Origin of the sequence: Myroides sp. DW712 (genome assembly GCF_046557355.1) — a bacterium.
Taxonomy (GTDB): Bacteria; Bacteroidota; Bacteroidia; order Flavobacteriales; family Flavobacteriaceae; genus Flavobacterium.
Genome location: NZ_JBKFDO010000010.1, coordinates 1 through 115,343, shown reverse-complemented (window position 1 = coordinate 115,343; position 115,343 = coordinate 1). Strand labels below are relative to the sequence as shown.

The 115,343-nt window shown below is 37.9% G+C and carries 100 protein-coding genes and 3 tRNA genes (1 of these 103 running past the window's edge); 57 read left to right on the top strand and 46 right to left on the bottom strand.

Annotated elements, in window-relative coordinates:
* Both gap and lipA read right to left on the bottom strand, forming a co-directional pair.
* On the bottom strand, positions 1-854 hold the 5' portion of the coding sequence (gene gap, locus ACLJX0_RS09905) for a type I glyceraldehyde-3-phosphate dehydrogenase (RefSeq protein ID WP_410880058.1). The gene continues 157 nt to the left of window position 1, outside the view; only the first 854 of its 1,011 coding nucleotides appear in the window; it begins with the start codon at positions 852-854; its stop codon lies off the left edge, out of view.
* Positions 855-902: 48 nt separating this feature from the next.
* A complete protein-coding gene (gene lipA / locus ACLJX0_RS09900; protein ID WP_182628213.1) occupies positions 903-1,775 on the bottom strand; it encodes a lipoyl synthase in 873 nt (290 codons plus the stop codon).
* Between the two features lie 233 nt (positions 1,776-2,008).
* On the opposite strand from lipA, the gene ACLJX0_RS09895 reads away from it, so the two are divergent.
* Together ACLJX0_RS09895 and nhaA are read left to right on the top strand one after the other, a co-directional pair.
* On the top strand, positions 2,009-2,827 hold the full coding sequence (locus tag ACLJX0_RS09895; RefSeq protein ID WP_410880057.1) for a DUF4261 domain-containing protein: 819 nt from the start codon (positions 2,009-2,011) through the stop codon (positions 2,825-2,827).
* A gap of 308 nt (positions 2,828-3,135) precedes the next feature.
* Positions 3,136-4,479, top strand: a complete 1,344-nt coding sequence (nhaA, locus tag ACLJX0_RS09890) for a Na+/H+ antiporter NhaA (protein WP_410880056.1) — start codon at positions 3,136-3,138, stop codon at positions 4,477-4,479.
* Between the two features lie 67 nt (positions 4,480-4,546).
* Here nhaA and ACLJX0_RS09885 read toward each other — a convergent pair whose 3' ends face one another.
* From ACLJX0_RS09885 to ACLJX0_RS09875, 3 genes are all read right to left on the bottom strand, one after another.
* Positions 4,547-5,896: a DEAD/DEAH box helicase gene (locus tag ACLJX0_RS09885; protein ID WP_410880055.1), complete on the bottom strand. Its 1,350-nt coding sequence runs from the start codon at positions 5,894-5,896 to the stop codon at positions 4,547-4,549.
* Positions 5,897-5,979: 83 nt separating this feature from the next.
* Complete coding sequence (locus tag ACLJX0_RS09880; RefSeq protein WP_410880096.1) at positions 5,980-6,741, bottom strand: NlpC/P60 family protein; 762 nt, start codon at positions 6,739-6,741, stop codon at positions 5,980-5,982.
* A 96-nt stretch (positions 6,742-6,837) separates the two neighbouring features.
* Positions 6,838-8,016, bottom strand: a complete 1,179-nt coding sequence (locus ACLJX0_RS09875; RefSeq protein WP_410880054.1) for an acetyl-CoA C-acyltransferase — start codon at positions 8,014-8,016, stop codon at positions 6,838-6,840.
* A 478-nt stretch (positions 8,017-8,494) separates the two neighbouring features.
* Here ACLJX0_RS09875 and ACLJX0_RS09870 point away from each other — a divergent pair.
* From ACLJX0_RS09870 to ACLJX0_RS09850, 5 genes are all read left to right on the top strand, one after another.
* Positions 8,495-8,578 (top strand) — tRNA-Ser (locus ACLJX0_RS09870).
* Between the two features lie 6 nt (positions 8,579-8,584).
* Positions 8,585-8,662 (top strand) — tRNA-Pro (locus ACLJX0_RS09865).
* Between the two features lie 15 nt (positions 8,663-8,677).
* Positions 8,678-8,751, top strand: a tRNA-Arg gene (locus tag ACLJX0_RS09860).
* A gap of 158 nt (positions 8,752-8,909) precedes the next feature.
* Complete coding sequence (locus ACLJX0_RS09855) at positions 8,910-9,740, top strand: helix-turn-helix domain-containing protein (RefSeq protein ID WP_410880053.1); 831 nt, start codon at positions 8,910-8,912, stop codon at positions 9,738-9,740.
* 92 nt (positions 9,741-9,832) lie between these two features.
* Positions 9,833-10,381, top strand: a complete 549-nt coding sequence (locus ACLJX0_RS09850; RefSeq protein ID WP_410880052.1) for a YbhB/YbcL family Raf kinase inhibitor-like protein — start codon at positions 9,833-9,835, stop codon at positions 10,379-10,381.
* A gap of 208 nt (positions 10,382-10,589) precedes the next feature.
* Here ACLJX0_RS09850 and ACLJX0_RS09845 read toward each other — a convergent pair whose 3' ends face one another.
* The 3 genes from ACLJX0_RS09845 to ACLJX0_RS09835 all read right to left on the bottom strand — a co-directional run bounded on the left by ACLJX0_RS09845 (position 10,590) and on the right by ACLJX0_RS09835 (position 11,782).
* Entirely contained in the window at positions 10,590-10,814 is a 225-nt protein-coding gene (locus ACLJX0_RS09845) for a CDGSH iron-sulfur domain-containing protein (protein ID WP_410880051.1), read from the bottom strand.
* Positions 10,815-10,963: 149 nt separating this feature from the next.
* Complete coding sequence (locus ACLJX0_RS09840; RefSeq protein ID WP_410880094.1) at positions 10,964-11,143, bottom strand: winged helix-turn-helix transcriptional regulator; 180 nt, start codon at positions 11,141-11,143, stop codon at positions 10,964-10,966.
* A gap of 81 nt (positions 11,144-11,224) precedes the next feature.
* On the bottom strand, positions 11,225-11,782 hold the full coding sequence (locus ACLJX0_RS09835; RefSeq protein WP_410880050.1) for a hypothetical protein: 558 nt from the start codon (positions 11,780-11,782) through the stop codon (positions 11,225-11,227).
* Between the two features lie 138 nt (positions 11,783-11,920).
* Here ACLJX0_RS09835 and ACLJX0_RS09830 point away from each other — a divergent pair, with 138 nt between their 5' ends.
* The gene (locus ACLJX0_RS09830; protein ID WP_410880049.1) at positions 11,921-12,706 is read left to right on the top strand and encodes an alpha/beta fold hydrolase; all 786 of its coding nucleotides are present in this window, start codon (positions 11,921-11,923) and stop codon (positions 12,704-12,706) included.
* Here the strand turns inward: ACLJX0_RS09830 and ACLJX0_RS09825 are convergent.
* The 3 genes from ACLJX0_RS09825 to ACLJX0_RS09815 form a co-directional block, all read right to left on the bottom strand.
* Positions 12,701-12,904, bottom strand: a complete 204-nt coding sequence (locus ACLJX0_RS09825; RefSeq protein ID WP_410880048.1) for a hypothetical protein — start codon at positions 12,902-12,904, stop codon at positions 12,701-12,703. The genes ACLJX0_RS09830 and ACLJX0_RS09825 overlap by 6 nt on opposite strands.
* Before the next feature lie 95 nt (positions 12,905-12,999).
* On the bottom strand, positions 13,000-13,893 hold the full coding sequence (locus ACLJX0_RS09820; protein ID WP_410880047.1) for a lytic transglycosylase domain-containing protein: 894 nt from the start codon (positions 13,891-13,893) through the stop codon (positions 13,000-13,002).
* 2 nt (positions 13,894-13,895) lie between these two features.
* Complete coding sequence (locus ACLJX0_RS09815; RefSeq protein WP_410880046.1) at positions 13,896-14,552, bottom strand: alpha/beta hydrolase; 657 nt, start codon at positions 14,550-14,552, stop codon at positions 13,896-13,898.
* A 216-nt stretch (positions 14,553-14,768) separates the two neighbouring features.
* On the opposite strand from ACLJX0_RS09815, the gene ACLJX0_RS09810 reads away from it, so the two are divergent.
* Positions 14,769-15,050 carry a GNAT family N-acetyltransferase gene (locus ACLJX0_RS09810; RefSeq protein ID WP_060875039.1) on the top strand — a complete coding sequence of 94 codons (282 nt, stop codon included), beginning with the start codon at positions 14,769-14,771 and terminating at the stop codon, positions 15,048-15,050.
* Positions 15,051-15,153: 103 nt separating this feature from the next.
* Here ACLJX0_RS09810 and mtaB read toward each other — a convergent pair whose 3' ends face one another.
* Positions 15,154-16,473, bottom strand: a complete 1,320-nt coding sequence (gene mtaB, locus ACLJX0_RS09805) for a tRNA (N(6)-L-threonylcarbamoyladenosine(37)-C(2))-methylthiotransferase MtaB (RefSeq protein WP_410880045.1) — start codon at positions 16,471-16,473, stop codon at positions 15,154-15,156.
* 89 nt (positions 16,474-16,562) lie between these two features.
* Between mtaB and ACLJX0_RS09800 the strand changes: the two genes are divergently transcribed.
* The 13 genes from ACLJX0_RS09800 (at position 16,563) to ACLJX0_RS09740 (ending at position 35,364) form a co-directional block, all read left to right on the top strand.
* On the top strand, positions 16,563-18,164 hold the full coding sequence (locus ACLJX0_RS09800) for an ABC transporter substrate-binding protein (RefSeq protein ID WP_410880044.1): 1,602 nt from the start codon (positions 16,563-16,565) through the stop codon (positions 18,162-18,164).
* A gap of 129 nt (positions 18,165-18,293) precedes the next feature.
* Entirely contained in the window at positions 18,294-19,019 is a 726-nt protein-coding gene (locus ACLJX0_RS09795; RefSeq protein ID WP_410880043.1) for a LytR/AlgR family response regulator transcription factor, read from the top strand.
* A complete protein-coding gene (locus ACLJX0_RS09790) occupies positions 19,016-21,976 on the top strand; it encodes a histidine kinase (RefSeq protein ID WP_410880042.1) in 2,961 nt (986 codons plus the stop codon). Before ACLJX0_RS09795 ends, ACLJX0_RS09790 begins: the two co-directional genes overlap by 4 nt.
* 127 nt (positions 21,977-22,103) lie before the next feature.
* On the top strand, positions 22,104-23,249 hold the full coding sequence (locus ACLJX0_RS09785) for a metallophosphoesterase (protein WP_410880041.1): 1,146 nt from the start codon (positions 22,104-22,106) through the stop codon (positions 23,247-23,249).
* A gap of 58 nt (positions 23,250-23,307) precedes the next feature.
* Positions 23,308-25,167 carry an ABC-F family ATP-binding cassette domain-containing protein gene (locus ACLJX0_RS09780; RefSeq protein ID WP_410880040.1) on the top strand — a complete coding sequence of 620 codons (1,860 nt, stop codon included), beginning with the start codon at positions 23,308-23,310 and terminating at the stop codon, positions 25,165-25,167.
* Positions 25,168-25,454: 287 nt separating this feature from the next.
* Positions 25,455-26,102 carry a peptidoglycan-binding protein LysM gene (locus tag ACLJX0_RS09775; RefSeq protein WP_410880039.1) on the top strand — a complete coding sequence of 216 codons (648 nt, stop codon included), beginning with the start codon at positions 25,455-25,457 and terminating at the stop codon, positions 26,100-26,102.
* Positions 26,103-26,398: 296 nt separating this feature from the next.
* Positions 26,399-27,580, top strand: coding sequence for a tryptophan synthase subunit beta (gene trpB, locus ACLJX0_RS09770; RefSeq protein WP_410880038.1), 1,182 nt, complete (start codon positions 26,399-26,401; stop codon positions 27,578-27,580).
* Positions 27,581-27,871: 291 nt separating this feature from the next.
* Positions 27,872-28,519, top strand: coding sequence for a hypothetical protein (locus tag ACLJX0_RS09765; protein WP_410880037.1), 648 nt, complete (start codon positions 27,872-27,874; stop codon positions 28,517-28,519).
* 176 nt (positions 28,520-28,695) lie between these two features.
* Positions 28,696-30,327: an ABC-F family ATP-binding cassette domain-containing protein gene (locus ACLJX0_RS09760; RefSeq protein ID WP_410880036.1), complete on the top strand. Its 1,632-nt coding sequence runs from the start codon at positions 28,696-28,698 to the stop codon at positions 30,325-30,327.
* A 262-nt stretch (positions 30,328-30,589) separates the two neighbouring features.
* Positions 30,590-31,984 (top strand): TolC family protein, encoded by a 1,395-nt coding sequence (locus ACLJX0_RS09755; RefSeq protein ID WP_410880035.1) that lies wholly within the window; start codon positions 30,590-30,592, stop codon positions 31,982-31,984.
* Between the two features lie 12 nt (positions 31,985-31,996).
* Positions 31,997-32,983, top strand: coding sequence for an HlyD family secretion protein (locus ACLJX0_RS09750; RefSeq protein ID WP_410880034.1), 987 nt, complete (start codon positions 31,997-31,999; stop codon positions 32,981-32,983).
* Positions 32,984-32,996: 13 nt separating this feature from the next.
* Positions 32,997-34,163, top strand: coding sequence for an ABC transporter permease (locus tag ACLJX0_RS09745; protein WP_410880033.1), 1,167 nt, complete (start codon positions 32,997-32,999; stop codon positions 34,161-34,163).
* Positions 34,164-34,218: 55 nt separating this feature from the next.
* The gene (locus ACLJX0_RS09740; protein ID WP_410880032.1) at positions 34,219-35,364 is read left to right on the top strand and encodes an ABC transporter permease; all 1,146 of its coding nucleotides are present in this window, start codon (positions 34,219-34,221) and stop codon (positions 35,362-35,364) included.
* Positions 35,365-35,386: 22 nt separating this feature from the next.
* Here the strand turns inward: ACLJX0_RS09740 and ACLJX0_RS09735 are convergent, their stop codons facing one another.
* Positions 35,387-36,226: a DUF6929 family protein gene (locus ACLJX0_RS09735; protein WP_410880031.1), complete on the bottom strand. Its 840-nt coding sequence runs from the start codon at positions 36,224-36,226 to the stop codon at positions 35,387-35,389.
* 62 nt (positions 36,227-36,288) lie between these two features.
* Between ACLJX0_RS09735 and ACLJX0_RS09730 the strand changes: the two genes are divergently transcribed.
* The 5 genes from ACLJX0_RS09730 (at position 36,289) to ACLJX0_RS09710 (ending at position 40,751) form a co-directional block, all read left to right on the top strand.
* Complete coding sequence (locus tag ACLJX0_RS09730; RefSeq protein ID WP_410880030.1) at positions 36,289-37,167, top strand: PPK2 family polyphosphate kinase; 879 nt, start codon at positions 36,289-36,291, stop codon at positions 37,165-37,167.
* Positions 37,168-37,317: 150 nt separating this feature from the next.
* Positions 37,318-38,697, top strand: a complete 1,380-nt coding sequence (locus ACLJX0_RS09725) for an MATE family efflux transporter (RefSeq protein WP_410880029.1) — start codon at positions 37,318-37,320, stop codon at positions 38,695-38,697.
* A gap of 7 nt (positions 38,698-38,704) precedes the next feature.
* Positions 38,705-38,950, top strand: coding sequence for a hypothetical protein (locus ACLJX0_RS09720; protein WP_410880028.1), 246 nt, complete (start codon positions 38,705-38,707; stop codon positions 38,948-38,950).
* A 305-nt stretch (positions 38,951-39,255) separates the two neighbouring features.
* A complete protein-coding gene (locus ACLJX0_RS09715; RefSeq protein WP_410880027.1) occupies positions 39,256-40,500 on the top strand; it encodes an MFS transporter in 1,245 nt (414 codons plus the stop codon).
* Positions 40,501-40,529: 29 nt separating this feature from the next.
* Positions 40,530-40,751: a hypothetical protein gene (locus ACLJX0_RS09710; RefSeq protein WP_410880026.1), complete on the top strand. Its 222-nt coding sequence runs from the start codon at positions 40,530-40,532 to the stop codon at positions 40,749-40,751.
* Positions 40,752-40,883: 132 nt separating this feature from the next.
* On the opposite strand, the gene mgtE is transcribed toward ACLJX0_RS09710, so the two are convergent.
* From mgtE to ACLJX0_RS09675, 7 genes are all read right to left on the bottom strand, one after another.
* The gene (mgtE, locus tag ACLJX0_RS09705; protein WP_410880025.1) at positions 40,884-42,197 is read right to left on the bottom strand and encodes a magnesium transporter; all 1,314 of its coding nucleotides are present in this window, start codon (positions 42,195-42,197) and stop codon (positions 40,884-40,886) included.
* A 155-nt stretch (positions 42,198-42,352) separates the two neighbouring features.
* Positions 42,353-43,663 (bottom strand): DNA recombination protein RmuC, encoded by a 1,311-nt coding sequence (locus ACLJX0_RS09700; protein ID WP_410880024.1) that lies wholly within the window; start codon positions 43,661-43,663, stop codon positions 42,353-42,355.
* Positions 43,664-43,816: 153 nt separating this feature from the next.
* Positions 43,817-46,669 (bottom strand): carbamoyl-phosphate synthase large subunit, encoded by a 2,853-nt coding sequence (carB, locus tag ACLJX0_RS09695; protein ID WP_410880023.1) that lies wholly within the window; start codon positions 46,667-46,669, stop codon positions 43,817-43,819.
* A 145-nt stretch (positions 46,670-46,814) separates the two neighbouring features.
* A complete protein-coding gene (rpmH, locus tag ACLJX0_RS09690; protein WP_002990519.1) occupies positions 46,815-46,976 on the bottom strand; it encodes a 50S ribosomal protein L34 in 162 nt (53 codons plus the stop codon).
* Between the two features lie 320 nt (positions 46,977-47,296).
* Positions 47,297-47,929, bottom strand: coding sequence for a response regulator (locus tag ACLJX0_RS09685; RefSeq protein ID WP_410880022.1), 633 nt, complete (start codon positions 47,927-47,929; stop codon positions 47,297-47,299).
* Positions 47,930-47,932: 3 nt separating this feature from the next.
* Positions 47,933-50,182: a histidine kinase gene (locus ACLJX0_RS09680; RefSeq protein WP_410880021.1), complete on the bottom strand. Its 2,250-nt coding sequence runs from the start codon at positions 50,180-50,182 to the stop codon at positions 47,933-47,935.
* 30 nt (positions 50,183-50,212) lie between these two features.
* Positions 50,213-50,809: a hypothetical protein gene (locus ACLJX0_RS09675; protein WP_410880020.1), complete on the bottom strand. Its 597-nt coding sequence runs from the start codon at positions 50,807-50,809 to the stop codon at positions 50,213-50,215.
* A gap of 168 nt (positions 50,810-50,977) precedes the next feature.
* Here ACLJX0_RS09675 and ACLJX0_RS09670 point away from each other — a divergent pair, with 168 nt between their 5' ends.
* A complete protein-coding gene (locus tag ACLJX0_RS09670; protein WP_410880019.1) occupies positions 50,978-51,475 on the top strand; it encodes a hypothetical protein in 498 nt (165 codons plus the stop codon).
* A 35-nt stretch (positions 51,476-51,510) separates the two neighbouring features.
* Here the strand turns inward: ACLJX0_RS09670 and ACLJX0_RS09665 are convergent, their stop codons facing one another.
* Positions 51,511-52,752: an ABC transporter permease gene (locus ACLJX0_RS09665; protein ID WP_410880018.1), complete on the bottom strand. Its 1,242-nt coding sequence runs from the start codon at positions 52,750-52,752 to the stop codon at positions 51,511-51,513.
* Between the two features lie 553 nt (positions 52,753-53,305).
* Here ACLJX0_RS09665 and hisS point away from each other — a divergent pair.
* Both hisS and ACLJX0_RS09655 read left to right on the top strand, forming a co-directional pair.
* Positions 53,306-54,676 carry a histidine--tRNA ligase gene (hisS, locus tag ACLJX0_RS09660; RefSeq protein WP_410880017.1) on the top strand — a complete coding sequence of 457 codons (1,371 nt, stop codon included), beginning with the start codon at positions 53,306-53,308 and terminating at the stop codon, positions 54,674-54,676.
* 171 nt (positions 54,677-54,847) lie between these two features.
* Positions 54,848-55,333: a hypothetical protein gene (locus ACLJX0_RS09655; protein ID WP_410880016.1), complete on the top strand. Its 486-nt coding sequence runs from the start codon at positions 54,848-54,850 to the stop codon at positions 55,331-55,333.
* On the opposite strand, the gene ACLJX0_RS09650 is transcribed toward ACLJX0_RS09655, so the two are convergent.
* From ACLJX0_RS09650 to ACLJX0_RS09610, 9 genes are all read right to left on the bottom strand, one after another.
* Positions 55,325-56,557, bottom strand: coding sequence for a DUF445 domain-containing protein (locus ACLJX0_RS09650; protein ID WP_410880015.1), 1,233 nt, complete (start codon positions 56,555-56,557; stop codon positions 55,325-55,327). The genes ACLJX0_RS09655 and ACLJX0_RS09650 overlap by 9 nt on opposite strands.
* A 339-nt stretch (positions 56,558-56,896) precedes the next feature.
* Positions 56,897-58,579 (bottom strand): pseudouridine synthase, encoded by a 1,683-nt coding sequence (locus ACLJX0_RS09645; protein ID WP_410880014.1) that lies wholly within the window; start codon positions 58,577-58,579, stop codon positions 56,897-56,899.
* A gap of 218 nt (positions 58,580-58,797) precedes the next feature.
* Positions 58,798-60,498: a BACON domain-containing protein gene (locus ACLJX0_RS09640; RefSeq protein ID WP_410880013.1), complete on the bottom strand. Its 1,701-nt coding sequence runs from the start codon at positions 60,496-60,498 to the stop codon at positions 58,798-58,800.
* A gap of 2 nt (positions 60,499-60,500) precedes the next feature.
* Positions 60,501-61,421 carry a phosphodiester glycosidase family protein gene (locus tag ACLJX0_RS09635; protein ID WP_410880012.1) on the bottom strand — a complete coding sequence of 307 codons (921 nt, stop codon included), beginning with the start codon at positions 61,419-61,421 and terminating at the stop codon, positions 60,501-60,503.
* Positions 61,421-62,683: a RagB/SusD family nutrient uptake outer membrane protein gene (locus ACLJX0_RS09630; protein WP_410880011.1), complete on the bottom strand. Its 1,263-nt coding sequence runs from the start codon at positions 62,681-62,683 to the stop codon at positions 61,421-61,423. The genes ACLJX0_RS09635 and ACLJX0_RS09630 overlap by 1 nt, the downstream gene beginning before the upstream one ends.
* Before the next feature lie 13 nt (positions 62,684-62,696).
* Positions 62,697-66,038, bottom strand: a complete 3,342-nt coding sequence (locus ACLJX0_RS09625; protein WP_410880010.1) for a SusC/RagA family TonB-linked outer membrane protein — start codon at positions 66,036-66,038, stop codon at positions 62,697-62,699.
* Entirely contained in the window at positions 66,031-66,954 is a 924-nt protein-coding gene (locus tag ACLJX0_RS09620) for a FecR family protein (RefSeq protein ID WP_410880009.1), read from the bottom strand. Before ACLJX0_RS09620 ends, ACLJX0_RS09625 begins: the two co-directional genes overlap by 8 nt.
* Before the next feature lie 79 nt (positions 66,955-67,033).
* Complete coding sequence (locus tag ACLJX0_RS09615; protein WP_410880008.1) at positions 67,034-67,609, bottom strand: sigma-70 family RNA polymerase sigma factor; 576 nt, start codon at positions 67,607-67,609, stop codon at positions 67,034-67,036.
* Between the two features lie 209 nt (positions 67,610-67,818).
* Positions 67,819-67,977 (bottom strand): hypothetical protein, encoded by a 159-nt coding sequence (locus ACLJX0_RS09610; RefSeq protein ID WP_410880007.1) that lies wholly within the window; start codon positions 67,975-67,977, stop codon positions 67,819-67,821.
* Between the two features lie 331 nt (positions 67,978-68,308).
* Here ACLJX0_RS09610 and ffh point away from each other — a divergent pair, with 331 nt between their 5' ends.
* The gene (ffh, locus tag ACLJX0_RS09605; protein ID WP_410880006.1) at positions 68,309-69,646 is read left to right on the top strand and encodes a signal recognition particle protein; all 1,338 of its coding nucleotides are present in this window, start codon (positions 68,309-68,311) and stop codon (positions 69,644-69,646) included.
* Positions 69,647-69,730: 84 nt separating this feature from the next.
* Positions 69,731-70,618, top strand: a complete 888-nt coding sequence (locus tag ACLJX0_RS09600; RefSeq protein ID WP_410880005.1) for a bifunctional 5,10-methylenetetrahydrofolate dehydrogenase/5,10-methenyltetrahydrofolate cyclohydrolase — start codon at positions 69,731-69,733, stop codon at positions 70,616-70,618.
* Positions 70,619-70,697: 79 nt separating this feature from the next.
* Here ACLJX0_RS09600 and ACLJX0_RS09595 read toward each other — a convergent pair whose 3' ends face one another.
* On the bottom strand, positions 70,698-71,243 hold the full coding sequence (locus tag ACLJX0_RS09595; protein ID WP_410880004.1) for a 5' nucleotidase, NT5C type: 546 nt from the start codon (positions 71,241-71,243) through the stop codon (positions 70,698-70,700).
* 466 nt (positions 71,244-71,709) lie between these two features.
* Here ACLJX0_RS09595 and ACLJX0_RS09590 point away from each other — a divergent pair, with 466 nt between their 5' ends.
* From ACLJX0_RS09590 to ACLJX0_RS09560, 7 genes are all read left to right on the top strand, one after another.
* The gene (locus ACLJX0_RS09590) at positions 71,710-72,057 is read left to right on the top strand and encodes a helix-turn-helix domain-containing protein (RefSeq protein ID WP_410880003.1); all 348 of its coding nucleotides are present in this window, start codon (positions 71,710-71,712) and stop codon (positions 72,055-72,057) included.
* Complete coding sequence (locus tag ACLJX0_RS09585; RefSeq protein ID WP_410880002.1) at positions 72,051-73,337, top strand: type II toxin-antitoxin system HipA family toxin; 1,287 nt, start codon at positions 72,051-72,053, stop codon at positions 73,335-73,337. The genes ACLJX0_RS09590 and ACLJX0_RS09585 overlap by 7 nt, the downstream gene beginning before the upstream one ends.
* A 258-nt stretch (positions 73,338-73,595) precedes the next feature.
* Complete coding sequence (locus ACLJX0_RS09580) at positions 73,596-74,321, top strand: MBL fold metallo-hydrolase (RefSeq protein ID WP_410880001.1); 726 nt, start codon at positions 73,596-73,598, stop codon at positions 74,319-74,321.
* Positions 74,322-74,515: 194 nt separating this feature from the next.
* Entirely contained in the window at positions 74,516-75,793 is a 1,278-nt protein-coding gene (locus tag ACLJX0_RS09575) for a hypothetical protein (RefSeq protein WP_410880000.1), read from the top strand.
* A gap of 17 nt (positions 75,794-75,810) precedes the next feature.
* Complete coding sequence (locus ACLJX0_RS09570; protein WP_410879999.1) at positions 75,811-76,407, top strand: Crp/Fnr family transcriptional regulator; 597 nt, start codon at positions 75,811-75,813, stop codon at positions 76,405-76,407.
* A gap of 44 nt (positions 76,408-76,451) precedes the next feature.
* The gene (locus ACLJX0_RS09565) at positions 76,452-77,096 is read left to right on the top strand and encodes a hypothetical protein (protein ID WP_410879998.1); all 645 of its coding nucleotides are present in this window, start codon (positions 76,452-76,454) and stop codon (positions 77,094-77,096) included.
* A 12-nt stretch (positions 77,097-77,108) separates the two neighbouring features.
* Positions 77,109-77,510: a DoxX family protein gene (locus tag ACLJX0_RS09560; protein WP_410879997.1), complete on the top strand. Its 402-nt coding sequence runs from the start codon at positions 77,109-77,111 to the stop codon at positions 77,508-77,510.
* A gap of 27 nt (positions 77,511-77,537) precedes the next feature.
* Here ACLJX0_RS09560 and ACLJX0_RS09555 read toward each other — a convergent pair whose 3' ends face one another.
* Both ACLJX0_RS09555 and ACLJX0_RS09550 read right to left on the bottom strand, forming a co-directional pair.
* On the bottom strand, positions 77,538-77,777 hold the full coding sequence (locus ACLJX0_RS09555) for a hypothetical protein (protein WP_410879996.1): 240 nt from the start codon (positions 77,775-77,777) through the stop codon (positions 77,538-77,540).
* Positions 77,778-77,810: 33 nt separating this feature from the next.
* The gene (locus tag ACLJX0_RS09550; RefSeq protein WP_410879995.1) at positions 77,811-78,281 is read right to left on the bottom strand and encodes a hypothetical protein; all 471 of its coding nucleotides are present in this window, start codon (positions 78,279-78,281) and stop codon (positions 77,811-77,813) included.
* Positions 78,282-78,437: 156 nt separating this feature from the next.
* Between ACLJX0_RS09550 and ACLJX0_RS09545 the strand changes: the two genes are divergently transcribed.
* Positions 78,438-80,216 (top strand): MutS-related protein, encoded by a 1,779-nt coding sequence (locus tag ACLJX0_RS09545; protein ID WP_410879994.1) that lies wholly within the window; start codon positions 78,438-78,440, stop codon positions 80,214-80,216.
* Positions 80,217-80,368: 152 nt separating this feature from the next.
* Here the strand turns inward: ACLJX0_RS09545 and ACLJX0_RS09540 are convergent, their stop codons facing one another.
* From ACLJX0_RS09540 to ACLJX0_RS09530, 3 genes are read right to left on the bottom strand one after another with little or no spacing between them, the layout of a single operon-like run.
* Positions 80,369-81,181: a purine-nucleoside phosphorylase gene (locus ACLJX0_RS09540; protein WP_410879993.1), complete on the bottom strand. Its 813-nt coding sequence runs from the start codon at positions 81,179-81,181 to the stop codon at positions 80,369-80,371.
* On the bottom strand, positions 81,141-82,178 hold the full coding sequence (gene lpxK / locus ACLJX0_RS09535; protein WP_410879992.1) for a tetraacyldisaccharide 4'-kinase: 1,038 nt from the start codon (positions 82,176-82,178) through the stop codon (positions 81,141-81,143). Before lpxK ends, ACLJX0_RS09540 begins: the two co-directional genes overlap by 41 nt.
* Before the next feature lie 27 nt (positions 82,179-82,205).
* Entirely contained in the window at positions 82,206-84,521 is a 2,316-nt protein-coding gene (locus ACLJX0_RS09530; RefSeq protein ID WP_410879991.1) for a tetratricopeptide repeat protein, read from the bottom strand.
* Between the two features lie 165 nt (positions 84,522-84,686).
* Here ACLJX0_RS09530 and ACLJX0_RS09525 point away from each other — a divergent pair, with 165 nt between their 5' ends.
* The 6 genes from ACLJX0_RS09525 (at position 84,687) to ACLJX0_RS09500 (ending at position 92,322) form a co-directional block, all read left to right on the top strand.
* Positions 84,687-85,781: a Nif3-like dinuclear metal center hexameric protein gene (locus ACLJX0_RS09525; protein WP_410879990.1), complete on the top strand. Its 1,095-nt coding sequence runs from the start codon at positions 84,687-84,689 to the stop codon at positions 85,779-85,781.
* Between the two features lie 2 nt (positions 85,782-85,783).
* Positions 85,784-86,566, top strand: coding sequence for a zinc ribbon domain-containing protein (locus ACLJX0_RS09520; protein ID WP_410879989.1), 783 nt, complete (start codon positions 85,784-85,786; stop codon positions 86,564-86,566).
* A 37-nt stretch (positions 86,567-86,603) separates the two neighbouring features.
* On the top strand, positions 86,604-87,431 hold the full coding sequence (locus tag ACLJX0_RS09515) for an alpha/beta hydrolase (RefSeq protein WP_410879988.1): 828 nt from the start codon (positions 86,604-86,606) through the stop codon (positions 87,429-87,431).
* Positions 87,432-87,480: 49 nt separating this feature from the next.
* A complete protein-coding gene (rluF, locus tag ACLJX0_RS09510; RefSeq protein WP_410879987.1) occupies positions 87,481-88,374 on the top strand; it encodes a 23S rRNA pseudouridine(2604) synthase RluF in 894 nt (297 codons plus the stop codon).
* A 234-nt stretch (positions 88,375-88,608) separates the two neighbouring features.
* Positions 88,609-90,948: a TonB-dependent receptor gene (locus tag ACLJX0_RS09505; protein WP_410879986.1), complete on the top strand. Its 2,340-nt coding sequence runs from the start codon at positions 88,609-88,611 to the stop codon at positions 90,946-90,948.
* 39 nt (positions 90,949-90,987) lie between these two features.
* Entirely contained in the window at positions 90,988-92,322 is a 1,335-nt protein-coding gene (locus ACLJX0_RS09500) for a DUF4374 domain-containing protein (RefSeq protein ID WP_410879985.1), read from the top strand.
* 70 nt (positions 92,323-92,392) lie between these two features.
* Here ACLJX0_RS09500 and ACLJX0_RS09495 read toward each other — a convergent pair whose 3' ends face one another.
* Both ACLJX0_RS09495 and ACLJX0_RS09490 read right to left on the bottom strand, forming a co-directional pair.
* Complete coding sequence (locus ACLJX0_RS09495; RefSeq protein ID WP_410879984.1) at positions 92,393-93,202, bottom strand: hypothetical protein; 810 nt, start codon at positions 93,200-93,202, stop codon at positions 92,393-92,395.
* Between the two features lie 155 nt (positions 93,203-93,357).
* Positions 93,358-94,722 carry a hypothetical protein gene (locus ACLJX0_RS09490; protein ID WP_410879983.1) on the bottom strand — a complete coding sequence of 455 codons (1,365 nt, stop codon included), beginning with the start codon at positions 94,720-94,722 and terminating at the stop codon, positions 93,358-93,360.
* A 329-nt stretch (positions 94,723-95,051) separates the two neighbouring features.
* On the opposite strand from ACLJX0_RS09490, the gene ACLJX0_RS09485 reads away from it, so the two are divergent.
* From ACLJX0_RS09485 to ACLJX0_RS09460, 6 genes are all read left to right on the top strand, one after another.
* On the top strand, positions 95,052-96,677 hold the full coding sequence (locus ACLJX0_RS09485) for a mechanosensitive ion channel family protein (protein WP_410879982.1): 1,626 nt from the start codon (positions 95,052-95,054) through the stop codon (positions 96,675-96,677).
* A 246-nt stretch (positions 96,678-96,923) separates the two neighbouring features.
* Positions 96,924-97,481: a TetR/AcrR family transcriptional regulator gene (locus tag ACLJX0_RS09480; RefSeq protein ID WP_410879981.1), complete on the top strand. Its 558-nt coding sequence runs from the start codon at positions 96,924-96,926 to the stop codon at positions 97,479-97,481.
* Between the two features lie 83 nt (positions 97,482-97,564).
* The gene (gene fabF, locus ACLJX0_RS09475) at positions 97,565-98,812 is read left to right on the top strand and encodes a beta-ketoacyl-ACP synthase II (RefSeq protein ID WP_410879980.1); all 1,248 of its coding nucleotides are present in this window, start codon (positions 97,565-97,567) and stop codon (positions 98,810-98,812) included.
* Between the two features lie 176 nt (positions 98,813-98,988).
* Complete coding sequence (locus tag ACLJX0_RS09470) at positions 98,989-99,504, top strand: GNAT family N-acetyltransferase (protein ID WP_410879979.1); 516 nt, start codon at positions 98,989-98,991, stop codon at positions 99,502-99,504.
* Between the two features lie 93 nt (positions 99,505-99,597).
* The gene (locus ACLJX0_RS09465; protein WP_410879978.1) at positions 99,598-99,930 is read left to right on the top strand and encodes a DMT family transporter; all 333 of its coding nucleotides are present in this window, start codon (positions 99,598-99,600) and stop codon (positions 99,928-99,930) included.
* Positions 99,931-100,458, top strand: a complete 528-nt coding sequence (locus ACLJX0_RS09460) for a DUF4269 domain-containing protein (protein WP_410879977.1) — start codon at positions 99,931-99,933, stop codon at positions 100,456-100,458.
* Between the two features lie 4 nt (positions 100,459-100,462).
* On the opposite strand, the gene ACLJX0_RS09455 is transcribed toward ACLJX0_RS09460, so the two are convergent.
* The 6 genes from ACLJX0_RS09455 to ACLJX0_RS09430 all read right to left on the bottom strand — a co-directional run bounded on the left by ACLJX0_RS09455 (position 100,463) and on the right by ACLJX0_RS09430 (position 105,558).
* Positions 100,463-101,329 (bottom strand): AraC family transcriptional regulator, encoded by an 867-nt coding sequence (locus ACLJX0_RS09455; protein ID WP_410879976.1) that lies wholly within the window; start codon positions 101,327-101,329, stop codon positions 100,463-100,465.
* 131 nt (positions 101,330-101,460) lie between these two features.
* On the bottom strand, positions 101,461-102,213 hold the full coding sequence (gene tpiA / locus ACLJX0_RS09450) for a triose-phosphate isomerase (protein ID WP_410880092.1): 753 nt from the start codon (positions 102,211-102,213) through the stop codon (positions 101,461-101,463).
* A 2-nt stretch (positions 102,214-102,215) separates the two neighbouring features.
* Positions 102,216-102,791 (bottom strand): thioredoxin-like domain-containing protein, encoded by a 576-nt coding sequence (locus tag ACLJX0_RS09445; protein WP_410879975.1) that lies wholly within the window; start codon positions 102,789-102,791, stop codon positions 102,216-102,218.
* A 13-nt stretch (positions 102,792-102,804) separates the two neighbouring features.
* Positions 102,805-103,884, bottom strand: a complete 1,080-nt coding sequence (locus ACLJX0_RS09440) for an ABC transporter permease (protein ID WP_410879974.1) — start codon at positions 103,882-103,884, stop codon at positions 102,805-102,807.
* 7 nt (positions 103,885-103,891) lie between these two features.
* Positions 103,892-104,992 (bottom strand): BT_3928 family protein, encoded by a 1,101-nt coding sequence (locus ACLJX0_RS09435; protein ID WP_410879973.1) that lies wholly within the window; start codon positions 104,990-104,992, stop codon positions 103,892-103,894.
* A gap of 20 nt (positions 104,993-105,012) precedes the next feature.
* Positions 105,013-105,558 (bottom strand): DUF1599 domain-containing protein, encoded by a 546-nt coding sequence (locus ACLJX0_RS09430; protein WP_410879972.1) that lies wholly within the window; start codon positions 105,556-105,558, stop codon positions 105,013-105,015.
* A 126-nt stretch (positions 105,559-105,684) separates the two neighbouring features.
* Here ACLJX0_RS09430 and folP point away from each other — a divergent pair, with 126 nt between their 5' ends.
* Both folP and ACLJX0_RS09420 read left to right on the top strand, forming a co-directional pair.
* The gene (gene folP, locus ACLJX0_RS09425; protein WP_410879971.1) at positions 105,685-106,509 is read left to right on the top strand and encodes a dihydropteroate synthase; all 825 of its coding nucleotides are present in this window, start codon (positions 105,685-105,687) and stop codon (positions 106,507-106,509) included.
* A complete protein-coding gene (locus ACLJX0_RS09420) occupies positions 106,506-107,114 on the top strand; it encodes a hypothetical protein (protein ID WP_410879970.1) in 609 nt (202 codons plus the stop codon). Before folP ends, ACLJX0_RS09420 begins: the two co-directional genes overlap by 4 nt.
* A gap of 1 nt (position 107,115) precedes the next feature.
* Here the strand turns inward: ACLJX0_RS09420 and rlmH are convergent, their stop codons facing one another.
* Positions 107,116-107,589, bottom strand: a complete 474-nt coding sequence (rlmH, locus tag ACLJX0_RS09415) for a 23S rRNA (pseudouridine(1915)-N(3))-methyltransferase RlmH (protein ID WP_410879969.1) — start codon at positions 107,587-107,589, stop codon at positions 107,116-107,118.
* A gap of 112 nt (positions 107,590-107,701) precedes the next feature.
* Entirely contained in the window at positions 107,702-109,798 is a 2,097-nt protein-coding gene (locus tag ACLJX0_RS09410; protein WP_410879968.1) for a M3 family metallopeptidase, read from the bottom strand.
* Between the two features lie 139 nt (positions 109,799-109,937).
* Here ACLJX0_RS09410 and ACLJX0_RS09405 point away from each other — a divergent pair, with 139 nt between their 5' ends.
* From ACLJX0_RS09405 to ACLJX0_RS09395, 3 genes are all read left to right on the top strand, one after another.
* Positions 109,938-111,938 carry a S8 family serine peptidase gene (locus ACLJX0_RS09405; protein WP_410879967.1) on the top strand — a complete coding sequence of 667 codons (2,001 nt, stop codon included), beginning with the start codon at positions 109,938-109,940 and terminating at the stop codon, positions 111,936-111,938.
* A 230-nt stretch (positions 111,939-112,168) separates the two neighbouring features.
* Positions 112,169-113,338 (top strand): porin, encoded by a 1,170-nt coding sequence (locus ACLJX0_RS09400; RefSeq protein WP_410879966.1) that lies wholly within the window; start codon positions 112,169-112,171, stop codon positions 113,336-113,338.
* Positions 113,339-113,464: 126 nt separating this feature from the next.
* Positions 113,465-115,343 (top strand): S8 family serine peptidase (locus ACLJX0_RS09395; protein ID WP_410879965.1); only part of this gene is annotated, 1,879 nt, incomplete at its 3' end.

Here is a 115,343-nt window from a genome sequence, read left to right as displayed (position 1 = left end):
TCTACAGATACAATTGGATCTTCCGTATAAGCTAGAATTCCCTTTAATTCATTTTCTGCTGCATCTTTAAAAGCCTGATTGATTTCTTCAATGGTAATAGCGCGTTGAACATAGCAGGTAATATCTGTTAAGGAACCATCTGGTACAGGCACTCGGATTCCCCCCCCGCCAATTTTACCTTCGTATTCTGGGAAAATCTTAGTTAAGGCTTTAGCGGCTCCTGTAGTAGTAGGTACAATGGATTGAGCAGCTCCACGGGCTCTTCTCAAATCTTTATGGGGTTGATCGTGTAAACTTTGATCGGTGGTATAGGAGTGAACCGTCGTGATATAGGCTTGCTCCATCCCACATAGTTTTTTGATAATCTTGACCATGGGCGCTGCGTTATTCGTGGTACAACTCGCATTGGAAATAATCAATTCCTCTCCCGTTAAAATAGCTTCATTTACACCTAAAACAATGGTTTTTATCTCATTGTCTTCTGGAGGAACAGATAAGATAACGCGTTTGGCTCCTTGTTGAATATGTTCTTCCAATAAGGCTGTGGTTTTGCGTTTCCCTGTTGCTTCTACGACATAGTCAACCGCTAAGGCTGCCCAAGGTAAATCAGCGATGTCTTTAGAACGAAAAAAGGGAATCTTCTGTTGATTGACAATCAAGTAATTGTCTTCATGTGAGACATCAGCAGATAAAATACCGTGAATACTATCGTATTTAAGTAGATGTGCCATAGTTTGCACATCAGCTAAATCATTTATAGCAACAACTTCAATGACAGGGTGGTTGAGCAATAATTTAAAAAGGTTTCGGCCAATGCGTCCGAATCCATTAATCGCAACGTTTATTTTTTTCATTGGTTGTAAATGCAGATGGTCGCTGAGAAGCGACCATCAATATTATAATTATAAAATATGTTTTTGAGCTTTGTATGATGAACGTACTAAGGCACCACTTTCTACGTGTCTGAATCCTAATTCTAACCCGATTTCTTCGTATTTTTTGAATTGCTCTGGGGTGATGAATTCTTTTACAGGTAAGTGTTTTTTACTCGGTTGTAAATACTGACCAATCGTGATAACATCTAATCCCACAGCTCTTAAATCATGCATGGTTTGGATCACTTCTTCTTCTGTTTCCCCTAATCCAAGCATAATTCCCGACTTGGTGCGTTTAGCGCCATTATCTTTTAAGTATTTTAATACTGCTAAGCTGCGATCGTATTTGGCTTGAATTCGAACTTCTCTAGTTAAACGGCGAACTGTTTCCATATTGTGAGAAATCACTTCTGGAGCTACTTCAAGGATGCGATCTAACAGACGCTCTTCGCCTTGGAAGTCTGGAATTAACGTTTCCATGGTAGTTCCTGGACTAATGCGGCGAACCGCTTTTACGGTTTCGGCCCAAATGATTGACCCTCCATCTTTTAAATCATCACGGTCTACACTGGTTAATACCGCGTGTTTAATATTCATTAATTTAATCGAGCGCGCTACTTTGTCTGGTTCATCCCAATCCACTGTCTCTGGACGTCCTGTTTTTACACCACAGAATCCACAAGAACGCGTACAGATATTACCTAAAATCATAAACGTAGCCGTTCCTTCTCCCCAACATTCTCCCATATTCGGACAACTACCTGAGGTACAGATGGTGTGCAATTTATACTTGTCCACCAATCCTCTTAATTCAGTATATTTTTTACCTGTAGGCAATTTTACACGTAACCATTTTGGTTTGGCCTGTGGTTGTATATTTTTGTCTAAGATTGTATCCATACTTTCATTTTATCAAAGTACAAATATACTGAAATCTTCTCTTTTATCTCGGTTTTTTCCCGAATTATAAAAGTGGATACAATCTGGCGAGAGCCTTGTGTTTCTCCTTGGTTTTTGACAATATTCTTGCGTAAAATGAAGGGGAATAGGACAAAAATAGTCAAATAATACTGGGGTGAAAAGTGCGGAATGTTTCTAGTATTGTGTATTTTTGAGTACAAAAAAAAAGAGCTATGGGATTATTTAACTGGGGCAAAAAAAACAAGCCCGAACCTGCAAAGGAAACAAATGAAAATGGCGAAGAGCAAGAGGATCCTCTTTTGTTAGCCATGCCAATGTTTGAAAAAGGAGAACACTATAGTATAGAAGCGGTATTAGCCTACCTTACGCAAAACTGGGACTACGAAATCGAAGGACAGGATTACGACGATACAACCGCCGTATTGACCACTCAAGGTACCCTATTTGCTATTGCTTTTATGCCTGCGCCTATTCCTAAAGACGATGTTCAAAATACCGCACAATATGCGTATAACTGGCCGAGCGTTTTAGAGGATATCCAAGAGGTGGATAGTCATGCGATTGTTTCTGTAGTTAGTGGATCAATGGATATCATAGAACGCCATCTTTTGTTGTCCCGTATTTTATTCGCTATTATGGCGACAACACCAAGTTGTGTGGGTGTTTATCAAGGGAGTCAAACTTTGTTAATTCCGCGCGAACAATATTTGGACTATGAAGAGGAGTTAGCAGAAGGAAAAGTAATGGTACCGCTATGGGTGTATATTGGTTTGCGTACCACTGAAGCGGGTAATAGCATCTATACCTATGGGTTGAATGCTTTTGGCAAACAAGAAATTGAAGTGATTGATTCCGCTTTACCTTTAGAAGAATTGTATTCCTTTTTAGTGAATATTTGTTCCTATGTCATTGGTAGTGATGTGGTGTTTCAACACGGAGAAACGTTAGGGTATACCGCTGAACAAAAGATTACTATCACTTCTTCTAAAGGTATTCAAGTAGAAGGAGAAACGTTGAAATTAGAGATGTAATAAAATAAACGCTATTCTTTTGTTTGAATAGCGTTTTTCTTTTGCTACTGGTTCAAATAAAAAAATAGTAAAAGTGTTTTTATATAAATCGAAGAGAAAGAAGAATCTCTTTTAGCGGTTTATACCAAAAGTGAGTGAATACTAGCTAATATAGGGTAAAAGTGAAAAATGCCTACTGATACCGTGTTTTTATAACAATATTAGAGAAGGTGTTAAATTAGAGGATATTAAAAAATAAGAGGCTTGCTTGGTTAAAAGATAGAGGAAACCTATATTTGGTATTAAATATGTATACAAACTCAAATAAAATGGAAGATAATCTGAAGTTAACACCAGCAGATAAATGGATTGTAGCACCTGTTAGTAAATTTATGCAAAAATCTACATCTGGTGGGATTATATTGTTTATTGCTGCTTTGATTGCCATCTTTATGGCTAATTCTGCCTGGGCAGATCAATACACCGCTTTTTGGGAAGAAAATCACATCGCTTTTTCGTTTAATGACTTTTCGTTAAATCACTCCTTGAAACATTGGGTGAATGATGGGTTAATGGCCATTTTCTTTTTCGTGGTTGGTTTAGAATTGAAAAGAGAGTTAACAACAGGGGAGCTATCTTCTCCAAAGAAAGCCATGTTGCCGATTATTGCAGCTATTGGAGGAATGGTTGTACCTGCTACGGTTTATGCTATTTTCAATGCAGGAACAGATGCCGCACACGGATGGGGAATTCCCATGGCTACAGATATTGCCTTCGCATTAGGCGTGCTCTATTTATTAGGAGATAAAGTGCCAACTTCATTAAAAGTGTTTTTAACGGCTTTAGCCATTGCAGATGATCTAGGAGCCGTCATGGTGATTGCTATTTTCTATACAGAACAACTGTCTTTAATCAATTTAGGTATTGGATTAGGATTCTTTGGGTTGTTGATTATCAGTAATTTAGTAGGTGTTCGAAATACCGTTTACTATGCGATTATCGGAATTGGCGGTATTTGGTTGGCGTTTATGTTGTCTGGCGTTCACGCAACGATTGCAGCTGTGTTAGCAGCTTTCGCTATTCCGTCAACAGCAAGAATACATGAACCTTTCTTTCGTAAAAAATTAGATCAATTAAAAAACAGATTCAATAGTATTGATCCCGATGATAAGATTCCAACGCTAACAGGGGAGCAAATGGATTGTGTGGAGGAAATCAAAGATTTAGCTAAAAATAGTTTGCCACCTGCGATTCGCTTAGAACACAGCATGCACAATTTCGTAGCTTTCTTTGTTATGCCTGTTTTTGCTTTGGCTAATGCGGCTATTCCAATTAGTATGGGAAGTGGAGAAGGACTAAGTGCAGTAACCTTAGGAGTAGCTTTAGGGTTGTTGATTGGGAAAGTTTTAGGGGTATTCGGATTAACAGCCTTGATTATTAAATTAGGGGTAGCGAAGATGCCTGCAGGAATGACCTATAAAAACTTATTCGGCTTAGGATTGTTAGCATCTATCGGATTTACGATGTCACTTTTCGTAACGGAACTTGCATTTGATATTAAGCTGCATCCAGAGTTTCCAGGACAAGCAAAATTAGGAATCTTAATTGCTTCTGGTTTAGGAGGGTTACTAGGGTTTATTGTTTTGAGTTTAGCTGGAAAAGCAAAGAAATAAACAGTAAATAAGAGGATAGAAAAAGCCGAATAGCATTCCTATTCGGCTTTTTTATTGGGGTATGTTGTTAGTCTTTTTTCTTTTTTGCCGCTCGTTTGGCATCAACTGCGCGGTTTCTTGGTTTTGTTTTTCTTGGTTTTCGCTTTCCAGGTCCACCCAAGTTAACTTTGGTGTTTTTCTCTTTCTTCGCGTGAAAAGCGGCTCCTTTTTCTATGGGCTTCTTCACTTTTACAAGCTGTTTTGCTTTTAGTTTGGATTTCTCAAACTCCATCAGCTTATCGGAAATTTCTACTGCTGAGGGGATTTCGAGGTCTCTTAACTCTTTTTCCATCAGCTCTTCGGCTTCCAATAGCATGTCTTCCTCTTTGGGATCTACAAAAGAAATGGCAATCCCTGTTTTATCCGCACGTCCTGTACGACCAATACGGTGAATGTACTGCTCTGGCGAATCGGTAAATTGCAAGTTGATGACGTGACTAATATCGGAGATATCCAATCCACGAGCCATAATATCCGTAGTCAATAATCCTCTTAATTCATTGGCTTGGAACTCTGCCATCGAGCGCAAGCGGAAATTCTGAGATTTATTGGAGTGAATTACAGTAAATTCTTCTGGAAAAGCTTCGTCTAATTGCTCCATCACAATATCGGCCAAACGCTTGCTGTTGATGAAAATCAACACGCGATTAAAAACTTCTTTGTCTTGAAGCAAATGCATCAACAAATTCATCTTCGTGTAGAAGTTGGGTACGCGATACAATTGTTGGTCAATTTTCTCTAGGGGAGTTCCTGAGGCAGCTAAAGAAACCTCTTCTGGAAAATCAAAGAAGTCTTCCAATACCTCGTCGACTTCTTCAGTCATGGTTGCAGAGAACAGAATATTCTGTTTCTTGTTGCGCATCATGGCTAAAATGGAAGTCAATTGAGTTCTAAATCCGAGATTTAATATTTCGTCAAATTCGTCAATAACGAGTTTTTGTAGGTTGTCAAAACGCAGAACCCCGTCAAGGGCTAAATCCATCATACGCCCCGGTGTTCCTACTAAAATATCTACCCCATCGTAAACGGCTTTGCGTTGAGTATTGATGTTGGTACCCCCGTAAACGCCCAAAGAGCGAATGGACATATACTGCGTTAGTTTATTCACTTCATCAACAACTTGAACAACTAATTCACGGGTTGGAACAATAATCACAACGCGCGGTGTATCCACGTGGGCAAATTTCCATTGTTTTAAAATGGGAAGTAAATAAGCATACGTTTTACCTGTACCCGTTTGGGCAATTCCCATTACATCTCGTCCAGATAGAATAACAGGAAAAGATTTAGTTTGAATGGGGGTAGGTGTAGTGATTTGAAGCTCATCTAGGGCCTTTTGTAAAGCCTTCGGTAGATTAAATTGCTCAAAAGTCTGCATAAAATATCTTATTTGTGCAAAGATACGTTTTTTTATGCTTGTAGTAAATAGCGGAAATTTAAAATGGTTTACTCGTTTATTTTCTATAAAATCTTTTTGATTACGCGTAGTTTATGGGTGTGTTTTCCTGAATCTACATTGTAGATGCCCAAGTGATCCAAGCGGTCAATGCGCACTTTTCCATGGGCGTGAATGATGTAGTTGTTTTCCATGATAATCCCCACGTGAATGATGTTTCCTTCGGCATTGTCAAAAAAGGCTAAATCACCTGCTTCACTTTCTTCAATAAAGCTTAAGGCTTCTCCAATGGTTGCTTGTTGAGAAGCATCACGCGGAATTAAATGTCCGTTGATTTTGTAAACCATTTGAGTAAAACCAGAGCAATCGATGCCAAATGGTGTTTTTCCTCCCCATAAATACGGGGCGTTCAAATACATAAAGGCTGTTTTTACAAATTGACTTTTGGTGAAGGTACCTGTAATAGAGCGTCCCTCAAAGGCGAATTTTAATGGATTGGTCGTGGCGTGTTTTAAGACGTTGAGGTTACTTCCTAGCGGAATAGACATAAGTTGATTGTCCGAAGAAGTCAAGAATTCTACAAAATCTCCGGCGTAAATAGGAGCCGTTTGATTCAGGGTGTCGTATTCACTTTTAGAGAGGATTTGATACTGTTTGTTGTCCACCCAACCTTGGTACTGGTCAAAGGCCAATTCAATCTTGGACCATTTTTCGGTCTGTTCGAGTATTGTAAACAATTCTCCGAATAGCAGTTGAGAAACCAATTCGCTTTTATCGCTAGGTTCTGCGCGTAAGGGAACAATGGAAAGGTTACAATAAGCAAACATCATAAGTGGTCTTTGTATTAAAGTGCAAAAATAAAGATGAGTTTGATATAATCAAACCCATCTTGTATTTATGTATTATATAACTATTTTTCGGTATTAGGCTCTTTCAATCACAATAGCAGAAGCACCACCACCACCATTACAGATAGCAGCTGCACCAATTTTTGCGTTGTTTTGCTCTAATACGCTTAATAACGTAACAACGATACGCGCTCCTGAACATCCTAATGGATGTCCTAAAGATACCGCTCCACCGTTTACGTTGATTTTGTCTGTACTTAAATCTAAAAGTTTTGCATTGGCTAAACCTACCACAGAGAAAGCTTCGTTAAATTCGAAGAAATCTACATCTGAAATTGCTAAGTTCGCTTTTTTCAAGGCGATTGGCAATGCTTTTGCAGGCGCTGTTGTAAACCAAATCGGCTCTTGAGCAGCATCTGCATAACTTCTGATGTACGCTAATGGTTTTAATCCTAACGCTTGTGCTTTTTCTTCACTCATTAGGACTACAGCAGCAGCACCATCATTGATTGTTGAAGCATTAGCAGCAGTTACCGTTCCTTCTTTCGTGAAAGCAGGACGCAATCCTGTGATTTTATCTAATTTTACGTTTGAATATTCTTCGTCTTTTGAAACGATGATTGGCTCACCTCTGCGTTGTGGAACTTCTACAGGAACAATCTCCATGTCGAATTTACCTTCTTCCCAAGCTTTAGCCGAACGCTCATACGATTGGATCGCGAACGCATCTTGCTCTTCTCTTGAGATGTTGTGTACTTTTGCTGTGTTGTCTGCCGCTACTCCCATTGCTTGGTTGTCATATGCATCCACAAGACCGTCATTTTGCAATCCATCTACTAGGGTAGTAGGACCAAATTTTTGTCCATTTCTCATGTGTACATAGTGTGGAATTAAACTCATGTTTTCCATTCCACCTGCCACAACTACTTCAGCATCTCCAGACATAATCGCTTGAGTCCCTTGCATGATGGCTTTCATTCCAGAAGCACAAACTTTATTTACTGTAGTACAAGGAACATTGCTGCTCAATCCAGCGTAAATAGCCGCTTGACGTGCAGGAGCTTGTCCAACACCTGCTTGAACAACGTTACCCATGATTACTTCGTCAACTACATTTACGTCTAAATTGATTTTATCTATAGCGCCTTTAATGGCAGCAGCTCCCAATCTCGTTGCAGGAACTGTAGATAAAGACCCTAAGAAGCTACCGATTGGTGTTCTCGCAGCAGATACAATTACTACTCTTTTACTCATAATTAATAGTGTTTATCAACCCTGTACTAGCGATTACGCAGGAAAACTGATCCAAACAGCCGTACTGTTTTGGGATACTCGTTTTGTTTGCTCCTGGGTATATTCGCGTTCGCGGATATTTTAGTTAGATATTTTTTGATTCTAGAAGCACAAATATACATTATAAATTTATTTGGTCGAATGGTAAACCGAAATAATCCACGATATTAACACTAATCAAGCGGGAGGAGGTTGTTTTTCATTTTTTGAGGATAGAAAAGAACGAAAAAAGCAGAAGCATCCCATGAAAAAGCAAGAGTTGCTGTTTTTTTATTCAAAAAACAGAAAAAAAGATTGGGTTGTATCTTGTTGATTGATAATTGATTTGTGGAGAAGTGTTGATTTTTTTAGTTTTTTCTGGTTAAAATATTTGGAAACAACGAAAACTCGTGCTACTTTTGCATCCGCAATACAGAAGATAACTCTTCTTTAAAGCAACGGAGAGGTGCCGGAGTGGTAACGGAGCAGATTGCTAATCTGTCGACTGGTAACGGTCGCCAGGGTTCGAGTCCCTGTCTCTCCGCTTCTTCGGGGTGTAGCGTAGCCCGGTCATCGCGCCTGGTTTGGGACCAGGAGGTCGCAGGTTCGAATCCTGCCACCCCGACCACTACAAGTAGTGTAGGGTCCAATAGCTCAGCTGGATAGAGCAACTGCCTTCTAAGCAGTAGGTCTCAGGTTCGAATCCTGATTGGATCACGAAAAAGTCCTAACGAAAGTTAGGACTTTTTTTGTTTCCCCTCTTTTCGTTAAATTAAGTTGTACTTTTAGCACAGCGTATGCTCTCAATCTTAACAGTAAAGAAAATATAAAAGCGAATTTCAGTAAGCAGGTTCGCTTTAGTACCCTGTAATCCTATGAACATACTTACACTTCCCAATGACCTGAATCTTGAGGCTACGCAATCCATTCAACTCTTTGATTATTGTAGCGCTCAAGAAGTAGCTCGACAACAAATCGTACTTCATCAAAATACATTTAGCTTTTTAATAGAGGGTACAAAAGAGGTCGTTTTTGGAGATATTGTAGCTTCAATTGATCCTGCGAAGTTCTTGTTAATGAAGGCAGGACATTGCTTGATGACAGAAAAATTGTCGAAAAACGAAAATTACCGCAGTGTATTGTTGTTTTTTACGGATGAAGCAATTCATCACTTCATCCAAAAATATGAAGTTACCCAAAAGAAACGCCATGATTATCCATCGATGTATGCTTTTGATTATGATGATTTTATCCATCGATTTGTTCATAGTTTACTTGATATTGCCACCTTGTCCAGTGAAGCTCAACAGCGTTTGTTAGCCGTGAAATTAGATGAAATTCTGTGGTATTTGGCTGAAATTTATGGAAAGGAGATGCTGTATGCCCTTGTACATACAACAGACGATAGCGCACAAAAATTCACGCGTATGATTGAAAGCAATGTGCTTCGTAAATCGACCTTGGAAGAGCTGGCTTTTTTGTGTAATATGAGTGTGTCGACATTTAAGCGAACGTTTAAAAAACACTATGGAGAATCACCCATGCGATGGTTTCAGCATAAGCGATTAGAACAGGCGCATCATTTGTTGTGTGTGGAAAAGAAAACGGCATCTGAAATTTATATGGAAGTAGGCTATGAGAGCTTGTCAAGCTTTATTCAAGCGTATAAAATAAAATACGGCCACACGCCTAAACAACAATCCTAAAATGACCTTTTAGCAACAGTTTTTGAACGCTTAGCTTCACGCATCTTTTAAGTTCTTCATTACTTTTGATTGAAATTATAATTCAATTCAAAATGAAAAAAGCACACGTATGGGTACTGTTATTTTTGACGGTATCAACGACAGTATTGGCACAAAATACATTTACCTTATCGAGTAAAAATTTAGGCGGAGAAGGCACAAAAAGCTTAGAATTTAATGGATTTGGATGCGATGGAGACAATCAATCTCCTCAATTGTATTGGGAACATGCACCAGAGGGAACCCAAAGTTTCGCTATTACGATGTATGATCCTGATGCTCCAACAGGAAGTGGATTCTGGCATTGGGTGATGTTTGATATTCCCTCTAATGTAAAGGAACTAGTGGCCAATGCAGGAAATGTTACGCTAGATTTAGCGCCTAAAGGAGCCATCCAAAGTATGACGGATTATGGCAGTAGAGGATTTGGAGGGCCTTGTCCACCAGAAGGGCATGGTTTTCATCAATATATAATCACGGTTTACGCGTTAAAAACAACTAAATTAGGATTAGATGCCCAAGTAAATCCAGCACTTGTTGGGTTTAATCTTTGGAATCAAACCTTGGCAAAAGCTAGTATTATCGCCTATTATAAACGATAAATTTAAATGATTGGAGCACAAGGAGTTCTAACTTGTTTTAGGATGGAATTGTATAGTCCCCAGGATACGTTGAAATGTTTGAAAGAAAAAAGTTTTTGGGAAACCAAAGACTTTTTTTGTTGATGATTAATCTTCTGCATTGCGCTAGTCAAGCGCAGGATGGATTCCATTTTCATCCTTCGGTCTATAGGATACCGGAGGCTGTCGCTTATCCTTTTTTCGGAGGAAGGTCGAAGGCAACCGCTTCGTGTTCGAAATGTCCATGGTGTGCACCATCGCAAAACGGTTTGTTTTTTGAAAGACCACAACGACAAATAGAAAGTACGGTTCTACCTTGTAATCCGTACACATTTCCATCTCGATCTACAATTTCAAAATCGCCCTCGATCTTTACCGATCCATTATTGTTGATGGTTAGTTTTGTTTTTGACATGTCTATTTGAGTTTCGTTATTTTGTACGAAAATAGAATAATAAACTGAAGGCATAGAACCTACGCTTCTATTTAGATAAATTCCTTTTAGTGCGCTCAATCAAAACGGATGCCATAAAGATATGCGGTAGTTAAACCAAGAGGTGTCAATCAATCCAATACGCCACAGTCTATGTTTTCATAGGGAATATGGGTAATATTTTCATCTAAAGCCGCTGTCTTTTGTCCCCATTGTGCAATAGCCTTGAGCAAGGGAATAAGGGTTTGCCCAAAAGCAGTTAAGGCATATTCTACTTTTAAAGGTAAACCGTCTGGTTCACTTTGTTGAATAGGTTGTTTTATTATTACTATTCTTTTTTATAAAATTATCAATTTTATATTTAGCAAAACTAAAGGTAAACTGTCAACTATCTACCATGCCCGTTTATCTGTGGTAATGGGTTTTGTTACATCAAACACCACATTAAAACTCGTTTTAGAACCTGCGCGTTGTAAGTTATAGCTGTATTCTTTTTCGTCAATGGTTACCCACCAAAGGTTAGAAGCAGCTGCAGGAATACTTAACGCAGTTTCTTGATCCGAAGGGAAGTATTGGATATGTTCGTTTCCGGTATTTGTTGTTGTTCCACCATACATTGTTACCTCATCGGGTTGTCCATTGGGTTGGCGGTGGTCGTGTTTTAATTCGACGCGATCGCCTTTTAGGGTAAATACCCAAGTGCGTGAAAGATCCTCTCCCACAAAAAAGGCAATTTTCACCTCTCGTTGATCACAAGCCGAAACATACATGATTAATTCTTTGTTTTCAAAATCTGCGGGAACAGGTGTTGATACGATGGTTCCTCTATACGCTTGACCACAGTGTTGTGCCAAGTTTTGAATGAATTGTGTTGGGAAATTGACGCTCGATTGCGCAGAACTAAAAAGGAAGCTGAATAAAGATACAGCTACTACAACTAACGTTTTCATAGGGTTTATTATAGATGAAAGCTAAAGATAGCTTTATAAATTGTGTTTCGCTAATTTGTTGTTGGTTTCTGGAGTTTTGTGTTCCTATAAGAGGGCTAACTAGTTTAAAAACCCCTATTTTTGAAGAAAGCTAAAAATATGATACAACAACGTACACAATCGGTTCAAGTGGATGGACAAGCCATATTTGTACATCACTATACTTGGGATACCCCAAAGACGGATACTACCTTGGTTTTACTACACGATTCACTGGGCAGTGTGGAATTGTGGCGTGATTGGCCCGAACTACTAGCCATGCAGTTGCAGTGCAATGTGATGGTGTATGATCGCGTAGGCTATGGCAAATCCCAACCCTTGAAAACCTCTTTTCGCGAATCGAATTACTTAGAACAAGAAGGAGAATTTCTCGAGCGCTTACGTCAGGTGTTACAATTAGGTAAATTGGCCGTTTTTGGGCATAGCGATGGCGCTTCTATTGCGTTATGGTATGGGATTTTATTCCCAGAAAATACAAGTGCTTTAGTTATTGAAGCCGGGCATGTTTTTGTAGAGGAGATGACGCTCAAAGGTGTAGCTGATGCGAAAAAAGCATACCAAGAAACGGATTTGAGACACCGCTTGGTTAAATACCACGGTGAACGCGTGGAAAAGTTGTGTTATGCCTGGTTTGATATTTGGTTAGATCCTGCCTATAGCGGTTGGACGATGGTGCCAGAATTGCATCGAATTACATCACCTTTATTGTTTTTACAAGGTGATTTGGATGAATATGGAACACTAGACCAAGTAGAACAAACCGTGACACATATTAGTGGAGTAGCTGAAAAATATATCTTTGAACAAGTGGGACATATCCCCCATAAAGAACAAAAGGAGAAAACCTTACGTTTGATTTCCTCCTTCTTACATCGCTATTTATAGCTGTAGTAAATGTTCAATTTTATCCAAAAACAACTGCTCAATGCGTGGGTCTTTGGCTTGTAAATAAGACGATCTCAAACTGTTTAGGTATTGATCTAAATTGGTAATTACACTTCCTTTTGCTAATTCAAAGGGCACTTGTAAATTTTTGGCTTTTATCGTCTCTAAGGCGTTTTTAATATAGGTCTCTTTGTCCATTTTTACGGATTACGGATTACGGATTACGGTTCACGGTTCACGGATTACGGTTCACATCCAGTCTGTTAGCTGTAAACCGTAAACCGTCAACTAATTTATCTCGGCAATTCGATGGTATACGTCTTGCCTTTGGTTTTAATGTTGGTATTCACTAACCAAGGGTTGTGCAATTTCAACAATTTGTAGTTTGATCCGTTTTCTTGGGCAAACATAGGCAAATCATCAATATCTCGATCTAAGGTGATTGTACGCATGGGAATCGGAGGATATTTCTCTGATTTAGGGATGTCGTATCCGTATTTCTGTGGATGGGTCATAATTTCTTTCATCGCAAGAATACGGAAGACGTAGCGTGAGGTTTCTTGATTTAAGAATAAATCATAGTAATTGTCTACGTATTGGGAATTCATTGCCTTGGTCATACCAGCCATGCCTCGGTTATAGGCAGCAGCGACCATCGTCCAGGAACCAAATCGAGCTTTGGCATCTTTGAAGTACTTGCAAGCCGCTTCTGTGGCTTTTTCCAAGTGGTAGCGCTCATCGATATATTCGTCAACCACTAAATTGTATTCTCCTGCGGTTCCCTTCATGAACTGCCAAAAGCCCGAAGCTCCAGCAGAAGATACCACATTTGATAAGGTACTTTCAATCACACATAGGTATTTAAAATCATCGGGAATATTGTTCTTTTTTAAAATGGGTTCAATGATAGGAAAATAGCGTTCAGCTCTTTTGATGACTAAAGTTGTGGATGAATGCAGGTTGGCGTTGATAATCATTTCACGATCAAAGCGTTCCTTGACATCAATCACGTCTAAGGGAGCTTTTTCCCCCGCAAAATTTGCTGTTAAAGGTAGGGGAACATAGTGATCTGTTGGATTTTTAGCTTCCTCTGTAGCTTCCGTTTTGTGGGTGCTTGCGAAAATAAAAGTTGAGGCTATGCCCACAACTGCTGTTGTGTAAAGCATATTTTTGAGATTCTTTTTCATCGTTATTTCAAGATAATTTTTTCTAAATGTTCATTAAACCATTTGTATTTCACTATAATCATGGCGTGTGTTCCTCCAGGTACTTCAATGGCGTGCTGGATATTTTTGAAGGGAAATACCTCGTCGTTGGTGCCGTGTATGTGTACCACATGTTCCAATTCTTCCTTTTGGTCCCACGTCAATATCGCGCGAATGCACCAGTTGAGGTAATGTGGATCTCGGATAGATAGATAGCGATTGTACATGGCTATGCGTTTCTTTTGCTTGTCGTTGCCATAGCGTTCCATCATACGAAGAAGAAACTCCACCCCCTGGGTGGGAAGCAGTTTATATAGCCCTGTGTATTTGGCCCATTTAAAGCGTTTTGGAAACTCTCTGTTTGAGCGTACGCTGGAAATAATAACTACTTTTTCAACAGTAATAAGCTTGCTTAGTTCTTGCGCAAGGATCCCTCCAAAGGAAACACCGACGAAGATAGGGTTATTCTGTTGAATAAGGGGAATGTATTTTTGGGTATAGTCCAACAAGCTTTCTTTTTTGTCACAGGGTAACCATTCTAAAAAGTGTAGTTCAAAACGGGAAGTATCCCATTCCAGTCGTTCAAAAATGAGAGAGGTTGAGGACATTCCTGGAAAGAAATAAATTGGTATTTTGTTCATTCTAAATAAATTAACATACTTAATAGGGGTAGTTTGGAAAAAAATGACGAACTTTGATAAATATAGGAATAAAACTTTTTGTATTCACTGTATAAACCCGCTAAAAATTTCTTGCGATATCATTTTGTTATGGAAAGATGACTCGGGTGAGTCATTATTCTTTTTTGCTATGAAAAGAACCAAACGCCTAACATGAAAATATAAAATTTTAGTATAATGGAGATTAAAGACAATGAATTGCTTCGTCAGTTTGAGCTCGAAACCGATCAAGGTTTGCTTAGCGTGGAGTATTCACTACAAGAAAGAAAAATCTTTCTGACCAAATTAAAAGGATTTGAAGAAGGTGTGCAAGCACAATCCATCGATTTCTTGAAAGGAGTGCTCGATATCGTTAGAGAAAAAAGATTGAGAGTCGTTCCTACGCATCCAAAAATTGTTTCTTTTTTTAGGAAAAACCCTATGTACAAAGAAATGCTTCCTCCAGGGATAAGAATTTAATCCTGTGAGATTTAAAAACCACTTATAACATACACAACATACCCCAACACGGGTGAAAAAAGCAAAAAACCTGTTTGAATCTTGATTCAAACAGGTTTTTTATTTAATTTAGAAAATCAAATCGGACGATGCCATCCTCATCAATTTTAGTTAGTTTAATTGGACGTAAGGTATTAACCAAAGCAGGATCCCAAGGTGTTTTTACTTTGACATAGTTCTCCGTAAATCCATGGATATAGCCTTCTTTGTTTTCACTTTCAAATAATACGGTTTTCTCTAAACCGAGTTGTGATTCGTAGAACGCACGACGTTTCTTTACTGATAAACCGCGCAGCATCTTACTTCTCTTGTTTCTCACTTCCATAGGTACTACCGCTTCCATGGCGATAGCTTCTGTATTGTCGCGCTCTGAATAGGTAAATACATGGAGATACGATATGTCTAAATCGCTTAAAAACGTATAGGTATCTAAGAATTTCTCCTCCGTTTCTCCAGGAAATCCTACAATCACATCCACGCCAATACAACAATCTGGCATAACTGAACGAATCTTATTTACGCGTTCTACATATAGCTCTCGTAAATAGCGACGTTTCATTTTTTTCAAGATATCGTTGCTTCCTGATTGCAACGGAATGTGAAAGTGTGGAACAAAGGTTCTACTTTGAGAAACGAATTCAATCGTTTCATTTTTTAATAAATTAGGTTCAATCGAAGAGATGCGCAAACGCTCAATGCCTTCTACTTGATCCAAGGCTTGTACGAGTTCCAAGAAGGTGTGTTCGTGTTTTTTATTACCGAATTCTCCCTTTCCATAATCGCCAATATTTACTCCAGTCAAGACAATTTCTTTGATATCTTGAGCCGAAATTTCAGCTGCATTTTTCAATACATTCTCCATAGTATCACTTCGAGAAATTCCTCGAGCTAACGGAATGGTACAATACGTACATTTGTAATCGCAACCATCTTGCACTTTTAGGAATGCTCTAGTTCGGTCTCCAATGGAATAGGAGCCGACATAAAAATCAGCTTCAGAAATCTCACAAGAGTGCACTTGTCCCATTTCATTTTTAGACAAATCATTGATATAGTCTGTCAATTTAAATTTCTCTGTAGCACCCAACACCAAATCAACTCCATCTACGTTGGCTAATTCAGCGGGTTTTAACTGCGCATAACAACCGACAGCGGCAATAAAAGCTTTGTCGTTTTTCTTTTGCGCCTTTTTTACTATTTGTTTGAATTGTTTATCTGCATTTTCGGTAACAGAACATGTATTAATTACATAAATGTCTGCCACATCCTCAAATTCAACGCGATCAAAACCTTCATCTACGAAACTTCTCGCAATTGTTGAGGTTTCAGAAAAGTTTAGCTTACAGCCCAGGGTGTAAAAAGCTACTTTTTTTCTATTTTCCATAATCATTCTTTACTATGAGTAGTAACTTTGAAGTATATTTACTCTTTGTTGTCACAAAGCGTGCAAATTTACGTACAAAAATCGGTTTGATGAAATCAATAATTTATTATATATCAATTCTTTGTGTAGTCTTGACTGTTTATTCCTGTCAAAATAAAAGGCAGGAAAAGGAGGAGGGAGCGGTGTTTCGTTACAATGAAAATTCTAATATTCAAACACTTGATCCAGCTTTTGCGAGAAGTATGGCGATTATTTGGCCGTGTAATCAGCTGTTTAATGGCTTGGTTCAGCTTGATGACCAATTGAATGTAATAGGGGATATTGCACAATCTTGGCAAGCCTCTGTCGATGGATTAACCTATGATTTTACCTTGCGTAAAGAGGTATATTTCCATTCACATCCTGCTTTTGGCAAGGAGCAAACACGAACTGTAACCGCCCGTGATTTTGTCTATAGCTTCGATCGATTAACCAATGCGAAAACCGCTTCTCCAGGAGCGTGGATCATGCAGAAAGTAAAAAGGTATGAAGCGTTAAATGATACCGTATTTCGCTTGGAATTAAAAGAGTCCTTTCCCGCTATTTTAGGTTTGTTATCGATGCGTTATGCCTCTGTTGTTCCTCGAGAAGTAGTGGAAGATCCTCAACATGATTTTAGAACTCATCCCATTGGTACAGGACCTTTTTATTTTAAGTTTTGGGAAGAGAATGTCAAATTGGTACTCCGCCGCAATCCTCGTTATTTTGAAAAAGATGAAGAAGGGGGACAACTGCCGTACTTAGAAGCGGTAGCGATTACTTTTCTACCAGACAAACAAAGTGCATTTCTGCAATTTATTCAAGGAAAACTAGATTTTATATCGGGTTTAGATCCTTCGTATAAAGACGATTTAATTACAATGGATGGACAGTTGCAAGAGAAGTATCAAGCTTTCATACAAATGGAAACAGGTCCTTATCTTAACACAGAATACTTGGGGTTTAATATGGAAGACACGCAAAGTGCGGTTCACGATAAGCGAATTCGCCAAGCGTTGAGTATGGGATTTGATCGCGAAAAGATGATTAAACATTTGAGGAGCGGCATGGGAAATACACAAATAGGCGGTATTATTCCCAAAGGATTGAAAGGAAACATCCAAGTTGAGGACACCTATGATATAGCGAAAGCGAAAGCTCTTGTACAAGCTTATCAACAGGAACACAACGGAGCAATCGTTTCGATTTCTTTGTCAACCAATGCGGGGTATTTAGATCTTGCAGAATATTTGCAAAGAGAATGGCAGAAAATAGGGATAACAGTAGCGATAGACGTCATGCCACCCGCAACGTTGCGCCAGGGGATGGCTTCAGGTAAACTCGCGTTTTTTAGAGGAAGTTGGATTGCGGATTATCCCGATGCAGAAAATTACCTCTCACTCTTTTACAGTAAAAACAAAGCGCCCAATGGGCCAAACTATACGTTTTTTTCAAATGCCACTTATGATCAGTTGTATGAAAAGGCTTTTCAAATTACAGATGAAGGAGAACGAGAACAGCTCTATCAACAAATGGATCAATGGATTGCGGAAGAAGTTCCCGCCTTGATTCTCTTCTATGATCAAGCAGTGCGATTCAGTAGAAAAAATATTCATCAGTTGGGAATCAACCCCATGAACAATCTCTTTTTAAAACGAGTAAGAAAGGAATAAGAAAGGAATAAGAAAAAATCTGTTTGATTTGTTTAGAAGAATTCTAGTGGGATTAGTATCTTTGAAATCACAGTATATCAACTTGATATGCTGATTATTTGATTACAACCTTACATACGAATTAAAATTATGAATGAGTTAGTCGTTCTCATTGTCGATGACGAAATGAAAGTTGCAGAAGTATTGAAACACCGATTGCTTCACAGCATTGAACTCCAACACAAATTAGTGTTTTATACCGCGAAATCAGTCGAAGAAGCCCTGAAGATGATTGAACAATATGCTCCTGATTTAGTTTTTTTAGATATCCAAATGCCAAAAGAAAACGGATTAGCTTTGTTTGATTACTTTAAAACGCCACGTCCTTTCGAAGTGGTGATTACTACAGCTTATAGCGAATACGCTTTAGAAGTGTTAAATCAACATGAGTGTTTACATTATTTATTGAAACCTATAGCGGTAGATACCTTACAAGTAGCTTATGATAAATTTGTCGAGAAAGAAGGACGACAGTCTTTTATCAAAATAATTAGAAACAACCAGAAACGGGAGATAGTTGCTGTAGAAGATATTCTGTATTGCAAAGCCGATGATAATTACTGTGAGGTATATTTATACGCTCAAAAGTATTTGATATCTAAAACATTAGGAGCAGTAGCTACAAAATTACAACACCCACATTTTCATCGCGTGGGTCGTTCGTATGTGGTGAATATCAATCACATAAAACACATTGAAATGGGGACGAATCGCATTGTGTTTAAGGATAAAATAATCATCAATGACCAAGAAGTGAGCCACGATATTACTATTTCAGCAGCCAAAATGAAAGAATTCAGATTGCTTGAATTATGAGGCGGTACCTGGTACTTCTATTATTGGGTTTTTTCTTTCCCTTTCTTTATGCACAAACGACTGTTACCAAACGCTATACGACAGAGGATGGGTTAATCGCTAATGATGTTCGCGCGCTCTTGTTAGACTCTAAAGGAATTCTTTGGATAGGGTCTAGGGCTGGATTAAGTGTGCGAAAACAAGGCAAAATTACCATTGATGATACCTCACTTCAGTATCGTTTTACTAATGTTACGGCCATTGTAGAAGATTCACAGCAAGGAATTTGGATTGGAAGCTATGGGCAAGGGATTTTGTACAAAGGACCCAAGCAAACGCTCTTGTTTAACGAAAAAACGGGGCTGTATTCAACTCGGGTTAATGCGCTTTTTATTACCGAAAATCACTTGTATATTGGTGCATCCGAAGGAATTACACGGCTTAATCTCCAGACCTTATCCCTAGTGGAACTACCTTCGAAGAATACATTAAAAACGCCAAGTGCTGTTTCTAGTTTTTACCAAATAGGAACTACTGTTTTTGCAACGACTATTAATCACGGTGTTTTTCGAGTAGAAGAAGAAAAGGTGATTTCTATAAGTGAACCAAAAGAAGTGTTAGCGTCTTATTATGATCCACTGCGAGAAACTTTACTTTTGGGATTAAAGTTCGATTTGGAAATTCACCAGCCTCAGGACAAACAAAGAAAAAGGATGTATCCCATCAAGGGTACGCGTTTTTTTCTACCCGTAGCGGATAAAGTGTATGGGGTAGGGGCGGACATCTTGAACGAAGAAGGTGAAATTTATGCTTGGGAGGGAAAGCAAATTGAAAAACTCAATCAGCAATATGGTATTGTTAATGATGAATTATACAGTTTAGCTTACGATGCCAACCACAAATTCCTCTATGTAGGAAGTAAGAAACAAGGATTGTTTCAGGTTGATTTAGCTTCTCCCTTGTATTTCGATGGTGAATTTGGAGCGGTAGATGCCTTAGCAGTGAAAGAGGCTACAACCTATGTTTTTGGTGCTAAAGGTTTGTGTATCGTGCGCAATCATCAAGCAATGCATACTGTAGATAAAGCCGTGTTTAAGGCGTATCAGCTGGCACACAACCAAAAGTTTCTTGGGTTAACGACGCGTGCTAATCACTTTTTTGAAATCGAGCATCGAATTCCTGCAGAACAAATTCAATTTTATAAAGCGGTTTCAGGTCCTCATGGTGTTTGGGTTAGTACAAATATTGGTTTGTTTCAACTAAATGAAAATGGGCAAATTGAAAACTATATGGGGATTCACACCTATCAATTTGATTTTGTTGGAAATCAACTGTTGGAAACCGATCCCTATGGTGGAGTAAGATTCTATCCTAATATAGCGGAATTTCGATATGAATTGTTTCGTCGAGAGGATGGCACTTTTGTTCCTCGTGATATTGTAGCCATGCAAAGAATAAAGGATAAGACGTATCTAGCAGGGGCGCTAGATGGATTGTATGTGTATGAAAATAAGCGCTATCGCTCGTTACTAGAGGAAGGGGGTTTTACTGAAAATCGATTAAAATACCTCGCAAAGGGAGAAGGAGAAACTTTATATGTTGCTACGGACTTTGGCGATATTTACTATTTAGATGTGCATGGAATGGAGCCTAAAGTGATTCGTAAAATACCACAACAAGCAATTTTAGGTCATGGGATCACCTTTTTGCATTACCACAACAAACAAGTTTTGATTGGAACCAATAAAGGAATCACCGTTTTAGATGCTAAGGGAACTTTTCTGTTTAATACGGAACAAGGGTTGGATAATTATAATGTTAAAAGTAGCGTGATTGTTGCAAATCAACTGATTTTAGGAACTGATAAGGGCTTATATACGTTAGATTTAGATTATTTTAAACCCCAACAAGTGGCGTATAATCTCCTTATCTCGTCGATGAAAATCAATGGAGAAAAAGTTGATCTCAACGAAGGAGACATCCGAGAAAAGCGTCAGTTGATTTTACCTTATGATCAGAATTCTATTTTTGTTGATTTTGTATTGTTAGGAGCAAAATATCCAGAAAAATTGGAGTTTCAATACCGGGTAAAAGCAACGGAGGAGTGGTTAGCGTTAGAACAGCAGACGCTTTTCTTGAACTATTTAAATGCAGGAGAATATCCGATTGAAATCCGAATTTACGACTATGATAGAGGAGCAGAGCAAATAACCTCCTTGCTTTATCTCACCATTAAACCACCTTTTTACTATAGTTGGTGGTTTTTTAGTTTACTTGTACTCTTGGGGATTGGTCTTGTTGTTTTAGTGATTCAGCGCATGAAAAGACAGCAAGATATCAAAGATAAACAGTTGCGGTATGAAAAGAAAGTAGCAGAATTAAAAGTGCTTTCTGTACGTAGTCAACTGAATACACATTTTATTTTTAATGTATTGAGTTCTTTTCAGTATTTTATTATTGCTCATAAAGAGGAGGAAGCTTTATATTATTTAGAGCGATTTGCTTCGTTAATTCGAAAAACACTGAACCTCTCTATGGTGGAACAAGTAACGGTAGAAGAAGAACTCGAGTACATTAAAGGGTATTTTGAGTTGGAAAATATGCGATTAGACGAAAGAGTGCAATTGGTTATAGTGGTAGATCAACAGTTGAATACGCAACAAATTGTGATTCCACCTTTATTGCTTCAGCCCTTTGTAGAGAATAGTTTGGTTCACGCCTTTCCCGAAAGTGTTGAGCAACCTAGAATCACAGTAAAAGTATATCGAGAACAGCAGGATGTAATCTTGGAGGTTATCGATAATGGCATAGGCAAACAAGAACAGCCAACAATAGTGTCCCAGCACGATTCTAAAGGGTTGTATTTAGTCAGAGAACGAATGAAAATGATTCAAGATTACTTAGAGGAGCATATTAGTATTGTGTCTACCACGGCTGGAACAAAGGTACGTTTGGTACTAAAGGGAGTATTGGGTTAAGAAATCAAAGAAAATGAAGTCAATTATTTGTTAATAAAATCAGAGAATGCGAGAAAGGATTGTATTATTGTACTAAAGCACTAAACGATACATAAAGACTACTGGTGCTGATTTAATTCTTTGTTTTATGAAAGGAAGATTGTTGTTTGCTGGGGTTTTTATCGCTTATTTTTTTGCTAATCTTTATTTGGGAATCCGCGTATACCCTCTGTTTGAATCTACTATTTGGGGTGTTCAAGTGCTTTATGGAGTAGCGGTAGCTTTGTTGGTGATTTCGCCTATTTTGTTTTTTGCCTTTAGAAAGCGTATCAGCGTACCCAAAGCAGCCGTTTTATACAAGGTTGGAACGGGCTGGCTCATGCTCATTACTTACGCTTTTTTGCTTGCGTTGCTATCTGATGTAGCATTGGCGTTGATGGGCAATTATTTGGCCACTATTACCCCGCCTTTGTTCCATTTATATCAGTGGCAAGCTGGATGTATTGTATTGGGAACCATAGTAATTGCCTGGATAGGAAATCTCAACTACTATCGGAAAAAAGTGGTACAACTGAATTTAAAAACAGAAAAGCCCTTAAGTCAAGAGGTAAGAATAGTGGTGTTGAGTGATTTACATTTGGGGCATGCGATTAGTAGAAAGGAACTAAAACGATGGGTTACCTTTATCAATGCCCAACAAGCCGATGTAGTTTTATTTGCTGGGGATATTATTGATAATAGTTTGTTGCCGTTGACCTATTATAAATTAGATGAACTTCTACGCGAAATAAAAAGTAAACAGGGGGTGTACGCTTGTTTAGGAAATCATGAATATTTAGCCAATGTTGAAATGAGTTTGGCTTTTTTAGAAAAGGCGAATATTCGCGTACTAAGGGATGAGGTAGTGGAAGTGTTAGAGGGACAAATTCAGCTCATTGGGAGAGATGATAAATCCAATCCCCATCGAAAAACGCTACAGCAACTGGTACAACCCCATCCACAACAAGTACAAATCGTATTAGATCATCAGCCTTACGCTTTAGAAGCCGCAGCAGAGCAGCAGCTGGATTTTCAGTTTTCGGGACATACCCATCGCGGACAAGTGTGGCCCTTTTCGTGGATTACGGATTATTTGTTTGAACAGTCTCATGGCTATTTGAAAAAAGGAACAACCCAGTATTACATTAGTTCGGGACTCGGGATTTGGGGCGGACGCTATCGCATCGGAACACAATCGGAATATGTTGTTGTTACCTTAACGAGTACGTATAAGAAGGAGAAAGTGGACGCATAAGAATGCGGACTTTTTGAAATGGAGAATAAAAGGTTATTTTTGTCAAAATTTTGTTGAAGTGAATTATTTATCAGTAGAAAATATATCGAAATCTTTTGGGGCGCATAACTTGTTTGAAAATGTGTCATTTGGTATTAATAAAGATCAAAAGATTGCTTTTGTCGCAAAAAATGGATCGGGAAAATCGACTATTTTAAAAATAATAACAGGATTGGATGATCCTGATAGCGGACAAGTAGTTATTCGCAAGGGAATTCGCATGGAATTTCTATCGCAAGAACCTAATTTGCAAGATGAATTGACAATCGAAGAGAGCATATTCGCTTCTGATAGCGATATTCTTAAAGTGATCGAAGCATACGAAAAAGCATTAGAAAACCCAGAGGACGAAGAGGCGTATCAAAAAGCGTTCGAACAGATGGAAATTCACAATGCTTGGGATTTCGAAACTCAATACAAACAGATTTTAACTAAACTGAAATTAGAGGATTTAAAGTTGAAAGTGAAAACGCTTTCTGGAGGACAGAAAAAGCGTTTGGCCTTGGCGATTATTTTAATCAATAAACCTGATTTATTGATACTAGATGAGCCAACCAATCACTTGGATCTAGAGATGATTGAATGGTTGGAAAACTATTTTGCTAAAGAAAATATTACCTTGTTTATGGTGACGCACGACCGCTTTTTCTTGGAGCGCGTGTGCAATGAAATTATCGAGTTAGACAACGGGTTAATTTATCAATATAAGGGGAATTATTCCTACTATTTAGAAAAGAAAGATGAGCGAATAGCTGCTGAAAACGCAAGTATTGACAAGGCGCAAAACCTTTTTGTCAAGGAATTATCTTGGATGCGTAGACAGCCGAAAGCACGTACGACCAAATCCAAATCGCGTATTGATGATTTCTATGTAATCAAAGAAAAGGCGAGTAGTAGAAGAAAAGAACACCAAGTGGAGCTGGAGATCAACATGGAACGCATGGGAAGTAAGGTAGTAGAATTACACAAGTTGAATAAGTCATTCAATGGAAAAGTAATTTTAAATGACTTTAGCTATATGTTTAACCGTGGAGAGCGCATTGGCATCATCGGAAAAAATGGATCTGGAAAATCGACCTTTTTGAATATTCTGACACAAACCATGAAACCCGATACAGGAAAAGTGGTGATTGGAGAAACCATTAAGATTGGTTACTATACACAAGGGGGAATTTCAATTAAGCCCGAACAAAAGGTCATTGATGTCATCAAGGAGTTTGGTGAGTACATTCCGTTGGCGAAAGGGCGTTCGATCTCTGCAGGACAGCTTTTAGAGCGTTTTCTATTTGATCGCAAGAAACAGCATGATTTTGTTGAGAAATTGAGTGGAGGGGAGCTAAAACGCTTGTATTTGTGTACTGTGCTAATTCAAAACCCCAATTTTTTGATTCTCGATGAGCCCACCAATGATTTGGACATTGTCACACTGAACGTGTTAGAGAGCTTTTTATTGGATTATCCAGGCTGTTTGGTGGTGGTTTCCCACGACCGTTACTTCATGGATAAGATTGTCGATCACTTATTTGTCTTTAGGGGAGAAGGAGAAATTGAAGATTTCCCAGGGAATTATTCTGATTTTAGAAGCTATGAAGATAGTATTGAGCCTGTAAAAGAGGAAGCGCCTAAAGAAAAAGTCAACTGGAAGGAAAACCAAGTACAAAATGGATTGACGTTCCAAGAACAAAAAGAGCTGCAGAAAATAGAGCGCGAGATGACGAAATTAGAAGAGCAAAAACAAGAGATTGAAAAAGAATTTGCAGACGGAAAGGTGGAAGAAAATCAAATTGACGAGAAAGCAAATGCATTGAAAAAAATAATAAACGAACTCGAAGAAAAAGAAGAACGATGGTTTGAATTATCAGCCAAAAAAGGAGAGTAGTTTTACGTATAAAAATAGAAGAAAAGAGGGTAAAAAAAATCAATTCACCCTCTTTTTTTTATTTTAAAATTGAAATAAAGCTATAAAATATAGTAAAAATTTAAGATTTTTACAAGAGTTTAAATGTTAAAGTTTTTTGCTGTATCTCTTTGTTAATCAGTGTTTGTGTGTAAATGGAAGGTTAAGGGAATGTAATTTAACGATTAAAAAATAGGCAAATTTAAAAAAGAAGGTAACTTTGCGTAGTGAAATTTCAAGTGGTGACAGGGCTTGAGAAATTAATTTTAATGAGGAAAAAATGTTCTTTTTTTATTGGCTTATTACTGCTATTAGGTGGAGTTTTTTCGGGTTTTAAAAAGTATGAAGTAATACTTTTAGAACAGTATAAAATTGTCCCTACTGAAGCGCTGTCTTACCATCTTCCTGAGGAAAAAATAACGGAAGTAAAGGCAGAGGAAGCGGCAGTAATACCATTTACAGGGAAAACCTATATTGGTTTTAAACAAGCCTTAGGCGCAAGAGAGTCGAATGGTTTGTATCGAATTGTCAACTCGTTTGGTTATATCGGAAAATACCAATTTGGAAGGTTAGCTCTAAGATCAATAGGAATTTTTGATTCTGAAGAGTTTTTGAATGATCCGCAATTACAGGAAAAAGCATTTGATGCCCTGATTGCAAAAAACAAGTGGATTCTTAGAAATGAGATTAAAACGTTCGAAGGACGAAGAATCGACGGGATCAGAATCACAGAGTCGGGGATATTAGCCGCTGCTCACCTAGGTGGAGCAGGATCTGTGAGAAAGTATTTGAGAAGTAATGGAGCTAATTCATTTAGCGATGGATACGGAACGTCAATCAAGACTTACTTGAAAAAATTCAGTGGGTATGATGTTTCAGAGATTGATCCAGAGAAGAATGCATTAGTTATGCTGTAAACGCATAAAAGGTGGTCTGTTAAACAGATCACCTTTTTTTATTTGGTGGTGAAAAATTAATTCCTACCTTTACACCTGTAAAAATAACAGTAATGAATTTTAAACATACAAACAATTGGTGGTGGAACAACTTACGTCAAGACGTCGTGAGCTGTCCTGCTATTGGTATGTATGAAGAAAAAATATAACGGAACGAAGTATATTATTCCTACACCTCTAAGGGCTTGTCATCACGACAAGCCCTTTTTTTGTGCCCAAAAATTAAAAAAATAACGAATCGTATAAAACAAACGAAGATGAAGTATCAAGTCAATCAAGCCGGATTTTACGGTGATTTTGGAGGAGCATTTATCCCTCCAACCTTACAACCTATTGTAGCAGAACTACAAGCCCTATATGTCGAAATTATGGAAGACCCTATGTTTCAGGTAGAATTTCAACAGCTATTGGCCGATTATGTCGGTAGACCAACACCGTTGTATTATGCGGCGCGCTTATCTGCTCTGTATAATACCAAAGTGTATCTAAAGCGAGAAGATTTATGTCATACAGGAGCACATAAGATCAACAATACCATTGGTCAAGTTTTACTGGCAAAGCGCCTAGGAAAGAAGCGAATTATAGCTGAAACTGGAGCAGGGCAACATGGAGTAGCTACAGCTACGGTTTGTGCCTTAGCGGGATTAGAATGTATCGTGTTTATGGGAGCTACCGATATTGAACGCCAAGCACCCAATGTTGCGCGCATGAAAATGTTAGGTGCTGAGGTTCGCGCCGCTAAAACGGGAACCCAAACCCTAAAAGAAGCTGTAGACGAAGCCTTGCTCTACTGGATTGAAAACCCAACAGATACGTATTACTTAATCGGATCTGTAGTAGGGCCTCATCCGTATCCTGATATGGTAGGACGTTTTCAATCCGTCATTTCCAAAGAAATTCAACAGCAATTACTGGAAAAAGAAGGCGTAGATAAACCCAACTATGTTGTCGCTAGCGTAGGAGGAGGAAGTAATGCTACGGGGGCCTTTTACTCCTTTTTAGAGCAAGAAGAGGTTAAGCTCATCGTAGCAGAAGGTGGAGGAATGGGAGCGAATACTCCTCAAACAGCAGCCACTTCTTTTATCGGCAAACCGGGAGTGTTGCACGGCAGTAAAACCTTGCTTATGCAAGATGAAGCGGGAGAACCCTTGGAAGCGTATTCTATCTCTGCGGGTTTGGATTACCCAGGTTTTGGTCCTTTATTCGCTTTGATGAAACAGGAAAATCGCGCGGAATTCTTTGCCATCAAAGACGCCGAAGCAATGGAGGCTGGATTGGAACTGTGCAAATTAGAGGGAATCATTCCTGCCATCGAAAGTTCACACGCCCTCGCAGCACTCAAATACAAAACGTTTTTACCAACTGATATCGTAGTCGTAAACCTTTCCGGTAGGGGGGATAAGGATTTACAAAATTACACCAACTACTTTCAGTTGTAGTTTTTTCAGGAAAAAGCCCACGTAGGAGTGGGCTTTTTTTATGCGTAACACAGCCTGTTTTCACTTATTGTTTAGGTGTTGATCTTTAAAATGTAGCTGCTTTGTCTCTTTACTTTTTTTAAGCATATGGAGTTGTGGTTTTTGTTTAAAAATATAGGTAAAATGAATTTATACTGTGAAATAATTTGATTATTTGTATTTTTTATTTCAATAGTTTGAATTGTTAAAGTAATTAGGGTTGCTTGTTTTGTTTTTTAGGAGTACTATTGCTCGTGTGAAAATTTAATAGTTATGAATAAAGAAGTAATTAATTTAATTCCTACAGTTGAATCATTAATCAATATAGGAAAAAGTGTTGGTCCTACGTTAACCGCTTTACTAGGTTTAATCTTTTTTGAAAAAAAACGTCGCAAGTCTAGCGATCTTATGAAGAAAGATGAAGTACCGCTGGCGCTATTAGGTAAAAAGTACATCAGTAAATTTAAAAAGCCACAAGCGAGGGAAAAAGATTTTTATTTAGAAACTGGCATTAAAGCAAGAGCAGCTGACATCATGAAATTTATTGAGTTAAAGAGAACCCTAAATTATATAGATTGGTGGGTATTAAAGAAGGCTCAAGGTAGGATTCGATTTGAAGATGAAGAAGTGAAAGTAAAATGGAATGTTTTAGATCTTCTTGTTTTAGTGGTGTTAGTTTGTATTGTTATCCTGTTATTTTGTTCAGTTCTATGGTTTATTTTTACGGTTGTGCCTTTATTGATTCCCGTTGAAATATGGGTTAAGAGTAATATGAAATCTATCGTATTTCTATTTTTTTCTTTCTTGGTTATGACTTTTTATTTACTGTATTTTCTTAATTTTTTACAGGAACCTTTAGCGGTTTTTATAGTAAAAAGAGACATTGAAAAAATAAGGAAGCAAAATAAGGAAGCAAAATAAGGAAGCAAAATAATAAGGTAGCAGCATGACGTGAAAAGGACTTTTGTACTCCTTATATATATAAGGAGTACAAAAGAAAACGCATCCTTTATTTCTTTTGTACGGGATCCCAATAAAAATATCCCCATCCAAAACAAACAAATACTATATTTGCACCGGTTTAATAAAAATACAAGATGATAACAGTTAATGATGTTGCTGTCCAATTTGGTAGCACAACGCTTTTCAGTGGCGTAAGTTTCTCCATTAATGAAAATGACAAAATTGCCTTAATGGGGAAGAATGGCGCGGGTAAATCTACTTTGCTTAAAATTGTAGCTGGAGTAAACAAACCTTCATCTGGGGTTGTTGCGGCACCAAAAGAAGCAGTGATTGCTTATTTACCTCAGCATTTATTAACTGCAGATGATTGTACTGTTTTTGAAGAAACGTCAAAAGCGTTTGCTCAAATTTTCGCCATGAAGAACGAAATTGAGCAAATCAATGAAGAGTTGACGGTACGCACGGATTACGAAAGTGATGCGTATATGAAACTCATCGAACGCGTATCGGAATTAAGTGAGAAGTTTTATTCGATTGAAGAAGTAAACTACGAAGCTGAAGTTGAGAAAGTGTTGAAGGGATTGGGGTTCTTGCGTGAGGATTTTACTCGTCCAACGTCTGAATTCAGTGGAGGATGGAGAATGCGCATTGAATTGGCGAAAATCTTATTGCAAAAACCGGATTTGATTTTACTCGATGAGCCAACCAACCACATGGATATCGAGAGTATTCAGTGGTTAGAGGATTTCTTATTGACCCAAGCCAAAGCGGTAATGGTGATTTCCCATGACCGTGCTTTTGTAGATAATATCACGAATCGAACGATTGAAGTGACGATGGGTAAAATCTACGATTACAAAGCGAAATACTCAGATTATTTGGTGTTGCGCCAAGATCGTAGAGCGCATCAGTTGAAAGCTTACGAAGAGCAACAAAAGATGATTGCAGAAACGACAGAATTTATCGAGCGTTTTAAAGGAACCTATTCTAAGACTTTACAAGTGCAATCGCGCGTAAAAATGTTGGAGAAATTGGAAATTATTGAAGTGGATGAGGTAGATAATTCTGCTCTGCGCTTGAAATTCCCTCCAGCGCCACGCTCAGGTCAATACCCAGTTACTGTTACTGAAATGGGGAAAACGTATGGCGATCATGTGGTATTTAAGGATGCTAATATGGTGGTAGAACGTGGACAAAAAGTAGCTTTTGTCGGAAAGAACGGAGAAGGAAAATCAACCATGATCAAAGCAATTATGGGTGAAATCGACTATACGGGAACCATCGAATTAGGACACAATAGTCAAGTAGGGTATTTTGCACAGAACCAAGCGTCTTTGTTAGATGGAGATTTAACCATTTTTGAAACCGTAGATCGCATTGCAGAAGGGGATATCCGCACGCAAATTAAAAATATCTTAGGGGCTTTTATGTTTTCTGGAGATGATATTCAGAAAAAAGTAAAAGTACTTTCAGGAGGAGAAAAAACGCGATTAGCGATGGTGAAGCTCCTGTTGGAACCTTATAACCTTTTGATTCTGGATGAGCCAACCAACCACTTGGACATGAAAACCAAAGACATCATCAAAGCGGCATTGAAAGATTTTGAAGGAACCGTAATCTTGGTTTCTCACGACCGTGATTTCTTGGATGGATTGGCTGAAAAAGTATTTGAATTTGGTAATAAACGTGTGAAAGAACATTTTGAGGATATTAAAGGATTCCTAGCCCATAAAAAAATGGAAAGTTTACGCGAAATTGAAAAATAGGCGTAAAATGAAATAAAAAGAGTATAAACTCCTTCTCTTAAAAATTGGCATGTGTTTTGTGAATCTTTTAAGGGAAGGAGTTTGTTTTTTTAATTTCTTTAGTGGTGTAATTCACTAGAATTAGCAGGAAACAATGTGGCTTTTTCTTTTACTGTCCAGGGATAGTACTATATTTGTAAAAGGATTAAAAATAGTGTTTCATAAAATGAAAAAGGTTGTATATTTATTGAAGCATTTATGTGTAATTAACAACATTAAGTGAATGAAAAGAATAAACTTGAAACGTTTTTTTCTACTTATCGGGGGAACTTTTTTCTGCTTTGCATTTTCGGAGAATAGTTATAGTCAAAGTCTATCTTTTTCTGAGGCTATGCGTGTGATGAATGAGGAAAATAGCTTGCTGAAAGCAATGGAAAAACAAGAGGAAGTTCATCAATATGAATGGAAGGCTATGAAAGGGTTGCGTTCGCCATCGGTGAAAGCTTTTGGAATGGGGATTTACATGGATCGTTCGTTGGGATTGGACTTTAATGGCCTTCGAAACCAAGTTGGGGATTTTGTGCATTTGCCGAGTTCTGAAGTCTTAGGGAATTGGTCTGTAGATTTCAATAAACGAGACATGGCTTTTGGTGGATTGATGGCTACTTGGCCGTTGTTTACAGGAGGTAAGATTAACGCTGCAGTCAAAGCTGGTAAGATAAAAAGTGAAATTGGAGAAAAAGACATAGAGCAAACCAAGCATAAATTAATATCAGAACTCGTTGTTCGCTACTATTCCGTAAAATTGGCGGAACGTGCGTTAGTTGTTCGCCAAGAAGTATTGACGGGCATGGAAAAACATCAACATGATGCGTTGAAATTAGAAGAAAATGGCATGATTGCCCCTGTACAACGTATGGCTGCTGATGTAGCGGTTTCAGATGCCAATCGAGAGTTTGAAGCGGCAAAGAAAGATGCTACTTTGGCGCGTTTAGCCTTAGCTAATACCATGGAAGTAGAAGAGGTAACAGCTGATTTGAGCAGTGATTTTTTTATTTTGCCTCAGTTAGAACAGCTGGATTACTATCAAGTTTCGGCGGAAAATCACTATCCAGCCTTGCAAAAAGTAGCCTTACAAAAGGAATTAGCTACGCAGGGAATTAAAGCAAAACAATCATCCAATTACCCTACGGTAGTAGCCTTTGGACAAACGATTTTGGCACACAACAATCCCATCAGTGGATTAGATGTGCTTTATGACAATAATAAACCTTGGACGGTGGGTATTGGAGTAACCTATACTTTATTTGAAGGATTGAAGAATAGAAATGAAATTAGAGCAGCCAAAGCTACCAGAGAAAGTGTGGAACTATTTGAAGAAAAGGCAAAGTCTGATATCAAAATGTTAGTGGCGAAACTATACCAAGATATCCTAAAACAACAGGAACAAATTGAGAGTTTAACCACGCAAGAGGCTATGGCTACAGAGTACCTTCGCGTGCGCAATAAAGCTTTTGTCGAAGGATTTGCAACCTCAACTGAAGTTGTGGATGCAGAGCTGAATTTATCCGTAGTGAAGCTAAAAAAAATACAAGCGCATTTTAATTATGTAGCCAATGTAGCATCGCTATTTGAATACACGGGGTTGAGTAATGAATTTGTCCAATTTGCAAAATAAATTGAAGGTAAGATGAAAAATAAAGTAATAAGCGCAATTGTTGGAATTGTAGTGGTAGCGATTGTTTTCGCGGTTTCTATTTGGTATATGAGTGCGCCACAAGAGAGTTATATACAAGGACAAGTGGATGCGACACAGATTAATGTATCGTCAAAGATTCCAGGACGAATTGACAATATTCTGGTTAAAGAAGGAGAAAAAGTACAGGCTGGGCAGGTTTTAGTTCAAATCAGTACCCCAGAAATTGATGCCAAATTACAACAAGTCGAGGCCTTAAAGGCTGCGGCACAAGCCCAAGATGCAAAAGCTAATACAGGAGCGCGTAAAGAAGAGATTCAAGCCGCTTACAATATGTGGCAACAGGCAAAAGCTGGAGCAGAGTTTGCACAAAAAACCTATGCTAGAGTAGAAAACTTATACAAAGAAAAAGTAATTCCAGCCCAACAAAAAGACGAAGCTTATGCGAAGTACATTGCTGCTCAAGAAGTAGAAAAAGCAGCGAGTGCAACCTATCAAATGGCAAAAAGTGGCGCTCGATCAGAAGATAAAGCGGCGGCTTTGGCTGTTTTTAACCAAGCGAAAGGGGCTGTGGAAGAAGTGTTGATTTATAAAGGAGAAGGAGAAGTGAAATCACCACAAGATGGAGAGGTGTATACGATTATGCCAAACAAAGGTGAAATCGTGAATTCGGGTTATCCGATTGTGAACTTAGTGGATTTAAACGATGTTTGGGTGAACTTTAATGTTCGCGAGGATCTAATGCCTAAGTTTAAAATGAATGCGAAATTTCACGCTAAGGTTCCCGCTTTAGGAGATCAAGAAATTGAGCTAGAAGTACAATACATTGCTGTACAAGGAGACTATGCAACATGGAGTGCGACCAAAGCCAAAGGGGATTTTGATATGAAAACCTTTTTGATTAAGGCCTACCCAACGCAAAAAGTGGAAGGGTTAAGACCAGGAATGAGTGCTTTAGTCGTAGAAAGTAGTTTGAAGTAAAAATAAAAATAACGTGAGTAAAGGTTTTTTAGCCCTATTGAAAGAAGAGTTTAAGCGAATGCTGACCACACCGCGTATTTTGGTGTTGATTCTTGGTATTCCGCTTTTGCTATTTCTGTACTATGGAGCTTTGTTAAAAGAAGGGGTTTCTCGAGATTTACCAGTAACGATCCTCGATTTAGATAAAAGTAGTACTTCACGTAAACTAGCAAGTTTTATTGATGCCAGTGCGGCGATGCAAATTGTCTATGAAGTAAACGATGAGTTAGAAGGACAAAAAACAGTGCGTCGTGGGGATTCTTTTGCGTTGATTATCATTCCAAAAGATTTTCAAAAAAACGTACAGAAAGGGGTAAAAACCAATGTGACTTGTTATTACAATGGGCAGTATTTACTGCCCGCAGGATTAATTCAGCGCGATTTTCAAACAGCTGCAGGGTATCTCGCTGCAGGGGTTCGAACAATCTCTTTAGAGCAGGGAGGTCTAACACCAAATCAAGCATTAGCTGCTGTAGCCCCCATCAACGTAGAAGAACATGTACTCTTTAATCCGTATACGAGTTATGAATACTATTTAGGTCTGGCTTTTATGCCAATGGCCTTGCAAATTATTATGCTAGTGGTCTCGATTTTCGTTTTTGGTGTAGATCTAAAATATAGAAAAGGAAATGAACTACTCGAACGAGCGAACAATAAAATGTACGTTGTAGTATTGGCAAAAATAATGCCTTATACTTTGGTTTTTATGGTGTTGGGCTTGTATATGAATAGTTATGTGTTCTACCAATTGAGTATGCCATTTAAGGGGAATTTCTTCGTGCTAAATGCATTTTTCTTCTTATTTATCTTGGTTTGCCAAAGCATGGCTTTTTTCTTGGCTTCGATTATGAATAGTTTGCGTATTGCTTTGACTATTGGTGGCGCCTATGCAGCGGTAGCATTTTCGTTTGCAGGCTATACATTTCCTCCTGAGGGAATGAGCGGATTTGTACGCGGTGTAAACTACGTTTTTCCTTTTCATTCCTATATGCGTTTTGTAGTAAATTACGCGATTCGCGGAATTTCATTTAATGCAGAACAAGGAGGCTATTTGATTGCGTTTGCTGTTTTTATCTGTTTAGGATTGGTGGGAATACCCTTTTATTATAAAAAATTACAGAAAGGAGGCTATGATGCTTAACGGATTAATTGAAAACTGTGCCTTGATTTGGGAGTCTTGTAAAAGAGAAGTCAAAATGATTTTTAAGGATTCAGCCATTGTGATTACCTATCTTGTATGTGTACTCTTGGTTGCTTTTGTGTATTCCTATGTTTACTCTAAAGAGGTAATTACCGAATTACCTGTAGCTATTGTCAATCAAGATCAATCGAAAATGAGTTTTCAAATTGATCGCATGCTGGATGCAACCCCTCAACTGAAGGTGAATTTACGCACGGCTAGTATGGATTTAGCTCAAGAAGCGTTTTACCAAGAAAAGATTAAAGGAATTATTGTGATTCCAGAACATTTTGGTCGAGATTTACAAAAAGGCAAAGTGCCAACTTTAGGAGCATATTGTGATGCATCTTATATGTTATACTATAAACAAACCCTTGGAGCTGTCATGCTTACGGCAGGCACTTTAGGTGGGCAAGTAGAAGTCAATAAAATGATGGCTGGTGGAATGCCAATGAAACAAGCTGCAGCAACTCGACGTCCTTTTGATGTAACAGCCAAACCACTGTTTAATATTAATGGAGGATATGCTACGTTTTTGATGCCTGCTGTTTTTTTAATTGCAGTTCAAACTTTACAACTCAACGGAATGGGAATCTTAGCAGGTACATTGCGTGAAAAAAGACGATTTGCGACTACTTTTGCTTTTGCACAAGGACGTTTTTCCAACTTCTTTTTAACGATTGGAAGGAGTTTAGCCTATCTCATCCTTTCGATGTTGATGATGTGGATTGTGCTTGGGGTGGTGATGCATGTCTTTACGTTTCCACAACGAGGAAATCTTGTGGAAGTTACGCTGTTTTTGATACCTTTTATACTAGCAGTTTCCTTTTTGGGAATGGCGCTGGCGAATTGGTTTAAACACCGAGAAGATTCGATTATGACGGTGACGCTATTTTCCATTCCAACTTTGTTGATGACTGGATTATCTTGGCCCACAACTGCTTTTCCAACCGCAATTAAGGTGATTTCCTTTTTTATTCCCTCTACAGTGGGAACCAAAGGATTTGTCGCCTTGACGCAATTCGGCGCTTCTTTACAAGATGTACGTGATTTGTTTTTACAGATGTGGTTGGTTTGCTTGTTTTACTTTATGCTGGCCGTATGGTCTAACTGGCGTTTAAGAAGAAAAGAAGGAGAGCGAGTGGCTCAAGAAATAGAATAAAAAATAGGATTGCTTTGCAATCCTATTTTTGTATGGTCAATTGATAAATCGATGTTGGTAATTCCGGATTATCTGGATCAGTACACAAGAAGAAAGAGACTTCTTTTGGGGAGTTTTTATATACAGTGATTCCCTCGAATTTTTCATCAGTACTAATGGTTTTGGTTTTTTCGACCTTCATTTTTTTGGTGTTAATCTTCCCCACAATCGATCCTTTGATTTCACCATCTGCATAAGTCGAACCTGAATCTTCAGCTGTTGCAATGAAGTAAAGGTCTTGATCGACCAAAACTGCATCAGTAAACCCCGTTTGAACTTTGTCTAATTTGGGTAATTTCATCGGAGTATACGTAATTCTAAAGTTGTCTAAAATACTTTCGCCTGTTACTACAAATACGCCGTTTTGTTGTTTTGGACCATTGCCTCGATTAAAAAAATACCACGTCTCTTTGTCATAGACTACCCCCTCAATATTGAAATCTGCATCGTCTAAATGAGCAAAAGCTTTCATTGATTCGTATAACAAGGCCAAAGATTGCTGGCTTATGGGTTCATTCGTCAATTGGTGAATTTCATACAAGGTCGTTCGATTGGCGGTTGATCCTGAACCGAAAAGATAATAATTGACACCATCAAACGCCAGAGATTCTAAATCGGGTTTTGCTGCTTTTGCCATATGCTCTTCTCCGATATAATCTTCGGTAAGAGCGGTTTTGTGTAGTTGCTTGGATGGAATATCATAGTGATATAAATACGAGCTATCATCCGCAATCAGATGTAATTTGTCTTCTGCATAGTACAAACCTGAAGCTGCACTTGCCCCTATAATATGATATAGAAACGATATCGTCAATTTTCTCATGGTTACTTGAATTGAATTTTATAAATTTAATACATCCGAACTACTTAATGAATTAAATTGATATGAGTTTTGAAAATAAATATAAGGCTACGGGGAAAACGAAACTAAGTAAATTATCAACCCTTCCTGATTTTGAGATGAGTTCTAAAAAGGCTCTACGCAAATTAAAAGAAGCGAGTCGACACTTGAGTAAGTTTCAAGAATTGATGTATGCCCATAATCGGTATAGTTTTTTGATTTGTATTCAAGGAATGGATACAGCGGGTAAAGATAGTTTGATTCGCGAAGTATTTCGATCGTTTAATGCAAGAGGGGTTGTGGTTCAGAGTTTTAAAAAACCCACCTCCAATGAATTAGAACACGATTATTTATGGCGTCATTATATTGCACTGCCTGAAAAGGGAAAGTTTACTGTGTTCAATCGCACCCATTACGAAAATGTGTTGGTTTCACGGGTGCATCCCGAAATTGTTTTGAATGAACGTCTTCCTCAAATTACAAGCATAGAACAGTTAGACCAAGATTTTTGGGACAAGCGATATCAGGAAATTGTCAATTTTGAGGAGCACATCAGCAATAATGGGGTGATTGTGTTGAAGTTTTTCTTGCATCTGGGTAAAAAGGAGCAGAAAAAGCGTATTCTTCGTCGATTAGGAAAGAAAAAGCACCATTGGAAGTTTGCTCCTGAAGATGTTCGAGAGCGTGAGTTTTGGGAGGAGTACCAACAATATTACGAAGAAAGTATTGAAAAAACAGCTACAGAAACCTGTCCGTGGTATGTAATTCCCGCAGATAATAAATCTTTGTGTCGCTATATTTTTGCTCATATTTTGCTTGAAGTAACAGCACGTTTAACGGATGTGAGTATGCCTGAATTACCAGAACACATTCAAGAAAATTTGTCCAAGTATAGAGAGCGTTTGCTCTCAGAAGACGAGTAGAAAACAACAGATGCTTCTCTTTTTAGGCAAACGATAACGGAACACTGATGTTTGATTGACCTTTGTTTTCGTTCTGCTTGAGAAAGAATTTATTCTCTTGACTGATTCTTTCGTTTTCTTGTCAGTATATTTGCACAAATTTTTACATCCATGAATCTATCTATTTATATCAAAGAGTTCCGATATAATATTCAATTAGCCTATCCAATTATTTTAGCCATGTTAGGACATACCGTGGTTGGAGTTATTGACAATATTATGGTGGGTAAAATTGGACCTACAGAACTAGCAGCCGCTTCTTTGGCCAATAGTTTTGTGTTTATCGCCATTTCTTTGGGAGTAGGATTTTCTACTGCGATTACACCTTTTGTTGCAAAAAGCGATGCTGCTAATGATATAGAAGGTGGACGATCAACTTTTGTCAACGGATTGTTTCTGTGTATAGTTGTAGGGGTTGTGCTGTTTACGATTATCTTTTTGGCAAAGCCCTTTTTGGTTTATATGGGGCAACCTGAGGAAGTAACGCAATTAGCTAAACCCTTTTTGGATATTGTGGCCTTATCTATTATTCCTTTGGTGATGTACCAAGGATACAAGCAATTTGCAGATGGTAAATCACAAACCAAGAACTCCATGTATGCAACGTTGATTTGTAATGGGGTGAATTTGTTGTTCAACTATTTATTAATTTATGGAATTTGGTTTTTCCCAGCTTTGGGAATGCTAGGTGCGGCTTATGGAACGTTGATTTCTCGTGTGGTGATGATTATTTATATGCATTTTGCCTTGAAAAGGCAGGCAATGTTTCAGCCTTTTATGAACCAAGTAAAGTTCAGTGAGATCAAAAAGAGCGTATTGAAACAAATTGCGAAGATTGGTGTACCGTCAGGATTAATGAGCTTCTTTGAAGTAGCCCTATTTGTTGGAGCGGTTTGGTTGTCGGGTATGTTGGGAACTGTTTCTCAAGCGGCCAATCAAATTGCCTTGAGTATGTCGTCGATGACGTTTATGTTTGCCAGTGGGTTAGGAGTAGCTGCTACAATTCGCGTAGGAAATCAAATGGGATTAAAGAATTATACCTATATGCGAACCGTAGCTCGTTCGATTATGTTGATGGCTTTGGGTATTTATATTCTCTTTGCTTTGTTGTTCGTTTTGTTTCACAACTATATTCCCCTCCTTTTCTTAGATGCTAAGGATGTAACGAATGCTGTAATGAATGAAGAGGTAATCCAAATAGCAGGACAACTGCTGCTAGTAGCCGCTGTGTTCCAAATTTCCGATTGTATGCAAGTGGTAACCCTAGGGGCTTTACGTGGTTTACAAGATGTAAATGTTCCTATGATTATTACCTTTATTTCGTATTGGATTGTTGGATTTCCACTGTCTATTTATTTGAGTTTATATACAAGTGTTGGAACGCCAGGTATTTGGATTGGATTACTCGCTGGATTAACAACTGCAGCTATTTTGCTTTATGCTCGTTTTTATCAAATTTCCAATCGATTGATTACTACTAATTTAAATTAAATATATAATGCAATTACCAAAATTTGTTTTAGCAGATAATACAGATCACTTAGATGATATCTTTATTATACACTTAGAGTTTCCTCGTTTCATCATCAACTTAAATACGGATGAAATTGAGTTTTTAGAAAGCATTGAAGAGTCCGAAGAATCTGAAGTAGAAGGAGAAATGGAAACTTTGGTTGTACAAGCTGGGGAGTTCTACGAAAGAGAAATGGCTCGCTATGTGGAGTCGGAAGAATTAGAAGACTAATTGATTTCGATCATAGTAAAGGACAGCTGTAAAAGAGAAGGAATCTTCTTTTTTGCAGCTGTTTTTTTATTTGAAGTTGTCATATGTCAAGCCGAATAGCACAGTTTTGCTTTGAATTCTAGAAGAAGTCCTTTTGTTTTTTGGTGCAATTGATGCATTTACGGAAGTATTTTTGTGTATTATTTTAGATTTTAAAATGTTTGTCAATAAAATACGGCGCTTTTAGTAGTAATGATACTGGGGGCACGTAAAAAGCGTTAGCAGGATGAAAATTCGCTACCTTTGTGTACTTGAAAATGGTGGATATGAACAAAATTTTAAGTATTCAACACAAAGTGTTGGAAAAGGTGAATAAACAAACCTTATCACAGCAGACAGTTTATCCTATCTTGTTAGCGATTAGTTTTGGACACCTATGTAACGATTTACTACAAGCGGTTGTACCTGCAACCTATCCCTTACTAAAAGAGAATTATCAGTTGAGTTTTGCACAGATTGGCTTGATTACATTCTTTTATCAAATGTCGTCGTCTTTACTTCAGCCTTTAGTAGGAAATTATACCGATAAAAAACCACAACCATATTCTCAGATTTACGGGATGTTGTGTACCACCTTAGGTGTTGTTTTATTGGCATTTGCCCCGAGTTATCTATGGGTATTAGTGGCTGTAACCTGTATTGGAATAGGGTCGTCTATTTTCCACCCAGAATCTTCTCGTGTGTCTTATGTAGCCTCAGGAGGAAAGCGAAGTTTGGCGCAATCCATCTTCCAAATTGGTGGAAATACAGGAACTGCATTAGCTCCACTTTTAGTCGCTTGGCTTGTTTTACCTCAAGGACAACAACACTTGTTGTGGTTTGTGGTTGTGGCAATTATAGCGCAGTTTGTTTATTACTTTATTGGTACGTGGTACAAAGGCATTTTAAGACAAGCCGCAACGGCCAAAGAGAAAAAGAAAATACGCATTCCGATGCTATCAACCTTTAGAGTCAATAGTGCCATTGTGGTATTGCTATTGCTCATTTTTTCCAAGTATTTTTACGTAGCGAGTATTTCGAGCTACTTCCAGTTCTATACCATGGATAAATTTGGGATTACAGAAGTACAAGCACAAGTGTATTTGTTTTACTTCTTGATTTCCGTAGCTTTAGGTACTTTAATCGGAGGATTTTTGGGAGATAAAGTCGGACGAAAATACATTATTTGGTTTTCGGTACTAGGAGCGGCTCCTTTTACGTTGTTATTGCCTCATGTTGGTTTGGCCTGGACGGGTATTCTCATTGTGATTATTGGGTTTATTATATCCTCTGCTTTTCCTTCTATTTTGGTATATGCACAGGAATTACTTCCCAAGAAAATCGGAATGGTATCGGGCTTATTCTATGGGTTTGCTTTTGGTATGGGCGGATTGGGGTCTGCGATTTTAGGTTGGTGGGCCGATCATACCTCAATTGAGTATATTTATAGCGTATGCGCGTATTTACCGTTACTAGGTATTATTGCTTGCTTCTTACCGAATATGAAAAAAGTTTCTTTTAGTGAAGAATAATTTTGTAACTTCCCTAAAAATAGAAACAAATGAAATATACTATTCTTTTTTATCCTGGTATATTGGTAGTCGTTATGGCTTTAGTATCGTGTGGTAGTACACAAACAGCATTGGTCTATGCCGATGAATATCAAACAAGCATAGCCTTTTATCAAGACACGGTGAATCCACAGCTATACTACAACATCGATAAAAATATACACCTAATCGATGAAGGCAGCCAATTGCCAACGAGTAAAGGAGCTAACTAAGTTTCTCTTTGTAGAGAAAAGATAGATATGAATTAAAAGATAAAGAATCCAAAAGGGAATATGCTTTTGGTAGTTCATATAAAAAATCCGATAGCAAACCTATCGGATTTTTTTATAGTATTTTTAGTTGATTTACAATAGTTTTCCTGTAAGGAACATCGCTGCGATAGAAAAGTAGATAATCAAACCTGAAACGTCTACTAAGGTTGCTACAAAGGGAGCAGAGGCTGTGGCGGGGTCCATGCCGAACTTTTTCAAGGCAAATGGGATAATAGAACCCGATAAGGTTCCCCATAAGACAATGAACAGCAAAGAAATGGAAACACTTAAACCAACGTACAACCAAAACTCACCATAGTCGTAAATTCCTGCTTCTTGCCAGATGAAAATACGCACAAATCCGATGATTCCCAAAATACCACCTAGCATAAGACCAGAGGCAATTTCTTTACGCATCACATACCACCAATCGCTTAGTTTAAGCTCACCAATGGCCATAGCACGAATAATTAAGGATGCTGCTTGGGATCCAGAGTTTCCTCCACTGGAAATAATAAGTGGTACAAATAGTGCCAATACCACCGCTTTTTCAATCTCTTGATCATAGTAAGCCATGGCTGATGCCGTTAGCATTTCTCCCAAGAATAAGACAATCAACCATCCAGCGCGTTTTTTTACTAATTCTATAAGGGGCGTATGGGTATAGGATAAATCCAACTCTTCCATCCCCCCGAATTTCTGAATGTCTTCGGTATCACGTTCTTTAATCTTATCTAAGATGTCGTCAAAGGTAACAATCCCTACCAAGACTCCTTTTTCGGTGATGATAGGTAAAGCCGAGCGATCGTATTTCTCAAAATCATCGAAGGCTTCTTCCATTGGGGTTGTTGTTACCAAGGAAACAAAGGTGTGGTCAATTAAATCAGCAATGAGTGTATCCTCATCCGCCAACAACAATTGCCCCACTTGCAAGTCATCAATCAAAACATTGTGGTCGTCTACAACATATATATAGTTGAGCGTTTCGGCCTTTTTACCATATTTTTTGATGTGTTGAAACACCTGTTTTACTGTTTTATTCGCTTTGGTCTGAATATATAAAGGCGTCATTAAACGCGCAATACTATCTTCTTTGTAACCTATTAAATTTAATGCAATTTGCTTTTCTGTATCATTTAATAAGTTGATTGAATACTTAATTAATTCATCTGGGAAGTTCTCCAAGAGTTCCGTTCTATCATCCGGTTCTAGGTTATTAAGTACCTCAGCGTAATCCTCACGCGTCATGCTACGCACAATTTCTTCCTGAATATTAATATCTAGAAATGAAAACACTTCGACCTTCAGCTCAGGAGAAAGCTTTAGAAAATGAAGATTTCGTTCTCTTCTTCTCATTTCTGAAATAGCTTCAGCTATGTCGGCTGGGTGCATATCTTTAAAAAACATAGGTAAGATTTTATAAAGTGTTTAACAATCATTTCTTCAATTCGAGTGCAAAAGTAACGCTAAGTTATAGAAAATTAAAATTTCTAATTGTATTCTAATAATAAAAGTAAGGAAAAAAAGGAGATAGTTTACGGTTTAAAAACAACAAACAAAAGCTATTCCTCTAACAAAGTAGGATCAATTGTTTTTTTCGTTTTTGCGCCCATATCTTTTAATTTTTGCACGGAGGTTAATAAGTTGCCTTTGCCGAGACTTAATTTGTTGAAGGCGCTGTCGTATTCATTTCGCGTTTCTTCTAGTTTTCTGCCGATCTTCGTTAAATCATTGATTAACCCAACGAATTTATCGTGTAGAAGTCCAGCTTGACGGGCAATTTCATACGCATTTTCTTGTTGTTTTTGCTGTCTCCAAATCGTTTCTACTGTGCGTAACGTAGCGAGTAGAGTGGAAGGAGTTACAATGACGATATTCTTTTCAAAGGCTTTGGTATAAAGTGCGTTATCTGCATTTACAGCTACAGAAAATGCCGTTTCAATCGGAATAAACAATAAGACAAAATCTGGGCTCGTTCCTTTGTAGAGTTCATAGTAATTCTTGTCTGACAAGTTTTCAATATGTCGTTTAATCGAGAGGATATGCTCTTGCAAATAGCGGTTTTGTTCCTGTTTTTCTGTGGTATTGATATATTGTTCATAGGCGACCAAGGACACTTTGGAATCCACGACCAAATGGCGTTGATCGGGGAGGTAAATCACCACATCGGGTTGTAGACGATTGCCTTGATCACTGGTGTAACTCGGTTGCGTTTTATATTCTCGATCTTTTTCTAAGCCTGATTTTTCTAAGACACTTTCCAAGATCATTTCCCCCCAATTTCCCTGCATCTTATTGTCTCCTTTCAAGGCTTTGGTCAGGTTGAGGGTTTCTTCACTCATCTTGGCGTGTACTTGTTGTAAACCAAAAATTTGTTGACGCAAAGCAGCATGATGATCGATACTTTCTTTGTGCGTTTGCTCAACTTTTTGCTCAAATAGGCCAATTTTTTCCTGTAAAGGCGTTAGTATCGTTTCCATCTGTGCTTTGTTCAGCTGGGTGAATTTATCGCTCTTTTCTTCGAGTATTTTATTAGCTAGGTTTTCAAATTGGGTCGTAAATTGTTCTTGTAACGCTAAGGTTTGTTTTTGTTGTAGATCCAGTTTTTCTTTAAAGTTGGCTAGCTCCGTTTCGCGGATGGAAATACGCGCAATTAACTCTTGGTTGTCTTGACGAAGTAACTCTGTTTGTTCTTCTAGCTTTAGTTTTTCGCGTTGCAATTGTTGATTTTGTTGCGTAATAAACTCTTTTTCAGCCAACATTTGTAGCGTTTCAGCAGTGGTTGAAGAAGATTTAGATCCCTTTTTTCCCAAAAGAAAAACGAGAATTAAAATTAGAAGGACTAAAAAACCGAGAATAATTTCTTGCGACATGGTACAACATTTGATTATGCTTCAAAAATAGAGAATATTGTGCGGTTCAAGGGTATCATTCTTGTTCTTATTTGTAGCAAAATAGCAAGTGAAGGGGGACCTGTAGTTACTATAAAAAAAAAGCCCTTGTTTATCACGAGGGCTTTTCTATTTTTATTTACTTAAGTACATTTTTCTACGAGAATAGATTTCATAGAATTGATCATCTCTTAAGTTGTCGATGAATAAGATACTTTCTCCGGTTGATTTCATCTCTGGGCCTAAAGCTTTATTCACATTTCTAAACTTATTGAAAGAGAATACAGGTGTTTTGATGGCATATCCTTTCAACTGAGGATTAAAGGTAAAGTCAGTTACTTTGTTGTGGCCTAACATTACTTTTGTCGCATAGTTTACATAAGGCTCTCCGTACGCTTTTGCAATAAATGGCACCGTTCTAGACGCTCTTGGATTCGCTTCGATAATGTAAACGATATCGTCTTTAATGGCAAACTGAATGTTGATTAAACCTACGGTTTGTAACGCTACTGCGATTTTTCTTGTGTGATCTTTGATTTGATTTAATACAAACTCTCCCAAGTTAAATGGCGGTAACATCGCGTGGCTATCTCCGGAGTGTACCCCGCATGGTTCAATGTGCTCCATGATTCCGATGATATACACATTTTCACCGTCACAAATTGCATCTGCTTCTGCTTCGATAGCTCCATCTAAGTAGTGGTCTAATAATAGAGAGTTACCTGGAATTTGGTTTAATAAATCAATGACATGCTCCTCTAATTCTTTTTTATTGATGACAATCTTCATTCCTTGTCCTCCTAATACGTACGATGGACGAACTAATAATGGGAAGTCTAATTGATCTGCTAATTGCAACGCTTGATCCGCTGTTTTAGCTACACCAAATTGTGGGAATGGGATGTTTAACTCCTCTAACAAGGTAGAGAAACGTCCGCGATCTTCTGCTAAGTCTAAAGCGTCAAAGCTTGTTCCGAAAATTTTGATTCCGTGACGGTGTAATTTTTCTGCTAATTTTAAAGCCGTTTGACCTCCTAATTGAACGATTACGCCTTCTGGTTTCTCATGACGGATGATATCGTAGATATGCTCCCAGAATACAGGTTCGAAATACAATTTGTTTGCTGTATCAAAATCGGTAGAAACTGTTTCTGGATTACAGTTGATCATAATGGTTTCATATCCTGCTTCTTCTGCCGCTAGCACTCCGTGTACACAAGAGTAGTCAAATTCAATTCCTTGACCGATACGGTTCGGTCCTGAACCCAGTACCACTACTTTTTTCTTGTCTGTTACAACACTCTCATTCGATACGTAGCGTGTTCCATCTGCTTTTTGGATATCTGCTTCGAAGGTAGAGTAGTAGTATGGTGTTTTAGCAGGGAATTCAGCTGCACACGTATCTACTAATTTGAATACGCGTTGAATGTCCATTTTATCACGTAAATCGTGAACCTTACTCTCTAATGTTTTTAACATATGAGCAATTTGTCTATCCGCAAACCCTTTTTGTTTGGCTTCTAACAACAAATCTTTAGGTAAAGTTTCGATGGTGTAATTTGAAATTTCTTTTTCTAATAGATAGAGCTCCTCGTATTGTTTCAAGAACCACATATCGATTTTGGTAATCTCGTGAATACGGCTCAATGGAATTCCGTGTTGAATGGCATCATAGATCACAAATACACGATCCCAGCTCGCATGTGTTAATTTATCGATGATTTGATCGTAGTTGGTATATCCTTTACCATCTGCTCCTAAACCATTGCGTTTAATTTCTAAGGATTGAGTAGCCTTGTGTAAAGCTTCTTGGAACGAACGTCCAATACCCATTACTTCACCTACGGATTTCATTTGCAATCCTAAGGTTCTATCTGCTCCTTCAAATTTGTCAAAGTTCCAACGTGGGATTTTCACAATTACATAGTCTAACGTCGGCTCAAATAAAGCAGAAGTTGATTTTGTAATCTGGTTTTGCAATTCATCTAAGGTATACCCTAAGGCTAATTTCGTAGCGATTTTTGCAATTGGATATCCCGTTGCTTTAGAAGCAAGAGCTGATGAACGAGAAACACGTGGGTTGATTTCGATGGCCACGATATCTTCTTTTTCATCTGGAGACACCGCAAACTGTACGTTACAACCACCAGCGAAGTTTCCGATGCTACGCATCATCTTGATAGATAAGTCGCGCATTCTTTGGAACGTACGATCGGATAACGTCATAGCAGGTGCTACGGTGATACTATCTCCCGTATGGATTCCCATAGGGTCCATATTTTCAATCGTACAGATGATTACGACGTTGTCATTTTTATCACGTAATAATTCTAATTCGTATTCTTTCCATCCCAATAGCGCTTTATCAATTAAAACTTCGTGGATGGGAGAAGCTTCTAATCCTCTCGTTAATAAATCGTCGAAATCTTCTGCATGGTGTACAAAAGCAGCACCAGTACCTCCTAAGGTAAAGGATGGACGAATAACTAAAGGAAAACCAAACTCTTGTGCGATTTCTTTTCCTTGAAGGTAAGACGTAGCTGTGCGTGCAGGTGCAACAGGTACATCAATACGCTCTAATAATTGTTTGAATTGTTCGCGGTCTTCTGTGATATTAATCGCGTTAATATCTACACCAATTAAACGAACACCAAAGTCTGCCCAAATTCCCTTTTCATCACACTCCAGACATAAGTTTAACGCTGTTTGTCCTCCCATAGTTGGCAATACAGCATCAATCTCTGGATGAGCAACTAGAATTTCAATGATTGAACGTGCAGTTAATGGCTTTAGATAAATATGATCCGCCATCGATGGGTCGGTCATAATTGTTGCGGGATTTGAGTTAACTAAGATAACTTTAATTCCCTCTTCTCTTAATGATCTTGCTGACTGTGAACCTGAATAATCAAATTCGCAAGCTTGTCCGATGATGATTGGTCCTGAACCAATGATTAAAACGGTCTTGATAGAAGTGTCTTTAGGCATTTTCTTGTGTTGTTTAGTATATTGTACTCCTGGTCTAAAAAGTACGTATCGTGTGTGTGATTGTATGCGGATGCTTTCGACAAAGTATAAAAAAAGGCGTTACCATCAAATGAGTAACACCTTTATTTATATTTTGATCAAAACATTAATGCTTATGTTTTGTTTCACAAGAAACAGTTAATTTATGTCTTCCTTTAGCTCTTCTAGCAGCTAATACTTTTCTACCATTAGGAGTAGACATTCTTTCCATGAAACCATGTTTGTTTCTTCTTTTTCTATTTGAAGGTTGAAACGTTCTCTTGCTCATTGCGTTTATCTTTAAATCTTAGTATTTTACTTCTCAAAAAATTCAGCTTTGATATACTTGCGCCAAAACCGAGTGCAAATATATAAAGTCATTTGATTCTTACAAAGTCTTTTTGTAAAATATTTTTACAAACTTGCGATTCAGGCTTTGTTTTTCCCTATTTTAAAGGAAAAAGAATCCCGTGAAACTACCAAAGATAAGAAAAATATTTTCTTAAAGACAGAAAAGCGTTGTTTTGTAGCGCATAAAACGGCTTTTTTTGTTAAGAAAATTAAAAATCTTTTATTCTGTCAAAAAATAATCAACAGTGTTTTTTGGGATTAGGCCTTTTTAATCAAACCATATTCAATAGCCAAGGTGATAACGGTACTTAGGTTGGTGGTTTGAAATTTTTCAATTAAATTCTTGCGGTGACTATCTACCGTATGGGTACTGATAAAGAGACGATCGGCAATTTGCTGGGTCGTCAACCCTTGAGCGGCTTCGAGTAATACTTCTTTTTCACGTCGGGTGAGTTTGGGAATGGTATTTAGGCCTGTTTTGTTTTTTTTCTCTAGTACTACTTGAGTTTGGGAACACAGAAAGGATTGCTGGTTGTATACCGCGTAAATTCCCTGTACAATCTCGTCTACAGACGCATTCTTTTGTATGTATCCTGAAGCTCCTTCTTGTAGGGAACTGTTGATGACTGCATACTCATTGTGTACACTTAACATGATGATTTGCATGTCGGGGTATTTTTTCTTTAGCGGTTTAATCCAATCCAAACTGTTGATATCTTCTAAATTAATGTCGAGTAATAAGATGTGGATGGGATTCTTCTTTAGTCCTTTTTGCAAAGCTTCTAACGAAGGATAACAACCCGTCACTTGAATGTTTTCTTGCTTGTTTAGAATGTTTTTTAACCCCTCTAGTAATAAAGGATGGTCGTCTGTCAGCGCTACTTTTATCATGTTTTATTGTTTTGGGAATTGAAAATCAATACTTGTGCCTAGGTTTAATTCGGAATGAAGGTGTAATTCTCCCTTGAGGAACTGAACACGGGATTGGATATTGTGTAAACCTGCGGACTTAGTTTGTTGTACTTGAGTAAGGTCAAAACCACAACCGTCATCTTCAATGGTAACCATATAGGAGGTCTCATTTTCTACGAATTGAATAATAATTTGTTGGGGATGTGCGTGTTTTAAGGCATTATTTACTAATTCTTGAATAATGCGATAGACCAATAATTGTTTATCTTGAGCCAACGTATGAGTGTAACCCAAAAATTGGACATCAATATCCAATTGATCGGTCGACATGCGATTGGCATATTCTTTTAGAGCCTCTTCTAAACCATATTTCAATAAGAGATCGGGCATTAGATTGTGAGCCACACGTCGGAGTTCATCCACGGCATTATCTAAGTGCTCCATGGATTTAGCCATCTCTAGTTTATTGCCTTCTGCAATTTTATGGTAGAGGGTACTCAACTGAATTTTCGTCCCAGAAAGTAATCCTCCTAAACCATCATGTAAATCCCGAGCTAAGCGAGAACGCTCCTGTTCTTGTCCATCTAACAATGCAGTTAGTGTTGCAATTTTTGCATGTTGTTTCTCTTTTTCTAAGGCTAAATTATACAGCGCTCTTTGTTGCTTCATGCTCTTGGTGCGTTGCTTGTACACATAAAGAAGGACAAAGAGAAGGATAGCAAATACAGCAGCTAGTGCTAAAAAATAAGTATTGACCTTCTCTTGGTAGGACAAGGTTTTCTTAAAATGTTGAATATCTAAAAGTTTATTGTCATTCTCTAGTTGAGATAATTTAAGCGCCTGTGCATGGGTTTCGGTTTCTAGTTGGCTAATTTCTAGTCTTTTTCGTTGATTTTCTTCGGATAGTTTTAAATTCTCTAACTCCTGTTGCTGTTGTAAACCGAGTGTTCGCATCAATTGAATTTGCTGCTCTTTCTTCTCCGAGGCTAATTGCAAGGTCAACAACTGTTGTTTTTGTTGCTCCTTCTCGTATTGCGCTTCTAAACGTCGGCTAATTTCGAGCTTATCTTGATTGTAAATGGATTGATAGGTTTGCAGGTACAGCTTTTGAAAATGAAGAGCACCGAGGTAATTCTCTTCTCTTTCATTGAGCTGGGTTAAACTCTCATAAATGGAAAGCAAGGTGTTTTTATCGGGTAAATGTGTGCTGTTAATCGCCGTTAAAGCAGAGAGCAGATGGGAGGTTGCTTTTTGGGTATCTCCTTCTTGTAGTGCAATTTCAGCTAAAACACCAAAAGAAGAGGCTTGAAAGTTGATTTGATGGGTTTCTTTGGCTTGCGCTAAAGCTAAATTAGCATAGAACATCGCTTGCTCGTTGTAGGGCTTAGGAAAAGCACGCAGATATAGACTAGCTAAATTATTGGCTACAAAAGCTAAATCTGAACGAAAGGGAATGACCTCTTGATTTTTTTCATAGGTCTTAATGGCTTTTTTATAGTAGTTTTCCGCTAAGTCACGGGCATAAATATTGTGGGTATTTTGAGCAAATTCGCTTTCATACAAATACCCCATCATCATATAAGCATCAAAAAGAGCATTGGGATTATTTTGTTTAATGGCAATATCCAAGGTTAATTTGCTGTACTTTTCCTGTAGTTCATAGTCGTCCCAGCTGGCGTATATACTGGTTAACTCTTTATAAGTGGCAGATAATCGACCTAATTTTGTCGGTGATTGCGGTGCTTTTTCATAAAGTGAAACGGCTGTTAAGAGCGACTGTACCGCTTTGGCTTCCTGATTGTCGCGAACGTACAGCCAGCCTTGACAGTAGTTAACATAGGCTTTGATTTCATCTGCATCAATAGATTGGCTATATTCCAACGCCTTTTTGATGGTCCGATGGGCTTCAGTTGTATTCTCATTCAGTTGAGCATTCATCGCCAAAATAGCATAGAGATAGGCCGCATGGGTTTTATTTTCTTGCTTTTCGGCGATGCGTATGTTCTCCTTTATTAATTGAGTGGCTTCTTGTTCTCTTTCTTGAAAGAAGAGCGCTTGGGCGTATTTACCTACGACATCAAATCGCGCTGCACTTCCAGCTGCAGTCTTGTCGTATTGCTCTTTATAGGTTGCTATTATATCTTGTCCATAGGCTGGAGATCCTGCACAACACAAGAGGATTGCCCAAAACAAAAAACAGTAGAATAGCACATTTTTACAAGTATACGACATGAATAAATACTTAGAGCCGAACGAAGTTCGTTATTTTTTAAATTGAATTCGAATTAAATGATGCTCATCAGCATCAATTCGATTGTTTAAATTGCGATCAACTACAAAATAAAGGTATAATTCGCCAATGCGGTAGTTTTTCCAAGCGATTTCGTCCCCGTCAATGGTTACGCCGTCCAGACTCCACTGGTAGATATCCCATTCTTTTTGTTGACCTATTCTGTTGATTCGCTTATCGCTGTCTGAGGCATAATATAAATATTGATGTCCATCTTCACTTAAATAAGGAAAGCTGTGTTGCTGATTAAAAGTTGCCGCAAAGCCAGTACCTGGACTAAAAAACGCAATATCATCAAAGGATTGAGATTCATATATATTTTCTACGCTACTGTTATCCGTTACCAATACTTTGGCTGCATAAAAAAGTTCTTTTCGGTCTTGGTAGGGTTTATTTAAAAACTCCAAGCTAAAACGCTCGGGTTTCAACGTGATGTTTTGTGTTTTCTGATCGATGATCAGCGTTGTATTTCCCTGTTTAACCAAGATATTTTTTGTGGTAAGTTCTTGGGCTTGTACAAAGATGAAGGTACTGAATCCAAGGGCAAGGGTTAGTAGAAATTTGTTCATGTATAAAATAGATTGTTAGTTGCTTACAAAAGTAGGCAATATGCCCTTTTATTGTACTCCCTAAAAATGATGAATTTAAGTTGGGGGGTAAAATTTGCTTTTTAATATAAATTAACGTAAGGTTATTTGTATTACATTTAAGGTTACTAACCTTAAAATTTTAATACGATGATAATTTGGTCAGGACGAGGCATTTTAAGTGTCTTACTTATATTTGCTTTTACAGTTTTATTTGCGCTTATTTCGCCCATGCAATATGAAGTTCATGGCTTAGCGATAGGTTTGGTTATTGGAGGCTGGCTAACTTGGTATTTGGGGACACGATGGAATGCCGAAAAATTATTTTATGTTGAACAAGAAAACCAAATGTATCGTTCAAAGAATACGCATACTTTATTTTGGATTCCCATGCAGTATGTAGGTTTGATATTTATTGCTATTGGGGTAATTGTATCACTGTTAGATCATATTCTCATAGGGATTGCACTTTCAGTCCTTGCTTTTGTATTGGTAGGATATAAGGCATTGCGCGAGCGTATGGCGGGAAATTCAGCTACCCATCAAGTTACAAAAGAGACACAAGCGGAAGAACAGCCGAAGCAAAGTTCTCCTAGTTGGGAACGACGTCCAGAGACCGAGGATCCCAATCGTTTTATGCCAAAATAACCATCAATTCAACATACTGCTTGCGCAGTGTTTTTTTACTCATAACGCAAGGCCTCTACGGGGTCTAGTTTAGACGCTTTAATGGCAGGATATAAACCCGAAATAACCGCTACAACTAGCGTGGTAATAAAGGCTGCCAAAATAGCCGACCAGGGGATTGCAAAGCTAAAGTGCAAGATAGAAGTCATCAAATAGGCTGTACCAACACCTAACAATGTGCCGATTAAACCACCGAGTTGACCGATAATCAATGTTTCCGTAAAAAATTGTTGGGCAATGGTTTTTCGCTTAGCGCCTAAGGATTTTCGAATCCCAATCTCCTTGGTGCGCTCTGTTACCGAAACCAGCATAATATTCATCAGGGCGATGGATGAGCCTAAGATGGTAATCATTCCAATCAACCAAGCGGCAATATTCAACATGTCGATTTGTTTCTCCAAGGATCGCAACATATCATCACTGCGTTCAATACCAAAATTTGATTCCTGTACTACAGCTAAATTTCGACTTACTCGGAAGTCTAAGTTGGCTTGATCAATAGCTTGATTCAATAAGCCCTCTTGGAGTACTCCCACTTTTATCGTGTAATTGATGTTAGCCGTATTGAATATATTTCGGGCAATTTGAATGGGAATAAATACCCGTTGATCCTCATTTTGACCAAAGGTACTCCCTTGTTCTTTAAGCATCCCAGCAATTTTAAATTTATAACCGCGAATGGAAATGATTTGGTCAATAGGGGATTGTCCTTTGAACATATTTTTAGCAAAGTCAGAACCAACAACACAAACAAAATGGTTGTTTTTACAGTCTGTATAGCTTAAACCTCTTCCTTGATCGACTAATAACCCACTGTTAGAAAGGTAGTTTTCATCACACCCCACAATACTAATTTCTGGGTCGGTCTTCATGTAGTCATTTTTAATTTCAATATTGGTGGCTGCTGAAAAAGACAAGGAAACTGCTGCAAAAGGATAGTTGTAACGCTCTTTGAAGTCTTGCGCTTCTGCATAAGTAATCGGTGGGTTTTCGACCTGGGTGGATTGATTTTTGGCTATTCGGCCTGCCGTGTCGTATTGACTAATGGTAAATGTATTGGCTCCCATAGAGGAGAAATCCGCTAGAATGGTATTTTTTAAGGCGCTTACTACGGATAAAATCCCCACCAAAGCCCATATCCCAATAGCAATGATAAATACGGTAATAAAGGTACGAAGCAGTTGACTCTTAATACTCGTCGTCGCGATTTTTATATTTTCAAGCGTTATTTTCCACATGCTCAATAAGTAGCTGAAAAAGGTGAAATGTTACGAGTAAAGATAAATAAAAATTGCGTGATGTGTAATGGGCGATGTGTAATGCGTAACTCACGGAAATTGAAACGCAGTGTAGATTCATTGAACACTAAAACAACTATAAAATCAGTGCCATAGAGGGGAAATTTTTTCAATGTAGCGTGTTGTTACAAAAAAACAAATGCTAAGCCGATCAGAGAACAACCAGTTTAAAAAAGGAACTGCAATAGAAGTGCTTCGAGATTCCTTCGAGATTCCTTGGAGAATGCTTGGAAAACATAGCCTTTTGTCGAAGAACTGTTGGAGGAAGGTCGAAGAACTGTTGGAGGAGGACCGAAGCAAAGTCGAAGTATTTTTAAAAGAAAATGTCCCTTGGTAAAGACAGTTTGATCAAAAAAATAAAAAAGTGAAACAACAAAAATCAAAACAACAAAAGCCCTTGTCCATAACTCCTCATTTCCCTTTTCCCATACCCCATTTCTAATTAAAAAATGTCTATTTTTGTAGGGTTAAATAATTTGAAAATTAATTAAAAATGGCAAAGAAACCAGGTATTCCAAAAGGGACAAGAGATTTTTCTTCGATTGAAGTAGCAAGAAGACAATACATTATGCAAACAATCCGTCATCATTTTGAGCATTTTGGTTTCCATCCTATTGAAACGCCCTCTTTTGAGAACTTGGATACTTTACTAGGGAAATACGGAGAAGAAGGAGATCGATTAATTTTTAAGATATTAAACTCTGGAGATTACTTGAGTAAAGTAGATGAAGGATTATTAGCAGAAAAGAACAGCTTGAAACTGACAAATCAGATTTCTGAAAAGGCGTTGCGCTATGATCTAACGGTTCCTTTTGCGCGTTATGTAGTGATGCACCAAAATGAGTTAGATTTTCCGTTTAAACGCTATCAAATGCAACCCGTTTGGCGTGCGGATCGCCCACAAAAGGGAAGGTTTAGGGAGTTTTATCAATGTGATGCCGATGTGGTTGGGTCAAAATCGCTATGGCAAGAGGTCGAGTTTGTTTTGTTATATGATCGCGTATTTACAGCCTTGGGTATTGAAGGTGTAACCATTAAGCTAAACAACAGAAAAATACTAGCGGGGATTGCAGAGGTAATCGGCGCTAGCGATAAGTTAATCGACTTTACAGTAGCTTTGGATAAATTGGACAAGATTGGAGAAGAAGGGGTGAAAAAGGAGATGATTGAAAAAGGCATTGAAGCAGCGGCAATTGAAAAAGTACAACCATTGTTTGCCTTTACAGGTAGTTTTGAAGATAAGATTACGCAATTAGGGCAACTATTAGCTTCTTCGGAACAAGGAACAAGAGGTGTAGAAGAATTGGCTTTTGTAGGAAAGGAAATTGCGAAAATAGGACTTTCAACGGCTCATTTAAATTTGGATGTTACGTTAGCACGTGGATTAAACTACTATACAGGAGCTATTTTTGAAATTGGCGCTCCAGAAACCGTTCAGATGGGATCTATCGGTGGGGGTGGAAGATACGACGACTTAACGGGAATCTTCGGCTTGAAAGACATGAGTGGTGTAGGAATTTCGTTTGGATTGGATCGTATTTATTTGGTGATGGAAGAGCTGAATCTGTTCCCTGCAACCGTAACAGCTTCTTCTCGTGTGATGTTTTTAAATTTAGGGGAAGAAGAGATGAGCTATGCAATGCAAGCAGCAACTCAATTAAGAGCAGCGGGAATCAAAACCGAAATCTATCCTGATGCAGCTAAGATGGGGAAACAGTTCCAATTTGCCGATAAAAAGGGAATCCCTTTTGCGGTATTAGCGGGTAGTGAAGAAATGAAACAACAGAAGTTTACTTTGAAGAACTTAGCTTCGGGTGAGCAACAGCTAGTTACTATAGAAGAATTAAAAACTAAGGTACAGTAAAAAAAAGCAGATAATTAGATAAAAAAAGCACAATTTTTTGTGCTTTTTTTATTGTTTTTAGCAGACGGATTACTTCTGATTTTCTTAAAAAAAAATTTTCAGACTCAAAACATTACCAAAATATATGTCTTACCTTAGCTTCAGGGAAAAATAATAGTTAAAAAAAGTAGTATGTCGCTAGAATATGTTGGAATCCAGAACTTTATTGAAAATTACAATCCAGCTGATCGCGATTGGTTGGAACTAAAATGGAACGGCAAATTCGGCGCGAAGTTCAAAGATGAAAACTATATCTTTCGGCAGCAAATTGCTCGTATTGTCTGTGATCAGATTCACACTGTAAATCTAGACCTGATTCGCGATTTGTTTATTGAATTGGGCAAAGTCGCTCAAGTGAGTTTTGCTGTGTTTCATAACTACCATATTCTTGCTCAAGAATTGCTAGAAAGAGGAGGGAGTTCCTATCTCTTTGATTACGTTTGTGCAGCTCATATTTCATTTGATACTTTTTTGAGTACGGCGAATATTCAACTTTCCCCAGAACGAACGCAAGAGCTTTTATCTTATTTTGATTTTTTAAAGCAAACCGAATCCGATCCTCAAGTTCAAAAAATGTTGACGGATCATATTCGCAATCGCTTTGTTTCTTTACAGTAATTGGGTGAGAAGGTAAATCAATAATCCAACCAAACCTCCAACTAAAGTTCCGTTAATTCGAATAAATTGCAAGTCTTTCCCCACTTCTAATTCCAGCTTGTCACTTAGTTCACGGCCATCCCATTGATCGACGGTAGTGCGAATTAACGTTCCTACTTCTTGGGTATTGCGCAAGGCTAAACGATATAGCGTCACTTGCGTCCATTGATTCAAACGCTGTTGCAATTCCTGATCGTGTTCGAGACTCTTTGCTACAGATTGAATCGCCTGACGAATATAAGCACGCAAAGGAGAATCTACTGTTTCGAGCTGTTGTAAAATGGCTTGTTTACTGCTCTTCCAAAAATCAGTAAGGTATTGATTTATAATGTCTTCTGTAATAAATTGATGCATCGTTTCACTTATTTTGTTTTTCCAGGTTGGAGAAGAGGCAATATCTTGAGCCAGTTGATGCAATTGCAGGCTAATTTCTTGGCGAACTTTATGTTGTTCATCTTGTTCAATATCTTCTAAAAAGGCTTGTAAACCTTTGATTAGCTGATTGGTTACCGTTTTTCCACCAATCAAGCCCAATAAGGGTTTTTTCGCTATGATTTGCTCGTAAATTTCTGTGCGATGTTCGTCTACATACACTTGAATTTTCGGAAGAACCAAGGTTATCAATCGGTTGTGTTCGTTTTGATCTAAAGCAAATTGTAATCCTTGTGCAAGTAGTCCTTGCCATTGAATTTGATCCATCCCTTGGTGTGCTTTTTGGGTGAGAAAATCAATGATTTTTTTTTCATCTAAATCCGTTAAAATCGTCTGAATTAGAAAACCTACTTCGCGTTCGATGAGGTGTTGGCTTTTGGGTTGTTTTAACCAATTGGAGAGAAAAGTCGCTATTTCTAATTTATTGATATAGGGGCGAATACTCGTAGGAGTAAGGAAATTATCCGTTACAAAATTCCCCAAGTTGTCTCCAATGTCATTTTTCTTGTTTTCAATCAAGTTCGTATGGGGGATTTTTAATCCCAAAGGGTGTCGAAATAAAGCCGTTACCGCAAACCAGTCCGCTAAAGCACCAACCATAGCCGCTTCCGAAAAGGCTTTGACATAGCCCATCCAACTAGCTGGGGCATTTTTGAGCAGATAAACCATACCGAGATAGACAAGCGCCATCGCTAAAAATAAACCTGTTGCAATTCTTTTGTGTAATTGTAGTTGTGCTTTTTTATCCGCCATCCCGTAGTTTTTAGTTAAAGATACGGAATTTTGTTTTTTTTGTTGCTCTTTGTTTTTTTGTTGTTCGTTCTTTGGTTTTTTTGTGCTTTTACTAACCTCACCCAATCCTCACCCAATCCTCACCCAACCCCACCAACTCTCACCAATCCTCACCCAACTCTCACCCAACCTCACCAACCTCACCCAACCTCACCCAATCTCACCCAACCTCACCAAACTCTCACCAAACTCTCACCAACTCTCACCCAATCTCACCAACTCTCACCAACTCTCACCCAATCTCACCAACTCTCACCCAATCTCACCCAACCTCACCAAACTCTCACCAATCCCCACCCATCAAAACTGTTCTTTCACTTGAAAACGTACGGTTTCATAGGTTGTAGGATGTTTAAATTCAATTTGCTCCGCATGTAAATAGAGTCGGTTGCTCTTAGTTCCATACAAATCATCACCCAAAATAGGGGTATTTAATCCTAATGGATGAGAAGCGTGCATGCGCAACTGATGGGTTCTACCCGTAATGGGGTAAAAATATACTTTGGTTTTTCCGTCTTTGCGTTCAATAACTTTCCATTTTGTTTTGGCAGGTTTCCCATATTCAAAGCACACCATTTGACGGGGACGATCTTCTAAATCGACACGTAGTGGTAAATCGATTACACCTTCCTCTCCTTCCACAAGGCCATCGAGTAAAGCAATATAGCGCTTGGTCACCGTTTTTTTGATGAATTGACTTTGAAGAGCTTTGTGAGCCTCTTTGTTTTTAGCAATCACTAAAATGCCTGATGTTGCCATATCCAAGCGATGTACAATGATAGGACCTGTGGCTTTGGGATAGCGGATTTTCATGCGCTCATATACCGAATCTTGAATGTAAATTCCAGGAACGCTTAGAAACTCTTCTGGTTTATTAACTACAGCAAAATCCTCATCTTCATAAATAATTTCAAGAGGACGTTGGAGTTCAGGGTTGAGGAGTAAAGGATTATCATCTATAGTTAATCCCCCAAGCATATGCCCTAAAATAGGTTCACATTTTCCTCTACAAGCCGGGTAGAAGTGCTTGTGTTTTCGAATTTCAGATTTTGGCGATGCTCCCCACCAAAATTCAGCCATGGCTAAGGGTTTATATCCCTTGAGATAGGCATATTGCAATAATTTTGGCGCCGCGCAGTCTCCTGCAGCAGCTGGAGGTTGTTGTAGGGCTGTTGCCTCAAAAATATCTAGTAAATCTTGTTCTTCGCCTTTGTAGTTGAGAAAGCGATAGTGTTGAAAAAGTTGACGTTGCAAGGCATTAGACTTCTGCTTTCGCTCTTCTTTTAACGAGGTAATTGTCTCTTCAAAGTCGCGAATTATCTGCTGAGTAGCTGCAATTTGCTCTTGCCAATAGGCGGTTAAAACGCGTAATTCGTGCTTGTCGCGTAAACTTTGTTTGATTAAATCCTCATTACATGCATCAAATTCAAGTGAAGTAAGTTGTTTTTCTTGCGTTTCTCTCAGTAATTTTCGTTCGTTTTTTAGTTGTTTGAGTGCCTTTTTTTTATCCGTTATCGCTTGATGTTCCCCTGTAAGTTGCTGTTGTAGCCTTTCCTGGGTAGTTTGATAGAGATCGTCTTGTTGTAGCTTTTCAATCTGGGCATTAATGTCATTTAAAACGGCTTCTTCTTTGATGAAAAAACTGTCTTTGTTCCATAAATCAAATACGGGAGGAACAAACCCTTCCAAATGTGTATAAGAGCCTAATTTGCCTGAAAAACCACGTAAATACCCCAATTCACCCATTTGATTCTCCACAATTAATACCCCAAACATTTTACCCACAGGTAATCCCAGCGGATGAGAAGAATCAAAAAGAGGAAGGAATACGTCATTCTTTTCTAACTCGCATTGTAGTTCTCCGCAAGCTATAATACTCAAGGGATGAGGTTCATAGTAGAAGGGAAAAGTAAACTTTTCAGGCGTAGTAATACCTTGGATATCGGCTTGAAAGCGTCTAAAAGCTACATCAGGAATGGACATGGTCTTGGATTTATTTGCTGCAAAATTACATATTACGCCCTGAACAAAAAAGCCTTTTTTGGGTGATTGATTATTGTGAGGGTTTGGTGAGGATTTAATGAAAAACGAGCAAACAACAAAGAACAAAGAACAAACTGCGCAAAGCACAAAAAAACAAGAGGCTATCTTTAGGGACAGCCTCTTGTTGCAAAGAGTATAATTAGAATGTAATTTATCGATTAAAAGCGATAGGCTCCTATGGTTCGACTTTCTGCTCTAGATTGTTCATCTAAATCCGAAGTGAATACTTCGATAGGAGCTGTACTACCTAATCTATTGCGCAATTCCATTAGCTCTTCCACGCTAAATCCTTGGGTAGCAAGCGGACTAGTTGCTGTATTTGGGCGTATTTTTAGAGCCTCTGCGGTGTTTAAATCCTGAGCGGTAAACGTACCTATAACTACATTTTCAGCTCCAAAGATTTGGTTGTGTACTGCTGATTGCGTTGCTGTAGTTGTACCTGCTGGGTTAATTCCATTTGTATTAGCTGCACTTGGGTTATCAAACACAAGACTGTTGTACAAGTAAATGGTATTGTTGACCTGGTTGTTTATCGCTCCGAAATTTTTATTGGATTCATTCTTGTAGAGCGTTGAACTAATCAAATGGAGCATTGCCCCATTGTGGGTGGAAATGGCTCCTCCTTCACCATCTGTAGCCGCATTGTTGTAGAAGTAGGTATTAAGCATTAATGATTTTGAATTGTCGCGATGGTAAATTCCTCCTCCATTGGCTCTGGCTTGATTATTTGTAACGGTCACATTGGTTAGGTTAATTTCTGAATTGTTTAAGGTTTGTATACCTCCAGCAACTCCTCCTGCTTTGTTGAAGGAAATATCAGAAAAACTAATGCTTGCTTTAGAGTTGTTTAAGAATAAACCGCCTCCATTTGAATTGGCATTTAAACCAATATTTTCATTGATAACACTGTGAGAAATCGTCCATTCACTTTGTTTAACTGCGTAAATTCCAGCTGCATGTCGTCCTGAATTATTGCGGATAACCTGGCAGTTTTCAAGTACAACGTTCGACTCAATACTGATGATTCCAGCTCCGTGATCTCGCGGAACATCATACCCTTTTATTTTGAGATTACTCGCTCCAGCATCTGCATTTCCTTCAGTTATCGTTATATTTTTCAGGGTAACGGCTAGGTTTGCAATTTTTTGGGCAAATATCGTAACCACGTGTACACTTTGGTTCTTTCCTGATAAAATGGTCTGACGCGTAGGATCAGCCTTAGCTCCTGTTGTCGCATCTTGGGAGTAGCCACCAAGTAACGTTAGGTTGGTTTGAATAAAGAAGGTCTTGTCTTTGTCCATGGTACTGCTGATGCTTTCCGTGTGTTCGGGTTGATAATTTCCTTCTGCTATATGGATAACATCGTTGTTGTTCAAGGCAAGTTCTAACGCTTTTGTCAGACTTGTGGCTTGCTCCCAACTGCTTCCATCTCCCGTTCCATTTTCTTTGACATAGTAATGGGTAAAGGTATCATCCAGATTAGCTTTGGCCTGTTTAACGGTAATAATTTCTTTACTATCATCGGTGATTTTAATCGTTACAGTTCCCACACGCTCTTCTAGCGCAAGATTTTTGTCATGGGTTAGTTGCAAGGTGTGTTTTCCAGCTTCTCCACGTACTAGGTTAGGTACAAGCCAATTGCTGTTGCTTTCAATGCGCCAAGGTAGGTTTGCTTCAAAAACAACTTCTACCGCTCCTTTGTCTTTCTCTACGGCAAATTCTGTGGAAGAAAGGGATAAATTGGGATTGGTTGGCGTAAAACCGTAGCGATTATCATCCGCACTGCAACTGAAGAATAAAAACAGGCAGGCATAAAGGTAGGCTAGTATAAAAGTAGGTTTTAGTGACTGTGTTTTCATACTTATTTTGTTTTAGTAATGATGATTCCATTGCCCACCGCTCGCTCTATTCCTCCATTATCTGCAGGAAGATTTCGAATTTCGAATCGATTCACTGAAAAGTTGGGGTTAATAAAAAAAGTAGAACTTCCGCCTCCATCAAGATTTAAAGCTTTTACGGAACCAATACTGCGCATAAAATCGCCTAAATCCTCATAATTCATTCCGTTCGACCAGGTATAGTTTCGACCATCGACAACCATCAATAGCAGTTGATTATCTTTTGTGAGACCCACTGCTGTACGGGGGTGAATTTCTTTGTCTGTTTGAGCAACCGTTTGCCCATTTTTAACTAACCAAACCCCACCAGATACTGCCTGTTGTAGCTGTTGAGCCTGCTGATCAAAGTTTTCGATTTCTTCCAGACTCACCTTGTTGTGTTTGTTTACAGCAAGATATCCTTCATTTCTAGTGGTGTATGCAGCGCGTAATACCTGCCCATTGAAAACAAATATCCCTCGAGGTACGCCTGTTGTCATATCGTAAAAATCGCCATTAACGCCTCCAACAACCTCAAAATTAGGGTTTAGTAGAGCCGTAGCCTGTGCTGTCATGGGTTGCATGGCAAATTCAGGTTTGTTGTGTGGCATAGAAGCTACTACAGATATTTGCGGATTGTTTAAATCAAGGGTGTACACAAAGGTTTTCATCGAATATCCCTTTTGTGCTAAGTATGATAATTCATTCACTTGTACACCTGCGGTAAGCGTATAGGTGGAGTCTTTGAAAATTTGAGCAACTAAATTGCTGTTTTCAACGAGTTGAGTTCCCATTTCCGTTTTAGGAACGGCTTTATAGGTTGTAAAAGTATCATCCGATTTTGTTTGACAAGAAACTTGAAGGCTGATAAATAAACTGAATAATAAATACTGTATTGATTTCATTAGTAACCAGGATTAGGTGTTAGTTTTTCGTTTAATTGTAGTTCTCCTCCAGGGATAGGCAAGAGGTGTTGGTAGTCTAAAAGACCTAAGTATTGTTTGGCTGTGTTTGTGCGTACGTAGTCGTAGTAGGAAAACCCTTCCGCTAAGAATTCTTTTCGTCTTTCTTCGAGCACAAGTGTAAGCATTTCAGCTTGAGAAGAAGGGTGTACCTCAGGTAAACCTCGTGCAGTTCGCACTGCATTGAGGCGCTGGGTTCCCAAATCCAAAGCAGAGGTTTCTGCACTGATTAGATACAGTTCTGCAATACGCGAAATAATCACTGGGTCTGTTCCAGCCTGTCCACTTGGGTATTTGTTGATGCAATCTTGTCCACCAAAAACACCAAAGGAAATCGCTCTTCTTTTGTCATTTGTTCCAATCAATTCCAGCATTTCTTTGGAAGGAGCATAGACATAGCTCCCCTTATTTGGGTGTCCGTAGTTATAAAACAAGGTGCTAATGGTATTGGATGATTCAGCAGTTAGATTTTCAAAGGCAAAAATAATTTCCGTATTGGCCTCTTTGCGAAAGATTTTTTCAAAACTATCCAGTGCATAGTTGCCTTTGGTAATTAATTGTTCTGCTAAGGCCGCCGCCTCACTTCTTTTGTTTTGGGACAGCATAACGCGTGCTTGGAGGGCAATTACCGCATCCTGAGAAACATAGTAGTAACTCTTAGCTGTGGTTAAGAATTCATGAGCGGTAGCTAAATCTTTTTCAACCTGTTCCCATACCAAGGCCTTGGGAGCACGACTGGGTTTTTCTAGCGTGTTTTTAGTCAATAACGGTACATCTCCCCATCGGGTTACTAAGCTATAGTAAATATAAGCCCTGAAATAGTGGGCTGTTCCTCGAATTCGCCTCGTATCTTCGTCTAATGGAAGAGCCTCTGCAATGGCGAGTACATTGTTTACTTGGTATAAGGCACTGTAATAGCCTTTCCAACTACTGACAATAATACTGTTTAACGGATTAAGAGTGTTGTTGATTACATCCTTGCTTGTGGTACTCGATCCTTGTACGTTGCCCCCAATAATGTCAAACATAATCCACGATTCGCGCTTGGGATCGTTTTGTACATTGTTGTACATCCCATTTTCTAAGGCTTTTAAATCGTTGGGAGTAATTGTTTCTGGAGTAACTCCTGTTCTTGGATGTAAGTCTAATTCACTACTGCATGAAAAGAGTGAAAGACAGAAGGCAAATAAAAGTATTTTTTTCATTGTTTTTGTTCGATTAGAAATTGACATTTAAACCAATAGAAAAGTTGCGTGTAGGAGGAACTCCTAAACCATCATTCCCGTAAAAACGAGCATCTAAACTTGGGCTGACGCTAGGATCCCAACCAGAATATTTCGTCAATAGCAATAAATTCGTGGCTTGTACGTAAAGGCGCAAGCCCTTGAGGTTGATTTTGTCTAGGATTTTTTGATCAAAATTATACCCCAATGTAGCGGATTGAATCTTGAAGAATGAACCATCTTCTAACCAGCGATCGGAGTTTCTATTGTTGTTGGTATCGCCCATTAAAGCACGGGGATATCGATCGGTTGAACCTGGTCCTGTCCAACGATTGTCATAATATTCCTCCAAAATAGGGAAGCGATCACCTAATTTTCCAAGTACGCCTGGTTTCCATCCTGCATAGACGTCATTGCCATAAGAAAAAGTGGTGAGAATATCCAATTGGAAGTTTTTATAACGGAAACTGTTGTTCCAACCTCCAAAGAAATCAGGATTAGAACTTCCAATCACTTCTCTATCGTTGTCGTTAATGATATTATTGCCATCTTTATCTCTCCACTTGACATCACCCGCGCGAACACCACGCTCGTATTGTTCTTGTGGAACTTCACCGTCATATTGATAAATGCCTTCTTGTACAAATAGATAAAAAGAACCAATGTCTTTTCCTACCTGTAAGGCGCGGTTTCCTCCAATCGACAACGGCTCGCCTTGGTTGTCGATTAATTGGGTAATTTTGTTTTTGTTCGTTGCAATGTTGAAGTTTGAAACCCATTGAAAGTTATTGAAAGTCAAATCGGTTCCTAAAGCGATTTCAATTCCTTTGTTCTCCATGGAACCGATATTGGTCAGGATACTAGACATCCCAGAAGTGGCGTGAATAGGCATCGAATACAATAAATTGTTGGTTTTCTTTTTATAGAGATCCATGCTAAAGGTCAGCTGACGATTAAAAAAGCCCAAATCCATTCCGAAGTTCGTTTGATTGGCTTTTTCCCAAGTTAAGGCGTTGTTTCCAAAACTCGATACCGCAATTCCACTAGCTAAACCATAGTCATTGCCTCCTGATAAAAGGGAGAGATACCCATAGTTGTTAATTCCTTCTTGGTTTCCTGTACTACCATAACTCAGCCTGAACTTAGCATCAATCCCCATATCTCGCATAAACTCCTCCTGATCGATATTCCACCCCAAAGAAACCGAAGGGAACCATCCCCAGCGAGTATCTGGAGCAAATTTAGAAGAGCCATCGGTACGGATGGAAGCATTTAGGATATATTTACTTAAATAATCTAAGGTTACACGAGAGAAATAGGATTCCATTGCATATTCTGTCACATAACCCGTGGCTCCTGTAATTTCTGAAGCAACGTTAATCACATCAAAAGAAGGAGAAGGAAAGCCACGTCCATCAATTCCTGTGGTGTTATTCGTCACTTTTTGAAAGGTATGCCCCGCCATAGCCGTTAAACCAAAGGCATTGAAGTTTTGGGTATAGGTTAAGATATTTTCTGTCTCGAGGTTTAAAATACTGCGTTTGGAGTCTACTACCCGTCCAACACCTGTTCCATACGGGTGTTTTTCATTGTAATACAGGTAATCGTACGTATAGTTAAAGTCGGTATTGATACTGTTGCGAAAGGTTAAATTAGGCAAGATTTTAATATCAGCATATAGATTTCCAACATAGCGGAACAAATCCAGATAGGTTTTTTGCTCGTTGAGAATCTGAATGGGATTGTGTCTTAGTAATTCCTCTGTTCCCCCAATATAGTAATCGCCATTGGGTTTATATGGACGATCAAACGGACGTTGTTCAATCGCTCTTGCCACGATTGTCGTTCCTAAGTTAGGACCTGGAACCTGATTATTTCTTACATACGATAAGTTGTTATTGGTACCAATCGTCAACCAAGGCGTCACTTCTGTTTGCAATTTGGTATTCAAGTTATAACGCTTCATGCTGTTGGTCTTGATTACTCCATCTTGTTGTAAAAAGGATGCTCCAACGTAATAGGTCGTCTTTTCAGATCCACCAGAAAATGATAAATCAATATCTGTAAAGGTTCCCCTTTGGGTGATGATATCCAACCAATTGGTGTCTGGTAAATCACCAAAGGGATTGCTAATTGGACTTTTATAGTCTTTATCGCCCACTTGGAGGTTGTATTGCTTGTTGTAATTGTTGACCCCATCGTTGTACTGAGCAATATACTTATCTGAATTGGTGATTTTTAACTTGTTTTTATTGGCAAATTCAGAAATTCCAGTGTTGATATTGAATCGCACTGTACTGCTGTTTTTCTTTCCTGATTTTGTGGTAATGATGATTACACCATTATTGGCACGGGATCCATAAATAGCAGCGGCGGCAGCGTCTTTTAATACTTCAATAGACTCAATGTCTTTTAGGTTAATGGTACTCAGTGAACTCATGCCTTCTCCCATATTAAATAGTTCAGCCGAAGGGTTGTACAACGGAATACCATCCACAACATAAAGCGGTTCGTTACTCGCACTAATAGAAGAAATACCACGAATGGAAACGCGTTCACCTGTTCCTAAATTACCTGAACTCAAATTGACGTTTACCCCCGCCATTTGCCCTTGTAAGAGCTCCACAGGAGAGGCTACTGTACGCATATTTTCCTGTGAAACACTCATTTTGTCAATGGCTGTGGTCACTAATCGTTTTTGTTGGGTACCATACCCTACAATGATGATTTCGTCCAAATCGCTCGTGCTTTCTCCAAGCTGAATGCTGAGGTTGTCTTTTGCTAAGACGAGTTGTGTGGTAAACCCGACAAAGGAAACCCTCAATTGATCTTTACCTACCAAGGCTTTGATACTAAAATGTCCATCGATATCACTGAAGGTACTTGTTTCGCTCCCTTGCACTTGAATAACCGCACCGGGTAAGGGTTCTCCAGCTGCATCCACTACTTTTCCTTTGATGAGTTGAGCAGGTTGCGTTGCAACTGTTGGACGGTGACTAGCAAAAGAAATCAAGTTGTTGTTGATGCGATAACTTGTTGTAGTTGCCTTGGCTACAGCATCTAGTACGGTCGTAAGTGCTGAGGTGCTTTGTGAAAAGGAAACGGATTGATGGGTATCCATCATCTCCGAGGAGAAAACAACTTTGTATGTTGTTTGCTCTTCAATGGTTTTAAAAACATCTTCTACTGTTGTTTTCTTGGTTGCCAAAACAATATTCATCGCCGTTGCATGATCTGCCGTGGTTTGACTAAAGGCAAAGTTGTATTGTGTACCTAAGAGCATACAACAAGTGAGATACAGGCGTATTCGCATGCGCAATGTTGTGTTGTTAATCATGTGTTTTTGCTTCGTTTATAGTTATTAAATGGTTTTGATTGTGGTAAACTAAGTTGTTGATAAAGCAGAAACTATCGAGGATATCTGCTAAACTACTATTGCGGTAATCACCTGTAATTTTAATCTGTTGAATCTGCAGATTTTTTGATAAAATAATGACATCAAATTCTTGTTCTATGCTGGCTTTCCATTGAGAAAAGGACGCATTAACCATGTGAAGAGACGGACTCCAAGAGGAAATACGCTCCTGATCTATATTGTATTTTTGTAGGTGTTGATTTTCATAGCGTGCTATTTCTTTTGGCTGAAGAAGCACATAAGCTTGATGAAGTGGTTCTTCTACTTTTACCTGTCCTGTTTCAACCTCAATAACGGTATAGGCTCCTTCTTCTTTTATCCAAAAGGAAGTTCCAAGTACGGAAGTTTTGACCTGGGTACCGCTAATCGTAAAAGGGAGTTGAGGATTTCGTGCAACGTCAAAAAAAGCTTGCCCTTGAAATTGAATGTTTCGATCTTTAGTATTGAAGTCGGGAGATACATATACGCTAGATCCCGGTAAAAGAGTAATCGTAGATTGATCCGCTAAGGTAATGATACGAGTGCTATGCGTAGCGGTATAGCTCTCTAAGAAAGGGTAGTGACTATAGTAGTACGTTGTTACTAACGTGAGAAATAAAAAACTTACACTGAATAGAAGAGTTTTAGTGGTGCTCCTTCTTTTTTTCTTCTTTTTTAAGGTGTGCGCTAAGATGGCGCGATGCATCTTGTTTTTTAGTGTTGTATTGACTTGTATCTCGTCTAAAGGAAGTTTATCCTCTTCCATTTTAGCTAGAAAAGAGACAATAACTTGCTCTTCTTTTACTGAAGCAGACCCTTGAATGTAACGGGTCAGAATTGTTTTAAATTTACTCTCCATATACGTGGTGTTATATGAGAAAGAGTTCTAAAACAATTGCTGCCCCTACGCAGAAAAGGAAGGCTAACGTTTTCTTAAACTACATGATGATTTGGTAATAATCCCCCGTCGGAAATAAATACAACAATAGGAAGTAAAAATCCAAGGTATAGGGCAAATTCGACTTTAATGTCTTCAATGCTTTGGAAATTTGATTCTCTACGGTGCTTTCTGAAATCGCTAGCTTAGACGCAATCTCTTTGTAACTATGATGCTTGTAAAAACGAAGATTAAAAATCTCTAAACAGCGAACGGGGAGTACTTCTTGGGCCTTGTTGTAAATTAACTGAAGCAATTGATCTTTAAAGAGGTTTTCTTCTTCATAGGTTAGTAATTCATGTTCTGTAAGTACATGATAGACGGATTCCAATTGAACGGTGTTGAAGGGAACGTTCTTTAAGTAGTACAAACTTTTGTTTTTGACTGACGTAATTAAATAAGCCTTTGCATTTTCAATCGTCAAGCCATCAAAATTGTTCCAAATACCGATAAATACTTCTTGTACAACATCAGAAGCCAAGGTTTCATCGCGTAAAATAGTGAAGGCATACTGATATAAAACATCCCAATGTAAGTGATAATGGGTATTAATCCATTTGTCTTTTGCTGTGTGCATAGAACTGAAATTTGTTTGGAGCTAAAGTACTATTACCCATCGAGTCTACTATTAAGTGAGTATTAAAGCATCGTTATATAAAGTTGAAGAGAAGATAAAATAAATAAGAAGAGGGAGAAAAGAAGTACCTTACTAACAAAAATGAAATAACCTAATGACAGGGCTAGGTTAGCCCTGTCAAGGTAATGAAAACGTTATAAGGGAAGAAATTACAAGTGTTGATGCAATATTTTTAAAGCTTCTGCAACACCTTCTTGCGCTTGAGGCGTTCCACTATTAGCTAGTAGAATATAGGCTTTATGATGTGTGGTATCGATCAAACAGTAAGAGAAAAAGTACCATCCAGAACTTGCGTGTTCATACTGCATTTACTCGATTTAAGCCTCTATTGTTTGCACTTGAAATGCGTGAACGGTCAAACCAAATAAAAATAGATTTACTTTTTTCATGGCAGATAAATTCTAGTTCACCTTTTTAAGGTACGAAAAAAATAGCAGAAATAGCGTTTCTAACGGATAGAAAAACAGAAATACAGCCTAAATAAAGCGATAGAAGGATTGAATTCCTCCCCTAAAAACAAGAGAAAATGAGAAGAGGTTCATATTATTTTTAAAAAAGACCATTTTCCTGCTTTTGCTTTTTGTGACTTAACGAGTTAAATAGTATCTTTGGCGCTTCAAAGTAGTAAATAATACCGATATGTTTGATAATTTAAGCGATAAATTAGATAAAGCCTTTCATATTCTTAAGGGACATGGTAAAATTACGGAGGTAAACGTAGCAGATACCTTAAAAGAGGTGCGTAGAGCCCTTTTAGATGCCGACGTTAACTTTAAGATTGCCAAAGATTTTACGAATAAAGTAAAAGATAAAGCCTTAGGACAAGATGTATTGACTACGCTTCAACCGGGTCAATTGATGATCAAAATCGTAAAAGACGAATTGACGCAATTGATGGGAGGGGAAGCTGCTGGAATTAATCTATCGGGAAATCCTTCTGTTATTTTGATGTCTGGTTTACAAGGGTCAGGTAAAACGACGTTCTCAGGTAAATTAGCGAACTTCTTACAAACAAAAAAGAATAAAAAACCATTATTGGTAGCGTGTGACGTCTATCGTCCTGCGGCTATTAATCAGTTGCACGTAGTAGGAGAGCAATTGGGGGTTGAGGTTTATTCAGAAGAAGGAAACAACAATCCTGTTCAAATTGCTGAAAATGCAATTAAATATGCGAAATCAAATGGTTTCAATGTCGTAATCGTCGATACAGCCGGTCGTTTGGCCGTTGATGAAGAGATGATGACCGAGATTGCTAATATTCACAAAGCAATTACACCCCATGAAACCTTGTTTGTCGTGGATTCCATGACGGGACAAGATGCCGTAAATACAGCAAAAGCATTTAACGATCGTTTGAATTTTGACGGGGTAATCCTAACAAAATTAGACGGGGATACACGCGGTGGAGCTGCAATTTCTATTAAATCTGTAGTAAACAAGCCAATCAAGTTCATCGGGACAGGAGAAAAAATGGATGCGATTGACGTATTCTATCCAGACCGTATGGCCGATCGTATCTTGGGGATGGGAGACGTTATTTCCTTAGTAGAACGTGCACAAGCACAATACGACGAGGAAGAAGCGCGTAAAATCCAAAAGAAGATTGCGAAAAACGAATTTGGTTTTGACGATTTCCTATCACAAATTCAACAGGTGAAAAAAATGGGTAGCATGAAGGACTTAGTTGGCATGTTACCAGGGGTTGGAAAAGCATTGAAAGATGTCGAAATTGAAGACGATGCCTTCAAACACATCGAAGCCATTATCCACTCGATGACACCCAAAGAAAGAGCAACGCCATCTGTACTCGATGCAAAACGCAAACAACGTATTGCCAAAGGATCGGGAACAGATATTCAACAAGTCAATCAATTGCTGAAGCAATTTGACCAAATGAGCAAAATGATGAAGATGATGCAAGGAGCAAAAGGAAAGAATTTAATGCGCATGATGGGACAAATGAAAGGAATGCAATAAAAAATACAAAGAAGGTTTAAGGTTCAAATGAAGTTTAAACCTTCTTTATTTTACATACAACAACACACTAATTAGTACGATTTAATGCAACTACTAGACGGAAAAAAGGTATCAGAAGATATCAAAAACGAGATCGCAGCTGAAGTTCAACAAATGAAAGCTCGCGGAGAAAAAGTACCCCATTTGGCAGCAGTCCTTGTGGGAAGCAATGGAGCAAGTTTAACTTATGTTGGCAGTAAGGTAAAGTCATGTGAACAAATTGGATTTGAATCGACTTTGGTGGCTTTACCAGAAGAAACAACAGAGGTTGAATTATTAGCGAAGATCAAAGAATTAAATGAAGATCCTGCGATTGATGGATACATCGTTCAATTGCCTTTACCCAAACACATTGACGAGCAAAAAATTCTAATGGCAGTAGATGCAGACAAAGATGTTGATGGATTCCATCCAACGAACTTTGGTAAAATGGCCTTAGAAATGGAAACGTTCTTACCCGCAACACCTTACGGAATTATGGAGCTACTAGAGCGTTATAAAGTAGAAACAGCAGGTAAAAATGTGGTGGTAATCGGTCGTTCTCATATTGTAGGTCGTCCTATGAGTATCTTGTTAAGCAGAAAAGGATATCCTGGAGATGCTACAGTAACCTTAACACACAGCCGTACCAAAGATATCGCAGCCATTACAAGAGAAGCGGATATCATTATCTCTGCTTTAGGTGTACCGTACTTCTTAAAAGGGGATATGGTAAAAGAAGGCGTAACAGTAGTGGATGTGGGAATCACACGTGTTCCAGATGCTGATGCACCAAGAGGCTATGTGATCGCTGGAGATGTTGACTTTGATGAAGTAAGCAAAAAAGCAGCCTTCATTACCCCAGTACCAGGTGGAGTTGGTCCAATGACCATTGCCATGCTATTGAAAAATACACTTTTAGCGCGTGCAAGACGTGCGAAAAAAGGAGAATAATATAGAAAAGGGTGTCCAAAAGGACGCCCTTTTTTGTCACTCTTAAACTTTAGATCGAAAGGAAGATGTACCACAAGTTTTAACCCAATCGTTCAACAACTTCTTCCCAAGAATTTAATCGATTAGGATACTTGATGGTAGCATTGTGATACGCTGTAAATAGAAAACCATTTGCGCCAAATCCAACTAAATTTTCGGTCATATCATCCAGTAAGATATCCGCTTTAATTAAAGGTTTATTCGCACAAAAAATCAGTTTTTTCCACGTTAATTCGGGAAAGTTTTTGGCTATAAAAGTACAGCGTGAAGCCAGAGAATAAGGAAATTCTAAAGCTGCCGAAACAACATAAATATCGTATTTTTCTGAAAGAATGGTGATGCCCTCTTGTGCACCTTCTATAACAGCGACTTCTTGATAAAAATTCACCCTATTTTGTTGTTCCTTGATAAAGGAGATGTGAGAAGAAGGCAAGCAGTCATAAATGGTTTTTCCAAAAAGATCTTGTTTTCTTAGGTTTGCTGAGTAAGCCTTGTTATATTGTTCTACTATTAAAGTAATAGAATCCGCAAGAACTTCATCCATATCGACAGCTAGAATAGGCTTTTGAATGGTTCTGATATGCATGGTTTTGGGGTTTTAGTGATTCTTAAAAATAAAGTAATTTTGATTGTAAATAATTGATTTTTTGTTGTTTAAAATAATTTTAACTAAGAAATGAATCAGATAACCTGTTCTTTTTTGTTCGTTCTTTGGCTTTTGATAAAATTATCATTAGTAAAAACAATCCTCACCCAATCTCATCTAACCCTCTTTTTTTGCTCTTCGTTGTTCGTTCTTTGGCTTTTGATAAAACTATCGTTAGTAAAAACAAATCTCACTAATCCTTATTAATCCTTACTAATCCTTACTAATCCTCACCCAATCTCACCCAATCTCACCAACCCTCACCAACCCTCACGAAACTATTTACTGCCTACTAAATCATTCATTAAAATGATTTATTTGTATTAATGACTTATTTTTCATACATTAGTTATAGTATTTATTTAATGAATTATATTTCATTCGTTATGGCTTAAAATTCGGTATTATGAATTATATATCAGACATTAGTTTGCTTTCAGATAAAGCGATACTCCAACAGATTGGCTTGTTTATCCAACAAACGCGTATCAAGCAAAATCTAACCCAAGAGGATGTCGCTACACGAGCGGCAATTAGTCGGTCAACATTGAGTTTAATCGAACGAGGGGACAATCTATCTTTAGTCAATTTAATTAAAATTTTGCGCACGTTGGATGCCTTATACGTTTTACAGTCTTTCGAAGTAAGCGACGAATTAAGTCCGTTGCAATTAGCCAAAGGAGAGAAGCAAAAACGCCAACGCGCGTCTAAACCAAAGGAAGATAACCTGGATAATACTGATTTAGGATGGTAACAACAGCTTTTGTTCGACTATATGATCAGCAGGTAGGTGCTGTGGCCTGGGATGCTGAAAGGGGAATTGCCAGCTTTGAATATGACCCTAAATTTAATTTGGCGCAATGGCCTATTGCGCCGATAAAAATGCCTGCCAAGAATAGAATTTACAGCTTTCCTGAATTTCGAGATAATGAAACGTTTAAAGGACTTCCAGGTTTGTTAGCCGATGCTTTGCCTGATCGATACGGAAAGGAACTGATTAATGCCTGGTTAGCTCGACAAGGGCGGCCAGACAATAGTTTAAATCCTGTGGAATTGCTGTGTTTTATTGGTAAACGAGGCATGGGAGCTTTAGAGTTTGAACCCGCTTTGATTAAAGAAGCTCCGTCCTATGATATTGAGCTGACAGCATTAATTGAAACGACTAAATTACTCTTAGAAAAAAAAGAAAGCCTTTCAATTCAGACGCAAGCCAATATGGAGGATGTGATGATGGATGTACTAAAAATGGGAACATCTGCAGGAGGAGCACGTCCCAAAGCAATTATTGCTTATAATGAAAAAACGGGGCAAATCAAATCAGGACAAACCTTAGTCGACCCTGATTTTGATCATTGGATCATCAAGTTTGACGAAGTCAGCGATGTACAATTTGGAGAATCTAAAGGTTATGGTCGCGTAGAAATGGCGTATTATAAAATGGCTACTGATTTCGGTATTGAGATGATGGAATCGCGATTAATCGAAGAAAATAATCGCGTTCACTTTATGACCAAGCGCTTTGATCGGATAAAAGGCAATCAAAAGATTCACAGCCAAACGCTTTGTGCCATTCAGCATTACGACTTTGCGAATATTACGTCCTATAGCTATGAGCAAGTCTTTCAAACCATGCGTCAATTGCGATTGTCCTATGCGGAAGCGGAACAAATGTTTAAGCGAATGGTTTTTAACGTGATTGCGCGTAACTGTGATGATCACACCAAAAACTTTTCTTTTTTGATGACACAAGAAGGCAAATGGAAATTAGCACCTGCTTATGATATTTGCTTTGCTTATCGCCCTGATAGTGTATGGGTAAGTCAACATAATTTAAGCATCAATGGCAAGCGAAAGGATTTTAAACGAGCAGATTTGATCGCTATTGCACAACAAAATTCGATTCGAAATCCAGAGCAACTGATCGATAACTGCTTGCAACTCGTGCAGCAATGGCCGTCCTATGCTCAAGCGTATCAAGTAGAGGAAGATAAGATAAGGAATATAGACCAATGGCTAATCAAAAAGATGGAATAGAGGAAATGCGTGATGGAAAATCGAAGCGTAGCGTAGATTCATCGAACACCGAAACAAAAAAAAATGTTTTTCGGCTTTTGGTTCATTACATCTAGTTGAAAAAAGATTCTCTTAGGAAGAGAAAATCAAACAAACCGTAGCGTAGCGTAGGTTCATCGAACACCAAAACCAATATAAATTAGGTAAGATAAATCGAAGATTCATCGAATACCAAAACAAAATATAAACTTACTGAAATAAACCGCGCAAAAAAATAAAATGAACATCCAAACATTTAACATTGAAAAAGACATCGAAGGACAATCCATCGTTTTATCACCCACAGTGATTCAACAAGACAACTTTACCCTTTTAGTTGATTGCGGATATGAAGAAACCTTTGACGAATTTAAAACAGCATTAGCTGAACTAGGAATGCCTATACAATCCCTAGATGCCATTTTTATTAGTCATGATGATATTGATCACTTGGGAGCATTATCGCTGTTTTTAGCAGAAAATCCCAATCTACAGATCTATGCCAGTGCGGTAGAAAAAGACGCAATCGAAGGGACTATTCCCTCTGAGCGTTTAGTTCAAGCCGAAACTTCTTTGCCTTTTATGCCTGACGAATATCGCCCTTGGGCAGAGCATTTCATTACTCGATTAAAGAAAATCAAACGAGCAAAAGTACATCATACGTTTCAATCTGGTGATTTTGTTTTGAAAAACCTACAAGTCATTGCTACTCCAGGCCATACAAAGGGGCATATCTCCTTATTTGATCCTCAGACAAAGACATTGATTGCCAATGATGCTTTGGTGATTGAAGAGGGAAAACTCAATATCGCTAATCCACAATTTACGTTGGATATGCAACAAGCCATACTGTCCGTGAAAAAAATCCAAGCTCTACAACCGCACGTAATCATTTGTTACCATGGTGGAATCTTGAAAGAGGAAATCGAAAGACAGTTGGAGATGTTGTTGAATCAATATGAATAGTAGAAATTGTTGCTCTTTGTTGTTCGTTTTTTGCCTTTTGATAAAACCCCATTAGTAAAAATAAACCCTCACCCAACCTCACCCAACCCCATCAAATCTCACCAAACCCTCACAAAAAAACAACAATTCCCCCAATTCTAGGGATAAGCTAGCCAGAGAAATAAGACTACCTTTAGGAAGTAAAAAAAGGAAAGATGAAACAAGAAGTAAAAAAGACAATGACACCACAAAGAGAATGGTTTCTAAAAGGAGAACAATACGCAAAAGCCATTAATGAGATGGTTGCTTTTGGCAATGAACATGGATGGGATAAATGGGAAGGTGAAGAAGCGGAAGACAAAAGGGATCATTTGAGACAACTAGTCTTTGAAGCTTTGAAACAAGCCAATCTAGATGATACAATAGCTACTTTTAGAGCGGACTATCCACCGGCTTATACGCCTCTAATTCCATTTTTGGAGACCAAATCGCAATACATTGGGGATATCGTAGCGATTGATGCCGATACAGTTGCTTTTTTAGCGGGAACTTCTTTCGAACGCAGAATGGCTTACTTGGTATCTGGCACTACAGTTCGTCTACTAGACGAGCAAATGAAAGGATTGGGAAAATCCATGCAAAATAATATAGTGGCTATTGCTTATGCGGATAAAATAGTGACCTATCAGGGGTGGAATGGCCCTGTACTTGCGGAATTCTCCTTAGGTGACCTCGCTCAACTAGGTATTTCAAAACTGATCCCCTTTAACGATGGAAAACGCGTCTTATTCGTTTCAATGGAAGGGGTATATTTGCTGCACGAACAAGAACAAAAACTCATTCACCCAATATACACAGAAGAGGAGAAAAAAGAAGCCCAAGAGGAGGACTATGAGCTGATGATCGATATGGAAAATGCAACCTTATCGCATGACAATACGTATATCGTAGTAGGAGATCAAGATAGAGATCACCGCATTTTGACGGCAGATGGAGAGGAAGTAGGAACCGTAGGGCCTCAATCGTCTTATCCGCATTTCTGCCTGTTTTCCAAAGATGACCAACAGTTAATTACGAATTCTTGTCACTTTTACAATGGAGTAACCATTGGGGTAGATGCCACGAAGTTGGATGGGATGAACGTCCATGCCTACGAAGAGAGTGAGGATTTTGTTTATATGGATGAGAATATGCGCGTGTACCAAGGCGTTGCTTTACAAGAGTACTATGTTTTAGGTGATGCGTATGGCTATATTCGCGCCATCAATCAAGCGGGTAAAGAAGTATGGCAGCACTTTTTAGGAGGTACAATTAGCGGAATTGCTGTTTCTGAAGATGAAACGACCTTATGGGTAGGAACGTATTCAGGCGCTCTACACAAACTGATTGTAGGCAAAGGAATACGCGATACGCACACCATTGGAACAAGTGATTTATATGAAGAATTCCGACTGTTAGTATGGAAAGAAGAACCCCAAGTGTGGAGGTGGTAATACAATAAAAAACAACCATGACCGAAGATTATGTTGAGGTGCTATTGACGCATCTAAAGCAAACCATAGTATTGACCGATAGCGAAGTACAACGCATCAGTGAAGTAGTAGAAATAGTACCTTTAAAGCGCAAAGAACTCTTGCTTCAACCAGGGCAATTGTCACAGCACATGCGATTTATTGCCCAAGGAAGTGCACGTTGTTATTACCTAGACGAAAATTCACAAGAACATACGTTGCAACTAGGTATTGAAGAATGGTGGATTAATGATTTGTATAGTTTTTTGACACAAACAGCATCCAAATTGTTTATTCAAGCCATTGAACCCGCAGTGATTGTGCAAATTAGCAGAGAAAATTTAGAGCAACTGTACGTTGAAATTCCAGCTATATCCACTTTTTTTCGTCTAAAAATACAAAGTGCTTATGTTGCGTTACAAGAGCGAACCCTTGAAAATATGAGTACAGAGGCTTATACACGTTATCAGCGTTTTATCAAAGAATACCGCAATATTGAACAACGCGTACCTCAATATATGATTGCCTCTTATTTGGGGGTAACACCAGAATTTTTGAGCTATCTCAAGAAAAAACACCTCGATAGTCTTTCTTAAGATAGCTTAAGAACTGCGTTTTAACGAGCGAATACATTTGTCCTATGAAAATAAATAATCATAGACAGATGGTATTCGCTCGTTTTTTTATATTCCTATTTGGATTGTTCACGCTTTCGGTTTTTGGGCAATCCACCACCTATACACCCGACATGATGCTCGGGCATCGATCGTATGGCTATACCCATACCGTCAGCCATAAACTTTCGGATAAACTTACGCTTCAAAATCTTGTTTTATTTGATGCTGAATATGAGGAAGATACACATAATATCTTTTTCATCCGCAATACCCTTGCGTATCAATTGCCGAAAAACTTCGTATTAAATGCGGGGTTTGGCGTAAAAAACCCAGGAAAATTCGCCAGTGTGTACCTCCAATATCAAGTTAAACGAAAAGATTTTATTGGGGTCTATGGAATAGGAACGACCTATCAAAAAGGGTTCACACTAGAACAATCCCTTTTGCTGGAATATACGCCAAAATTAACCCAAGAGTGGGAGGGAGTCTTTCGCTTTTCTGCGGTTGGAAATGTCAATCGACACGAATATACCCGTGGTTTTCAACACCTTCGACTAGGCGTGAAGCGAGAGAAAGTAGCCCTTGGATTCGCTGCTAATTTTGAACAATTCGCCATGAGCTGGAACCACTTAGAAAATTACGGACTCTTTGTAAAAATAAACGTATAAAAATAGAACTAGATGAATACAAATCAAAACACTGGACTTTTAATTAGTCGAATTGCCATTGGATTTCCCATGTTGTTTTATGGGATTGGAAAAGTAGTACACGGGATTGGGTTTATCCAACAAGTACTTGTGGATAAAGGACTGCCTGCCTTCTTTGGCTATGGCGTATATGTAGGTGAAGTAATAGCTCCCTTGCTGTTAGTACTCGGTTGGAGAACGCGTTTGGCCGCAGCTGTATTTGCAGTCAATTGCATAACAGCAGTACTTCTCGTACAAAGTAGCCTTATTTTTAGCCTCAATGAAAATGGGGGATGGGCAGTCGAATTGCTGTTGTTATATGCTTTAGTCGCTGTAAGCCTGTTTTTTACAGGTGGTGGAAAATATGCCCTTTCCACAAGCCATCAATGGGATTAAAAAAATGCATTCGTATGAATGCATTTTTTATAGAAATAAATCGGTGTGATTTAACTGTTGTTTTTCCGCTGCGTTAGGGTGATTGTTGGGATTAATGAAGGAACGGAAGTGAGGATGATCATCGCAAAAAATAAGGTCAAAGGCAAAGCGATTGTTTCCATATAAACCACGGTGAATCATATTAGCAGAAAATACAAGCAAATCGCCTCGTTTTAATTTGATTTGTTTCCCTCTTGCCAAGGAATCACTAGGTGTTTTTCCGTTCAAACTCAAACGAGTATCTTCCTCTTCTTGTAAATCTCATGCGCGATGTGTCCCTTCAATGAGTTCAATGCCTTCTTCTGCTCGAAAGGGAATCCTAAAGTGAACCACCTGTTGTGTTTTTATACGTTCTTTTTGTTCCGCTAGGGACATTTCCGTATATTGAATATCGCGATGCCAATAGTTTTTTTGCGTGGGATTAAAGGGATCAAAAAAGAGTTGCGTATTGAGAAATAAGGCTTTTTGAGGAAAAATAGCTCCAATAATTTCAAGTAACTTGGCTTGCGTAATGAATTCAAAAAGAGTCAAGCGTTCCTTTTCAGTAATAAACGAACTCGATGTTATACTGTGGCTGTTGATGAGTTTTTGCTCATATTCTGCCTTGTTTTGAAGGAGCCATTGGCTGTGAAATTGCATTACTATAACTTCTAGTTGCTCCAATTCTTTAGCACTAAAGAATTGGGGACAATAGCAATAACCGTCAGTGGAGTAAGTATTCTTTTGGTGCATGATTTTTCGTGTATTAAAAACTAAAAATACGCGATTTATTCTGGTCCTAAAATTGTTTGCTATTCTTTTTTCATCTGTACCAAGTCCACTTGCATTATTATGTATATTTGTTAACACCAAGACAAAAAACCTTTTTAAAACTAAAACTTTAAAAGAATGGAAATATACGCCAAGAGACACACTCTTTTTCAAGATAAATACAACGAGATTAGAAAAAAGTATAAAATAGTAGGAGGGTTGCGTTTAGTCGCTTTTCTGGGGATTGTATACTGTTTTTATTTGTCTGTATCCCGTGCAGATTACCAGTATTTGTATGTAACAGGAGGATTGGTTCTGGTGTTTTTAATTTTCTTGCGTATTCACGTCTCGTATTCTTGGAAAATGCGCTATGCGGAAGCATTGATGCAGATTAATAAAGAAGAAGATCAGTTTGTAAAGGAGGATCAATGGGGGGGTGATGATGGAGCTGAATTCCACACGCCTGATCATCCTTATGCTTTTGACTTGGATATTTTCGGACCGAAATCCATTTACCAATACTTAAATAGAACCGCGTCTTATAAAGGAAAAGAACATTTAGCCACGCTTTTAAAAAGCCGAAGCAATAAAGAAGACGTCCTCAAAAATCAAGAGGTGATAAAAGAACTTTCCCAAAAGGTTGAGTGGAGACAAGAGATTTACGCCTATAGTAAACTGTCTAACCTTAATAAGGAGGCCTATGAGCGATTGAAAACGTGGAGTCAATCGAAGGTTAATACATTGAGTAAATTTTCTTTAGTACTTGCTTATGCCTTGCCTTTGGTGTTTGTTGTGGCGTGTATCGGTTTTTTTGTCGATGCGTCCAATATCATTTGGGGCTATATCGCATCGACTGTTTTCTCGTTGAACCTCATTATGGCCATGGCTAAAGTAAGACTGATTCAAGCGGAACTTGGCGGAGTAGAAAAAATACACGAAACCATTGAAAGTTATAGCTCCATTATCAAGCGAATTGAAAAAGAAGAATTTGCAACGGAACGCATGAAAATGTATTTGAAAGAGATCAAAAGCGATTCGTTCAAAGCCAGTACTGAGCTGAAGAAATTATCCCGCTTGTTTGAGCAACTCGAAACGGTAGCCAATTTGTTTGTGTCGATTTTGTTTAATGGATTATTTCAATTTCACGTCCATGTATTGCATAAATTCTTAACGTGGAAGAAAGAAAAAGGAACCTTAGTGTTAACGGTTATTGATATAGTAGGAGAAGTAGAAGCCTTTAATTCTTTGGGAAACTATTCCTACAACAATAGAAGTTATACCTTCCCCGTTTTGAATGATACCAATCAAATGGCTTTCCAAAATCTGGGGCATCCCTTGCTGAATGCAAAGAAACGGGTGACCAATGATATTGATTTTTCCAATCAGCGTTTTGTTATTCTAACAGGATCTAATATGTCTGGAAAAAGTACGTTTTTGCGCACTATAGGCGTCAATTTAGTGTTGGCGGGAATAGGAGCGCCTATCTGTGCGACAAAAGCGACGTTTTTTCCATTGCCTTTGCTGGTTTCTATGCGATTAACGGACTCCTTAGAAGACAGTGAATCTTACTTCTATGCAGAGGTAAAACGCTTGAAGATGATTATCGAACAAGTGCAGAGTGAATCTTGTTTCGTCTTATTGGATGAGATTTTAAGAGGTACGAATTCAGACGATAAACAGAGTGGTACTATTGGGGTGATTCTCAAATTAATTCGTGAACAAACCTACGGAATGATCGCTACCCATGATTTAGAAGTGTGCAATACAACGAATGAATATCCGACAATTTTAATGAATAAATGTTTTGAAGTCGAAATTAAAAATGACGATTTACACTTCGATTATAAAATAAGAGACGGTATTTGTCAGAATAAGAATGCAACCTTTATTATGAAGAAAATGCAAATTATAGATTAGTTAACGGTTAACGGTTAACAGTTCACGGTTCACCAACCGTAAACGTACACTGCCAACCGTAAACGTACACTGCCAACCGTAAACGTACACTGTTAACCGTAAACTGTCAACTAAAAACGGCTCTCAATTTTTAAATTGAGAGCCGTTTTTTATTATAATTGTGCAACTAGTGTATTAATTAAATCTCGGGCAATGGGTTCTGCTGCTTGTACTGCTTTTAGTACTTCATCGTGGTTGACGTCAGCAATTCCCTCTTCATTCCCCATATCGGAAATAACGGAAATACCGAAAACCTTCATATCCATGTGACGGGCTACGATTACTTCCGGAACCGTTGACATCCCTACACAATCTCCACCTACTGCGCGTACCATTTTATATTCGGCTAGGGTTTCAAACGTTGGGCCTTGCAAACCGTAGTATACTCCTTCTTTGATATCGTAGTTTTTCGCTTGAGCAATTTCTTTCGCTTTTGCAATGATGGTCTTGGTATAGACTTCGTTCATATTGACAAAACGAGGACCAAAACGCTCATCGTTGTGTCCGCGTAATGGATGATCAGGGAAGGCATTGATGTGATCCTTGATAATCATAATATCTCCTACTTTAAAGGATGGATTTACTCCTCCTGAAGCATTAGATACGATTAAGGTATGTACACCTAAATACTTCATGACGCGAATAGGAAAAACCGTCGTCTTGATATCATATCCTTCATAGTAGTGAAAACGACCCTGCATGGCAACAATCTTTTTTCCGCCTAGCGTTCCGAAAATTAAGGCTCCTTTGTGTCCTTGAACGGTAGATACGGGGAAATTGGGAATATCGGCGTATGAAATCTCATGCTCAATAGCGATATCCGCTGTTAGGTTACCCAATCCAGAACCTAAAACAATACCGATTTCAGGTTTAAAATTCGTTTTTTCAATGATGAATTGAACGGTTTCTTGTACTTTCTCCCACATAGTTTAAAATTTTAGCATCAAAGGCTTCGCTATTATTTAAGAAAGCCGTTTGAATAGGTAAATAAAATAATTGAGGTTCAGGAAGAAGACCTTGGAGTCGGACATAATCCTTTTCCGTGGTGATGATTTTCTTTCCTTTCGCTTGATTCAAAATTAATTCAATATCCGTAGACGAAAAATGATGATGGTCAGGAAATGATAAACATACCGTTGTCTCTTTTTTCAAATGATTAAAAAAGGATTGGGGGTTTGCAATGCCTGCCACTAAGATAAAGTCGTCCTGAATAAGTTGAGTAACCTCCACTGAATCAGACTTTGAATATGCAATTTTACTAAAATCAATATACGTAAAAAAAGACAATTGTCCTTGCTTTAGATGTAATTCTTGTGTTATGTTTTTTTGTTGAGCAAGGCTGAGGTCTTTGGGGCATTTGGTTACCACAATAATATCTGCGCGTTGAGCGCCTTTTCTCGATTCTCTTAAATTACCAGTAGGCAACATAAAATCCTTAAAATACGGGGCATCATAGGTGGTGAGTAAGATGTAGAGTCCCCCTTGAAAAGCGAGATGTTGAAAAGCATCATCCAAGACAATCACTTCTGTCTCTGGTTTACGCGCTAAGAGATTTGTAGCTCCATTGACGCGTTTAGCATCCACGGCCACCTGAACATTGTCAAACTTACAGTGGTATTGAAAGGGTTCATCGCCAATTTGTTCCATAGTCGTTTGCGCATCAGCCAAGAAAAAACCCTCGCTTTTTCTTTTATATCCTCTGCTCAAGGTCGCTGTTTGGTAGTGGTCTTTCAATAGGCGAATAATGTATTCTACCATAGGCGTTTTTCCCGTTCCTCCTACGCTGAGGTTGCCCACCACAATAGTAGGAAGGTCAAAAGAGGTGCGTTTGAATACACCTATCAAATAGAACCAATTGCGGATTCCCGTAATACAACCATATAAAATGGCAAAAGGAAAAAGTAAAAGACGGAGTAATTTCATCCTACGAAAGTATCAATTTTTCTGCTCTTATTTTAATTTTTGTTGGGTTTCTCTTACTTTCCAATGGGTAGAATCAAAGTATTTATTGTAAATAGTCAAGGCTTTTTGATACTGATTTTGCGCTTGGTTTCCCTCTCCTTGTTTAACGGCTAAATCACCCATGGCAACCGCAATATCACCAAAAATAGGGTGATCTGCCTTAAAAAATTCTTGGTTGATTGTCCATGCTTGTGTTATTTTTTCCTTTGCTTCTGCCAATTGACCCGCTTGGAGGTGCAAGATCCCATAGTTTAAGTACACTTGAGCGGTAAATGGACTCTGGTCGGATACAATCTTTTGATAAAGTTTCAAAGCTTCTTGAAAGTGTTTATTTGACTCCACATAGTTGTTTCGATTCATCTCAACCAACCCTAAACCATTACGTGCATTTGCGTTGAGCAAGGATTGAGCAAGGTTATAGTGTTCAGCAATTGCTATGGATTTTTGATATAGCGTATCTGCTGTAATCAAATTATTTCGATGATAAGCAATATGTGCGGCTTGGCTGTAAATATGAGCCATGTTTGGAGAAGATGGAATAAGGGTTAATGCTGCATCATCAAGTGCTTGATTAATTAAAAATTGCGCTTCGATAAAATCAGCGTGAAGTAAAGCGAGATCGGCCAAACCTGTTAATACGAGTGGAATATTATGGGTTTGTGTCACTTTTCCACTGTTGTATAGCTCTAATGCTGTAGTATAGTTTTGTTTTGCGATTGAATAGTTGCCCAATATTTTGTTTATATCTCCTAAAATTTTAGCATTGTACGCATATAGATCGTTGGCTTTTCCTCCAGATTTAGCTGTTAGATCCAAGACTACTGTTATTTGTGCTTTAGCCTCGTTAAATTGACCTAAAGCAAAATTAATCTGTCCTAAAAGTGTTCGTGCCTCCATGCTTTTTAAACTAGAAGAAGTAGAGGTTTCTTCAAAACAACGCAAGCAATCTTTTACTGTCGTTTCTGCTTCTTTAAATTGGTTGGCTTTAAATTGACAATAGGCAACAATATATTGAACAGTACAATAGTTTGAACTAGGAGGATCAACTAATTTTTGTGCTTTTTCAATAGAAGCAAAAGCTTGTTCTAGGTTATCAAGGGCTAGGTAATTATAACTTTGTGCTTGGTAGTTATTTAAAAGTACTTTCCTGTGTTCCTGTGTTTGCTCTTCTTTGAGTAAGGCTACATTAATTGACTCTAATAATTCATTTGATTCCGCAAAACCATTTTGACTACTCATTAAAAAAGCAACATTGCTAACATAAGCAGATGAGGTAAGATCAATGTCTGTATTGTTCGTCGCTTCATTGTAATTTTTGAGTGCACTCATGAAAAAATAAGCAGAAAGTTCAATTTTATTGAGCTGTCTGTAACAATGCCCAATCATGTTCAAAATGTCAGATTTTTGTTCTTGCCAATACACCGATTTGATTGGAGTAGTTGTTATGTAGTTGAAAGCAGTCAAATAATGTGAAAGGGCTTTCGTATATTGTTTTGCTGTATATAGTTTTTCTCCTTTACAATAGTAGGCATTAAATAGGGTGCTATACGTCCTACTAATCGGATAAAGATGTTCATCTCCTTTATAATCCCTAAATAGCTGTAGAGTTTCTAGGTTGAGTTCTTCAATAGTGTTGTCGTTAAGTTCTTGGAGCACTAAGGCTCTCATTTGATAACTACCGTCCTCTTCCTGCTCTTTATAGTCAAGGAGTTTTTTTCCAATGCTATTGGCTTTTAAAGCATACTGGATAGCTTTATCACAATCTCCTTTGCTAGCAGCTGCTTCAGATTCAATCGCTGCATCCATCATCGCAATATTGCCAGCAAGACTACTATCACCTGAATTTAAGGTCATCAGGACCTTTCGATACGGTTTAAAGGTTTCTGGAGTATAGAGGAAAAAAGAAGTAAGTAGGGAAATAACTAAACCGCGATAAAAAATCATTCGTATCTCCTTGTCAATACCTCCTTTTTTTCTTTTGAGTAAAATGTAAATCGCTAAACCTATCGTTAGTAAAATGGCAGGTATAGGAAAATAAACAAAATAATCGGGTTGCTGTAAACTAGTCGAAAGCGATAGGGTAATCACCGCAGGCCCATAACTAAGACCTGCAAATAAAGGAAGGTAAGCTTCTTTTTCTTTCGCAATATAAAATAAGGAATGCCCACCTAAAAAGTAAGAAAGTCCAAGGAGCCAGATAGTAAAAAAGGAAGGAACAAATAAATAGATAGAGCTGGGAAACACTAAAGTGGCAAAGATGAGTACGGCAAGTAGTGTTAGAAGTGTTTTTTCGTATTTTTTCAAAAGGTGAAGATTTAGTCGTTCGTGGTAATTGAAGAACCCAAAAGTAGCTTATTTAATTTATATTAACATAATTTAAGTTACTCTTTTGAGTTGAAATAAGAAGTTTCAACTTCGTCTGGGGTTTTGTATCTTTGAGAAATAATGATTGATAGCTTGTAATTGAATATGAAAGTAAAAGATATTTTTCCCATTTTAGAAGAATTAGCACCTTTGGGTTATGCAGAGGATTTTGATAATGTTGGACTTTTGGTCGGTAGTCCCGAACAAGAAGTGAGTGGTATCCTCGTGTGTCATGATGCATTAGAAACTGTTGTCGAAGAGGCAATTGAAAAACAATGCAATTTGATTGTGTGTTTTCATCCTATTTTATTTTCAGGGTTAAAGAAAATTACGGGTAAAAACTATGTCGAAAGAGCAGTCATCAAGGCTATTAAACACGATATTGCCATTTATGCGATTCACACAGCTTTAGATAATCACCAAGAAGGTGTAAACAAAATTTTTTGCCATACGCTTGGCTTGATAAATGCCAAAATATTACTGCCGAAAGCGCACTATATTCAAAAATTAGTTACCTATGTGCCAATGGACAGCACTGCAAAAGTTAGACAAGCCTTGTTTGAAGCAGGAGCGGGTGCGATTGGCAATTACGAGCACTGCAGTTTTGTTTCGGAAGGAAAAGGCAGTTTTAAAGGCAATGAAAAGAGCAATCCTGTTCTAGGGCAAGCTGGAGTAGAGGAAGTAGTGGCAGAACACAAAGTAGAGGTAACGTTTGAAAAACACCTCCAAAGCCAAGTTTTAAACCGTTTATTTCAGGCGCATCCTTATGAAGAAGTCGCCTATGAAATTTACAACTTAGAAAATAAGCTGCAAAATGTAGGGATGGGGATGCTAGGGGAGCTGGAGCAACCAATGGAAGAAAAAGACTTTTTGGAGATGGTAAAGGAGAAAACAGGGACAGGTGGCATTCGCCATAGTGCACTTTTGGGTAAACCCATCCAAAAAGTAGCGGTGCTTGGTGGTTCAGGGAGCTTCGCTATAAAAGCAGCGATTCAACAAAAAGCCGATGTCTTTATCACCGCAGATTTAAAATACCATCAATTTTATGAAGCTGAAAATCAGTTGGTTTTGGCAGATATTGGCCATTTTGAGAGTGAAAGATATACAAAAAATTATATAGTTGAGTTTCTTTCAAAAAAAATGCCTAATTTTGCAGTTATTTTATCAACAGTAAATACGAATCCAGTTAACTACTTATAACGATGACAAAGAAAAAAGAATTAACGGTTGAAGAGAAATTAAGAGCGCTTTACGACTTACAATTGATTGACTCAAGAATTGATGAAATCAGAAATATGAGAGGAGAGCTACCTCTTGAAGTTGAAGACCTAAAAGACGAAGTTGCTGGACTTAACAAACGCTTAGAAAAACTTCATGTAGATTTAAACGGCATCGAAAGTGGTATTAAGGAGAAAAAAAATGCCATTGAAGAGTTTAAAGAAGCAATTAAAAAGTACACTGAGCAACAAAACGAAGTGAAGAATAACCGAGAGTTCAACTCCTTAGAAAAAGAAATTGAATTTCAAAAGTTAGAAATCGAGCTGGCTGAGAAACACATTCGTGAAATGAAAGTGAGCATCGAAAATAAAAAAAGCAACATTGCACAAACAGAAGAACGTTTAGCTGCACGCAATGAACACTTGACTCACATCGAGGCAGAGTTGAAAAACATTATGTCAGAAACAGAACGCGAAGAGCAAACGTTGTTAGCTAAATCAGACGAATTCAAACAAGATATTGAAGATCGTTTGCTAAAAGCGTATATGAGAATTAGAGAGGGCGTGAAAAATGGATTAGCAGTTGTGTCTATCGAAAGAGGGGCGTCTGTAGGATCATACTTCACAATTCCACCGCAAACGCAAGTAGAAATTGCAGCACGTAAAAAAATTATTACGGATGAACACAGTGGACGTATTCTTGTTGATAGCGCTTTAGCTGAAGAAGAAAGAGAAAAAATCGATGCAATCATCGCAAGTTTAAAATAATTACCTAAGCCTCTTTTTAGAGGCTTTTCTTTTTTATATGGAAAAAGTAGTTGGAGCACTGATAAATTTGATTAGCCTAGGCTCAATGCCAATTGCTGTGCATTGGGTGCATAAGCTCTTTGCTACACCTCGAAAAGGAAAATTAAAACTCCAACAACTTCCTGTTTTTCTACAACAAGCTCGGTTGGATTCCTTAATCTATAAGGAGGAACAAGTCTATACCTATCAATGGAATGAAACAGCTAGTGATAAACCGTTAATTTTATTGATTCACGGCTGGGAGAGTAATAGTGCGCGTTGGGAAGCTTTGGTTCATTATTTAGGGAATGATTTTCGGTATGTTGCGCTTGATGCACCAAGTCTAGGAAGAAGTCCTGGTAAAAATCTCAGTGTCAAGAACTATCAAGAAGTCATTGATCTAGCACTTAGGACGTTCAAACCTCAATTTGTAATAGGGCATTCTTTGGGGGCTTTTGCCTTGTTTCAACAGCTAGGAGAGAAAAAATATCCTGGACTTGAAAAAGCAGTTATCATGGGAGCTTTTGATCGTTTTGAAGTGATTCTGTCCCATTACTATACGCTTTTAGGTTATTCTAAACGGGTAAGAGAAGCGTATCATATTTATATTGAGCATTTAATCAATAAACCATTGGCATCCTATTGTAGCGAAGCAGCAGTGCAACGAGTACATCTTCCTGTTTTGTGCTTGCACGATCGAGAAGATCCTCAGGTATCCAACCAAGAGGCAGAACATTTCCATCAAGCCTTACTTCAACATGATAATCTGGTAGTTACAACAACGAATTTAGGACATAGTCTCCAAGACGAAGCGGTTTTTAAAACAATTCAGGCGTTTTTTGATTAGACCTCATTTCTTTGTATAAGGAACGAAATTTATTAGTTACTTTTGTGTTATGGAAAATCAAGAAACGCGTTTAAATAAATATTTATCCGAAGTAGGTTTTTGCTCTAGAAGAGAAGCCGATCGATTAATCGAAGAAGGACGCATTACCGTTAATGGAAAATTACCCGAATTGGGATTGAAGGTTACCGATGCAGATGAAATTCGCGTAAATGGTAAGCTGATTCGCCAAACCGATGAGGATTTTGTTTATTTAGCTTTTAATAAACCTGTAGGAATCGAGTGTACCACCAATAAAAAGGTGAGAGATAATATCGTAGACTACATCAACTATCCCAAGCGTATTTTTCCAGTGGGACGTTTAGATAAAGACAGTGAAGGATTAATCATCATGACCAACGACGGTGATATTGTCAACAAAATCTTGCGTCAAAAAAATAATCACGAAAAAGAATACATCGTTACGGTGAATAAACCCATTACGGATCGCTTTATCCAGCGTATGGGACAAGGGGTACCTATTTTAGATACTATCACTAAAGAATGTAGGGTGGAACGTATCAGTCGCTTTGTATTTCGAATCTTTTTAACGCAGGGATTAAACCGACAAATTCGCCGCATGTGTGAGTATTTTGACTATGATGTGGTGGCGTTAAAACGCATTCGCATTATTAATATCAGCCTCGATGTGCCTGTCGGACAGTACCGAGAAATTACCGCTGCAGAATTGACAGAATTAAACCAATTAATTGCTCCTTCTAGTAAAACAGAAGAAGCAAGCGAATCACAATACGCACAGGAACAAATAAATACGCATGGTTTTAGAAGTAATTCCCCCTCAGGAGAACGAAAACCAAAGAAGAAGTTCGACCGAGAGCGAAATGATTCAAAAAAAATGGGACCAACCCTGCGAAATGAACGAATTTCAAGACGAAGAGAGAATTAGTTTATAATTCTCTTTTTTTGTTTTTCAGTATTATATCTGTAATATAACACTTCCTTTTTTTGTTTTTTATAGCCATATCGGATCATCTTCTCCGAATATAATTGCACCTATAAATAGCTTATTTAAAATAAGTCTAATTTATTTTTTAGATATGTTAAAAAAGTCTATATATTTGCATCTGTTTATACTAAGTCTAAATAAACATATTTACTAATCTACTTCAATTTCTTAGTAATGAGAAAATTTATACTACTAACAGCATGTATTATCGGCCAGCTATTTGTTGCTCATGCTCAACAAAAACCAACTGTCATAGCTGGAGTCGTACTAGATGAAAAGGGAAGCCCTATTGACTTTGCTACTGTTGTATTAGTCGATACAAAGAAAAGCGATTTAACTAACGAGCAAGGCGCATTCAAATTAAAAATGGGTACAGGCGGTACGTATAAAGTAAAAGTTCAACACGTGAGTTATGAATCTGTTGAACTCCAAGTGAAAGTAGAAGATGGAGCAGAGGTACAGCAACGAATTGTATTAAAAGCCAAAGACGCTATTTTAGATGATGTCATCTTGCAGGTGAAAAGCCCCGTTGAAAAAGTCAGAGAATCCGCGTATAATGTGATCGCTATTGATGCAAAACCCTTGTACAATTCTTCTTTAGATGTGTCAGGTGCTTTAGATCGCGTTTCTGGAGTCAAAGTGAGAAAAGATGGAGCAGAAGGATCGGATTATACCTTTTCAATGAATGGTTTTAGTGGACGTCATATTCGTTTTTTCCTTGATGGAGTACCGATGGAAGGATTTGGTAGTGAATTTAAGATTAATAACCTACCCATTACCATGGTTGATCGAATTGAAGTGTACAAAGGGGTAGTTCCCGTTGAATTTGGTTCAGATGCCTTGGGAGGAGCTGTGAATATCATTACCAATAAAAGTAAAGAGACAAAAATTGATGCTTCCTTTGCTACGGGATCATTCAATACTTATAAAAGTCACCTCAATGTGAGCAAAGTATTTGATAATGGAATGACTTTTCAAGTGAATGCTTTTCAAAATTATTCCGACAACAACTACAAAGTATACGTTCCTGTTGCCAATTTAAAAACAGGGGTTTACTCTAAAGAAAAGCAATGGGTGAAGCGATTTAATGATCGCTTCCAAACTGCGACAGTGGTTGCTAAAGTGGGAGTGCTAGACAAATCCTATGCGGATCGTTTATTAATTGGATTTACGTATGGAGAAGGAAAAAAAGGCGTTCAAACGGGAACGATTATGGAAAAAGTATTCGGTCAGAAAAAACGCCGTTCAGTAACGATTATGCCTTCCTTAGAATATAGCAAACGCAATTTGTTTACCGATGGATTAGACGTAGCAATTACCTCTACCTATAATGCCGGATACAACCAAAATATTGATACCTCAAGATACAAATACAATTGGGCTGGTGAGCGTATCAAAACCATGAAAAAAGGAGAATCAGGAGGAGGACCTTCTCTAGTGAAATTCTTCGACCACAATGGTTCAACTACAGCTAATATTAGTTATAAAGTAAACGACAAACACGCGTTTAGTTTAAATAATGTGATTTACTACTTCAATAGAAAAACCGAAGATCCTTTAGCGGTTAAAGAAACGGAAAGCGAAAAGAAAAGTGAAACAACGCGCAGAAGTTTAAAAAATATCACCGCTTTATCCTACCGATACAATATCTTGGACAATTTCAATGTTTCCATCTTTGGAAAACACTATTCGATTAAACACACCTACTTAAGTGAAAGTACTAGTGTAGACAAGAGTGGATACGGAATTGCAGCTACTTATCTGTGGAGAGATTTCCAAGTAAAATCCTCTTTTGAGAAAACCTATCGTTTGCCAACAGATAGTGAATTGTTTGGAGATGGAGATATGGTTTGGGGAAATACAGACTTAAAACCCGAAGCGGGAAATAACTACAACTTCAACTTGAGCTATTCTACTGTTTTAGATAAAGTGCACGCTGTGTTTGCAGACGCTGGTTTTGTGTATCGCAAAACAGAAGACTACATCAGAAGCAATCCGTATGGATCTGGATCACGTGCGTCTAGTGTGAATATCGGTGGTGTAGAAAGCGTTGGACTTAATGTGGAAGCTCGTTATGTGTACAATGATTTCTTGCAATTAGGAGGAAGTCTTACTACACAAAGTATTCGCAGTAAACAAAAATATGCTATTGGAAGTGATACAGAGTTAAACTCATATTACGAAGAGCGTATTCCCAATGAACCTTACTTCTTTGGATCGTTGGATGTTGGATTGCTGTTCAAAGATTTAGGTAAAAAAGGAAATAACCTAAATGTAGGCTATAACATGAGATATATTGATCACTATAGTTATGATTTCCAAAGTATTGGTGAAAAACCGATTTGGATTCCTTCTCAAGTGGTACACGATGTAAGTGCTTCTTATAGTTTGTTTAAAAACACATTGCACCTTACAGCAGAAGTCAATAATTTATTTGACAAATTGGCGTATGACAATTACAGCTTCCAAAAACCAGGTCGAAGCTTTATGTTTAAAATACGTTACAGCTATTAATAAAAGAAAACATTAATCTATAATATAATTCAAAATACAATGAAAAAAAGAGTTCTATCTACAGTGGTATTAGCTTTTTTAGTTAGTGCCTTTACGTTGACAAGCTGTTCAAGTGACGATAATTCAAAACCAAGAGATGAAGAGGAAGAACAAGGAGGTGGTGATGATGGCGAAAGAAATGAAGAAGATTTAATTGGAACTAAGTATCTCTTAGGTGCAAGTGCTTCTAAAACAAATCTATTGTTAGAAGTAGACGATTTAAAACAAGGATCTATTAGTGTAAGAGGAAATGGTAAAGCTGCATTGGGTAAAAACATTTATATGTTTAAAGATTTGCGTGCTTATGTTTTCGAATATAGAAAAGGAGATCCTTCAGGAATGCAAAGCTGGTTGTTAAACAAAGACTTGCGTTTACAGGAAAATACATTGGTAGATTTGCCAAATAGAGAAGAGTTTATTACAGCTTTTGGGCGATTCATGATCTCAACAACAGGGGGAATTGAATTGGAAAATGGCAAAAAAGGACAAGCTTTTAACTTCATTAATGGAGTAACAGGTGCTATTGAATTTACGTCATTTGTTGATGTTGAAAACATTGCTGAACAAGGAGAGTATGCGAACTTTGCAGGGTTAGAAGATATTGGAAATAACCGTTTCGTTATGGCGATTGAACCTTTTAAAATCACAGCAAACAGTGACCAAGATAATACTTCAGCATTTAGAGATCGCGTTTGGTTGGCTGTATTTAAATTGGATATGTCTCAAGCTCCAGAAAACAGAGTAGTGTTAGAAAATGTGGTACGCGATGACCGTATGAGTTTCGCTGTAGCACGTTACAGATCTAGCCGTGTATCAACTATTGGTAAAGGTGAAAATGGAGATATCTATGTATTCTCTCCTTCTGCCATGATTAGCCAAGAAAAAGGAGCATTCTCTACAAAACCTTCAGCTGTATTGAAATTCGATAAAAATACAATGAAATTTGACTCTTCTTACTACTTTAATTTAGAAGCAAAATCAGGAGGTCACAAAGTATATAAAGTGTATGCTGTAGGTAAAGATCAGTTTATCTTAAATATGTTTGCAAACCCTGACCAATCTTGGAATATGGCAGCAGCAAACAAATTAGCTCTATTCAATGCGAAAACTGGAGAGTTCAAATGGATTGGAGGTTTAGATGAACCAGAATTAATCGCGGAAATTGGAACACCATACGTAGAAGGAAATGACGTATTTGTACCGATTACCGCAGCTGCAAGATCACATGTATATCTATTAGATAGAACAACAGCAAACTTTACTAAGGGATTAGAAATTAAAGATTTAGGAGATGGTACGGTTGGAAACGTTGTAAAAATCGCCTCATATAAGTAATTTATTTATTGTTATTCATTTGTAATTAGTTAGCTAAAAGAGCTTAAACAAACCTGTTTAAGCTCTTTTTCTATTTCGGATAGTCGCTATATACTTTAAATAAACGCCACAGCGTAGTCATTATCGTAGAACTCTCTTCTTTCGTTGATTCTAGATTGCTCTTCTTTCGCCCTTGGAAGGATATTTTCTCTTGATAGGTATACAATGTGCCTGAGACTTCATGGCCATTAAAAAAAGTCGCTTCAAAAAAAACAGGTTGATCTTGTGAGAAAGACGATAAAACAAATCCATTTTCTGTTCGTATACCTTCAAAACCTTGATTGTAATACCCCCTGCCCACTAGTGTTGAATCGGTTTGATAGAGTTTAAGTCGATGGAGCTTCTGATATAAATCGAGATTCGGGCTCGCAGCATCTGCCTGAAATGTAAATTCCCAATCGCCTGTAGCATTGTTATAAGTTGGCTTTGCCACAGGAGTAAAACGTGGTTCATTCGTAGCGTAAGCTGTAAAGGGAATTTCAAGTGGAGGCATGCTTTTTTGACTCTGGAATACTCCTTGGATTTTATGGTCTTGCATAATGGCCTTCAACTGAAATTTTCCAAAGTAGTCTAAGGCTACACGTAGACTATCTCCCATAATTTTGACTATTTCTTTTTGGTTTTTGCTTGGACCATCAATAAATATCACACGATAGCCATGAATATTAAGCGGAACGGTATCCAACTCAAATATGATGGGCACTTTTCGATCTTGGAGTTGAAAAGTTGCTTTCCAACGCTTCGGAGAGGTATATTGATCTTCATTTCCAATGTAATTAGAACAACTAATAAGAAGGAGAACAAGAAGGAGAACGGAAAAGAATAAGGGTCTTTGAATCATAAGTTAATATTCGAGTTGCATGGTATGAATACCCCTTCTTCATCCACGGTTATACTTGTAGGGGATTCTGACTTTTTACATTTTCTAACTAAGATACCTTATTCTTTATCTTTTTCAAATGGATAGATTCCACTTAGTAGGGAAACTACTCCTTTTTATTCACGATACTCTTTTCCAGTAGTAAAGTCAAGGTAGAACGCAAGGGGAGTATTGTTTGGGTCAACCCAAGTAACCCACCCTGTGGAAGAGATACTTTTGTACACCCTGGAGCTTAGAAATTGTTTCGTTTTAGTACAATATAACTGATATTGATTGTCTTCTTCAGCTAGGGCAAGTAGGCCCAGATCAGCGTTTAACCAATACAAATCTCGGTATAGGGGCGAAAGCTCCCATTCTTGGCTTTGCCTATTCCATAAACCGTAACGTCGATCCTGACCTTCTTGTTGAATTGCCACTTTAAAGAGGTGTGTGAAAGCATAAAATTTAGTCACAGCATATACTGTCCAACCTGACGGAAGGTAATTAGAGGGAATGATTTCTTGAGGATGAGGACGCATGACGCGACCAATTACATCCACCACAAAGAAATCAGTCGCTTCAATATAATCGTACAATTGACCGTCTTCAGAAACGTATTTCCAATCATATGACCAAGTATCATAGTTAAAAACACCGAGAATGAAATAGGAATAATCGGGAATAGCATTGACATAGGTAACCTGTTTTAAGTAAGCGATGTCCGTTTCATTGCGTACGCGAAGGGTTGATGGAAATTTTTTGTCAAAATAGGGTTCTAACCAGTAAGTTTCCGTTTTAGCATCATATAAGATTTCAGGTATGCTGGAGTAGTAACGACTTTTATTGACGTCTTTTAATGTGATTTCTTCTTCATTAACGCTAAAATGCAATTGATTTGTTGCCTCTAAGACAGGGAAGGGATCCTTATCTTTCAAGGAAAATAGGGCAAAACTTTTGCCTTTTTGTTGTAAAAATCGGTTGTTGCTTAAAGCACGTAGAATACTCGTTTCTAGTTTTTTTATGCGTTTTCCCTTTCGCTTGTAGAGAGTTTCATTGAAGATAAAATATTGGTTATCTACGGAATTAATCGTGTAAGGGACGGATTCATCGGCTTGAAGATGTTGGGAATATAGGACCTGATTTGTTTCTAGAATGTAAACTTTGTAGTCTTGACGTCGAACTTCGGTCTTCAATCCAGAGAAAATATTCCATTCCCACTCCCAAAAACGAGTGTTTTTCGTATACGTTTCTCGGGTAAAAACAACAGTAAGTTGATCGTGTAGAACCTCTAGCGATAGATATCGGTCCGCAAAAGGAACGACCAATTGCCCTTTTTTGTTTAAAACAGCGGATTCCCCTTTTGTATTGCGAACCACTGCATAGCCTGTGTTAGTAAATTGTTCTGCAGCAGCAAAAGGAGTCGTGATTTTAGGTGTAAAATCAACGTCCACATAAATATAGGTATGATCTTTGGTAAGGTAGGGGAATAAATCTTGTTGCACAGAGGGGTGACTTGTTTTCTCTTTACTAATGTAACAACTGCAAAGGGAAAAAATACTGAGAAGTAGAAAAGAAATAGACATAAAATTGAATGTGAACTGATAAAACGAAGATACTCGATTTGACTTTTTTGGATATCGCTAGAAATAGGGGTTTTTGTATAGAAAAGACAAAAAGAAAGAGAAAGAGAAAGAAGGTTTGTTTTTATTCTCGGATAGACGTGAAAACAAGTTGTTAAATGCTAAAAGAAGTGTGCCGAAGATGTGGTAAAATAAGATTTTATATTCGAATTTTTCAGTTAAATTTGTTTGATATATAGAACCTTTTACCTATGAAATACTATTGGTCTAATTTTCGTTTTTTCATTTTAGTAGTAACCCTCTTTCTTGGATGTGCTGTAGGAGCAAAAAATAAGAAGCCAACTACGCCAGAAAAAGTGGAGGCAGTACAACCTGCCTTTATTGTATTAGAAAAAACACCCGTCATTGTCATGCATGACACGCTGTTTAATGTGTATGGAAATATCGGTTCTTTTACTTCCAAACAACGCGCAAATTCCATTGAGCGCAAAATTGCTGCGCTAGTGGATAACTATTTGTTTGAAGGAGATTCAATTAAATTGGTTGACACGGGTAATTATCTCAATTTGATGTATGAGAATGAAATCCTAATGAGTGTAGATACCATTCAAGCAACCCAAGAAAATAAAACTAAAGTGCAAGCCGCTCAGTTCTATAAAGAACAAATTATTGAAACGGTAGAATTACAACAACACAGCTTGAGTTGGCAACAATTGCTGCTGCAAATTGCAGGAACTATCGGAATTATCATTGTTGAAATATTTATTATTAAATACATTTATTATGGCTACAGAATAGCCAAAGTGATGATTTGGAAGCAACGCGGCAAGAGGATTAAAGGCATGTTCGGTATTATTGATGATCATCGAGCAATGCTTACCACAATTACAATGGCTAAAATAATCCGCTTTTTGATTATGCTAATCTTCTTGTATATTGGACTCTTAATTATCTTTAAGCTGTTTCCTTTTACAAAACACATTTCGGATCAATTGCTAGATTATGTGCTATCACCGCTGAAATCTGTAGTACGTAGTGTGAAATCCTATATGCCCAAGTTGTTTACGATTTTAGTTATTGTATTCCTATTTCGCTATGCACAAAAGTTTGTACGTTCTCTCGCAGAGAAAATTGCAAACAATAAAATTACCTTAAAAGGATTTTATCCCGACTGGGCTTTTCCAACGTACAATATTATCAGTGCGTTGATGTTTATTTTCATGTTTATCCTAATCTTTCCCTATTTACCGAATTCGGATTCGGAAATCTTTAAAGGTGTTTCTGTATTTGCGGGTATTGTTGTATCCTTAGGTTCTACTTCAGTCATCGGAAACTTAGTGGCAGGTTTAGTGATTACCTATATGCGCCCGTTTAAAATTGGCGATCGCATTAAATTAGGTGAATATACAGGCGATGTCTTGGAGAAAACAGCCCTGGTTACCCGTATTAAAACGCCTAAAAATGAGATTATTACTATACCTAACTCCAATATCATGTCGGCACATACGGTTAATTATTCCCAATCCGCTAAAGAACACGGACTCATCTTGCATACAACGATTGCTGTAGGGTACGATGTGCCTTGGCAAAAAGTACACGAAATGTTGTATGAAGTTGCTAATCGTACAGAACATGTATTAAAACGCCAAAAACCTTTTATTTTACAAGATCAATTCCGCGATTTTTATGTTGATTATCAACTGAATGTCTATATTAAGGAAGCAAAACTAACCGCTAAAATTTATTCGGATTTACGCCAACACGCCCAGGATGTATTTGCGGAGAATAATATTGAAATGGCTTCTCCTCACTTTATCGTGGCTCGAAATGTTGATGGGAATCATACAACAGTGCCACCAAAATACGTGAAGGAGTAGTTTAATAGTTAACGGTTAACAGCTAACGGTTAACAAACCGCGCAAAGCGCAAAGCACAAATAGCAACGAACAAAAGCCGAAAGCCAAACAACAAGCCGCACAAATAGCCCTGCTAATCTTCCTGAATAGCAGGGTTATTTGTTTTTAATGTATAAGCCCAAAATGCAATAGATCAAAAAAGAAGTTAAAAATTTTGTTTACTTACTAATTAGTAAGTAATATTGTCTTGTTGTAAAACAAGGAGTTATGTCAGGTACAAGAGAACGCATTTTAGAATTAGGAGAAGAATTAGTTTTAACCAAGGGGTTTAATGGATTTAGCTATCAAGATATTTCAACGGCATTGGGCATAAAAAATGCAGCAATCCACTACTATTTTGCAAGTAAAGAAAATTTGGGAACTAGCATTGTGAAAACCAATATCCAACGGTTTGAAGAGATGATCGCCAATATGCAAGCCCTGCAGTTCGATCCTATCAAGAAGATAGAAACCTTTATTAAAATCTATAGTAAGAGTCACAGAGAGCGTAAGTTGTGTATCGTTGGAGCTTTATCACCAGATATTGAAACGCTGTTTCCAACAACACAAGTAGAAGTGACAAAAATGGTTGATCTAATTCTAAATTGGCTAGTTGAGGTATTAACTGAAGGTAAAAAGCAAGGGGTTTTTCATTTTCAAGAAGAGGAAAAACAACGGGCTTTTCAAATTTTATCTAGTTTAGTCGCGAGTTTACAACTAGCGCGAGTCAATAAATATGTCGATTACAAAGGGTATTGTTATGACCTTTTAGATCAATTAAAATAAAAGAATTCCGTATCGGAAGAAAGAACTAAATTTTTTTAACCCATATACTTACTTATTAGTAAGTATGCAAAAAGAAAAAATGGATGAAAAGAGTTGTTATTACAGGTTTAGGAGCAATTACTCCTTTGGGAAATAAAGTGGATACGTTTTGGCAGAATGCCATTCAAGGAAAAAGTGGTGCAGCAGCAATTACCCATTTTGATGCATCGAATTTTAAGACGCAATTTGCTTGTGAGGTAAAAGGATTTGATGCGTTGCAGTATTTTACAAAACCCGAAGCACGTAAAATGGATTTGTTCACCCAATACGCGATTGCGGCTAGTGAGGAATGTTTAAGCGACGCTCAAGTGAATTGGGATACCGTAAATCGCCATCGTTTTGGCGCAATTGTGGCTACGGGAATCGGAGGGTTAGAAACGTTAGAATCAGAAGTTTTAAACTTCGGACGAGAGATGACTCAACCGAAGTTCAATCCTTTTTTTATTACGAAAATGATTTCTAATATGGCTGCGGGGCAAATTTCTATCCGCTATGGATTAAAGGGAATGAGTTATGCCGTAGCTTCTGCTTGTGCAGCGTCTAATAATGCAATTGGCAGTGCATTTGATGCGATTCGCTTAGGGAGAGCAGATTTGATGCTAGCAGGAGGAACAGAAGCAACGATTTGTCAATCAGCTATTGCAGGATTTAATGCGATGAAGGCGTTAGCAACTACAAATGACGAACCTACCCAAGCTTCACGCCCTTTTGATGCCAATCGTACTGGATTTGTGGCAGGAGAAGGAGCGGGTATTTTACTGCTGGAAGAACTGGAACACGCCCACCAAAGAGGAGCGAAGATTTATTGCGAATTGGTGGGGTACGGATCAGCTTCCGATGCTTTTCACGTAGCAGCCACACACCCAGATGGAGAAGGGGCCATTACTGCAATGGAACAAGCATTAAATGATGCTAAACTAACAGCAAATGAAGTGGATTATATTAATGCACATGCAACCTCAACCTCAGTGGGAGATATTAGTGAATGTAAGGCCATTGAACAAGTTTTTAAGGATAATCTCAATCAGTTGAATATCAGTGCTACTAAGTCAATGACTGGACATTTATTAGGTGCAGCAGGAGCAATAGAATCTATTTTGTGTATCAAAAGTATTACAGAAGGAATCATTCCTCCTACTATTAACTTGACAACGCTTGATTCCGAAATTAGTGCTGCTTTAAATTTAACCCCGAATGTAGCTCAGACTAAAAAGGTCGATGTAGCCATGAATAATACATTTGGTTTTGGTGGCCATACCGCTAGTATCATCTTTAAGCGATTTACTAGTTAACGGTTAACGGTTTGCAAACCGCGCGTAGAACAAACAACAAACAACAAACAACAAACAACAAAGAACAAAGAACAAAAGCCAAACAACAAACAAACACCCCTCTCCTTAAGTAGTTTTTAGTATACCCCTCATCTTATAAGAATAATTTTAGTAAATTAGTAACAAACAAAACAACTATGACTACAATTATTGAAACAGATCGTTTGATTATTCGTGAAATAACAAAAGAGGATGCTCAGGGAATTTATAATTTAGATAGCGATGAGCGCGTAGTAAAATACGTGGGAAGTATGGTAATTACTTCCTTGGAAGAAGCTAATGAGATTATTGAATTTATTCAAAAGCAATACAGTGATTTTGGAATTGGACGTTGGGCAATTATTGAAAAAGACACAGGTGAATTTATCGGTTGGTGTGGATTTAAACTGGTGGAAAATGGATTAAATGGCCTTCGTGAGTATCTGGATTTAGCCTATCGGTTTCGCTTTGATGCTTGGGGAAAAGGCTATGCAACAGAAGCGACACAAGCTTGTTTAGCTTATGCAGAACAAAATTTTCAACATCATCCGGTATTTGCGGTTTCAGAAGTGGAGAATGAAAGTTCTAAACGCGTATTGGGTAAAATTGGTTTTCACGCTGCCTATACGTTTGATTTAGATGGAGTGGATCATTATTGGTATATGAGAGAATAGGGATGCATTGATTCACTGGTACGGGATAAAATACAACGTGGATTTTTTGCAAATGAAGAATCTAGTTACCTTTGTCTTTTAAAGAAGTGAACTGTGAAAAATTTTCTTTTCCTATTTATTGCTATCGTGAGTGAGGTCATTGCTACTAGTGCGTTAAAAGCCTCTCATGAGTTTACTAAAATCGTTCCAAGTATTATTACTATTGCGATGTATGGGGTAGCTTTTTATTTCTTGAGCTTAACTTTACGTACAATTCCCGTTGGAATTGCCTATGCTATTTGGTCTGGTGTAGGAATCGTATTGGTGACAGTAGTCGCTATTTTAGTCTATGGACAAAAACCTGATTTGCCCGCAATCATTGGTATGGCTTTTATTGTAGTAGGAGTAGTTATTATCAACTTATTTTCTAAAATGAGTGCCCATTAGATGAAAAATGATTTTACTTCGATTGCCTACTTAAAAAGAGGATCGGCGGTTCAGCAACAGGTATATCAAATTTTAACACAGCAACAGGTATTAAGGCCTTTACAAGTATTCACACCCGTTGTGGTAGGGACTTATCCTTTGGATATTGCTATCGAAACGAGTGATATTGATATTGCCTGTCAATTTGATACTCTAGAAGTTTTTCAACACGTTGTCCAAACTAATTTTGGTAGAGCTGAAGGATTTACAACGACAGTTTTCAATTGTTGTAATACCCCAACCTATGTAGCAAATTTTGTGTTAGGTGGTTTTCCCATTGAAATTTTTGCGCAAGCCGTACCTGTAACCGAGCAGTATGGTTATCGGCATATGCTTATTGAGCATAGAATTTTGGAAGAAAAAGGGGAGGAGTTCAAAACTCAAATCATTGCTTATAAAAAAGCAGGACTCAAAACAGAACCCGCTTTTGCCCAGGTATTAAATCTGGATGGAGATCCCTATGAAGCTTTACTCGCCTATTTTCTTTAAAAAATTACTGTATTATTGCTATAAAATCATTTCTAAATTGTAAAGGGGTTTGTTTGACGTGTTTTTTAAATAAACGGGAGAAATAGGTGTGATCTTCATATCCCAATTCAAACGCAATTTCCTTGACTGATTTTGTTGTATAATATAGTAGTCGCTTCGCCTCATCAATAATCGATTTTTTTAGCCAATAACTAACGGTTTGTCCCGTTGTTTTTTTTACACAATCATTTAGATGTGCAGGGGTTATAAATAATAAGTCAGCAAAATAAGACGGTTGTTTTAAATGACTTTGGGTAGTAATCAGACGCTTGAATTTAGAGGTAATTACATTAGATTGATTGGGTACCAATACGTCCGGTAGAGTTGGATCTGTATGAAGCATAGAGCCAATCTTGTAAATAAGAGCCTGAAATAAACCATTAGTTATTTCTGCGGTATACAAGTCTTGCTGAAGCTGGTACTTCAGTAAGAGGCTAATCGTCTCAATTACGGTTTGATAAGAAGAAGGGTTTAACTTTACTAACTGTTTTGCAACAGGTAAATTAAAAAATTGATAGGTTAAGTCATCAGGAATTCGAAAATCTTGTACACTTAAAAAATAAGCATAAAAGTTTTCCCCAAAGCTTTCTACGGTATGAGCTTGATAGGGTTTGGTAATAAAAAGTTGATTTGCACCAATGGTAAATGATTGAAATTCACAATTCACTTTTAGTACACCATTAAGTACAAGAATAATCACATAACAATCGTGACGATGGGTAACCCCTAAAAGGTCATATTTTAAATTTTCGGGAAGTATTTCTCCTAAATAAACACCATTTTTTACTGATTTATCTTGTGGATAAACTACAATGTCTTGACTATGTTGCATAAGACTGCTTTATTTGTGTGCAACAAATATACTAAATTATTTAGAATGTTTATAAATAAGTATTTCTTGACGATAAAAAAAAAGCCTATCCTTTTTTGGATAGGCTAGGTATAGTGGATTAAAACACTTACTTAAAAAGCTTGAACAATAGCAGCAAAGTCAGCGGCAACAAGAGCTGCACCACCAATTAAGCCACCATCGACATCGGGCTTAGAAAAAATCTCTTTGGCATTGCTCGGTTTAACACTTCCCCCGTATAAAATAGAGGTACTGTCGGCAACTGTTTTGTCGTATTGTCGTTCAATTTCTTGACGAATAAAAGCGTGAATTTCTTGTGCTTGCTCTGGTGTAGCAGTTTCTCCTGTTCCAATGGCCCACACAGGTTCATAAGCAATAACTAGATTAGCCCATTGTGCTTTAGATAAATGGAATAATCCATCGCGTAATTGATTGAAAATAACATTGAGGTACTGCTTGCTTTCTCTGTCTTTTAATTCTTCACCAATGCAGTAAATCACACGCATATTGTGTCTCAATGCCGTATTGACTTTATCTGCTAAAATTGCATCTGTTTCTTTAAAGTAATGTCTTCGTTCTGAGTGTCCGATGATTACGGTTTCAACACCAACACTTAACAACATCTGAGCAGAAATCTCTCCTGTAAAAGCACCACCTTCTGCCTGGTGCATATTTTGAGCGGCCACTTGAATGTTCGTTCCTTCTAAGTGATTGACTGCACTAGCTAAATTGGTAAAAGTAGGTGCCACAATAACTTCTACTTCTTTACCTGTAGGCAATAGTTCAATTAGTTCATCTAATAGTACATGGGTTTCTGAAAGATTTTTGTGCATCTTCCAGTTTCCTGCAACAATTGGGTGTCTCATCATTATTGTATGGTATTTAATAAGGCTTTTATTTCTTCAAAGTTTTTCTCTGTTGCGTTAAAAAGCTCAATTTTTCCTTCTTTGTTTACTACGATATAACGTGGAATCCAGTTTAATTGAATCGCTTGTCCAAAAACTCCTTTCATGCGCTTTTCGTCCTTTAAGTGAAAATGCTCTCCTTCAATTCCGTATTTTTCAATGGCTTCTTTCCAAGCTTCTGGTGTTTTATCTAAGGATAAGTTGACAAATACAACAGATGGAAACTCAGCCTTGATATTTTTTATTTCAGGCAGTGCTTTGATGCAGTCTGGACACCAAGCAGCCCAAACATCAATTAAGATGTTTTTTCCTTTGTATTGTGCCAAAATTTCTTGAAAGGTAAGTGTATTTCCGTCTAGTTGGTGAAATATTTGAGCCAATGCCTCTGGTGCAAATTCCGTTGTCTCTCCTGAAACTTCTTCTGAGGGTGTTGCAGTTGTTGACTCCTCTGTGGAAACAACTTCCAATTTCTCGGATTGTTGCTTACAAGCAGTCGCTGTTAAAGCAAGTATAGATAGGGTAATAAAAATTTTTTTCATAATGGATTATTATTTATTCATTTAGCTTTATTCTTGGGTCTAAATAAGCGTAGATCAAATCTACTAAAATTGTTAGGATTACGAAAGCAGTTGCGATTGTAAGTACGGCACCCATGATGATGGGTAAGTCTAACGTATTTAATGCTTCTACAATTTCTTTACCCAAACCATTCCATCCAAAGATATACTCCACAAAAACTGCACCAGCTAACATGGAGGCAAACCACCCTGATAATGCTGTGACAACTGGATTTAAAGCGTTTTTTAAAGCGTGTTTGTAAATCACCTGTGTGGTACGCATCCCTTTGGCTTTGGCGGTTCGAATGTAATCCAAACTCAATACTTCTAGGAGCGAATTACGCATCAATTGGATGACAACCGATAAAGGACGAATACCTAATACGATTGCTGGGAGAATGCTGTTTTTTAGAGCGAGATATCGACCAGCTCCATAATCATCAACCTCATACAAACTACCTGTCATAGGCAAATGGGTATAGGTATGCAGCAAATAACCAAATATCCAGGCAAACAAAATGGCACTAAAAAACGAAGGAATACTCATCCCAAAGGTACTTACAACGGAAATGAGACGATCCAACCAGGTGTTGACATAAAGGGCAGAAATGATGCCTAAAACTACACCAATACACAGGGCAATCCCAATAGCCAATGTTGCTAATAGTGCTGTATTGGGTAAAGTTTCAGCCAATATACTACTGACCGCCTTGCCATTCTTTTGAAAACTCTCACGTAAATAAGGGGTTTTTAGCATCAGCTCCGTTTGACCCAAAGAAAGTAAAACAATTCCGTTATACTTGTTTGCACGGTTGAAACTATAGTCCTCTGGGTGGGTGCTATGCAAAGAAAGGGGAGATAGGTCATTCAGATACAAGACATACTGCTTACTGATGGGCTGATCAAATCCATATTTCTTTTTGATGACTTCTAGTTGTTCTGGGCTTTCATTTTGATCTAACATCATCCGCGCAGGATCACCTGGTAGAATCGTAAACAAAAAGAAAACAACGCTGACTACTCCCCATAAGGTGAGTAAGGCATACCCCATTTTTTTGATGAAATAAGTCAACAAGACGGTTCTATTTTAAGGTAACTTGATTGCGATCTTTCCAGTGTTTCTTTTCCACAATAACTCCTTTTTCCAATACTACAATACTTGGATTTGCTCGTTCAATTGTTTTTAATGTAGTAGCATCCCCAGTATAATAAAGAAAAGGAAGCTCGTATTTTTTAATAACATTGTCAATAATAGCACTACTCGAAGCCGTTAGTCCTGCTACAACATAGCCTTTGACAATCGCTTTATTGGCAAAGTCTTTCATTGCCTGTAGTCCTTCAGCATCTGCACGCTCTAAATCATATGAAATAATCCAAATTAATTTGGGCGCTTCTAACATTGTAGTTAAATGCTCTTCTCCGTCTAAATCCATGGATAAATCGTGAATAGCTGGTTGAAAACCTTCACTTAATTGAATATCTTCTCGACGTACAAACTCCGCACCTTCAGGAATATTACCCAATTCTTTGTCGGTAAATTTTTCTTCTTTACCGTTGATGTTGTAGTAAAACGTCATTTGATACTCCGCTTTAGGAGCATCGGCAGGTATTTCCATTCCCTTTTGAATATCTGTACCTACTTTATAAGCTCTAAAGTCTTTTAAAGGCAAGTGATTCAATACCCAATATCCCATGAAACAAGACAATATAAGGGTAAGCATCATAATGAGATTATTGGTTTTCGCTTGAAATAAAGGCTGAATATAGGTTCTGAATTTGATGAGAATTAAAATGAAAATTAAGAGTACAATATCCTTAGTGAAAGATCCCCACGGAGTTAAAGGTACTGCATCTCCAAAACAACCACAGTCAGTTACTTTATTGAAATAAGCAGAATAAAAGGTTAAGAAAGTAAAAAATACAATCATTAAAAATAATAACGTCAACGTCAATTTGCGCATAAAACCAATCAATAAGGCAACACCTAAAATGACTTCAGCAATCACAAGGATGACTGCTAAGGAAAGAGCATAGGGTAGTAAAAAAGGCAAGTTTAGAACGGCTTCCGAAAAGTATTCTTCTAGTTTAAAAGAGAAACCAGTAGGGTCGTTCAGTTTTACTAAACCGGATAAAATAAATAATACGCCTACAAATATGCGCGACAGTTGCGTGATAATTTTCATAACTAGTGGTTGATGGTTATTTATTCATTTATTAGTTCAAGGTGAATCAACGCAAAAACAGCATAATTCAACATGTCTTGATAATTCGCTTCGATGCCTTCTGAGGCCAATGTTTTTCCTTTATTGTCTTCAATTTGCTTCACGCGAAGTAATTTTTGTAAAATCAAATCCGTTAGCGAGCTAACGCGTAAATCACGCCAAGCTTCTCCATAGTCGTGATTTTTATTTTCCATTAAGGTTTTCGTTTCCAATACGTGCTTGTCGTACAGTCGCTCCACTTCTTCAGCTGTTAAATCAGGATATTTCCCTACACCAATTTCCGCGTTAATTAGCGCCATAACGCAATAGTTAATAATCCCAATAAATTCAGGGATTTCTCCTTCGTCCACTTTGCGTACCGTATTGTCTTGAATACTTCTCAAGCGCTGGGCTTTGATATAAATTTGATCGGTTAGCGAACTTAAACGCATGATACGCCATGCACATCCATAATCGTGCATTTTTTTTTGAAATAGCGATTTGCAACTAGCAATTACCTGATCATATTGTATAGAAGTAGTACTCATTTAAACTATATTTGTAATGGATTATTCTTCAAAAATAGTAATAATACTATGCTGGTGAAAATAATGTTACACCTTTTGGTGAATTAAATGGAAATAAAAATAAGATAAAATATTGAATTGTGCTGTATGACAATTAATTGTAAGGGAGAATTAATGGATTTATCTACGCCTCGAATTATGGGAATCCTCAATCTAACTCCCAATTCTTTCTATGATGGCGGCAAATACAAAACGGATCTAGACTTTCTAAAACAAGCAGAGAAAATGCTGGAAGATGGTGCTGATATCATTGATTTAGGAGCCTATTCGTCTAAACCTAGTGCTGAATTTGTCAGCGAAGAAGAAGAAATCAAACGTTTGGTTGGGGTAGTGGCTCTATTAGTAAATCAATTTCCCAAGGTAAAGTTGTCGATTGATACATTTCGCGCCAACGTTGCCAAAGAAGGTATTGAAGTAGGTGGTGCTATCGTCAATGATATCGCTGCGGGTCTTTTAGATCAACGCATGATGGAGGTGGTGGGACAATTGCAAGTGCCCTACATTATGATGCATATGAGAGGAAATCCGCAAACCATGCAAACACTTACAACTTATGAAGATCTAGTCGTTGATATGCGGTATTATTTCTCCGAACGATTAGCACAAGCTAGGGCAGCTAAAATTAATGATGTTATTTTAGATCCGGGCTTTGGCTTTGCTAAGACAAGGGAACAAAACTACGAATTAATGGCTAAATTAGAACATTTTCACTGTTTCAATCTGCCTTTACTTGTAGGGATATCTCGTAAATCCATGCTGTATAAATTGTTGGATACTACTCCTGAACAAGCCTTAAATGGAACGAGTGTTTTAAATGCTTTTGCCTTGCAAAAAGGAGCACAGATTTTACGTGTACACGATGTAAAAGAAGCAAATGAAGTTAGAAAAATTTTAAACCAATTGATGATATGAGAAAATTACTGTTTGTATTACCTTTTCTTTGCTTGTTGATGAGCTGTGATAAAAAAGAAATGAAATTAGCGCGTGCAGCTTATACAGTTGAAGAGAACGTAGAGGACCATTCACCCATCTATATTGAATATGGAGAAGATGGTATTCATGCGCACGTAAACGACAACAATAGAATAGGAGGAACCAATTTTATCTTCCACATTGAACGAGGGCTCAATGCAAAAGAAGTGTTGGAAATGGTAGCTAAAATAAAAGAAAAAAAATACGATCCCAATAGCATGCACCCAGATGATAAAGATGTGTTTTACAGCTATGCTGATACGCTAAACAAACATTTGTCTTTCTTTCCTTTTAAGCCTATAGACTATGTATTTGAACGCCCAAGTTCAACCGATCGCTTACTCTATGTTAATGCGTCCAATGATGTTTTCTTTGAAGGAAATGCCATCGAACGCAATCAATTACAAGAGCTCATGCAAAACAGAGATAGTGTGCAGTTGGGGTTCAGTAAAGAATTAAACTTCGAACAATATGTACAAATGCGAATCTTGTTAGAAGAGCTGCAGGTTAGTAAACAATTTATCAATCAAGATCGAATCTATTAATCTATTGATGATGATATGGTTCATTGCGCAAAATCGTAAAACCGCGATAGAGCTGTTCAACCATAAATAAGCGAATCATTTGATGGGAAAATGTCATTTTTGAAAGTGATATTTTCCCTTTTGCATTGCTATACACCTCCTCTGAAAAGCCATAGGGACCCCCAATGACAAAAACCAAGGTCTTGATACCTGCGTTCATTCGCTTCTGTAATTCATCTGCGAATCCTATACTCGTGAATTCCTTTCCTTTTTCATCCAGTAAAATCAAAAAATCAGTCGGGCTAATTTTGTTTAGAATTAATTCGCCTTCTTTTTGTTTCTGTTGTGCCTCGGATAAGTTTTTGACATTCTTGATGTCAGCAATAATCTCTAAGTCAAACTTGACATAAAACGACAAGCGCTTCATATAGTCATGGAGTAAGGATTGCAATTCCTTGTTGTCTGTTTTGCCAATGGCCAGTAGTTTGATATTCATCTGAAAAATATTGATTGTGGCAAAGGTAGTATTTTAGGGTGAAGTGAAAAAGACGAGATAAAACAAACAAAGCGACCGGTGAGGGTCGCTTTGTTTGTTTAGTGTATGTCACTTATGGTTTGGTAAAACCACTATAGTGTAGATATGCATCCATAGTTGGGTCTTTTTCTCTAAAATCGCGATAGAGTTTATCTAAAGGCACGGTGTTTCCTCTAGAAAATATCTTTTTACGCAGAATCTCTCCATTTTCAGGCGAAATACCTCCGTTTTCCATTAACCAAGCATAAGTATCAAAATCAAGCATTTCGGACCATTTATATGAGTAATATCCCGCAGCATATCCACCGCCAAAAATATGACTAAAATAGGAAGAACGATAGCGTGGAGGAGCCATTTCAGTATAAATACCATATTTTTTCAATGTGTTTATTTCAAATTCATCCACATCGGTAATTTCTGTGGTAACATCAATACTGTGCCACGCCAAATCAATCAAGGTAGCACCCAATGCTTCTGTTAGACTATATCCCTTGTTGAATCCTGCGGCAGCTTTGATGTTGTCAGCATATTCTTGCGGCAATACATAACCTGTTTGATAGTGTTTGGCATAATTGTCTAAGATAATTGGATCAAAGGCAAAATGCTCATGAAACTGTGACGGAAATTCAACAAAATCACGAGATACATTCGTTCCCGATAGAGTAGGGTACTGCTGATCAGCAAATAAACCATGCAAAGCATGCCCAAATTCATGGAATAAAGTAATGACCTGGTCCATCGTTAATAAAGTAGCTTGACCCGCAGCAGGCTTAGGAAAATTAGCTACATTGTAGATTACAGGTAATTGCTTCGTTAAATGCGATTGATCAACAATATTACTCATCCAAGCTCCCCCCTGTTTGGAATCACGTTGGAAATAGTCGGTGTAAAATAGTCCTAGTTTACTGTGGTCTTTGTTGAAAAACTCGTATACCTTTACGTCTTCATGCCAAACGGGAATGTCAGTACGCTCGATATACGATATCCCATACAAATATTTCGCCATAAAGAAAACGCCGTCTTTAAGGACTTTGTCTAATTCAAAATACGGCTTTAATTCCTCTTGGTTTAAGTCAAACTTTTCTTTACGTACTTGCTCTGCAAGATTGGTCCAGTCAGCTGCAGTCAAAGAATCCCCTGATTTGTTTGCCTCTTGTAAGAGCTGCGCTTCCTCTTTTACGGCTTGCAAAGCATACGGAGTTAAAGTAGACAACATAGCAAATACATCTTCTGATTTTTGTGCCATCGTGCCTTGAAGACTCCAGTCTGCATACGTATTAAATCCTAACAATTTTGCTTTAGCTGCACGCTTTTTCGCTAAGGCTAGAACAGTTGAACGCGTGTCATTTTTATCTTCTTTTTCTGCTCGAATCCACGCTGCTTGGAATAACTTATCTCGAGTTTCTTTTAGCTGTAATTGACTCAAAGCAGGTTGTTGGGTGGTATTACTTAAAGGAATACTGTACTTTCCATCTTTTTGTTCAAGTGATACAAGCTCATCTTCAGCTAAACCTACGAGTTCTTCTTTAGTGAAGTTTACCGATCCTGATTTTGTTGCTGCTAAAAGTTTGGCACTAAAATCATTGGTTAAGCTCGCAATTTCCTGGTTGAGTTGTTTTAATTGCTTTTTATCTTCGGCATTTAAATTCGCTCCTGCCTGTAAAAATCGCTCGTAATATACCTCAATTAATCTGATTTGTTCTTCAGTTAGTCCCAGGAGCATTCGCTCTTCCTGTAGTTTTTTAACACGCTCGAATAAGGCTTCATTTAAATAAATTTCGTCCGTATGTGTGGCGAATTTTGGCGCAAACTCATTGTTAAGTGCAATTAATTCTGCATTGGTATGTGCACTGGTTAGCAAGTGAAAAACATTACTTACTCGCGTTAGAAGCAAGCCAGATAGTTCTAAGGCTTCAATGGTATTGACAAATGTTGGGGGCTCTGAATTGGAGGTAATTTGCTCAATCGCTGCGGCTTGTTGACGCATTCCTTCCAATAAAGCAGGTTTAAAATCTTTGTTCTGTATCTTGGAGAAATCAGCCGTATGGTAAGGTAGTTCACTTTCGTTGAAAAAAGCATTAGTTTCCTCCCATTTTGACTTATCTTGACAAGAGGTAGAAAATACGGCAGCGCCTAAGGCAACGCTCATAATCACTTTCTTTACATACATAAGGTTGAATAGTTTTTAGTTTAATGAAAGTCAAAGATAAAAATATATTGTAATTGACTTAATTTATTATAAATTTAAAGCTCACTTTGGAATCAAAAGACCAATCAATATGGAGCTTTGATTTTTGTAAATGTAAGTCATGTTTAAATTAAATTTCCATTTGACTGTTTTTTTTGCTCTAGTAGGGGTACGTTTATTCGCACAATCACCTGCTATTCGAGCGCAATTACAACAGCAATATACATCGGATGCAACTAAGAAAATTCTAAGCGAAATAGCTCAAACGGCAAGACTTGAAACTAAAAAGCTTCAAGACTATCAAAAGGATAAGCCCTACTTCAAAGCGCAGTTTACTGATGAGGTTAACTATTATCAAGTACAACGCATAGAGCGAAATACAGTTATTTACTTTAAAACGCATAATACAATTTCGAGACAAGTGAGCGGCGTGAACCAATTAAATACAGCAACGAATCCCGCTTTCAATACTTTATTAGGACAGCAACTGTTTGTGGGAGTAATTGATGGTGATTTAGCCTTTGCTAAGCACATGGAGTTTGAAGGGACAACGCAATCACGCGTGCAAAATATGGATCAGTGGGAGAGTGTAGCGGAAGATAGTGACGAATTTGAAGGTGTTGAAAGAAGAAGAAATCATGCCACCCATGTGGTAGGAACAATAGTGGCTCAAGGAAAGAAAAAAGAGGCTAAGGGCATGGCTCCAAAAGCAGAGGTTCTTAGTTATCAATGGGAAAACGATATGGTTAAGTTAGGAAACTTGGGAGAACAAGGAATTTTGGTATCCAACCATTCTTATGGTATTGCCGCTGTAGATGAACAAAAACAGCCGTTATTGCCACGTGAATATTTCGGGACCTATTCCATTGATGCGGCTACGATGGATCGAGTAACGTACTTGTATCCGTATTTACAACCCGTTGTAGCTGCAGGGAATGATAAGCTTTATGCAGATATTGTCAATCCAGAGAAGAAAGGAATGGATTTATTGTTAGGACATGCTATGGCTAAAAATGCAATTGTAGTTGGAGCTATTGGACTGAATGCTTTAGGAATACTTCATGAAACGGAATTTAGTAGTAATGGACCAACGAATGATTTTCGAATTAAACCCGATATCGTCGCAATAGGGCTAGAGGTATTGTCGTCGGCTTATCAATATCGCTTTACTGATGGGGAAATTGAAAAAAATAATCTCTACACTTCTTTAAGTGGCACGTCGATGGCTGCACCTACAGTTTCAGGAATTCTCTTGCTTTGGCAGCAATGGGGGCTTAATCAGCACAATTTTCCTTACAAAGCGGCTACGATAAAAGGAGTAATGATTAATAGCGCCCAAGCATTTTCGGATGAAAAAGGGCCTAGTGCAAAAACAGGATGGGGACTTATTAATGCTTGGAGCGGAATTCAGTTGTTAAATGCTGTAGATAATGGAGAAGCTGTTCTGAGAGAAGAAACCTTGTTGAATGCTAAATCCAATACGCTTAAAATTAACGTAACTGAACAGATGGAACAGCTGTCTTTTACTATTTGTTGGACCGATGTAGCAGGGACATACAGTGAAACAAATTTTCTGGAATTAAAAGAAAATAGAAACTTGGTTAATGATTTAGACCTTCGGGTATATAAAGACGGGAAAGAATATTTTCCTTGGAAATTGACAGAACAATTCGTGGGAAGCAAAGCTGTTCAAGGGGATAATCAAGTAGACAATGTGGAGCGAATTGATATAGATAATCCGGATTTAGGTCTGTATGAAGTTGTCGTTTCACATAAAGGAAAGTTGGTTAATCAAGTGCAAGATTATAGTATCCTGATTAATGGAAATACGTATAAGGGGGTTACTTTAACATCGGCAGAGGAAGAAGAAATACTCGAACAAGTACTGGCTTGGCCCAATCCTGCCAGTGAAATTTTAAATATTGAGATTCCTAAATCTCTTGTTTTTTCAACTTTAGAAGCTACAATTTATGATCAGAAGGGAATGTACATTAAAACAGTGCCTATGAAAGCAACCCCAAGACAGAGTTTAAATGTTTCTTTTTTGCCTAGTGGAATGTATTTTCTTACCGTTAAGGGAGGAGATACTAAAAAGTATCAGATTAAATTTATAAAAAAGTAAGTCATAGTATCGGAATAGAAAAATGAGATTGTAATTTGTATGGTTTTTGTTATAGTATTCATATAAAATATCTTTAAGTCAGTTGTATTTCAAATAAAAAAGGAAAACGGCATGTTATTTGATTTTTAATCGATTGTGTGTTAGGAAGACTGTTTTGTTTTTGTAAAAAACAGAGTGGTATTCAAGTTTAACACCAGTAATGGATTGGAAATTATAATAATGATGACGGTATGAAACACTTAGTAAATGTTGTAGTATTAGGGATGTCCCTTTTTGCTTTTGGACAGCAGAAACAGGGTAATGATTCTCTTACTAACCCCTTAATTCCTGTAGAAAAACAAAATCTTCTGCCTGATTTGGATTTGGTTTTTTTTATGCGATATGCGCTTGATTCAGATATAGGCGAAAGTAAATTCACTTCTAGTCGTTTTAATGGAAATGAACTGCGCCTTGATTTGAGTGCAAAAGTCCACGATCGAGTAGGGGTAAGATTTAGACATCGTTTTACAGCACCACCAAGTACAGGAACGCTTGATCACGTAAATTCAACCGTAGATATCGCCTTTGTTGATGTTAAGGCTACAGAAAAATTAAATGTGACCCTTGGTAAACTCTCCGCAGATTGGGGAGGATATGAATACGATTTAAATCCTATTGAAGTCCTAGCCTATAATGATATATTGAGTCATTCGGAAAATTACATGGTTGGATTTGGGATGGGATATCAAATCAATGAGAAACACCGTGTCACTGGACAAGTGCTCAATGCGAGCACATCTAAATTAAAAGACATCTCTACAATGACCATTCCTGATAGACTTGAAGAAACGAAGGTTCCGCTAGCTTTTGTTGGTAATTGGAGAGGAAGCTTTTGGCATAATCAGTTTCAAACATCTTATAGTTACAGCTATTTTTCGCAAGCCAAAAATAAAGGCATGTACTATATTGCGTTGGGAAATAAACTTCAAAGGACAAACTGGATCTGGATGTATGATTTTCAATACAGTCATGATGCCTTAGATACCCGTGGAATAATGAGTGCTATGTTTCCAGAAGAACACCCTATCATGGCAGAACAGGTATCTTATATTGATCATTGGACTAGAGTGGACTACTCCTTTTTTTCCAAATTAACGCTCTCTTTAACGCTAATGACAAGTGGTGCTTATGTAAAAAATACAGCAGTTGAGTCGAAGGGAAATAAACACGTGCGAACAACGTATGGTGTTATCCCTACAGTACAGTATTGTCCATTTAAAAAATTGGATTTGCGATTCTATGCCGCTTATGTGGGGCGTTGGAGTAAGAATTCGTCTTATGCTAAAGAAGAGTTTAGTCAAGTTAACGATAATACAGGGCGCATAAGTATTGGTTTTATAACTCCCTTACATGTGCTCTAAAGGAAAATAGCAAACAAGTTATGGTTTTTTTTTGTTAAAATTAACCAAAGGGTATTCTTTTTTGATATATAAATTTTATCTTTCCCCCTGTGAAAAAATCACCCTATAGAAGTTAAACAAAAGATCATGAAAAAAAATATTGTTTTATTATTAAGCTTTACTGCATTTTGTAGTTTTAGCATGCACGCACAAAATCCAGAGCAAAAGCGAAAAATAGTAAATAGCTATAAAGAAAGCGTTGCTAAAGCGGGATTTGTAAATGTTGCAAAAAAACTAGCAACTCAAAAACAAGAGGCTCATGAAATAGCTAAAGCAAATAATAAACCAATAGCAGGTGTAACTGAAGACGGAAGAGCTTTTTCGTTACAAAGAATTGATGAATTTGGTACTTATATTTACTATGTAACAAGTAATGATGGGAGTCGTCAAACGGCAAGAGTAAATGATATTGCGCCTGGTGGAAGCTTAGGATTAAATTTAAACGGAAAAGGAGTCACAGTCGGAGTATGGGATGGTGCGCCAGCACTAGATACGCATGTGGAATTTACTGATGGTAAAGGAGGAACTCGAATTGAAATGAAAAATACGTTACCAGACTTGACACGACTGAATCAGAATGCGAGAAATAGATTTGTAAAAGGTCGTTCGCATGCTACCCACGTAACAGGTACCATAGTTGCAAAAGGAATTACTGCTAAGGCCCAGGGAATGGTTCCTGAAGCTCATGTGGTTAGTTATGATTGGGATGACGATTCCGAGGAAATGGAATACGAAGCTTCTGAAAATGCATTACTCGTTTCTAATCATTCTTACGGTATGGCGGCTATTGGAGAGGACGGGACCATATATGTAAGACCTAATTATTTTGGTGCTTATGATCAGACTGCTCAAGTTTATGATTGGGTAACCTATAACAACAAATACTATCAACCTGTTGTGGCAGCAGGGAATGATCAACAGTACTACGGACAATTAAATCCTACCAAAAATGGAGCAAATTTACTGCTAGGAGGATCTGTTTCAAAAAACTCAATTATTGTTGCGGCAGTCAATCAAGTATCTAATTATACAGGACCGGCTAGTGTGATTATTGCTAACTTTAGTAGTAATGGACCGACCAATGATTTTCGTATTAAGCCTGATATTTCCGCCAAAGGGGTCAATGTATATTCAAGTAATTATATACTACCTACACCTATAGCTGGAACACCTCGAATTGATGCTTATGCCACATTCGGAGGTACGTCAATGGCAGCACCTGCAGTGACTGGGGTGATTGCTTTATGGCAACAATGGGCAATGGAGAATAGAGAAATGCCTTTGAAGTCGGCATCTATTCGTGCCTTGATGATTCATACAGCAGATAGAACTGGAGTGTCCCAAGGGCCAGACCACATATTCGGATGGGGATTAATTAATGCTAAAGCAGGTATTCAAGTCTTACTTGGAGCCAATGAAGGCTTAGCTACTTTAGAGGAGGGAGAATTAATGCAAGGAGCGACCTATGAAAAAGAATTGGTGGTTAAAGAAAGTGGAAGTAATGTTATTGTGACGTTGGCTTGGACTGATCCATATGCAGAGTTTTCAAGAAATAATTATAATGAAACTTATGCGCGAAATAATCCGATGTTAGTTAATGACCTTGATTTACGCGTGTATAAAGATGGAGTAGAGTATTTACCTTGGAGGTTAAACAAAGATTTTAATAATCTAGTGGCAGTACTAGCAGATAATGATGTGGATAATGTAGAGAAAATTGAGATAGAAGGAGCAGAAGCTGGAACCTATGTGATAAAAGTATCCCATAAAGGTGTGCTAGAAGAAGGGCATCAGGAGTTTTCTTTGGTTGCAACTAGTAATGATTTTAATACTTTATCTACAGAAGAGTTTGAATTGGATCAATCGTCATTTGCTATTTGGCCAAACCCAGTGGTAGATGTATTGCATGTTACTATTCCAGAGGAGGTGAATGTTCAAGGAGTTTCAATAGAGATTTTTGATATGA

Bases quoted from the DNA above. Each gene is read 5' to 3' on its own strand.
- lipA (WP_182628213.1), bottom strand. From the start codon at position 1,775: ATGGATACAATCTTAGACAAAAATATACAACCACAGGCCAAACCAAAA.
- ACLJX0_RS09895 (WP_410880057.1), top strand. From the start codon at position 2,009: ATGGGATTATTTAACTGGGGCAAAAAAAACAAGCCCGAACCTGCAAAG.
- nhaA (WP_410880056.1), top strand. From the start codon at position 3,136: ATGGAAGATAATCTGAAGTTAACACCAGCAGATAAATGGATTGTAGCA.
- ACLJX0_RS09885 (WP_410880055.1), bottom strand. From the start codon at position 5,896: ATGCAGACTTTTGAGCAATTTAATCTACCGAAGGCTTTACAAAAGGCC.
- ACLJX0_RS09880 (WP_410880096.1), bottom strand. From the start codon at position 6,741: ATGTTTGCTTATTGTAACCTTTCCATTGTTCCCTTACGCGCAGAACCT.
- ACLJX0_RS09875 (WP_410880054.1), bottom strand. From the start codon at position 8,016: ATGAGTAAAAGAGTAGTAATTGTATCTGCTGCGAGAACACCAATCGGT.
- ACLJX0_RS09855 (WP_410880053.1), top strand. From the start codon at position 8,910: ATGAACATACTTACACTTCCCAATGACCTGAATCTTGAGGCTACGCAA.
- ACLJX0_RS09850 (WP_410880052.1), top strand. From the start codon at position 9,833: ATGAAAAAAGCACACGTATGGGTACTGTTATTTTTGACGGTATCAACG.
- ACLJX0_RS09845 (WP_410880051.1), bottom strand. From the start codon at position 10,814: ATGTCAAAAACAAAACTAACCATCAACAATAATGGATCGGTAAAGATC.
- ACLJX0_RS09835 (WP_410880050.1), bottom strand. From the start codon at position 11,782: ATGAAAACGTTAGTTGTAGTAGCTGTATCTTTATTCAGCTTCCTTTTT.
- ACLJX0_RS09830 (WP_410880049.1), top strand. From the start codon at position 11,921: ATGATACAACAACGTACACAATCGGTTCAAGTGGATGGACAAGCCATA.
- ACLJX0_RS09825 (WP_410880048.1), bottom strand. From the start codon at position 12,904: ATGGACAAAGAGACCTATATTAAAAACGCCTTAGAGACGATAAAAGCC.
- ACLJX0_RS09820 (WP_410880047.1), bottom strand. From the start codon at position 13,893: ATGAAAAAGAATCTCAAAAATATGCTTTACACAACAGCAGTTGTGGGC.
- ACLJX0_RS09815 (WP_410880046.1), bottom strand. From the start codon at position 14,552: ATGAACAAAATACCAATTTATTTCTTTCCAGGAATGTCCTCAACCTCT.
- ACLJX0_RS09810 (WP_060875039.1), top strand. From the start codon at position 14,769: ATGGAGATTAAAGACAATGAATTGCTTCGTCAGTTTGAGCTCGAAACC.
- mtaB (WP_410880045.1), bottom strand. From the start codon at position 16,473: ATGGAAAATAGAAAAAAAGTAGCTTTTTACACCCTGGGCTGTAAGCTA.
- ACLJX0_RS09800 (WP_410880044.1), top strand. From the start codon at position 16,563: ATGAAATCAATAATTTATTATATATCAATTCTTTGTGTAGTCTTGACT.
- ACLJX0_RS09795 (WP_410880043.1), top strand. From the start codon at position 18,294: ATGAATGAGTTAGTCGTTCTCATTGTCGATGACGAAATGAAAGTTGCA.
- ACLJX0_RS09790 (WP_410880042.1), top strand. From the start codon at position 19,016: ATGAGGCGGTACCTGGTACTTCTATTATTGGGTTTTTTCTTTCCCTTT.
- ACLJX0_RS09785 (WP_410880041.1), top strand. From the start codon at position 22,104: ATGAAAGGAAGATTGTTGTTTGCTGGGGTTTTTATCGCTTATTTTTTT.
- ACLJX0_RS09775 (WP_410880039.1), top strand. From the start codon at position 25,455: ATGAGGAAAAAATGTTCTTTTTTTATTGGCTTATTACTGCTATTAGGT.
- trpB (WP_410880038.1), top strand. From the start codon at position 26,399: ATGAAGTATCAAGTCAATCAAGCCGGATTTTACGGTGATTTTGGAGGA.
- ACLJX0_RS09765 (WP_410880037.1), top strand. From the start codon at position 27,872: ATGAATAAAGAAGTAATTAATTTAATTCCTACAGTTGAATCATTAATC.
- ACLJX0_RS09760 (WP_410880036.1), top strand. From the start codon at position 28,696: ATGATAACAGTTAATGATGTTGCTGTCCAATTTGGTAGCACAACGCTT.
- ACLJX0_RS09755 (WP_410880035.1), top strand. From the start codon at position 30,590: ATGAAAAGAATAAACTTGAAACGTTTTTTTCTACTTATCGGGGGAACT.
- ACLJX0_RS09750 (WP_410880034.1), top strand. From the start codon at position 31,997: ATGAAAAATAAAGTAATAAGCGCAATTGTTGGAATTGTAGTGGTAGCG.
- ACLJX0_RS09740 (WP_410880032.1), top strand. From the start codon at position 34,219: ATGATTTTTAAGGATTCAGCCATTGTGATTACCTATCTTGTATGTGTA.
- ACLJX0_RS09735 (WP_410880031.1), bottom strand. From the start codon at position 36,226: ATGAGAAAATTGACGATATCGTTTCTATATCATATTATAGGGGCAAGT.
- ACLJX0_RS09730 (WP_410880030.1), top strand. From the start codon at position 36,289: ATGAGTTTTGAAAATAAATATAAGGCTACGGGGAAAACGAAACTAAGT.
- ACLJX0_RS09725 (WP_410880029.1), top strand. From the start codon at position 37,318: ATGAATCTATCTATTTATATCAAAGAGTTCCGATATAATATTCAATTA.
- ACLJX0_RS09720 (WP_410880028.1), top strand. From the start codon at position 38,705: ATGCAATTACCAAAATTTGTTTTAGCAGATAATACAGATCACTTAGAT.
- ACLJX0_RS09715 (WP_410880027.1), top strand. From the start codon at position 39,256: ATGAACAAAATTTTAAGTATTCAACACAAAGTGTTGGAAAAGGTGAAT.
- ACLJX0_RS09710 (WP_410880026.1), top strand. From the start codon at position 40,530: ATGAAATATACTATTCTTTTTTATCCTGGTATATTGGTAGTCGTTATG.
- mgtE (WP_410880025.1), bottom strand. From the start codon at position 42,197: ATGTTTTTTAAAGATATGCACCCAGCCGACATAGCTGAAGCTATTTCA.
- ACLJX0_RS09700 (WP_410880024.1), bottom strand. From the start codon at position 43,663: ATGTCGCAAGAAATTATTCTCGGTTTTTTAGTCCTTCTAATTTTAATT.
- carB (WP_410880023.1), bottom strand. From the start codon at position 46,669: ATGCCTAAAGACACTTCTATCAAGACCGTTTTAATCATTGGTTCAGGA.
- rpmH (WP_002990519.1), bottom strand. From the start codon at position 46,976: ATGAGCAAGAGAACGTTTCAACCTTCAAATAGAAAAAGAAGAAACAAA.
- ACLJX0_RS09685 (WP_410880022.1), bottom strand. From the start codon at position 47,929: ATGATAAAAGTAGCGCTGACAGACGACCATCCTTTATTACTAGAGGGG.
- ACLJX0_RS09680 (WP_410880021.1), bottom strand. From the start codon at position 50,182: ATGTCGTATACTTGTAAAAATGTGCTATTCTACTGTTTTTTGTTTTGG.
- ACLJX0_RS09675 (WP_410880020.1), bottom strand. From the start codon at position 50,809: ATGAACAAATTTCTACTAACCCTTGCCCTTGGATTCAGTACCTTCATC.
- ACLJX0_RS09670 (WP_410880019.1), top strand. From the start codon at position 50,978: ATGATAATTTGGTCAGGACGAGGCATTTTAAGTGTCTTACTTATATTT.
- ACLJX0_RS09665 (WP_410880018.1), bottom strand. From the start codon at position 52,752: ATGTGGAAAATAACGCTTGAAAATATAAAAATCGCGACGACGAGTATT.
- hisS (WP_410880017.1), top strand. From the start codon at position 53,306: ATGGCAAAGAAACCAGGTATTCCAAAAGGGACAAGAGATTTTTCTTCG.
- ACLJX0_RS09655 (WP_410880016.1), top strand. From the start codon at position 54,848: ATGTCGCTAGAATATGTTGGAATCCAGAACTTTATTGAAAATTACAAT.
- ACLJX0_RS09650 (WP_410880015.1), bottom strand. From the start codon at position 56,557: ATGGCGGATAAAAAAGCACAACTACAATTACACAAAAGAATTGCAACA.
- ACLJX0_RS09645 (WP_410880014.1), bottom strand. From the start codon at position 58,579: ATGTCCATTCCTGATGTAGCTTTTAGACGCTTTCAAGCCGATATCCAA.
- ACLJX0_RS09640 (WP_410880013.1), bottom strand. From the start codon at position 60,498: ATGAAAACACAGTCACTAAAACCTACTTTTATACTAGCCTACCTTTAT.
- ACLJX0_RS09635 (WP_410880012.1), bottom strand. From the start codon at position 61,421: ATGAAATCAATACAGTATTTATTATTCAGTTTATTTATCAGCCTTCAA.
- ACLJX0_RS09630 (WP_410880011.1), bottom strand. From the start codon at position 62,683: ATGAAAAAAATACTTTTATTTGCCTTCTGTCTTTCACTCTTTTCATGC.
- ACLJX0_RS09625 (WP_410880010.1), bottom strand. From the start codon at position 66,038: ATGATTAACAACACAACATTGCGCATGCGAATACGCCTGTATCTCACT.
- ACLJX0_RS09620 (WP_410880009.1), bottom strand. From the start codon at position 66,954: ATGGAGAGTAAATTTAAAACAATTCTGACCCGTTACATTCAAGGGTCT.
- ACLJX0_RS09615 (WP_410880008.1), bottom strand. From the start codon at position 67,609: ATGCACACAGCAAAAGACAAATGGATTAATACCCATTATCACTTACAT.
- ACLJX0_RS09610 (WP_410880007.1), bottom strand. From the start codon at position 67,977: ATGCAGTATGAACACGCAAGTTCTGGATGGTACTTTTTCTCTTACTGT.
- ffh (WP_410880006.1), top strand. From the start codon at position 68,309: ATGTTTGATAATTTAAGCGATAAATTAGATAAAGCCTTTCATATTCTT.
- ACLJX0_RS09600 (WP_410880005.1), top strand. From the start codon at position 69,731: ATGCAACTACTAGACGGAAAAAAGGTATCAGAAGATATCAAAAACGAG.
- ACLJX0_RS09595 (WP_410880004.1), bottom strand. From the start codon at position 71,243: ATGCATATCAGAACCATTCAAAAGCCTATTCTAGCTGTCGATATGGAT.
- ACLJX0_RS09590 (WP_410880003.1), top strand. From the start codon at position 71,710: ATGAATTATATATCAGACATTAGTTTGCTTTCAGATAAAGCGATACTC.
- ACLJX0_RS09585 (WP_410880002.1), top strand. From the start codon at position 72,051: ATGGTAACAACAGCTTTTGTTCGACTATATGATCAGCAGGTAGGTGCT.
- ACLJX0_RS09580 (WP_410880001.1), top strand. From the start codon at position 73,596: ATGAACATCCAAACATTTAACATTGAAAAAGACATCGAAGGACAATCC.
- ACLJX0_RS09575 (WP_410880000.1), top strand. From the start codon at position 74,516: ATGAAACAAGAAGTAAAAAAGACAATGACACCACAAAGAGAATGGTTT.
- ACLJX0_RS09570 (WP_410879999.1), top strand. From the start codon at position 75,811: ATGACCGAAGATTATGTTGAGGTGCTATTGACGCATCTAAAGCAAACC.
- ACLJX0_RS09565 (WP_410879998.1), top strand. From the start codon at position 76,452: ATGAAAATAAATAATCATAGACAGATGGTATTCGCTCGTTTTTTTATA.
- ACLJX0_RS09560 (WP_410879997.1), top strand. From the start codon at position 77,109: ATGAATACAAATCAAAACACTGGACTTTTAATTAGTCGAATTGCCATT.
- ACLJX0_RS09550 (WP_410879995.1), bottom strand. From the start codon at position 78,281: ATGCACCAAAAGAATACTTACTCCACTGACGGTTATTGCTATTGTCCC.
- ACLJX0_RS09545 (WP_410879994.1), top strand. From the start codon at position 78,438: ATGGAAATATACGCCAAGAGACACACTCTTTTTCAAGATAAATACAAC.
- ACLJX0_RS09540 (WP_410879993.1), bottom strand. From the start codon at position 81,181: ATGTGGGAGAAAGTACAAGAAACCGTTCAATTCATCATTGAAAAAACG.
- lpxK (WP_410879992.1), bottom strand. From the start codon at position 82,178: ATGAAATTACTCCGTCTTTTACTTTTTCCTTTTGCCATTTTATATGGT.
- ACLJX0_RS09525 (WP_410879990.1), top strand. From the start codon at position 84,687: ATGAAAGTAAAAGATATTTTTCCCATTTTAGAAGAATTAGCACCTTTG.
- ACLJX0_RS09520 (WP_410879989.1), top strand. From the start codon at position 85,784: ATGACAAAGAAAAAAGAATTAACGGTTGAAGAGAAATTAAGAGCGCTT.
- ACLJX0_RS09515 (WP_410879988.1), top strand. From the start codon at position 86,604: ATGGAAAAAGTAGTTGGAGCACTGATAAATTTGATTAGCCTAGGCTCA.
- rluF (WP_410879987.1), top strand. From the start codon at position 87,481: ATGGAAAATCAAGAAACGCGTTTAAATAAATATTTATCCGAAGTAGGT.
- ACLJX0_RS09505 (WP_410879986.1), top strand. From the start codon at position 88,609: ATGAGAAAATTTATACTACTAACAGCATGTATTATCGGCCAGCTATTT.
- ACLJX0_RS09500 (WP_410879985.1), top strand. From the start codon at position 90,988: ATGAAAAAAAGAGTTCTATCTACAGTGGTATTAGCTTTTTTAGTTAGT.
- ACLJX0_RS09495 (WP_410879984.1), bottom strand. From the start codon at position 93,202: ATGATTCAAAGACCCTTATTCTTTTCCGTTCTCCTTCTTGTTCTCCTT.
- ACLJX0_RS09485 (WP_410879982.1), top strand. From the start codon at position 95,052: ATGAAATACTATTGGTCTAATTTTCGTTTTTTCATTTTAGTAGTAACC.
- ACLJX0_RS09480 (WP_410879981.1), top strand. From the start codon at position 96,924: ATGTCAGGTACAAGAGAACGCATTTTAGAATTAGGAGAAGAATTAGTT.
- fabF (WP_410879980.1), top strand. From the start codon at position 97,565: ATGAAAAGAGTTGTTATTACAGGTTTAGGAGCAATTACTCCTTTGGGA.
- ACLJX0_RS09470 (WP_410879979.1), top strand. From the start codon at position 98,989: ATGACTACAATTATTGAAACAGATCGTTTGATTATTCGTGAAATAACA.
- ACLJX0_RS09460 (WP_410879977.1), top strand. From the start codon at position 99,931: ATGAAAAATGATTTTACTTCGATTGCCTACTTAAAAAGAGGATCGGCG.
- ACLJX0_RS09455 (WP_410879976.1), bottom strand. From the start codon at position 101,329: ATGCAACATAGTCAAGACATTGTAGTTTATCCACAAGATAAATCAGTA.
- tpiA (WP_410880092.1), bottom strand. From the start codon at position 102,213: ATGAGACACCCAATTGTTGCAGGAAACTGGAAGATGCACAAAAATCTT.
- ACLJX0_RS09445 (WP_410879975.1), bottom strand. From the start codon at position 102,791: ATGAAAAAAATTTTTATTACCCTATCTATACTTGCTTTAACAGCGACT.
- ACLJX0_RS09435 (WP_410879973.1), bottom strand. From the start codon at position 104,992: ATGAAAATTATCACGCAACTGTCGCGCATATTTGTAGGCGTATTATTT.
- ACLJX0_RS09430 (WP_410879972.1), bottom strand. From the start codon at position 105,558: ATGAGTACTACTTCTATACAATATGATCAGGTAATTGCTAGTTGCAAA.
- folP (WP_410879971.1), top strand. From the start codon at position 105,685: ATGACAATTAATTGTAAGGGAGAATTAATGGATTTATCTACGCCTCGA.
- ACLJX0_RS09420 (WP_410879970.1), top strand. From the start codon at position 106,506: ATGAGAAAATTACTGTTTGTATTACCTTTTCTTTGCTTGTTGATGAGC.
- rlmH (WP_410879969.1), bottom strand. From the start codon at position 107,589: ATGAATATCAAACTACTGGCCATTGGCAAAACAGACAACAAGGAATTG.
- ACLJX0_RS09410 (WP_410879968.1), bottom strand. From the start codon at position 109,798: ATGTATGTAAAGAAAGTGATTATGAGCGTTGCCTTAGGCGCTGCCGTA.
- ACLJX0_RS09405 (WP_410879967.1), top strand. From the start codon at position 109,938: ATGTTTAAATTAAATTTCCATTTGACTGTTTTTTTTGCTCTAGTAGGG.
- ACLJX0_RS09400 (WP_410879966.1), top strand. From the start codon at position 112,169: ATGAAACACTTAGTAAATGTTGTAGTATTAGGGATGTCCCTTTTTGCT.